This is a genomic window from Solibacillus sp. iso_87 (genome assembly GCF_056173085.1).
Map to the genome: position 1 here is coordinate 3,360,001 of NZ_CM149656.1, position 115,343 is coordinate 3,475,343.

Genomic DNA, 115,343 nt, shown 5'->3' on the forward strand with positions numbered 1-115,343 from the left:
AAAACCCTTCATTTAAACATTTTTAAATAGTATTAAAAGATATATACAAGCCGCCTAATTCTTTCCTGTCTACTAATTTATATCCAATTTATGTTATAGTATATTTTAGATTAGGAGGCAATTGAAATGAAAAAATATAATAGTAAAATTAATAAGATCCGCTCTTTTGCATTATCCCTTATTTTCATCGGCTTCGTTATTATGTATGGTGCAATCTTTTTCAAAAATAATCAAATACTTGTATTAATCTTCATGACAATTGGACTTCTTTGTATCATCGGCAGTACAGCTGTATACGGCTGGATAGGATTGCTGTCTACAAAGGCTGTGCAAGTCGTCTGTCCGGAATGCGGGAAATGGACAAAGGTTTTAGGTCGCGTGGATATTTGCATGTATTGCAATGAACCGCTAACTTTAGATCCTGCATTGGAAGGAAAAGAATTCAAACAAGAGTACAATAAAAATTAAATGTTCAACAGGGCTGGGGTAAAGGTGATCAAACTTTTGCTTCAGTTTTTTATATAAAAAAAACCCAGCAACAACCGTTACTAGGTTAAATTATTATTTAACTTTTGTTGCACCGACTGCTACACAGTCAGGACATGTACCATAGACTTCTAAACGGTGCGAATTAACTTGAAAGCCTGTTACTTGCGAAGCAAATTGCTCCACTTCATTTAATCCGGGATAGTGGAAGTCTACAATTTTACCGCAGCCATCACAAATCATGTGATAATGGTCGCCTGTTACGAAATCGAAACGACTTGCTGCATCCCCATAAGTAAGCTCTTTTACTAAACCTACTTCACGAAAGACACGTAAATTATTATAAACTGTTGCTACACTCATATTAGGAAACTTATCGCAAAGCGCCTTGTATATATCATCAGCTGTTGGGTGAATCATACTTTGAATTAAATATTCCAAAATCGCATGACGCTGAGGAGTAATTCGTACACCAGTAGTCTTTAACGTGTCCAGCGCATCCTTTAAATGCAATTCAGACATCGTCATGCACCCCTTTTCATACATATTATTAATTTGTAATCGTTATAATTAGTGTAGCGAATTTGTCCATGCGTTGTCAACAATTGCTTATTCCAATTGAATTAAAAGTGTTTGGTAAAAAAGCTAATTGAAAATGAAAGCGATTAAAGGCGTATTCTTTCATATAGCATTCTCAATTAGTAACCTCTAAGAATATCCATCTTATTTTCTAAATCACGTTCCCCATTGAGCCATTTTTCCAGACTTGGCTTGAAAATGTCCAGACTGCGTTCTAAATAACGTGATGAATGACTTGAAAAGTGTGGTGAAAGTGTAACATTATTCAAGTCCCATAGCGGGCTGTCTGCCGGTAATGGCTCGATCTCATAGACGTCCAATACAGCGTGCTCTATTAGCTCGTCTTGTAAAACGCCAACAAGAGTATCCGTTTCTACTAAGTCTCCACGCCCAAAATTCATAAAGATGGCCGAACTCTTCATTAGTTCAAAATGCTCTCGAGTCAGCATATGCTTCGTTTCCCTAGTAGATGGCAACATTGAGAGAACAATATCCGCTTTCGGTAACTGCTCTTTTAAATCCTCGAGCTTATATGTCTCATTCATATACGGCGCTTCGTTGCCTGAGCGATTGCAGCCAATTGTATGAACATCAAATGCCTGCAAAATACGTCCTACTTCTCCGCCGATTGCACCCGGACCGATAATCAATGCTGTACTTCCGTTTAACTCTGTCGGACGCGCCTTTTTATTCCATTCTTTCTTCTGTTGTTGCTCATAAATAAACGGCAATACACGTTTCAATGATAAAATATGAGCTAAAATCGATTCAGTCATCGGCTTCTTATGTATACCGCGCACATTCGAAACGAGCATATTACGTTTCGCGATCGCTTCTGCCGGCATCTTCTCGATTCCTGCAGATGCAACGAAAATCCATTGCAATTTGTCTGCATGCTGTAAATGCTCTTCCTTTAAATCTTCCCCATAGGTTACTAAAACATTTGTTTGAGCAAGTTTCTCCACATCCAGTTTCTTATCAAATAAAAAATCTACTTGAGGAAACTGTGCCAAAAGCGGCTGTTTTAAATCTTCGCGTGGTTCAAATGTAAAATAAATCGTTACCATTGTAATTCCCCTTTGCGCACATATTAATTCGTGCGATTTTTTAAATAGTTTAACACATCTTCAATATGATTTTTTACCCGTACTTTACGCCACTCTCTTTCAACGATTCCCTCTTCATTAATTAAAAACGTTGTACGTTCAATACCCATATACTCTTTCCCGAAGTTTTTCTTCAATGTCCAAACACCATATTTCTCCGCAACTTCATGATTCTCATCTACCAATAATGAAAATGGCAGTCCATGCTTTTCAATAAACTTTGTATGTTTTGCTGCATCATCCAAACTCACACCTAAAATTACAGCATTCAAATCTGAAAAATCTTCATATTTATCGCGGAAGTCGCAAGCCTGTGTTGTACAGCCCGGTGTTAAATCTTTCGGGTAAAAATAGAGAATAACGTTTTTGCCTTTAAACTCTTCCAGCGAAACCATTTCTCCCTTCTCGTTTTGCAAATTGAATGATGGTGCTTGTAAATTTTCTAATGTCATGTCCATTCCTCCAAAATTTTCTTCTATGATACAAAACAATGCCCGATGCTTCAATTTCTTTGGCGTTCCCTTTCATTACATACTACAATAGATATGAAATCATTTCATGTAACCTATTTTGGAGGAATAAATTATGAATCATACTAAATCTGAACAGCTTCATGCAGAAGCACTCGAACATATTGTTGGCGGGGTAAACAGTCCATCCCGTTCTTATAAAGCAGTAGGCGGTGGCGCACCTGTTGTCATGGTCCGCGGTAAAGGAGCATACTTTTGGGATGTGGACGGTAATCGTTACATCGATTATTTAGCAGCCTATGGACCGATCGTTACAGGGCATGGTCATCCGCATATTGCAAAAGCCATCGCACACGCAGCAGAAACTGGTGTATTATTCGGTACACCGACAGAGCATGAAATTAAATTCGCCAAAATGTTAAAAGAAGCTATCCCTACATTGGATAAAGTACGTTTTAACAACTCCGGCACAGAAGCCGTGATGACATGTGTACGTGTGGCACGCGCATTTACAGGCCGTACAAAGATCATTAAATTCGCAGGCTGCTATCACGGTCACTTCGACCAAGTACTTGTTGCCGCTGGATCAGGTCCAGCAACATTAGGTTCACCTGACTCTGCCGGAGTTCCTCATGCTGTCGCAACAGAAGTAATTACCGTTCCTTTCAATAATAAGGAAGAATTTACATTAGCAATGGAAAAATGGGGTAATGATATTGCGGGGATTTTAATCGAGCCAATCGTCGGCAACTTCGGAATTGTAGAACCACATAAAGGATTTTTGGAACATGTACATGCATTGGCAAAAGAGTATGGTGCATTAACAATCCACGATGAAGTCATCACAGCTTTCCGTTTCCACTACGGTGCAGCTCATACAATGCTTGGCTTAACTCCGGACTTAGTCGCAATGGGGAAAGTAATCGGAGGCGGTCTGCCAATCGGTGCATACGGTGGTCGTAAAGAAGTTATGGAAACAGTCGCTCCACTTGGCCCTGCATATCAGGCTGGTACTATGGCAGGAAACCCTGCAAGTATGCAAGCAGGTATTGCATGTCTTGAAGTGTTGCAGCAACCGGGGATTTATGAAGAAATGGATCGCTTTGGCGCTCTTCTTGAAGAAGGTATTTTAGCTGCTGCCCAAAAACATAACGTGACGATTACATTAAACCGCTTAAAAGGCGCATTCGCTATTTACTTTACTGATGTAAAAGTGGAAAACTATGAGCAAGCGGAAAATACGGACGGTGAAAAGTTCGGTCGCTTCTTTAAATTAATGTTATCTCAAGGCATCAACTTAGCCCCTTCAAAATATGAAGCATGGTTCTTAACGACAGAACATACAGAAGCAGACGTAGAAGAAACGTTAAAAGCAGTGGATTACGCATTTTCTCAATTATAATAACAACTGCCGCTATACTTTTATAGCGGCTTCTCTCCATTGACTCCCTCAGAAAGGAGGAAAAGAATATGAAATTAGGTGCACGCGTTTTAAAAACGGGTGTTGCAATCGTTTTCGCCTTATTTTTAGCTCAAATACTGAATGTACCTTCACCTGTGTTTGCTGCAATTGCTGCTGTATTCGCAATCCAGCCTTCTATTTACCGCTCTTATCTTACAATTTTAGAGCAAATACAGGGTAATATTATTGGCGCTTCCGTTGCTGTCCTGTTCGGTCTCATCTTCGGACATCATATAGTGGCTGTCGGTATTGCCGCTATTGTCGTCCTTGGAATTATGATGAAGCTAAAGCTCGAAAAATCCATTTCACTGGCACTCGTAACGATGATTGCCATTATGGAAGTACCGGGCGATGATTTTCTAATGTTTGGTTTAATCCGATTTAGTACTGTGATGCTGGGTGTATTTGCTGCTTTCGTTGTCAATATGTTATTTGTACCGCCTAAATACGAAATAAAATTATTTAAAATGATTAACTCTGTCCAGGACGATATCATTCGCTGGACACGTTTAGCCGTTCGCCAGGCTAGTGAACATACTTCAACGAAAATGGCTGTAAGTAAATTGCAGTCCCGACTAAATGAAATTGATACAATGTACGGTTTTTTCAAAGAAGAGCGCAGCTATTTCAAAAACCGGAAGTATGTGAAAGCCCGAAAACTCGTTATTTACCGCCAAATGTTATTAACATCGAAAAAAAGCTATGAGTTGCTCGTTCGTCTGCACAAACATGAAAATGAGCTTGGGAAATTACCAAGTAAATTTCAAGTAATTATTCAAGAACGTTTAGACTTCCTGTTGACCTATCATGAACAACTGTTATTGAAATATACAGGGAAGCTTAGGCCGGAACATTCAAAATGGACACGGCACGAAGAATATCTGCAGGGAAGTGAGCTAATGGAGCAGTTTATCAAACAGATTGCCCTTGCTCAGGAAGAGGCGGCAGAAGATGAGCAGTTTTCAAGCTACCACCTGCTTTATATTTTATCGCGTATATTAGATTACGAAGAAAACTTGGAGCATCTGGATACGTTGATCGTTTCCTATCGCAGCTTCCACAGTGAAGAAAAAAACCTCGATCTGGAATCAGAGTTCTACTAAATAAAAAGAAGGTGTGCATTTTTCGCACACCTTCTTTTTAACTTTTCATCTTCGGATCAAGTGCATCCCGCAATCCGTCTCCCATAAGGTTAAAGCCAATTACCGTCAACATAATTGCAAGTCCCGGGAAAATCATTGCCCATGGTGCGTTTAGTAAAAACATCCGCGCATCTGCAAGCATTTTCCCCCACTCCGGCTGAGGCGCTTCTGCACCAAGTCCTAAAAATCCTAGTGCCGCCGCTTCGATAATCGCTGTCGCAATCGCCAGTGTCCCCTGTACGATTACCGGGGTCATCGAGTTCGGCAAAATATGCTTCCATAATATCCGGGAGTTTTTCATGCCGATTGCTTTTGCAGCATGAATATACTCTTCTTCTTTAATGCTCAGCACCCGCGACCGGATCAGTCGGCCGAAGTTCGGTATATTAATAACCGCAATCGCAATTAATGCGTTTTGCAATGATGGTCCTAAAATCGATACAATTGCAATCGCCAATAAAATACTTGGAAACGCAAGCATAATATCAAAGATTCGTGAAATAATCGTATCAACCCAACGACCATAGTAGCCTGCAATAATCCCTAAAAAACTGCCTGCAACTGCAGAGATTAACACTGCCGATAAACCAACCGTCAACGAGATGCGGGCCCCATGTAAAATTCGCGAAAATATATCGCGACCTAGATCATCTGTTCCAAACCAGAAATCAGCAGATGGAGGCTGCAGACGCATACTTAAATTTTGCTCATTTATACCTTGTGGTGCAAATAAAGGGCCGAATATTGCCAGAAGCACAAAGAATAACACAATTGCACTGCCGAACAGCGCAGACTTACTTTTCTTGAAATTCGTCCACGCCTCTTGCCACGGTCCCTTTACTCGTTCTTCTTCAATTCGCTGAACTTGATTTTGTATAATTTCAGCCATGCTATGCGCCTCCTCTCTAGTTGTATTTAATGCGTGAATCAATCACTGTATATAAAAGGTCAACAATCAGGTTAATCATTACGAATAAAAAGGCAACGATTAAAATACCCGACTGGATAACAGGATAATCACGGAATCCTATCGCTTCGTATATATAGCGCCCAATTCCCGGCCAACTAAATATCGTTTCCGTTAAGATGGCACCACCTAAAAGCATACCCGTTTGTAAACCGACTACTGTCAAAACAGGAATCAGCGCATTTTTCAATGCATGCTTATAAACAACAACGAACATTTTTTGACCTTTTGCCCGAGCTGTACGAACAAAATCCGAACGCATTACTTCCAACATAGAGGCTCTTGTCATACGTGCAATGATCGCCGTTGGAATCGTTGCAAGTGCAATGCCAGGTAATAATAAGTGCTTTAACACAACAATAAATTGATCAAACCGGCCTTGCCATAATGTATCAATTAAGTAAAAATGAGTAATTGCCATAACCGGATCCCGTACTTCTTCCCGTCCCGATGTCGGCAACCAGCCCAGTTGAATACCGAATGCCCATTGCTCCATTAAACCTAACCAGAAAATCGGCATCGAAACACCGATTAAAGCAATTACCATCGCTAAGTAATCAAACCATGAATTTTGAAACCATGCCGAAACAATCCCTGCATTTACCCCCACAATAATCGCAATAATCATCGCGAAAAATGCCAGTTCAAATGTAGCTGCTAAATAAGGCCACATTTCAGAAGAAATCGGCTGCCTCGTTCTTAATGACTCCCCCAAATCTCCCGTTACAATTCCTTTTAAGTAATCGAAATATTGAACATACCACGGATTATCTAGGCCAAGTTTCAGGCGAAGTGCCGCGATTGCATCTGCAGTAGCCTGCTGTCCTAAAATGACTTGTGCTGGATCACCGGGAATGGCACGAATAATTAGAAATACTAAAAAGGTCATCCCAAGTAATACAGGTATTAAATGCAGTAGACGTTTGCCAATGTAGTGAAGCATGCTCTTCACCCCTTTTATGAATGTATGTTTCTACTAGTTGAAAAAAAGGAGAGGAATATTCCTCCCCTTTCACTTAACTTTCTGTTACTCCATTGAAACGTTATGCAATTTATCAGAGCCTGTTGGGTGTGGCAGGAACCCATTCACACCTGCTTTTGCTGCAAGTAATGGTGTAGAGTGTGCAAGCGGGACCCATGGAGCATCGTCATGAATGATTTCCTGTGCTTTTTTGTATAATTCATTTCGCACATTTTCATCTGTTTCAGACTGCGCCTGAATTAATAAACTATGAACTTCTTCATTAGTATAGTACGCATAGTTATTTGAACCGATATTGTCTTTGTCTAATAATGTGTAGATGAAGTTGTCAGCATCCCCATTATCACCAGTCCAGCCAAGCATGAATGCATCTGCTTCACCGTTTTTCGCTTTTTCTAAATATGTTGCCCATTCAAATGTTACGATTTTCGATGGGATACCAACATCTTCTAAGTTTTTCTGAATAACTTCCGCCACTTTTGCTCCGTCCGGCATATATGGACGAGGTACTGGCATTGCCCATAACTCAATTTCTTTTCCGTCATAACCAGCTTCAGCTAATAAAGATTTCGCTTTTTCAGGATCATACGGATATGGAGAAATTGCATCATTGTATCCGCTAATTGATGGTGGCATCGGGTTTGCCGCCACTTCTGCACGTCCTTCAAAGAACGCATCAACAATCGCCTGTTTATCGATTGCATAGTTCACTGCTTGACGTACCAATTTGTTATCAAACGGTGCGCGTGTATTCGTTAAACCTAAATAACCAATGTTCATTGATGGACGTTCAATCAGTTGTAAAGTAGAATCACCTTCTACTGTTTTACCGTCTGAAGGGTTAATACCATCAGCCAGATCGATATTGCCTGCCATTAATTCATTTAAACGAGCAGAGTTATCCGGAATTGAACGGAAGATAACTTTATCTAATTTCGGTAAACCTTCTTGCCAGTAATCTTCAAACTTCTCAATCGTAATTGAGTCATTACGTTTCCATTCTGTAAATTTAAATGGACCTGTACCTACAGGGTTATCGCCGAATTTATCGCCTGCTGCTTCAAATGCAGTTGGTGAACCAATTCCGAACGGGCTCATTGCCAAGTTTTTAAGGAATGGTGCCTGCGGACGAGAAAGTGTGAATACAACTGTGTAATCTCCTTCTGCCGTTACATCTTTAATAATATCTTCGCCTTCTGCTTTAAACATAGAGTTGAAATAGTAGAAATCTTCCTCTTTTCCACCTTTCCAGCGATTGATATTTTTAATAACCGCTTCTGCATTGAAGTCTGTGCCGTCGTGGAATTTTACACCTTCTTGAAGCTGGAATGTGTAAGTCAAACCGTCTTCACTTACTTCCCATTCTTTCGCTAGTCCAGGGTTGATCGTTGTATCTTGCTCCCCGAAGTTTAGTAATGTTTCAAATAGGTTTTGTGTTACTTTGAATGATTCGCCATCTGTTACGATACCTGGATCAAGTGAAACAGAATCTGCTCCACGACCAAATACTAAAACTTGAGGTGTTGAAGAACTTGAATTGTCTGTCGTACTGCTGTCTGTATTTGTACTTGAATCATTGCTTGTTTCTGATGATGACGTTTCTGCATCGTCAGCACCACAAGCAGCTAAAAATAACGACATTATTAATAGCATCATAAGACTTACTAAATACAATTTACCTTTCCTCAATAAAAAAACCCCCTAGACTTTTTAATCTATTATCATTGTGGCGTTTCATATAAATGACACGCAACAGAATGACCTGGTTTAACTTGCTGGAGCATCGGAATTACTTGTTTGCACTTTTCCATCGCAAAAGGACAGCGGGTATGGAATGTGCATCCTGTCGGTGGGTTTGACGGGCTCGGTATATCGCCTTTCAGCAATAGCTGCTCCCGCTCAAACTGCGGATCCGGAATTGGTACAGCCGATAATAGCGCTTGTGTATATGGATGTAATGGCTCATGATATAGCGATTCGCTTTCCGCAATTTCAACAAGTCTGCCTAAGTACATCACGCCTACCCGGTCACTAATATGTCGCACAACCCCTAAATCGTGGGCAATAAATATATATGTCAGTTTCAAATCTTCCTGCAATCGCTGCATTAAATTTAAAACTTGTGCTTGAATGGATACGTCCAGTGCAGATACCGGTTCATCTGCAATAATCAGTTTGGGATTTGTCATTAAGGCTCTGGCGATACCGATCCGCTGTCTTTGTCCGCCGCTAAATTGGTGAGGATAGCGCTTCGCATGATAGGAGCTTAAACCGACGATTTCCAAGTATTCATGGACTTTCTTTTTGCGTTCCTTCCCATTCCCAATCCCGTGGACAATTAACGGTTCCTCTAAAATTTTTTCTACCGTATGTCTTGGATTTAATGAAGCATACGGATCCTGAAATACCATTTGAATCTCTCGTCGAACTTTTCGCATTTGTTCGCTGTTTAACTTTGTGAGCTCTACGCCGTCAAATGTCACCTGGCCTTCTGTCGGTTCATGCAAACGCATAATCGCCCGGCCCGTAGTAGATTTCCCGCAACCGGATTCTCCGACAATGCCTAATGTTTCACCTTCATAAAGCTCAAACGATACGTCATCAACAGCCTTCACATCACCGACATGACGTGCAAACATCCCATGCCGGATCGGGAAATACTTTTTTAGATTGTCAACTTTCAGCAGCACTTTCGACATGTGTAACTCCCCCTTCTTTCATATCCAATAAGAAGCATCTTGCTTTATGTGTACCTGATGATTCATATAGCGGAGGATTATTTGTTAAACAACGATCGAATGCATATTCACAACGTGCTGCAAAACGGCAGCCTCCCAAAATCGAACCTGGTTTCGGAACATTCCCAGGAATCGAATAAAGTGTATCCTTTTTATAACGCATATCCGGTACTGACTGGATAAGCCCTTTCGTATAAGGATGCTGCGGGTTTCTAAATATTTCATTTACCGGCGCTTCTTCTACGATCTGCCCTGCATACATAACAATGACACGCTCACAAGTTTCCGCAACTACACCTAAATCATGTGTAATGAGTAAAACCGCAGTGTTCAGCCGTTCATTTAAATCCCGCATTAGCTTTAAAATTTGGGCTTGGATTGTTACATCGAGAGCTGTTGTCGGTTCATCGGCAATAAGCACTTTCGGATTACATACAAGAGCCATTGCAATCATTACACGTTGCCGCATTCCCCCCGACAGCTGATGTGGATAGTCTTTAAGCAACTGTTCCGCGCGCGGTAAACCGACCAGCTTCATAATTTCCACCGCCCGGGCACTCGCTTCTTTTTTCGACCATTTCGGATGGTGGATTCGAATCGCTTCGATCAATTGATTCCCGATCGTAAACAACGGATTCAACGAAGTCATCGGCTCCTGAAAAATCATCGCAATTTCATTTCCTCGGATTTTGCGCATTTGCTTATCTGATAGCTTCGAAATATCTTGCCCTTTCAATAAAATTTCTCCATTTGTTATTTTTCCGGGAGGACTCGGTACAAGCCCCATAATAGAGAGGGAAGTAACACTTTTACCACAGCCGGACTCCCCTACGATGGCGAGAATTTCCCCTTCATGAATTGAAAAGCTTATTCGATCGACAGCTGCAACCTTCCCACTGTCTGAAAAAAATGTCGTTTCTAACTCTCTCACTTCAAGCACAGCTTTTCGACTCATTTAACCACCTCATTTTCTGAAGATTAAAAGTATTTGAAAATATGATATTATAACATCTAGTAATTTACAACATTATCGTAAAAAAATGTAATTTTATATATACATAAAAAAAGTGACCATGCTGATTTATTTCAACATAGTCACTTAAATTTAATCTAATTTTTGTACTTGGAATAAGTTATAATATGCTCCTTGTTGCTCCATTAGTCGTTGATGTGTGCCGGATTCTACAACTTCTCCGTGTTCAATAACGAAAATGTTGTCCGCATGAGTAATTGTAGACAGGCGGTGAGCAATAATGATCGTGGTCCGTTCATGCGCTAAACGGTCGAGCGAGTCTTGAATTAGAGCTTCACTTTCCAGATCGAGTGCAGAAGTCGCCTCATCCAATACTAGAATTGGCGGATTTTTTAGAAATACTCGTGCAATTGCTACACGCTGCTTCTGCCCGCCTGAAAGTTTAACACCACGTTCTCCTACTTTCGTGTCATACCCTTCCGGTAATCCCATAATAAAGTCATGGGCATTCGCAGCTTTGGCAGCAGCAACGATTTCCTCGTCTGTCGCATGCGGATTTCCCATTAAAATATTCTGTTTCACTGAATCACTAAACAAAATATTATCCTGCAATACTATCCCGATTTGCGAGCGTAATGATTCAATCGTAACATCTTTAACGTTTTGATCATCAATTTTTAACGCTCCCTCCGTAACATCATAGAAGCGCGGAATTAAGCTGACGATTGTCGATTTCCCCCCGCCGCTCATACCTACAAAAGCGACAGTTTGTCCAGGTTCAATCGTGAAATCAACTTCATTTAAAATTGTGTTTCCACCTTTATCATACTTGAATGTAACTCGATCAAATTGAAGCTTCCCTTTTGCTGCGGGTAACACCATCGCGTTAGCCTTGTTTTGAACTTCATATTTCTCATCCATTAGTTCAAACATTCGGTCCATTGAGGCAATTGACTGAGTCAATGTTGTCGACGAACTCACTAATCGGCGAAGCGGTCCATACAAGCGTTCAATATAAGCATAGAATGCAACAAGTACACCAATGGAAAGATCACCTTGTAAATATTGATAACCTGCATACCCAATCACGATGAGCGGCGCCATATCCGTAATGGTATTAACGACAGCAAAAGATTTTGCATTCCAGCGTGAATGGTCCAGCGCTTTATTAAGGAACTCTCCATTCGTTTCATCGAAAATCTCCTGCTCGTGCTTTTCCAATGTAAAACTTTTAATAATGCTCATACCGGCAACACGCTCATGTAAATAACTTTGAACGCCTGCCAAAGCCTGTGACCGTTCCTTCGTTAAACTGCGAAGTCTTCCGAAGAAATACTTTACACTAAATGCGTAAAACGGCAGTGCAATAAGCGACACAAGCGTCAACTTTACATCCATTGCAAACATAACACCGATTACGATTAAAATGGTCGCCAAATCGAGCCATAAGTTCATCAATCCGGTCATAACAAAGTTTTTCGTCTGCTCAACATCATTGATGACTCGTGAAATTACTTCTCCAGCGCGGGTATTCGCATAATACTTTAAGCTTAACTTTTGTAAGTGGCCATACAATTCTTTACGTATATCAAACAAAATATTATTACTCAGGTTTTGCGCAAAGTATTGGCGGTAATATTCGATTGGTGGTCGAATAACAAAAAACAATACAAGTGCAATTCCGATCCATGTAAATAATTGGTTTGTTTTTTCTTCTGTAGACATACCATCATTTAATAATATATCATCGATAATTATTTGCAGGAGCCACGGTAAAAATAGCGGGATTGCAAACTTAAGTATGCCGATTACGATTGTTAAGAATAAAAGCAGTTTATACGGCTTGACGAACCGCATATAACGTTTAATACTATCCAATGCAAAAAACACTTCCCCTCAGAAATTTTGCAACAGCAATTATCATATCATAATTCCCCATTAAACATTTACACATGTACTTTACCCAAAAGAAAAACACAAGCAACCTGAAAAAGCTGCTTGTGTCTTATCTACTCTTTATTTGCCTCAATTTCACTTAATAAGATATACCGATTTGTCCAAGACTCTATGAAGTCCGGAGCGAATGGTCCACGGCGTTGTTCAATCCAGCTTACCAATGTTTTAACATTCCGCTGTAAAATTTTATCTATGACTTCGGGGTAGTTCATTTCCAATCTGTGCTGCTCATATTCATCTTCATCCAATAATGCATGACTCATATCAGGAAACACTTTTACGTCCAAATCATAGTCAATATATTTTAAGCAGTTGTTATCAAACACAAACGGTGAACTGATGTTGCAATAGTAATACACCCCGTCATCTCGCAACATACAAATAATATTGAACCAATGCTCTGCATGAAAGTAACAAATCGAGGGCTCACGTGTCAGCCAGGTGCGACCATCTGATTCAGTAACAAGCGTTTTTTCATTTGCACCGATAATAATATTTTTTGTTGCTTTTAATACCATCGTTTCTTGCCAGACACGGTGGATATTACCATTGTGCTTATAACTATGTATTTGGATTTTTTCTCCTTCAACCGGTAATGCCATCATAAAGCCCACCTTTTCGTCTTAGCTAAAAATTCTAGCAGTCTTTATTGTATTATAACAATGCTTTGGCAAAACTTGTAGTTCGAATGCAATTATTTTCAATTTTGCGTGAAAATTACTGCGAATCCTTAATAGTTGCACATATTAAAATAAAGTATCAATAAGTTTAGCTTATTTTATGATTTCCCCGCTAATTCTTTTTAAAACAAAAAAGATGCTTTGAAAGTTTGCACTTTCAGAACATCTCTCTGCACTTCATTAGAAGTTGTTGTTGTTACGCTTCGCGAATTGTGCGTTACGCTGCTCTTGTTCGCGTTGCTGTTTTTGGTTTTGTTGTTGAACTTCGTTGAAGTTTTCGTCTTGACCGAATTCTTCAAGGTTGTTGTTTTGTCGGTTGTTTTGACGATTATTCTGGTTTTGGTTTTGGTTTTGGTTTTGCTTTTGCTGGTTGAACTCATTGAAGTTTAGTTCTTGTCCAAACTCTTCAAAGTTGTTCTGTTGGTTGTTGCGTTGGTTTTGGTTTTGTTGATTATTACGGTTTTGCTGATTATTACGGTTTTGGTTTTGTTCATTGCGACTCATCATTTGTCACCTCCATGACCTTTATTGTGGTCTGGTGATAAAAGAATTATGCATTGATTTTTCCCCAGATTTTTAACATCGGCACAGGCATTGGTAAATTGGCGATTTGCTCCTTCGTAAAGAAAGCCGTATTTTCCGGATTACCATTCACTTCAACTGCATCGACTAAATAGCTGTCAATATGCCATTTCAAATGAGAAAACACATGTTTGAAACTTAAAATCGGTTCTTTAAAATTGGGCTCCAAAGTTACGTTATATTGTTTTTCCACTTTGGTTAAACTATTTTCATCTGCATGTCGTTCAATCATGATAAATTGCCACATATTTGCGAGCAGACCATCTTCCGGACGCTTCTCCATTAAAAAGCGACCTTCTTTATCACGTATAATATAAACATCATATTCAATATTTTTAGTTTTCAGCTTTTTGGATTTAACCGGTAAGCTGGATGGGTCGCCTTCATGGAATGCTGTGCAATAATCACGCACTGGACATAATAAGCATTTTGGTGAAGTCGGTGTACAAATCAACGCCCCAAGCTCCATCAGTCCTTGATTAAACGCAGATGTATTTTCAGGATCAATCAGCTCCGTTACCGCCTGTTCAAAAATTTTCTTTGTTTTCGGCAAAGCGATATCTGCATCTATATTTAATACACGACTTAGTACACGCATAACATTTCCATCTACAGCATGCTCCGGCTTTCCGTAAGCAATACTTAATATTGCTCCTGCTGTATAAGGTCCAACACCCTTTAGCTTTGAAATGTCGACGCGGTTATCCGGTACTTTTCCGCCGTACACTTCGACTACTTCCCGAACACCTGCTTGTAAATTACGGACACGGGAATAATACCCTAAGCCTTCCCACATTTTAAGCAGCTCTTCTTCCGGTGAATAGGCTAAGCTTTCCGCTGTCGGGTATTTTTCTATAAAACGGTTGTAATATGGGATGACTGTATCAACTCTTGTTTGCTGCAGCATTACTTCAGACACCCATATTTGATAAGGTTCTTTCGTACGACGCCAAGGCAAATCGCGTTGTTCTTCCAAAAACCATTGCACTAAAGCCTGGCGAAATTGTTTTGTATATGGATAGTTCACATTGTCCTCCAAAAATTCGATTTTATTTCCTTCAAAAAGGGTATATTATAATGTGGATACTATTGCTAAATTTTTCCGTTCTCGAACGGTTTTAAGATCGAGGGGTTGATACATTTGGATTCAGGCACACATTTCGTCATGGGGATTGCTATTGGAGGCCTAGCACTTGTAGACCCGACTGTCGCAAGTCATTCCATGACCTTTACGGCTGTAATGGCTGGAACGATTATCGGACAACAGGCACCAGATATTGATACGGTTTTAAAACTTCGTAATAATGCGGTTTATATACGCCATCACCGAGGGATTACACATTCAATACCTGCCGTTTTATTATGGCCTCTATTAATAACAGGTGTACTCGCTCTTATTTTACCTGATGTCCATCTATTTAATGTTTGGCTATGGACACAGATCGCCGTATTTTTACATGTGTTTGTAGATATTTTCAATGCATACGGCACACAGGCATTGCGCCCGTTTTCAAAAAAGTGGGTTGCACTCGGTGTTATTAATACATTTGATCCATTTATATTTACGATGCACTGTATCGGTATTTTACTTTGGTTATTAGGGACAGAACCTGTTTTCACATTTACGGTCATGTACATCATTATTTTCTTCTATTATATTTTACGTTTTGCTCTTCAAAAGGCGGTTAAAACTGCTGTCCATCATGAACTGCAGGACGAAGAATTTGTAATTGTTGCTCCGACAATGCGCTTTTTTCATTGGAAAGTTGCTGCTAAATCCAAAACGCACTTTTATGTTGGCCGTGCCTATCGCAGATCCGTCAATATTTACGATAAGTTCGAAATCGAGCCTATCCCAAAAACGGAGCTCGTTGAAAAAGCGATAAAAGATCCAAACTTAGATGCCTTTTTATCGTTTTCACCACTTTACCGGTGGGAAATTTCAGAGCTTGAAAGCGGTGTAACAGAACTGCGTTTAATCGATTTACGCTACCGCAGTAACGATCGCTATCCTTTCGTTGCAGTCGCCCATTTAGATGACGAGCTTAACATTGTCAATTCTTATACCGGCTGGATTTTCACAGAAGAAAAATTACAGAAACGACTGCAAATAGGAGCCGGTAATGACTAAATAAGAAGACGGAAAACCACCAGCCCCAACTGGTGGTTTTGTGTTGCAATCAGCATTGAAGCTACACAATTGCTGAATGGTTTTAATTCAACGTGTCATCACTGTCATTTAATAAGTGAGCATATTTCGGATTTTGTGCCGCAAATAAATGAAGCTTATCCCCATAACTTTCAATTAACTGGCTCACTAATTTAGCCGTATATTCCGAACCACGATAATCTGCACCGGCTTTGGCAGATGTCGATTCGAAATCACTGCATAATAATTCCACCCATGTACGAGCACGACCTGCCGGTAATTTAGGATTTTTCGCTAATAATTGTTCCGTTAATCTTTGATATAATTCTTCCATGCTACTTCCCTTCTTTCATTGGACGTAATATAGAAACTGGTAATGCTTCTTCAAAACGTTCCGATCCTAATCGGTGTCCCCATGCAAAGCGGCCTTTTAAATAATCTACTTGGAAAAACTCACCTGGCGATCCGTTCAGACGATAGATTTCTCCAGGAATAATTGTTGAAAGATCAACTAAATACGCCTCTGCCATCAATGCTTTACGCTCATATACAGCATACTCATTTACAATTCCCAATTGTTCTGCTTTTCTTGAACGTTCACGTAAATTTGCAATTTCCTGACGTAATTCCTGTTCAGACATTGAACTATATGTTATTTCATTCATTATGTTGTTGCTCCTTCTGTTCGATATATTCATTAATTTTCTCTAGTGGAAAGCCCTTTTGATAAAGTGCCTGTTTAACTTTTTGCCGAAGTTCAGACCCTGTTAATTTGGATGCATATTTGCGCCAGATTTTATCACCTTGAGCCTCTATTAACTCGGACCATTCATCTTCATCACGGTCTAATGTAATCTGGTCGAGTATTTCTTTAACAATCTCATAGGAATAGCCTTTACGCAACAGCACATCCTGAATTTTCTGCTTCACTTGTGTCGGCGTTTTGTTTGTATTGGAACGCACTGCTTTTTCCGCTAATTCCATTGCAAGCTTTAACTGTTCATCATGTTCAAATGTTGCCAATACTTTCTGTTGCAAATTTTTATCAATTCCTTTTTGCATTAGGTCTTGGCGAATTGCAGCCGGTCCTTTTTTTGTCGTACGCTTTCTCGTTTCAAGCAGTGCTTTTGAATAACTTTCATCATTTAAAAGGCCTAAGCCCGTTAACTTATGAATGGCTTCCTGTACAACTGCCTCCCCATGCCCTGCTTTCAGGAGTTTAGTTTTCACTTCATGTTCACTGCGCATTTGGAAGCTTAAAAAGTTAAGCGCTTTGTTAAACGCTTTTGCAATTTCATCTTCATATTGTATTTCATCTATTTCCATCTGCTCAAGTACTTTGCCTTTTTGCAGACCAAACTTAATAAGTGTGCCTTCATCAACGGCAAAAGCATATTTTTCGTTCAAGTATATATTGTAGCGCTCTTGATTGTTTTTTTGACGACCAATTTTTGTAATGATTTGAACTTGCACCGTGTACACCTCACAATAACAATGTACATTCTAGTATACATCTTTTTACTTATAGTTTCATGGAACGGTATACTAATAGGAACAAAAGAAATAAAGGCGGTGTTTGTTATAAAAGTTGCAATTGCAGGCGGTACAGGAATGGTTGGCAGGAGATTGAGTAAGCTATTACTTGAACAAGGTCACGAAGTCATAATTTTGACGCGGGGAGAGCAGCAAACTGAAAATAACATCCATTATGTGCAATGGTTAAACACCGAATCGACACCGGAGCATTATGTTGAAAATACGGATGCATTTGTAAATTTAGCTGGTGTCTCGCTAAATGAGGGACGATGGACAGATGAGCAAAAACAAAAAATCCTATCAAGCCGTTTGGAATCTACCGATGAAATCATCCGAATTATTCAAAACTTGAAGCACAAACCAAAAGTACTTATTAATGCGAGTGCTGTTGGTATTTATCCTGTTTCCGAAACAGCTCTTTATACGGAACAGGCAACCGAAAAGGCAACTGATTTTTTAGGAAGCGTTGTTGCCCAGTGGGAAGAAAAAGCTATACAGGCTCAACAATTAGGCATCCGCACTTGTTTTACCCGTTTTGGCGTTATTTTGGAAAAAGGCGAAGGAGCACTGCCGATGATGGTACTTCCTTATAAGCTTGGTGTTGGCGGAACAATAGGATCAGGCAGACAGTGGCTTAGCTGGATTCATGTAGAAGATGTAACGCGAGCTATTCTTTTTGCAATTGAGAACGATACATTATCTGGTCCGATTAATTTTACAACACCAAATGTAAAACGCATGAAGCAATTCGGGCATTCAATTAGCAAAGCAATGAAGCGTCCACATTGGTTCCCCGTACCAAGCATCGCTTTAAAGCTTGCTCTTGGCGAGAAGAGTATGCTCGTACTGGAAGGACAGCATGTCATACCCGAAAAATTATTAAACGCAAATTTCGAATTTAAGTTTGTTTCTGTAGAAGATGCAATTCGTGATCTATATGAATAAAACAATTCTTTTCACGCAACCTACCTTGTAAAAGGAGGTTGCTTTTTCATTGAAAAAACATATTTTAGGGATTAGCTTCGTGTTAATCGCCACATTTATTTCCTTTATATCTGTGTCTGTTGCAAAAGCCGAGGAATTTCATTGGGGCTTCAAGCCAAGCCGTAATGGTGAACCTGTTGAAATAGGAGAACCGCTTGAGTCTATGTTAAGTAAATACGGTGCCATTTATAAGGGCAATGAAGAAAAGAAAATTGTTTACTTAACATTCGACAACGGCTACGAAAATGGCTATACCGAAAGTATTTTAAATACTTTGCGTGAAGAAAAAGCTCCAGCCACTTTCTTCTTGACCGGTCATTATTTAACGAGCGCGACCGATTTAGTAAAAACGATGGTTAAAGATGGCCATATTATTGGAAATCACTCATATGGACATCCAAATATGGCGCGTTTGACCCCTGATGGAATGAAGAAGGAATGGAAACAGTTCGATGATAAATTAAATGAACTGACTGGTGTCAAACGGACTTATTATGCCCGACCGCCAGAAGGTATCTTTAATGAAGAAGTTCTGAAGGTCGGAAATGAAGCGGGCTATCGCCATATGTTCTGGTCGATCGCTTTTAAAGACTGGCTAAAAGATGAACGACGCGGCGCAAAATATGCTTATGATGCATTGATGAACCAGCTTCATCCAGGTGCCATTATTTTAATGCATACAGTAGCGCAGGATAATGCCGAAGCGTTACCGCAATTTATAAAAGATGCAAAAGCACAAGGCTACACATTCGGCTCTTTGGATGATCTGGTGCTTGAATACGAAAACATTTCCCCTTATTAGACAAGCAGCGTTCCTTTCTTTTCATTGTACTTTCCGCTATACTGTAATGATGAAGAAAAGGAAGTGACTCGCACTAATTTTTGGTGCGAGTTACTCTATTTAAAGGACGTGTAAACTTGAGTGAACTAAAAATGGAAGTCGGGCAAAAGTTCCCGTTAACAATAAAACGCCTTGGCATTAACGGTGAAGGTGTCGGTTTTTATAAACGCAATGTCGTATTCGTAAAAGGTGCGATCCCTGGAGAAGAAGTAACAGTAAAATTAACAAAAGTATCACCGAAATTTGCTGAAGCAGAAATTTTAGCAATACGTAAAGCAAGCGAATTCCGTCAAGAAGCACCTTGTCCTGTGTATTCTGAGTGTGGTGGTTGTCAATTACAGCATATGACTTATGACGCGCAGTTAATGAATAAGCGTGATATCGTTGTACAAGCATTCGAAAAATACGCTAAAGAAATCGGACAAACAGCTGAAATCCGTCCAACAATCGGAATGGATAATCCTTGGCATTACCGTAACAAATCTCAGTTCCAAGTACGTAAAGAAGGTAAGCGTGTATATGCAGGTCTATTTGCAGAAGGAACAAATCAGCTTTTAAATATTAATGACTGTCTTGTACAGCATCCTGTAACTTCTAAAATTACAGTAGCTACTCGTAAAATATTACAAAAGCTAAATATCCCGATTTATGATGGGAAAACATTAAACGGCTTAGTTCGTACAATTGTTGTTCGTACTGGTATGCGCTCTGGCGAAACACAAGTATGTCTTGTCACAACACGCCGCGAACTTCCGCATAAAGAAGAATTGATTGAACGCATTAAAAAGATTGATCCTTCAATCGTTTCTATTACACAAAACGTCAACCGCGAGAAAACATCGTTAATATTTGGTCCAGACACTTATATTTTAGATGGAAAAGACGCGATTCACGAAAAGTTGGGCGAATTTGCATTTGATTTATCAACACGTGCATTTTTCCAGCTTAACCCTGAACAAACAGTACATTTATACAATGAAATTAAAAAAGCCGCGGCACTTACAGGGAAAGAAAATGTTGTCGATGCATACTGTGGTGTTGGCACTATTGGTATGTGGCTTGCCGAAGGTGCCCGTGAAGTGCGCGGTATGGATAATGTCGATGAAGCAATTGCGGATGCGAAGTACAATGCACGTACAAACGATAACCTGCAGCATGTACGTTTCTTCCCAGGCTCTGCAGATAAATGGCTGTTCCGCTGGTCAAAAGAGGATTACCGCCCGGATGTCATTTGTGTGGATCCGCCTCGTACAGGCTTGGAGCCAGGCTTTATTAGAACTGTATTAAAAATCAAACCAAAGCGCTTTGTCTACACATCTTGTAACCCGTCAACACTAGCGCGTGATTTAAAGGAATTATCAAAGGCTTACAACGTTGAATATATTCAACCAGTCGACATGTTCCCGCAAACAGCACAGGTTGAATGTGTTGTGAAACTGACATTGAAAAAATAGTAAAATCTACCGCCTACACAAATGACTTTTGTGTAGGTTTTTCTTTTGGTGAAAACTTGCAAATATACTCCAATTGACGCAATATTAAGTTAAATATATTTTCGGAGGGATGTAATTGGGAAGAATTATTCATTTTGAAATTCATGTAGATGATATGGAACGCGCGAAAAATTTCTATCAAGCTGTTTTTGAATGGAGTTTTGAGGATTACAGTGAATATGCAGGCATGACGTATTTTGGAGCCATTACTGGCGACGATCAATATCCAGGTATTAATGGTGCTTTAATGCAGCGTCAAGGCCCTTCCCCTTCAGAAGGACAAAGTGTCAATTCTGCAGTATGTACTTTAGGCGTAAGTAATTACGATGAAACCGAAACAAAAATTTTAGCAAATGGCGGCAAAGTAGCATTGCCTAAATATGCGCTGCCAGGTATGGCTTGGCAAGGGTATTTCATTGATACCGAAAATAATATTTTTGGTCTTCACCAACCGGATCCGGAAGCAAAATAACAAGAATCGAGTTAGCGAACCGCCAACTACATTAATACAGTTCCATACTATTGGTAAGTATTTCACGAAGGTCTATCAAAATGAATATGGCCTTCGTAATTACAATTGGTTCCTCCAACTATTGAGAGCTAAATTAGTAGAGTTAGTTTTAAGATCTAATCTAAGCTCTGCCCCTTCATATAATTGCTGCAAAGAACAGTTAGTTTAACGTATGGATAACTAGTCAAGGCTTTGCTCTAAAATATATTTAAAATCCTTTAGAGTATAAAATGGATAAATCCCCTGTCTAGGAATTTCCAGGATGTGTTGTGATGATTCAGCGTATCCAGGCTTAATGGTAAAAGCCATTCTAATATCCAACTCTCTTAATATATCTAATGTATTGGTATTATAACTCCCGTAAGGAGCTGCAAAGGCGATTGAATTTCCTAACCATTTCTTTGCTTTAGCAATATCCCCCTTCACCTTTTCAACATCATATGATACTAAGTATGATTCTCCGTTATCGTAAATCTTATGAAATGAGTGGGTATGGTTTTCATAATCAAAGACATCCGCTGCTTCCTTTAATTCTTCAATGCTTGCATATTGGTGATTAAGAGGGTTATATAAAACGGTTTTATCTGTAATCAAGCTAGTAATGATAAAATTAACAGCATTATACCCATGATTTCGTAAAATTGGATAAGCAAATTCAAATATATTTTTATATCCATCATCGAATGTAATTAAAACACTTTTTTCTGGAACCTTCTTCTGGTTGTTCATAAAAAATTCGAATTCCTTTAATGATAAAACAGTATAATTTTGATCCTTTAAATAATTCATTTGTTCAATAAATTGCTCAAGTGTTACAACTTCATCAATTATTTTCCCCGCTTCTGTAAAGTGGTGATCTTTTAATTGATTCTCTGGAATAATTTGATGATACATTAAAACAGTTACCTTTTCCGCATATTCCTCAAAATCGGAAAAATCACGATTAATTGAAATGGCCGAAATGTTTGCATCACTTAATGGTTCTTTAGCCGCTACATAGTGATCATCGAAAGATAAAATGTAATTGTAAAGTATATAACATAAAGGTATAAATATAGTGAGGAAAGTGAGGGTAAATAAAAAGTTTGATATGATGTGTTTTTTCAATACATTAACCTCCAAGAGTATCTTTCATATTAATTTCCACTCTGGTATTAAGCATTATTGGCTGTCCAATACGTTCTGAAGGGTTCCATCCATCCTTTTTAAAAAAGTAAAGAATTGTTCCAAAAGAAACAAAAAATAACTCTGTTAGTCGATAGAAAATTACCTCAAATGGTAAAAATAAAAAAAGCAGTAATTTATCTTTTAAGCTATAACTGTGCCCAAATCTTTTTGAAACTAGTAATGAAGCTATCACCTGCATGATGACTAATACAAATGACATCATAAAAAGAATAAGGAAAAACTTAATATGATTTATAGAAAAGAGTATGAGAATTGGCATCATGAGGGTTGGGAAGGCAGAGAGTGTTCCAAGGAGTAGTGAGTCTAGAAGTAAGTAGGTTGATACTTTAAAATTCATTTTTCGAAACAATGATTTACGATAGGTTATAATGCAATCTATAAACCCTTTTTGCCAACGGATCCGCTGGCTGTATAAACTTTTGAAACTTGAAGGGCATTCGGTATAACAAACTGCTTCAGGTACAAATACAATTCGTTTATTCTTTAAACAGGTACTGATTAATTCATGAATCCTCAAAGTGATTTCCATATCTTCACCGACTGTTTTTCTAAAGCCTTTTATTTGATTTAGCACATCTCTTCGAAAAGCACCGAATGCTCCAGCTATCACTGTAATAGATCCTAGTTTTGATTGAGTAGTTTTGTGTAAATAAAATGCAGTTAAATATTGCACTACTTGATAGCGGATTATGCTGGGGATTTTAAAAAAAGGAGTTAGTTTTTCACCACTGTGTTTAAAACCTTGAACAACCTTCACTAATCCGCCTGCCGCAATCACTGAATCATCTGAAAATACTCGATTCATTTCATTTAATGAGTTTTGATCGAGAATGCTATCGGCATCTAATGTAATTACAATTTCGTTCATCGCAAAGTCTATGCCAGTATTAAGAGCATCAGCCTTTCCACCATTGTCCTTATCGACTATCCATATATTAGGATGTTTTTGTGAATAGTAAATGTTCTTTACCTTCTCATAATTTAGCAATCCTGAATTAGACCTGGTGGTTTTGATCAGTCTAAGATGTTTGTGGAGTATTTCAAGGGTGTCATCGGTGGAACCATCATTTATAAATAGGACCTCAAAATTGGTATAATTTAAATTGTTAATTCCAACCAAACAATTTTCAATTACAAGTGCCTCGTTATAGGCAGGGATTAATATACTAATACCCTTTTCTTTTGAAGGACAGCCATCCGTTTGCTCTCGGAGGGTATATAACGGCACAAATATGTAAAATATATGGAACAAAATAAAAATACAGAAAAAACCAATTGTTATAGTTAAAAACATTATTATAACCTCCAGTTACATAAAAGTATCTCTTTGGGATGAAAAGTAAGTAACAAATAATTAAAGTGTTAAAAACCATATTAGAATTAGTTTTCTCTATTTCTTTTAAAAACCTTTACATAGTCAATTTCATAAATGACTGGGAAAACCGTAGTGTGATCCGGTGTTCCAGGCCAATTTCCTCCAACAGCAGTATTTAAGTATAAATACATGTTCTCATTAGGAAAGTATTTAGTTGATCTGAATCTTTCTATTCCGTCAATAAACCACGTAATCGAATCTGGCGACCATTCAACACTAAAAGTATGGAAATCTTTAGAAAAGTCTTCACCTGTAAAGGAAGAAAAATCACTCTTTAACTTCCCTTTTTCACCCAGCCAATGTGAAACCATCCAGATTTCATTAGGTTGGTGACCTAGCATTTCCATTATGTCAATTTCCGGTAACCAAGTATCTTCTTTATCAGTTATCATCCAAAAGGCGGGGAATATCCCTTGACCAGCTGGTAACTTAGCCTTCATTTCAGCTTTTCCATACAAAAAGTCAAATTTCCCTTTTGTGTGAACTGCACCGGAGGTATATTCCTTCCCTTTATACCTTTCATTTTTACTTATCAACTTTAGGACACCTTCTTCAACCTTGACGTTATTAGAAGTGTAATATTGTAGTTCGTTATTTTTCTCAGCTGCGAAATCTTCTATATTCCAATTGTTTAAATTTAAACAATTGCCCTCAAATTCATCTTGCCAAATCAATACCCAATCATCATAATTCGACGTTAATGGATTTTTAGATTCAACAAATGTAGGAGTTTCTTTTAAACAGCTATTATTATCATTCGTTAATATGACTGTTTCGTCAGGTTTTTGGTTACCTAGCTCAATTAGAGGTTTAAGCATTTTATCCTCGGTATCATTAGAAATTAAATTGAGTAGGGTGAGGAATATTACCAAAGAAATTACTGTTAAGAAAAAAAATTTATAAAGTCTCTTCATTAATTCTCTTCACTCCCCAAGTAAGATATTCTTTTTAAGTAAACAATATGCCAAAACACCTACACTTTAGAAATAAATGATATGTATTTTTTAAAATGAAATCTATATACCTTTTGAAGCAATATTAAGGTGTTCGTCAATGCTCTTGAAGGACAAACTTTTGAGCGGGTCATTTTAGTAGAACCTCCCCCACTTCTTTACTTTTCATGTAAAATAGAAATTGCCAGGAGGTATTAATATGAAAAACTTTCTATTTGTAGTGATCACTTTTATTATTTCTTATTGGGCAATCTCATCTTTTGCAGGCTTCATCTTCCCAAGCAATGATGAAAATTCAGCTACTTCAGCAAGCTCACTTCAAGCTGCTGTGACATTTGGTGGTGTAAACTATTTAAATGTGTTCATCTACATAATTTTAGCAATGATTTTTACAGCAATAGTCTTCTTTTCAATAAAAAGCAGACGTTCCAATTAGGAGAACGTCCGCTTTTTATATAGCTATTTTTTCGATTTACCGAAAAACTGAATGATAACTGCTACTGTCAGAAGCATGAGCGAAATAACAAATAAAAACCCATTACTCGGGAAAATTTCCAAATATAATCCTCCTAAAAGTGGGCCTGTCAAACTGCCTAAACTGAAGAAAATGCCACAAAGCAAGTTTCCTGTCGGCAACAGCTCTTTCGGAGTCAAATCGGTCATATATGTGATACCGAGCGAGAACATCGATCCTACACACATACCTGCAAAAAAGAATACTGCCGCTACAAACAATTCGGAATGCTCGAAGAAGTTTCCTATTAGGAAAAAGATGCTTCCGGCAAGCAATCCTGAAACAATGACTTTATGACGACCAATTTTATCTCCTAATGCACCAAGCGGAAACTGCATTACAATCGCACCGATTGAAAACCCAGCCAAAATAACAGATACATAAGCTACGTCAAAATCTTTTCGTAACGCATATACCGGGAATAAAGCATTTAAGGATGACTCTAAAAATCCATAAACAAAAGGCGGTAAAAAGGCTATCCAGCCGTACTTTATAGCAAGACTATAACGCTTGAAACCCGACTCATTCGCATCTCCTGCCAATGCTTCCGGTTTTTCGTTTTTCACGAAAAAGATTAACGACCATGCTAATAAACATAAGGCCGAAGAAATAATAAACGGAAAACTTTCCGAAATTTTAATTAGCGGGACAAACAATGGGCCGACAGCAAAGCCTACACCAAAAGATATGCCGTATATGGACATGCTTTTACCCAGTTTGTGTGTAGCTGTTGTTGAAGTAATCCAAGTTTGTGTAGAAAAATGCAGTGCATGATCCCCGATACCGATTAACAGACGGAGAATAAACCAAAACATAACACTTTTCCATAATGGAAATAAAAACAGTGACACGAAAACAAGTGCCCCACCTAATAAAATAATTGGTTTATAACCATATTTACGTAATGGCTGCTCGATAAATGGCGAGATCAATAATGTACCTATGTATAAACCTGTTGCATTCAGACCATTGAGCGTTGAGGATACGCCATCCCCTTCAAAAATCACTGAAATCAAAGGTAAAAGCATTCCTTGCGAAAATCCTGAAATTGATACAATAATAACTAAAATAGCAAATCTGCGTTGTTCATAACTCATTTTAATTTTTCTCCCTTAGTTCATACAAATTATCGTATCACAGCTTTTAGGAGAAATAAAAGTAAACTCAAAAACCCTAGCTAACTTTATCTCTAAAAGTTAACTAGGGTTTTAAATATCACTATATTCCATTTCTGCGTTGCGTAAACAGTCGTATCGGCAATTAGCCGTAAATGTTTAAACTTCCTCCTTTTCCTGAGTTTGTCTATACATGTTTTTTCCGACCATCTCCTTTATATTTAAGTATGAATTTACTTTATCACAACACTTCAATAATGTAAATATTCAAAATTAACGGAATCTTAAAATAATTAACAAGTACTATACAATTTCCTATTTTTTAAAGTTAATTTAATAGATTGGTCCGGTATATACTACAAGTTGTTGTTTAACTTTTAGAAAAGAGCGTAGTATAATATTAATAAGTCAATACAGAAGGAGCATCATACATTATGAAGCCAATTACAAACAAAGAACAACAAGTAACATATTTAAAAGAACGCCTGGAAATTTTCCTAGAAGTGCTTGATGCAATCGATCCTGAAACGACGGAAATTGAAGATATTGATCGCTTAATTCAAATGATGGATGATTTAGAAGAAAAAATGGACCAATTCCAATCTCGCGAAGAAAAATAGAAATTCGAGCAATACCTGTACGATGGGTATTGTTTTTTTCGTTCTTTTGACTAGTTCTGCTATTTTTCGCCGTTTTTTCTTTTAATCTTACAAACATTCATGTAAGCGCTCTTTTTTTTCCACTTTAAAAGAGTTATAATGTAAGATGGATTATTAAGAAAGACGTAACATTCACTCCTTCGTGAAAGTTTTGTACTGACTTATATCAAGTTTTTCACTGATCAAAATACACATATTTTTCTGGGGGGAAAAATAAGATGGCATACTTAGAAACTTTAGAAAAAAGTCTTTATTCTTTAGTAACTGAAACATCTACTAACTTACCAAAAGACGTTCGTCGTGCTATTAAAGCTGCAAAAGAAGCAGAAAATGCTGGTACACGTGCAGCGATGTCTTTAGACACAATCACTACAAATATTGTAATGGCAGAAGATAATGTATCTCCAATTTGTCAAGATACAGGTCTACCAACATTTAAAGTATATACTCCGGTTGGCGTAAACCAAATTGAAATTAAAAAAGCAATCCAAACTGCAATTGCTGCAGCTACAGGTGATGCAAAATTACGTCCAAACTCAGTTGATTCACTAACTGGTAAAAACTCTGGAACAAACATTGGTGCTGGCCTTCCAGTAGTAAAGTTTGAGCAATGGGAAAATGACTATATTACAGTGAAACTTATTTTAAAAGGCGGCGGCTGTGAAAACAAAAATATCCAATATTCTTTACCTACTGAATTAGAAGGTTTAGGACGTGCTGGTCGTGACTTAGACGGTATCCGTAAATGTATTTTACATTCTGTATGGCAAGCACAAGGACAAGGCTGTTCTGCTGGTTTCATCGGTGTTGGTATCGGTGGTGACCGCTCTTCAGGTTACGATCTTGCAAAAGAGCAGTTATTCCGTCACGTTGATGATGTGAATCCAATCGAAGACTTAGCAAAACTAGAAAAGTATATTGTAGAAAAATCAAATACATTCGGTGTTGGTACGATGGGCTTCGGCGGTGAAGCGACATTACTAGGTTGTAAAATCGGTGTAATGGACCGCTTACCAGCTTCATTCTTCGTATCTGTAGCGTACAACTGTTGGGCTTACCGTCGTATGGCAATCGATATCGACCCTGCGACTGGTGAAATCACAAACTGGCACTACCAAGAAGGTGAAAAAATTACTTTCCGCGATGAAGAAAAACAAGACAACTCTGACAACAAAGTAGTTGAATTAGTTGCACCGATTACTGAAGAAAAAATTCGTTCACTTAAAGTTGGGGACGTAGTAAAAATTTCTGGCCGCATGTACACAGGTCGTGACGCAATCCACCACCACTTAATCGGTGAAGGTGTTGAAGCGCCAGTAGATTTAGATGGTCAAATTATTTACCACTGTGGTCCGGTAATGGCTAAAGACGAAGCAGGCAACTGGGTAGTTAAAGCTGCTGGTCCAACAACTTCAATTCGTGAGGAGCCATACCAAGGCGATATCATGAAAAAATTCGGTATCCGTGCTGTTATGGGTAAAGGCGGTATGGGACCAAAAACACTTAAAGCTTTAGAAGAACACGGTGGCGTTTACTTAAACGCCATCGGTGGTGCTGCTCAGTACTATGCGGACTGCATCAAATCAGTTGACGGTGTAGACTTAATGGAATTCGGTATTCCAGAAGCTATGTGGCATTTAACAGTAAAAGACTTTACTGCTGTTGTAACGATGGACTCTCATGGTAACTCATTACATGCTGATGTAGAGAAATCTTCTTTAGATAAACTAGCACTGCATGCAGAGCGTGTATTCTAATAGATAAGAAAAACGACTTCTACCGCTAATGGTTGAAGTCGTTTTTTTATCCCGCTTTAAATTACATATAATTCTAACTATTCTTTTTATTGGTATGCTATACTATTTTATTATATAAGGTATAGGTGGTGTTTTATGTTCTATATTAAGATATTGATCAATGCATTATTTATAGCTGCTCAAATACGCGTGAGTACGAAATATCAGTATAAACGCAGTTTCCTTGTTGCTCTTTTGTATACGATTTATGTTAGTATTATTCTCCCTTATGTAACTTTTGAATATATATATCTATACCTTTCATTAATGCTTTGGCTATTTTTCAGCGCAAGCTTTTTTATGCGGGATCGATTGTTTAGTTAAAAAAAAGCAGTACAGAATTTAATCTGTGCTGCTTTTTAATGTTATTGAACTAATTGTGTATCAGCTGGTTCATTGTAGATTGTTGTATCGAGCTCTTTTGTTGCACGGCTTGATACGACACCCGAAACCATTGACCCACTTACATTAAGTGCTGTACGACCCATGTCGATTAACGGTTCTACCGAAATTAAAACACCCGCTAAAGCTATCGGTAAATCCATTGCAGATAATACGATAATGGCTGCGAATGTCGCACCACCACCTACACCTGCCACACCAAACGAACTAATCGCCACAATTAAAATTAAGGTTGCGATAAAGCCAGGTGTTAAAGGATCGATACCAACTGTCGGTGCAATCATTACGGCCAACATTGCCGGATATACACCCGCACAACCGTTTTGCCCGATTGAAAGACCAAACGAGGCAGCAAAGTTGGCAATTCCATCAGGTACACCAAGACGCTTTGTCTGTGTTTGAATATTTAACGGTAAAGCCCCTGCACTTGAACGTGAAGTAAAGGCAAATAGTAATACTTCTGCTGTTTTCTTCAAATAAGTTAATGGACTTAAACCTGTTAATGCCACAATGATTAAATGCAGAATGAACATAGCGATCAATGCCACATAAGAAGCCAGGATGAATTTACCTAAATCCATAATCGCCCCTAAATCACTCGTTGCAACTGTACGTGCCATAATGGCAGCTACACCATATGGAGTCAAACGTAAAATAATACGTACAACACCCATAATTAAACCGTAAAGTGCATCGACACCTTTTTTTACATTTGCCGCCGTTTCTTCTTCTTTTCGACGGAGTGTTAAATAACTAAATCCTAAAAATGCTGCAAATATTACAACCCCAATTGTTGACGTTGCACGTGATCCTGTTAAATCCGCAAATGGATTTGCAGGAAACATCGATAAAATCTGTTCCGGTAAGGGTGTTACTTCCGCAGAACGTTCAACCAATGATTCTCCACGGGCTTTTTCAGCTTCACCTTGCATAATTTGAGATGCATCTAAATCAAACAGAACTGTTGATGCAATACCTAAACCCGCTGCAACAGCAGTTGTGCCGATTAATACTGATAAAATAACTGCTGCTGACTTACCTAAGTTTTTACCGAATGTAACTTTTGTAAATGCAGCTAATATCGAGATGAACACTAAAGGCATTGCAATCATCTGAAGTAACTTTACATAGCCGGTTCCGACGATGTTATACCATGGAACAGTTTCATTAATAGCATCTGCCCCTGCCCCATAGGCAAATTGTAAACCTACCCCAAGTAAAATACCTAACCCTAAGGCAATAAAAACACGATTTGAGAACTTAACATGCTTCTTTTTAAGGAAATATAAAAAAGCAATGACGATTAACAGCAAAGCAATATTAAGCAATACGTAGAAATTCAAAGTAAACTCCTCCAATTTAATAAATTGTACTCCATTATATTACTCTATAATCCTTATAAGTCAAGTTGGCATTATTTTTTTTTAATTCTCTATTGTATGTTATTTACAAAATAAGTTACCTATATTATAATAATTCTAAATAAGAAATCATTCTAATCTAATTGAAATCCATTATCAGTCCTTATTAATATTAATAATCATTATCAAGGAGGTATTTATGAATAATTCTAATCGAGAAAATTTATCATTAAATGAGAAAATCCTAGAGCATAAAGAATTAATTGCTGCTTTAGTATCCGGCTTTATCATTTTGCTCGCGTGGCGAATGGAATCAACAGAACAAACGACAGCTGCTGTAATTGCATATTTAACAGCATTTTTTATCGGTGGCTACGCAAAAGCAAAAGAAGGCATTGAAGATACAATTGAAAGTAAATCTTTAAATGTAGAAATTTTAATGATTATCGCTGCCATTGGTTCTGCCATTATCGGTTACTGGATGGAAGGCGCTGTATTAATCTTTATATTTGCCTTAAGTGGTGCACTTGAAACATATGCAATGAATAAAAATAATCGTGAAATCTCTTCATTAATGGAATTACAGCCAGAAGAAGCATGGCTTGTACGAGGCGGGTTTGAACCGATTAAAGTTTCTGTAAAAGACTTGAAGGTAAACGACCATATTCTAGTAAAGCCAGGCGAACGTATTCCAGCTGATGGCGAAATTTTTAAAGGTGTCTCAACAGTCGATGAGGCAGCGATTACCGGTGAATCAATGCCGATCACTAAAAATGTAGGGAATGAAGTTTTTGCAGGTACAGTAAATTTAAACAGTGTATTAACCGTAAAAGTAACGAAGCCCAGTTCCGAAACGTTATTCCAAAAAATCATTACACTTGTTCAATCTGCACATAGTGAAAAATCACCTTCACAACAGTTTATTGAACGCTTTGAAAGTGTGTATGTAAAAGCTGTATTATTGGCCGTAGCACTTATGATGTTTTTACCGCACTATTTATTAGGCTGGGACTGGACGACAACTCTGTACCGCGCAATGGTATTACTAGTAGTTGCTTCTCCTTGTGCATTAGTCGCTTCTATTATGCCGGCTACACTTTCTGCTATTTCCAATGGTGCAAGAAACGGGATACTTGTTAAAGGTGGTGTGCATTTAGAGCATTTAAGCGCTATTCGTGTATTGGCTGTGGATAAGACCGGTACATTAACACAAGGAACACCTGTTGTGACGGATTTTATTGTACGTGATGATTTAGACAAACAACAGACGTTAGCATTAATAGCAGGGATCGAGGGACAATCAAACCACCCCCTTGCACAGGCAATTAACGCATTTGCTAAAAAGGAGAATGTCATTACTCCGCACAATATTACTATTGAAGATATTCCTGGTTACGGGATGAAAGCGCAGTTTAATGAACAGTTCTTTTTAATCGGAAAACCTGACTTTGTAGGGGCAAATTTGGCAAATCAATTTGCTGGTGGAGCACTCGAACAATTAGCGAATGAAGGTAAAACCGTTGTCTTCCTGAAAGATCATCAAGGCATTGCAGCACTAATCGCCCTTAAAGATGTCGTTCGGGACGAGGCGAAAAAGGCGGTAGCTGCACTGCAAGAACTTGGGATAAACGTAGCCATGCTGACTGGTGACAATGAAACAACCGCAAAAGCGATTGCAAAAGAAGCGGGTGTTTCAACTTATGTAGCGGAGTGCTTGCCGGAAACGAAAGTCGAGCATATTAAGCAATATCAAAAAACATCCGGCCATGTCGGTATGGTTGGCGATGGCATTAATGATGCCCCTGCCCTAGCTACTGCCTCAATAGGTATTGCAATGGGCGGCGGTACAGATGTGGCACTAGAGACAGCGGATGTCATTTTAATGAAAAACGACTTATCTAAAATTGCTCATGCGGTTAAGCTTTCGCGAAAAATGCAGCGTATTGTGAAACAGAACATTATTTTTTCATTAACGGTTATTGCACTGCTGATTATTTCTAATTTTTTCCAAGCAATTAGCCTCCCTATAGGCGTTATCGGTCATGAAGGCAGTACAATTTTAGTTATTTTAAATGGATTACGCATGCTGAGTAAAAATGTTTAATTCAAGAATAAAAAGGTGCATCCCATTAGCAGGATGCACCTTTTTGCTTTCTCTATTAAACTAGTACAAACCATAAAGCCATTGTTACAATAATTGTTGTTAAACCCATCAGCAATGTTGCCATCGTTTGCGCTTTATATGCATCCGTTACTTTCATTCCACTGTATTGTGTAATTACCCAGAAGAAACTATCGTTTACATGGCTCACTGTCATAGAACCTGCACCAATTGCCATAACGACTAAAGCTAACGGTACTGCCCCTTCGATTCCTAAAGTCGGTAGCATCGGTGCGATTAAGGAAGATGTAATAACTAATGCTGCAGTTGACGAACCTTGTGCTGTTTTTAAAGCAGCGGCAATTAAAAACGGAATTAATAAAAATAATGCGCCTGTTGCTAATGCACCTAAATCCATTTCCTGCAGTTTATCACCGACGCCTGTATTTTTAATAACAGTACCAAATGCGCCACCAGCACCTGTGATTAATAAAATAGGCGCTGCTTCTTTTAATGCTTCACCAATCCAGTTTGATAATGTTTCTTCACTCAGTTCAGGCAATAGTAAAAATGCAGCAAATACCCCTAGTAAAAGTGCAACTGTCGGCGAACCGAGGAATCTGAAGAACATATTAATCCCTGCTTCCGGGTCACCTACTAATGCAGCAACGGAACCTGCCCCGATCAACACTATCGGCAACACAATCGGTAGGAATGATTTAAACGTAGAAGGCATTTTACCAAACGACTTAATAATTTCATCGTAATCTAATGCCGGTTCATCATCTGCCTCTACCCGAATTTTTGATGCTACTTTCGTCGCCCAAATATAGCCTACGATTGTTGCTGGAATAGCAACGATTAATCCGATTAAAATAATCGTGCCTAAATAATCTGCCGCGCCAATATTCCCTGCAGCCGCAATCGGTCCAGGAGTAGGCGGCACGAGTACGTGTGTTGCATATAAACCAGTAGCTAAAGCAACTGCCATTGAAGCAATTGTTACGCCAGCACGTTTAGCCAGCGCTTTCTTTAAACTCGTTAAAATAATATAACCTGAATCGCAAAACACCGGAATGGATACAATGTAGCCAATGATCGACATTGCTAATTGCGGTCGTTTCGGTCCGATTACCCGCAATACGACTTCAGCCATACGATATGCAGCACCGGACTTTTCCAATATAATTCCAATAATCGTACCTGCTACGATGACGATACCGATACTCGTCATCAGTCCTCCAAAACCGGTGTTAATACTCTCTACAACTGTTAATAAAGGCATACCTGCTGCAATACCAACAAAGAATGAACTAATTAATAATGCAAGAAAAGGATGCAGCTTTAGTTTTGCCGTTGCAAAGACAATGAACAACACACCAATCAGAATAATTAGAAACAACATTTCTTCCCCACTCCTTTATATTAATCTTTTTATTAAATCCATAACCTTTTGATCCAAATAAAAGCTTGGATTATTCAATGATTGCTCCGCTGAAATTTCATCACTAACAATGCTCTCAACCTGATGAAAATAGGTTTTTAGCATATGAGAATTTTCGATCATTCCTGAAAGTAAAATGGTAGGAACACCTTGTTCTTTAGCCAGCTTAGCAACCCCTATTGGAGCTTTTCCGGAAAGTGTTTGTTCATCCGATTTCCCTTCACCTGTTATGACAAAATCCGCATGTTCCAGATGATTTGAAAATTGCATTGCTTCCAGCACAATATCTACCCCAGGCTTAAATTGGTGCGGGAAAAATGCCATAAATGCAGAGCCTATTCCGCCAGCCGCACCAGCTCCTGCACAATAACGAACTGTTACGTTTTGCTGCGACTCGATTATAGTAATATAATGATTTAAATTTTGATCAAATATATTAATATCATGCGGATCTACTCCTTTTTGTGGACCAAATACAGAAGTAGCCCCATTTGAACCTATTAACGGATTATCTACATCACAGGCAATCATGAATGTGCTCTCAGAGATGCGTGAATCAAAATGAGAAAAATCGATTTTCTCGAGTTCCTTAAATTGAAATACATCATTTAAAATTTCCTTACCATCTTTCGCAATGAACTTCATTCCAAGCGCTCTAAGCATCCCTTGGCCACCGTCATTGGTAGCGCTTCCCCCGATACCGATAATAAAGTGACGATAACCTGAATTCATTGCATGCTGTATTAATTGACCCGTTCCATAAGTTGTCGCAAAACGGGGATTTTTTTCTTTTTCATCGATAAGTGTTAAACCTGAAGCTTGGGCCATCTCTATTACACAAGTTTTTCCATCACCGAGTACTCCATATTTAGCTTCAATCAGTTTCCCAAGAGGATTTTGAACAGATGCTGTCAAATACTTGCCCTTTGTTGCTTTGACTAATGCATCAAGTGTTCCTTCACCCCCATCTGCAATCGGTAAACAAATTGTTTCAATATTATTGTCCACCTTTTTAATCGCTTCCTTAATAACGGATGTAACCTCTCCGGAAGTCAACGTTCCTTTAAAGGAATCCGGGCTTATTATAATCTTCATTTGATTCCTCCCTCACATGAATAAAGCGCTTACAAAAATTATAGTGTTAAAATTCTGAATTTACTTTATACTTGGTGTATAATTTTTTTATAAATATTATTTTATTTTTATACGAGGTGTACAAATTGTTAACAATAAGGCTAGCAAACGAAATTGTAGAACAAACAATGTTACGGTTGAAGCGTAATGTAAATGTAATGAACATTGACGGTATCATATTAGCTTCCGGTGATAAGGAGCGGGTGGAAAAGTTTCATGAAGGTGCAAAGTATGTGGCGGAAACGAAGAAAACACTCATAATATCAGAAGACAATATAAATGAATTTCCTCAAACAAAGCATGGAATTAATTTACCGATCTTTTTTCAGGAGGAAATCGTTTGTATTATTGGAATTACCGGTGTGGTCGATGAGGAGCTGCTAAATATTTCTTCATTAGTTCAGTTAACAGCAGAAGTTTTAGTGCATCAGGCTCTTATTGAATCTAAAAGTGAGTGGCAGCGGAAAATGAGTGTACATATTTTTGAGGAACTAATTAGTGGCACATCCATAAATCGGGTTATAAAAGAACGGATTAATAAACTGTCCATTCCTTTTCTATCCCCATACTGCATCATATTATTGAAGGCCGAACAAAAGACTGGTTCCCACCGGACACTCATCCAATATATCGAGGACTTCTTTTATAACAAGCCCGTTATTTTCGGACATTTTCAGTTGGACGAATATTTTATTTTAACGACAGAAATGAATCAGCCTACTCTGTCTAAATTAGTGGAAGCTTTTAATACATATATAGGAAGCAAATTCAGTATAAAAATTGCTGTCGGTGAACATGTCAAAAATCTCGAAAGACTACCGCATTCCTATATAAAAGCACAGTTAGCTTTAAGGCATCATCATACCGTCTCGAAAGTAATTTACCATAAGGAAGTTGAAGTTTTCACATTATTTAATCCGGAGGCGGCCCAACACTACAGTATAAAAACATTGAACCGGCTTGATGATAAATTACTAGTTACACTGCAATGCTTTTTTAATAATAACAAGTCAGCTTCAGCGACTGCCGATGAGTTACAAATACACCGACATACGTTAGCTTACCGGCTTTCACAAATTAGAAAGCAAACCGAATTAAACCCTACTGAATTTCATGATGCGGTAAAACTGCAAATCGCACTATGGCATCGTGAAGGACTAAACATATAAAAAAAATGCCATTTCGATAAAAGAAATGGCATTTTTCCGTATCTAATCTCCACCTAAAACACAGGTGATTTAGCTTGCTTTTTACTTTCCTTGGCAAGTTGCCTTTTCTGGAATGACGCGTTTAGCAGTCCGCCCAATATAAGAATCATTCCAGTGAAATATAGCCAAAGCATTAAAATGATGACCCCACCAATACTTCCGTATGTTGAACTGTAATTTCCGAAATTGTTAATATAGAATGAGAATCCGTAAGTTAATACAAGCCAGCCTAAAGTCGCAAACACAGCTCCTGGAATAACACTAAACATCGTTAATCGCGGGTCTGTATTCGGAACAATCCAATACATAATTGAGATTACGAAGAAAATAAGTGTTGGCGGCGTAATCCAGCGCACAAAGTTCCAAATGCTTTCGAATGACTCCTCAACACCTAAATAGCCAAAAACGATATTACCGATCTGCTGACCAAAAACCGGGAATAACAGGGCTATTAAAATAACTGCTACTAATGCAATCGTAAAAACAAGAGACCATAAACGGTTTAAAAACCCTGCTCTACCTTCTACATCATAGGCACGGTTTAATGCTTTCATCAGTGCATCAACACCTCTTGAAGCAGACCAGAGCGTACCAATAATACCGATTGAAAGCAGACCGCCGTTTTGATTGTTCAAAACATCAGCTAGCGTGGTTTCGATCAGTCCATATACTTCTTCAGGCATAACATCACTTAAAAAATCGAATATTTGTCCTTGTTCCAAATTTAAATACGGTAAAAGCGTTACCATAAAAATAAGCATAGGAAAAAATGATAATAGGAAAAAATAGGCCAACTGTGCCCCCATGCCTGACATGTCCACATTTTTAATTCGATAGATTAAATCTTGGATGAACCCTTTTGTCGTCAATATATTTATTTGGCTGCGCTCCGGTGAAACATATGATTTAACAAGCGAAATCTTTTCTTTTAGTTCTTCCTTTTCTTCCATGCCACCACCACCTGTTCACATTATATTGATTCAGTGGATATCATGGACATCCGGTTACCCGATTTGATCATCCTTTTTCGAGAAAGCCTGAATCGTTTCTGAAACCATACTTTGAATTGTAGCAGGTAATTCTTTAATATCATTTTGATTTTGCATAATAGATTGGACACCATTATTTACTGTCCCATACAATGATTGTGCTTGTTCCATTTTTGTTTCTACCAATGCCATTAATTCATCCCGATTTTCAGCATAGTATGTTACTGTATCTTTTGCTTTCTTTGCTGTTTCTACAGTATGCTCCCGAGTTTGTTTGTCCAACATACTAATTGCTGCACCAGTTACGGCTCCAATCGCTATAAAAGGTAATAGTTTACTTTTCATTATTTTTTCTCCTCCTATATATGCTTTCGTATTCCCCTAATAATTTTTCATAAAACTTATCTATTTGTATTTTAACGAATGTTCGATATTATTAAAAGTATTCAGTAAACTTTAACCTGTTGACAAGATGATGGTTGCATGAAATGATATTTTTGTAAACATTGAAAGGTAGGGCACACAAATTATGGACTTATCAAATCCGTCGCAGCAAAATGTAATCTATATGATCGAGCAAATTAAAGAAAAACTTCGTATGGTAAATGTTGATGCTATGCAGTCTACTGCATTTGATGAAGAAAAATACGAAGATCTACAATATTTATATGAAATGGTTATGAAACGCGATTCATTTAGCCCAAGCGAAATGAATGCCATCGTAGCAGAATTAGGCGCCCTTCGTAAATAACATCAAATGTGTAATGTGAAAAAGAAGCTCATCGATTAATTCGACAAGCTTCTTTTTTTCATTTCCTATTCCCCAGGAAATATTAATTATTTATTTAATTCGACAGCGATTTTTGTACCTACACGGGCATTATGTTTAACAAGGGCAATATTTGCATCCAATGATTTACCTTCTGTCAGCTCTTTTACTTTGCCTAAAAGGAATGGTGTTACATTTTTGCCTGCGATACCTTGTTCTTTCGCTTCATTTAATGCATTTTCAATAATTCCGTCGATAACGCTTGATTCCATAGCATCTTCTACTGGAATTGGGTTTGCGATTAATGCACCGCCACGTAAACCTAGATCCCATTTTGCGCGTAAAATTGCGGCTGTTTCTTCTGCAGAATCAACACGGATATTTACATCGAATTCACTTTCACGTGCATAGAATGCAGGCAATTTATCTGTTCCGTAACCGATTACCGGTACACCTTTTGTTTCAAGGTATTCCAATGTTAAGCCGATATCTAAAATCGATTTTGCACCTGCACACACTACAGCTACATTTGTCATTGCCAGCTCTTCCAAGTCTGCAGAAATATCCATTGTTGTTTCAGCGCCACGGTGAACTCCGCCAATCCCGCCTGTTACGAATAATTCAATACCAGCAAGCTCAGCACAGATCATAGTTGCGGCTACAGTTGTTGCACCGATTTTTTTTGTTGCAAGTAAATAGCCAATATCACGACGGCTTGTCTTTGCTACACCTTGAGCATTACCGAACATTTCTAATTCTTCATCGGATAAACCGATTTTAATTTTCCCATCGATTAATGCGATTGTTGCTGGTACAGCACCGCCATCACGAATAATTTGTTCCACTTCACGAGCTGTTTGTACATTTTGTGGATATGGCATACCGTGTGAAATAATTGTAGATTCCAATGCGACGATTGGTAAGCCTTTCTCTTTAGCTTCTAATACCTCTTGTGAATATGATAAATATTGTTCCATTATAAATTCCTCCATTCAAGTAAGTTATCTTTTGTTAAATCTTCACGAACTGTTTTATCCGATTGCAATGTTTTTGATGCATTTACCAATCCGAGCTGGATCGCTTCTTCAAGCTCTTCATCGTTTAATACACCATGTAAAAAGGCACTGACAAATGCATCTCCGGCACCTGTAACATCGACAATATTTCTAGTTGCAATTGCCTTGTAATGTACTACATTACCTTTGTTACCTACCATTACTCCATGCTCGCCTAAAGTGAGCACAATATGCTCCGCTCCTTTTTGCAACAACATGCTAACAGCTTTTTCATAATGGCTATATGTTTCCAGCTTTATATTTAAATAGCTTTCCGCCTCATCACGATTGCAAATAAAGTAACGGACACCATGCAGGTCCTGCGACAAATTCTTCATCTTTGGTGACGAAACAGGGATAACCGCCAATGCGATATTACGCTCTATTGCGAATGTCCTAATATATTCTACTGTTTCTAGCGGGCTGTTTAAGTCAATGACAATACAGCTGGCATTTTGTAATATTGCTTCGTGCTTTTTTAAAACACTCGGCAACAACTTATCATAAATCGCCATATTTGCCATCGATATTACCAGTTCGCCCATATTATCAAGTACTGCTGTATAAGAACCTGTATTATAATCGCTTAATTTCTCTACTAAATCTACATTCATCATACTCTTACAATTTTGTTCAATAAATGCACTATCATGATCTTCACCCATTACAGTAATCAGTGAAACACGGTTGCCTAATCGCCCTAAGTTTTCTGCAATATTACGGGCTACGCCGCCTACAGATTCTGTAACAGTAGCAGGATTGGAAGTCCCTAATTGGACATTTTGCTCAATAGTGAATTTACGATCGATATTGGCACCACCAATTGCAATGATTTGATTTTTTTCCGGCAAAACATAGGCACGCCCTAAAATTTCCCCTCGTTTTATAAGCGAAGAAATCATATTAGCAAGCGCCGGCCTGGACATTCCAAGCTGTTCCGCCATTTCCTGTTGTGATAAGTAGGGATTCCTTTTTATTAATTGAAAAATTAATTTTTCCTTTTCATTCAACTTTATCACCTCGAATCAAACATTTGTTTATAATTATAAACTTTTGTTTACCCATTGTCAAATTAATACTAAATCTTTTCATCCAGTAGTATGGAAGTACTTTCTTCTTTTATGAGCAATGAATTTTAATAAAAAAAGCTGTTCAGAAGGTTCCCTTTCTGGACAGCTTTCTTACTATTCTACAATTATATCGCCATTTTCTGCTATACGTGGCTGTACGAGCACTTCAACACGGCGGTTTTTAGCTCTGCCTTCTTCATTATCATTCGTAGCAATTGGCTGGAATTCTCCAAAGCCTTTAACACTAAAGTATTTGGAATCAAGTCCTTCATTGCCCGAAACGATTTCCTTCATGAAATTTACTGCACGCATAACTGACAGATCCCAGTTAGAATCAAATTCCGGTGTTTTAATCGGTACATTATCTGTATGACCTGTAATGACAATATTACGCGGTGGATCAAACATTAATAGTTGAGCAAGCTCGTCAGCAATTGTTGCATATTCCGCTTTTACATCCGCTCGCCCCATATCGAATAAAATACTGTCCCGGATTGTAATCAATAATCCTTCTTCTGTCATTTTCGTTTCAAACTGATCTTCCAGTTCATTAATCGCGATAAACTCGTCCACACGGTTTTGCGTTTCATGCAGGCGTTCCTGATCCTCCATATATTTGGATAACCCTGTTGTTGAATTATCAGGTGGTTGTATGACAGATGAGTTGTCCATTACACCTGTGCCACCGGTAAAAATATTATTAAATACTGCTGACATTTGCTCTAATTTCTTCTCATCCACTGAGCTTGATGCAAAAAGTACAATAAATAACGCTAATAATAAAGTTAATATATCTGCATAAGGCACTAACCAGGACTCGTCAATATGCTCCTCATGCTTTTTATGTCTTTTACGCTTCTTTGCCAAGGCCACCCGCCCCGCTTTCGGTAATTTGCTTACGTTCTTCCATCGTTAAATATGAAGCCAGCTTCTGCTCGATCACACGAGGCGCTTCACCTTCAAGTACGGATAAAATCCCTTCAATCATCATCAGCTTTTGCTTAACTTCTACAGCAGATTTGCGTTTTAGCTTGTTGGCAAATGGATGCCATAAAACGTAACCTGTGAAAATACCCAATAACGTTGCAACAAAGGCCGCTGAAATGGCATGACCTAATTTATCAATATCAGACATATCTTTTAATGCAGCGATAAGACCTACTACTGCACCTAATACCCCAAGTGTCGGTGCATATGTACCCGCTTGCGAGAAAATGCCTGCTCCACTTGCATGGCGGTCTTCCAGCGCTTCAACTTCCTCTGTTAATACATCGCGAATATAGTCTGCGTTTTGACCATCAATCGCTAATGTTAAACCATTTTTTAAAAACGGATCTTCAATCTCAGCTGCTTTGCCTTCTAATGCCAATAACCCTTCACGACGAGCTAAATCTGCCCATTGTGAAAACATTTTGATCAAGTCGATATCACTTGCGAGTTTTGTTTCTGAAAATAAAATTTTAAATAGCTTTGGAATCCTTTTTAATTCCTTCATCGGGAAAGCGATTGTAACTGCAGCAATCGTACCGAAAATAATAATTAAAATCGCAGCAGGGTTTATTAACACTTCCGGTGTAACGCCTTTTAAGAACATCCCGACTAACAGGGCGATAAAGGCGATGATAACCCCAACAACTGATGATATATCCATATATAGTACCTCCAAATTACGATGTCTTTTCTTATTTCGGTATATTTAAATTTTTATTAACTTCCTTTACACTAGTTATAAGAAGATTTTTTTATTTTTGACACATTATTGTTCTTATCTAAGCTCGAATATGACTATTAATGTGTCAGGAATTAACTAATTTTTAAGAAAATTATTGGAGGAATGAATCAATGAATTCTATGTTCGAAGCAAATTTAACGAAATACGCAGAACTAGCAGTAAAAATCGGTGTCAATATTCAGCCGAATCAATATTTGTATATTGCTGCTTCTATCGAATCGGCACCTTTTGTACAAGTAGTGACAAAAATCGCTTATGAAATTGGAGCTAAACAAGTATTTGTAGATTATACAGATGATCAAATTACACGTGCTCGATATGAGTTGGCACCGGAAGATTCTTTCGACTTCTTCCCTCCTTGGAAAGTACAGGAGCGTGAATGGCTTGCTGAGGAAGGTGCGGCATTTATGAGCATCGTATCTCAAAGTCCGGATTTACTGTCGGGGATTGATTCAAAACGAATTGCAGCATTCCAGAAGGCTTCAGGCACTGCATTAAACAAATACCGTCAATATGTTCAGTCGGATAAAATTAGCTGGACGGTTATTGCAGCTCCATCAAAACAATGGGCTCGTAAAGTATTCCCGGATTTACCGGAAGAAAAGCAATTAGATGCATTATGGGATGCCATCTTTAAAGCGACACGTGCGGATCTGGATAACCCAGTAGAAGCTTGGGCACAGCATAATGACAACTTGCATGAAAAAGTTGATTACTTAAACAATAAAAACTATGCGAAATTGCATTATACAGCTCCTGGGACGGACTTGACGATTGAGCTTCCTAAAGGACATTTGTGGTGCGGGGCAGGCAGTATCAACGAAAAAGGCGAAGAGTTCATGGCAAATATGCCGACTGAAGAAGTTTTCACAGTACCGCATAAAGATGGTGTAAACGGGTATGTATCTAGTACAAAACCATTAAGCTATGGCGGTAATATTATCGACAACTTCAAACTTACATTTGAAAATGGGCGCATTGTTAAAGTAGAGGCCGAGCAAGGTGAAGAAGTGTTAAAAAATCTTGTTGCTACAGATGAAGGCTCACATTATTTAGGAGAAGTAGCACTTGTTCCATTCCATTCTCCAATTTCACAATCGAATATTTTATTTTACAATACATTATTCGATGAAAATGCATCTAACCATTTGGCAATCGGCAGCGCTTATGCATTTTGTATCGAAGGCGGAAAGTCAATGTCACGTGATGAGTTAAAAGCAAACGGTTTAAATGAAAGTATTACACATGTCGATTTCATGATCGGCTCTGAACAGATGAATATTGACGGAATTACTACAAATGGACAAGCTGAGCCAGTTTTCCGTAATGGGAACTGGGCATTTTAATAGCAAGATAGAATCCGTCTTTTAGCAATAAATAAAATTTTAAGATGTCGCCATATTTACAATTTTTTCTACATTAACTAACTAAATTACCCTACAATGTTCCAATTTTTTAGGTTATAATTGGTTAATGATTGTTATCACTAAAATAGAGAGGAGTTTTTATAATGTTTGATCACCATTATCCGTTCTTATCTGACTACTATACGGTAGTGTTAGGATTTACGGTAATACTTCTTGTATTCTTATTTATGTTTATTATGTATTTACGTATTGGTTTACAATCACACGACTCTGTTATAGTAGATTCAAAGGCAAACACATTTGCGCCAAACGAAAAATCATTGGATGGCCACCATCATCATTAAGTTTTTTACAACCACTCTAAAAGGTGGTTGTTTTTTTCGATAGCGGATTCTTGCTATACTTCTCTCTATTTAGTAGAAATTTAACTTTATTAATGCGCATTTATTTGAATTATCTAAAAAATATTTTAAAATATAAAAGAATCGAAAGGGGTTTGAAGAACAAATGTCTGCATTACAAACAATTTTAGAGTTTAACGGAAAATTCGTAGATGAAAAACAATATGAGCAGTATGCTACAACAAAATATCCTGATAAAAAAATTGTTGTTTTAACTTGTATGGATACACGTTTAGTTGAATTACTACCTAAAGCAATGAATTTGCGCAATGGGGATGTCAAAGTTGTAAAAAGTGCAGGGGCAATCGTAAATCACCCATTCGGCGGGATTATGCGTAGTTTACTTGTAGCGGTTTATGAATTACAGGCGGATGAAGTATATATTATCGGCCACTACGACTGCGGGATGAGTGCAGTTGATCCGAACGTAATGATCGGTCATATGCTTGAACGAGGGATTAAACAGGAAACGATTGATGTCATCAATTACGCTCGATTTGATTTAAAAGAATGGTTATGCGGTTTTGGGGATGTTGAAACAAGCGTATTAAAGAGTGTTGATTTAGTTAGAACACATCCGCTAATGCCAAAAGGTGTTCCTGTACATGGTCTTATTATCGATCCTGCAACAGGAAAGCTGGATTTGGTAACGGACGGCACAGTTGACCAAAAATAAATAATAAATGATAAACGACAGTGCTCTTCATAATGAACACTGTCGCTTTTTTATATTGTCGTCCCTTTATATTCCCGCTGCAAAATGGCGTACATATAATGGTCGACCCATTTTCCGTTTATATACAACAGCTCTCGCAATAACCCTTCCCTTGTAAAACCCGACTTTTCCAATACTCGAATGGAAGCTGAATTTGGTGGTGCAACATATGCCTCTATTCTGTGAAGATTCAATGTTATGAAAGCGAATTCCATAACTAGACGTACCGCTTCGGTCACAATTCCTCTACCTGTGAAATTCTCATCCATTGAATAGCCGATAAAACCGCTTGAATAAGGTAAACGTTTAATTGAATAGAGTGAAATATGCCCGATTAATTGACCTGTCGCATTGTAAAAAATTCCGAAAGAAAATTCCCGGTTTGTTTGCAGCAAATGTACGCTTTCCAAAATCTTATTATACTGTACTTGTTCTGTGTAAAATTCATCGCGATGTAATGGTTCAAATTCGGACCAATACATTTTATTGTCTCTTAATAATTTTGCCAACCCTTTCGCATCGGACGGGGTAAATGTGCGAAGCGAACATTGTTGCCCAATAAGTCGAACCATTGGACCCTCCTTCTTGTGAAATAGCTTGAATAAGCTTTTCATTGAACCACCTTCATTTCATTTCAAAGCTTGCCTACCGTTTTTTCAACTTTTTCTTTATTGATTTTACAGGCTCTGGCTTTATATCTATAAATTCCGTTTTCTCTTTATCTACAACTGTTTCTTTAACCTTTTCGAAAATGTTTGTAAGCTTCATGCCCCGTTTTGTAACTTCTTTTTCTATATGGGCAACTGTTTCTTTTAGTACTTGAACACGTGCGTAGTTTTTGTCGTTCCCTGCTATTAAGTGCCAAGGAGCGTTTTCCGAATCGGTTTTTTCGAACATTTCATCGGCTGCCTCAAAATATAAATTAAATTTATCACGGTTCCGCCAATCTTCAGCTGTCAATTTCCATGATTTATACGGATCGGCTGCTCTTTCATTAAAACGTTTAAGCTGTTCATCCGAATCGATATGGATCCAAAATTTAATCATTATATAATCTTCATCTGTCAGCTGTTTCTCAAAGCTATTAATTTCTTCATAAGCGCGTTTCCACTCTGCTTCTTCAGCAAACCCTTCTATGCGCTCCACCAATACCCGCCCATACCAGGAACGGTCGAAAATTGCGATCTGGCCATGCTGCGGCAACTTTCTCCAGAAACGTTGCATATAATGATACCTCATTTCATGAGGCTGTGGGGCAGAGATCGGCCATACCATTAACCCGCGCGGATCGATACGTTCTGTTAGGCGCTTGATCGCTCCCCCTTTGCCTGCTGCATCCATACCTTCAAATGCAATAATAAGGCCAATTTTATTGTTGAATAAAAATTGCTGGGCATTTAGCATTTCGTATTGCAAAGCTTTCAATTGCTTCTTATAGATTTCCTTCTCCAGTTTTTGCGATAAATCCACATCTTTTAGCTTTTTCAAATAGTGCTGCCTCCCCTACTCCATTTATTTATGTATATTTTACTTGAAAGTGTATGGAATTGGTAATTGTTGCAGTCATTTATTTGAATCATTTGATTATTTTATGTTGGGACCATGTTTTGATAGAACAAAAAACGCGGGTGCACTTATGTATGCACCCACGTTTATAACTTAGTCTTCTAATGTTGTTAAAATGATCGGTTTGTCTTTAGTTACGATAATCGAATGTTCGATTTGGGCAACTAATGATTTGTCCGGTGTAATGAATGTCCAGCCGTCACCTGATTCTACGATATGCTCAGCCTTTGCCGAAATAAACGGCTCTACTGCCAACACCATGCCTTCTTTCATGATTGTTGTATCCCAAGCATCATAATAGTTCAATACATGGTTTGGCTCTTCGTGTAATGATTTACCTAAGCCATGACCAGTTAAGTTCATAATTACTGTCAACCCGTGATCCCGTGCTTCACGCTCTACAGCTTTACCGATTTGATTTAATTTTGAACCTGCTTTAACCTTTGTCATTGCACGATCAAATGCTGATTTTGCTACAGTGCAAAGTTTTTCTTTCTCTTCATAACCTTCACCAACGACAAATGAAATACCTGTATCTGCAAAATACCCGTTTAAAGAGCCCGAAACATCAATGTTTACGATATCGCCTTCCTGAATAACCTTGTTACCTGGAATACCATGTGCAACTTCGTGATTTACTGAAATGCATGTATATCCCGGAAAATCATATTCGCCTTTAGGACCTGAAACCGCGCCTGCTTCCGCAAACATACGGCCTGCAATTTCATCTAATTCTTTCGTTGTCACGCCAGGTACTGTCGCAGCTTTCATCGCCTCACGAATTTCAGCACAAATGCGTCCAATTTTTTTAAACGCCTGTATTTCTTCTTGAGTAGTAACAATCATGTGTAACTTCCTTCCTCTTAAACAATGTCTACCCTTAACTATAGCATACTTAAAATCGGTTGTAATTGTTCAAGGATTTTAAAATTTACCGGTTTATTACTAATTTAGTACGACTTTCTACTATATAAAAAAGAAAAAACTTGCAGCGGGAATTGTATTTCTCGCTGCAAGCCTTGAGTTTTCTATTCGCTATGTTGTTTTTACTTTTTGCAGTAATCGGGGTGCAGAAGTGAATAAAATAACTGCGATAATTGCCGTAAGTATTGTAGCAGGTACCATATAAGTACTGTTGTAAATAATTGAATAGGCCCATACATTATCATCGCCTGCATATTCTTTAAAGAACACGACACCTGCAAGCAAGTGCGAAACAAATCTTAAAGCACCACCTATAAGGGCCCCGATGACGATATAAAGTGCCATTTTTACTTTATTGAACGATTGTGCAGCCTCTAATAATGGCTTTCTTACAATTGCCGCTAATCCTACTACTGTAAAGGCAAGACCATAATCTAAAATTGCCTGAAGCCAGTGTACAATGTAAGCACCGAACATCATTTGCATAACGCCGATCAGCAAACCTGTTGCAAGTCCTGCCGTTAACCCCCAACGAATAGCCATTAACATGATCGGTACCATAACAAAGCTGATTGACCCGCCTTGTGCCCACATTTTAAATGATACTTGATCCAACACAAGTCCGATGGCAGCAAATATCGCTATCTCCACCATCATCAATAATTTCATTCTGTCCATAACAATTCCCCTTTCTTTTATCCGATGTAACAAAAGTGAAGAGGGATAGAATAGAAATCAATTACGCATTAGCGTAATTGCGTCGGGATTCGGCTTTACGCTCGCGTAAAGAACTCATATCCGAATCCATGACATCCGCCGGAGGCTTTTACTTTTTCAGAAGGTTTTTAGAAAAAGTAAAAAACGATAGTCAGGACAAAAGCCTGACTATCGTTTGAACAGTCGGATTCTATCCACATCCCTACGCAAGTGCTAACTTACAGGTTCAAAGAGTCAGTGCAATCCCGTGCACAATCTCAGCCGACTTTCTCGGCACCCCTTGTGGTACATCTAATTTTTTATTGTTTGAACATGCTCATTGTAACGAATATTTTTACAACTTTCAACAGCTATTATTTTGAAACGTACTAGAATTACATATAATAGATACGAAGGAGTGATAAATAATGGATCAATCGAAAGGTTTAAGTGCACTGAGCTATTTAAGCTTTTATTTTGCACCGTTTATTTTACCGTTAATTATATTTATTGTTACGAAAGATAATGCAGTTAAAGGCCATTCTAAAAAAGCTTTTATTACACAACTCATACCGATACTGTTAGGGATTCTGTACATTATTTACTTTTTCACTTCCGTTCTTTCCTGGAACGATACTTTGACCTTGAGCATTCAGGATTTTTTTATTAGTTCGCATTTTATCGGATTTATTCTTTTAGTTGTTATTACGTTCATCCTGGCGATATGGAATCTAGCTCAAGCGATTAAAGTTTTACGTTAATGTTTATGAAAGCTTGTTCTTTGGGTATATTTTTTATACGAAATGTATTCGTTAAGGAGTGTTTACTAATGAAATTAAATAAACTTATTAAAACAGCAATTAAATATGGACCAATCGTGTATCCTATCATAAAAAAAATGATGGACAACAAAAAATCTACACCCCAACCAGCAACTACACGACGAACTCCAAAACGTTAATGCAAAAAAAACACATTTCCCACTTTTACTGGAGGGAAATGTGTTTTTTCTTATTTAATAATGATCTCCGTTTTACTGTAGCCTTCTTTTAGCTTTTGCACTTGTAAAATAGCCGGCATTGCTGCTTTTAGTTCGGCCACATGGGAGATGACGCCGATTAAGCGGCCTGTTTGTTGAAGATCGATCAATATATCGATTGCCCTTCTTAACGCTTCCTCATCTAAAGTACCGAAGCCTTCATCAATAAACATCGTATCGATATGCACACTTCCTTGAACACTTTGAATAACATCGGCCATTCCTAATGCTAATGAAAGTGATGCATTAAATTTTTCACCGCCGGACAGTGTTTTTACATCCCGCGTTTGCCCTGTATGGCTGTCATATACATCGATGCTGAGTCCGCTTTGGGCATTTCCTTCTTTCCTTCCTGTAGATTTCAGGAAGTATTGGCCATTTGATAGGACACGCAAACGTTCATTTGCCGCATGGGTCACTTTTTCCAAATAGCCGATTTGTACAAACCGCTCAAATGAAATTTTCGCATCATTTTGACCGCGAATTAAATTATAAACATGTTCAACTTGCATCAGTTTCGCTTTATAGCTTTCGATCTGCTGTGCGGATTGGTCAAGTCTATCGCGCGTCTCCTCACATTGCTCCACATAGGACTGGATCAGTGTCATTTTTGAGTACTTTGCCTCAATCTGCTCATTCAGCTCATGAATCTGTTGCTCACATGCCGTTAAATCAGCTCGTTCTTTTCCTTCAAGCAAAGGTTCTTCCTCAGCAATTTGAACAGATAATGTATGAACATTTTGCTTGTACGCTTCAACCGCATCCTGAATTTGCTGCTGTACATTTAAAGGCAATAACGCAGTTTTATACGTTTCTAAGTCGAAACCTTCCTGCAGCAATGCTGACTCAAATACTTTTCGAGCTAAAGTATATTCCTGCTGTTTTTCTGTTACAAGATTCTTCGCATGTAGATGGTTCACTTCACAAGTTTTTTCATCTAATTGGATTTTTTGCATCGCTTCAAGTGCATTTTGAATCGCAATTTTTAAATGGTGATGTTTTTGCTGCTGGCTTGCCAATTCTTGTGTTACTTCATCCAATCTAGAAAACTGAGGCAATAATGATTGCTCACTTTGCTCAAGCTTCCCTTTTTCCTGCGCATATTGTTTATCAATATCGATTACATATTGCTGCCCTTTTTCAATGCGACCTTGCAACACTTCTTTGTTTTCTGAAAGCTGTGCCATCGTTTTCTTTTCATTGATAAGCTGGGCCTGCTGCTGTTTTTGCTTTGTCAACTGCGCAGTCAGTACGGCCAATTGCTGTTCATACTCATGTAGTTGTGAAAGCTCAGCTTCAAGTGACTGAAGCGCACTTCTTTTCTGTTCCAATGTTGCCTTTTCCACATCTAATTGCGAATTGACCTGATAAAAGCTTTGCATCGCCCTATCACCTTCCTGACGCAGCTGTGCCAACACATTTTCATCAATGACAACCGCTTCGCTGTTATGAATGGCTGGGTGCTCTGTGCTCCCACATACAGGACATGCTTCCCCGTGCTGTAATGATGCCACTAGAAAGGCTGCCTGATTGCTGCGTATTTGCTGCTCCATGTTTTGCAGCTTCTGTTGTGTTTCATCAGTAATTTGTTTCTTATCTGCAAGCTGTTTCACTAAAGCTTCCACATTCATCTGTAATGCAGCCACTTCTTTTACCATTTCAATTTTCCGTGTTAATGCAGCATGTACTTCATACGTATCATGGTATGTAATGGTCGCATCTTCCAGCTCATTTATAATGGCTTGCTGCTGTTGATGTTTTTCTTTTAAAGAGGATGCTTCGTTTTGCAGCTTATCAAATAATTGCTTGGCGTTTTTTTGGTTTTCTGCAAGCTTTGAAACATTTTCCCGCTGTGTATTAATCGATTGATAGATCGGAACAAGTTGTTCAAGCTGCGAAATCGATTTTGTATAGTTATCTAACAATGGTTCTTGCCGCTTTTTCTCCTGATAATGATTTGTCGCCTGCTGAAGTTGTGCCTGCGCACGTTCATAGTCAGTCTTTGCTTTTTGTAAGGAGACTTCTGCTTGTTCAAGCTGCCGTTTTACCTTCTCATATTCACGCTCTAAAGGTTCAATTTGATTAGCCTTTTTGGCAAGTACAAGTTTCTGCTGTTCTGCTTGTATTTTATCCTTTTGCTGCAGTAATTCTTCGAGCCGCGCTTTCCGCATTAAAAACTTTTCAATCCGCTCATTTAACAGTCTTTGTTCATTTATTGTTTTAACTAACTTTTTTAATTCATTTTTTGAAAAATCATATTCCCCTTTTAATGCAGTACATTGATCTTCATAATATTGCTGTTCTGTCAGCAAGGCACTCTTTACTTGATACAGATTAATGACATCATTGTTCAGCGATGAAAACAATTCCGATTCTCTATGAGGGAGTCGGGACCGGATTTCATGAATTGTATTGTCCTGTTGCATCTTTGCTTGTTCAAAATGTTTTTCAGCAATATTCTTTTTCTCTTTCAGCAGTTCCACCATTTTCGTGAAGCGTTCCGTTTTGAATATTTTCCGGAAAATCTCCTCTTTATGCTTTGATTCCGATGTGAGGAGCTTTTGAAATTCCCCTTGCGGCAGCATGACGATTTGATTAAATTGGGACTGTGTTAAGCCAATCAGTTCTTCAACTTTCGACTGAATGAGCTTCACTTGAAACTTTTCAACAGCGGGTACAATGACTCCATCCGTAATCTCAAAAAATTCGCGCTTTGCACTTGCACCGTCATGACCAAACTTCCGCCAAATACGGTAAAGGCGACCGTGAACTTCAAATTCAAGTTCGACTTCCGTATCAATCGTTTCATCCGCAAAATCACTGCGTAAAAACAGCGACTTTTCCCGATCCTCTCCACTTCCAGAATCATAAAGTGCAAACGTAATCGCATCGAAAATAGTCGTTTTCCCCGCCCCCGTTGCACCGGAAACGACAAAAATTCCATGCTCATGGAGTTTTGTAAAATCAATAACTTCTTTTTGATGATACGGTCCAAATGCTGTCATCGATAATTTGATTGGTTTCATCGTTACAGCACCTCCTGTTTTTCACGTTCATTTTCGATTAGCTGCTCTAATACATCAGTATAAATCTCTTTAATTTCATCACTTAAAGGCTTGCCTGTCATTTCCGTGTAAAATAGTTCAAACAGCTCCGAATCATCCATTTGAACACGGTTCATTGTTGTCGCATGCTGTTCAAGCTGTTCATACACAACCGTTCGTTCAATATGCAAAGCATTCGGATAAACAGTGCGGACAAGTTCGGCAGCACCTTTCACATAATGTTCATCCTGTAATTTAACAAATACATAATCGTCATTTACTTTATGCTGCAATATATCCTCAAGCATTCCCGTCACCACACGCATGTCCCGTATTGGTGTAAGCAGTCTTTTTTCAATCGCCACTGTTCCGTCTTCTTTTAAATCAACAATCAAAAATCCCTTATTATGTGTCACTTCAGATTCTGAATACTTAAGTGGCGATCCGGAATATTGAATTTTCTCGTTTGCAACAAAGTGGGCCTGATGTAAATGTCCTAATGCTGTATAACAGAACGGTTCGAATAATGCTGAGCTGATACATTCCGTCCCGCCAATCGTCAATTTACGTTCAGAGTCACTTGTATTCGGCTCCGGCATCCCGTCTTTTGTAATGAAGGCGTGACCGATTATAACATTGCGTTTCGTATAATCCATTGTCTGCTTAATCTGGTCAATGATTTTTGCCATCGCCGCTTCATGCGATGTAATGGATTGATCGTCAAATACTGCCCGTACAATTGACGGCTCTGCAAAAGGAACTAAATAAAAATGAACGTCCCCGTATTCATCATGCATAATAACTGGATCGATATTCAGTTCTAAATGACCGACGATATGTAAACCGCTCGCCTTCATAAATTCACTGCCAAAATTTAAACGTGTAGCGCTATCATGATTTCCAGCGATTGCTAAAATCGGCGTTTTTTCATCGACTAAAATTTCTTTCAATGTTTTATTTAAAAGTTGGATCGCATCTGTCGGTGGTACTGACCGATCATACAAATCTCCGGCTATAATAATGACATCCGGCTTTTCTTTTCTAATTTCTTCGATAAACTGTTTAAGCACAAATTGCTGGTCTTTCGTCATCGATACACCTTGTACTATTTTTCCTAAATGCCAATCTGCTGTGTGAAAAATTTTCATGAATACCGCCTCCTATCTTTTAACTCTAAGTGTACATGAGGGAAAATAAAAAAACCACATCGTACGAATATTCGTTCGTACGATGCGGTCGATACTTACTGCTTTACAGCCATTTTGCCGGCTGAAATTTCTTCCATGTAGTGGCATGCCGCTTCATGCGTATTCTTCATAATAGAAGATGTACGCAAAACAGGTTCTTCCGTTCTGCACTTATCTGTCGCAAATGGACAGCGTGTATGGAATCGGCAGCCTTGTGGTGGATCGATAGGTGACGGTACATCACCTTTTAAAACAATACGATTTTTTACAGCATCCGGATCAGGTACAGGAATCGCTGATAATAATGCTTTCGTATAAGGATGCTGGGGGTTTTCGAAAAGGCTTGTTTTATCGGCAATCTCTACAATTTTCCCTAAATACATTACGATAATACGATCCGAAATATGACGTACTACCCCTAGGTCATGCGAGATGAATAAATAAGTTAATCCATATTCATTTTGCAGCTCTTCCAGTAAGTTCAGCACTTGCGCCTGAATCGAAACGTCCAGTGCCGATACAGCTTCATCACAAATAATCAGTTTTGGATCAACCGATAATGCACGGGCAATACCGATACGCTGACGTTGACCACCAGAGAATTCATGTGGGTAACGGTCTGCCTGGTATGGTCGTAATCCAACAGTTTCAAGCAGTTGTTCGATACGGGCACGTCGCTGATTTGACGGCAGTACATTTTGAATATGCATTGCTTCGTTCAGCACACTTGCAACTGTCTGACGCGGATTGATCGACGCATACGGGTCCTGAAAAATGATTTGCAGATCTTTGCGGAATTTACGCATTTCGCCTTTCGGAATTTTCGTAATATCAGTCCCCTGAAATACTACGGAACCATCTGTCGGCTCTTCCAATCGCAAAATCGCACGACCTGTCGTGGATTTACCACAACCCGATTCCCCTACAATACTGACAGTTTCCCCTTCATAAATCGTAAAGGATATATCATCTACCGCTTTTACGTGGTTGACTGTACGGCCTAAAAATCCTCCCTTAATCGGGAAATACTGTTTTAGTCCCTCAACCTTTAACAGTTCTTTTTTCGCCATATAGCGTCACCTCCGATTCTCCATCCCATTCGTCCGAATACATCCAACAGCGGATTTGCTCTGAACTATTGTCATCTGTATTCAGTAAATCCGGCTGCTTTTTATGGCAAAGCTCGATTGCAACAGGACAACGGGGAGCAAAGCGGCATCCTACCGGCATTTCATGCGGGCTTGGCACCATTCCTTTAATCGGAATCAGTTTTTCCTGTTCCACATCGTGACGTGGCAATGAATTAAGTAATCCTAACGTATATGGATGTTTCGGATTTTTGAATAACGAACGGACATCTGAGTATTCTACCACTTGTCCTGCATACATTACCGCCACATAATCACAAGTTTCCGCTACTACACCTAAATCATGGGTAATCATAATAACAGACATGCCTAGACGATTTTGCAGATCTTTTATCAGTTCAAGAATTTGTGCTTGAATCGTTACGTCCAGCGCTGTTGTAGGCTCATCCGCAATTAAAATTTCCGGATCACATGCCAGTGCCATCGCAATCATTACACGTTGACGCATTCCTCCTGAAAGTTCGTGCGGGTATTGCTTAACACGCTTTTCCGGAGATGGAATACCTACAAGCTTCAGCATCTCTACCGATTGCTGCATCGCTGCTTTTTTGTCCAATTTTTTATGGATTCGGATTGTTTCACTAATTTGTTGGCCTACAGTATAAACCGGGTTTAATGATGTCATCGGTTCTTGGAAAATCATAGAAATTTGGTTTCCTCGAATATCACGCATCGCTTTTTCTGAAAGTTTCAGCAAGTCCTTCCCTTTAAAAAGAACTTCGCCACCTTTCGTTTTACCGTTTGAAGCAAGTAAGCGCAGTATTGAAAGTGATGTGATACTTTTCCCAGAACCCGATTCCCCTACAATCCCGATTGTTTTACCTTTTGGAACAGTAAAGCTTACACCATCAACAGCACGTACTTCTCCAGCATCCGTGCCGAATGATGTTTGTAAATTATTTACGACTAAAATGTTTTCCGTTTCATTCATTTGCCACACCTCTTTTCATGTTTAGTTCAAGTCAATTCGTTTATTTAAGAACTTGTAAGAAATATCAACAAGCAGGTTTACAATTACGAATAACAGTGAAATTACTAGTACAGTCCCTTGTACAATCGGGAAATCCCTTTGCCTGATTGCATCAATTGTCAGACGTCCCATACCGTTAATAGCAAAAATTGTCTCAGTTAATACAGCACCGCCTAAGAAACCGCCAAACTCCAGACCAATAACCGTTACTACAGGGATGAGCGCATTTTTCAGTGCATGGCGGTAAATAACGATACGCTCTGACACACCTTTTGCACGAGCAGTACGGATATAGTCCTGACCGATTACTTCAAGCATTGACGAACGTGTCATACGAGCAATGATTGCTGCTCCCCCTGTCCCTAGTGTTACGACAGGTAAAATTATTTGGCGCCATGAATCTCCCCATCCGGAAGGACGCATTTTTAAAAATTCCGGCAAGTCCATACCGAATGGCAGATTTCCTAATGCAAACCATTGGATCAGCAGTAAACCTAACCAGAAGTTCGGCATTGATAGACCGAAAAGTGCGACAATCATAATCGATACATCAGTAAGCGTATAATGACGGACTGCCGAAATGATTCCGGCAATTAAACCGATAAATACAGCTAAAATTGTGGCATATACAGACACTTCCACCGTAATCCAAAAACGTGCCTGAATTTCATCCATTACCGGGCGTCCGCTGCGAATGGAGTTTCCTAAATCACCCTGCAGGGCATTCCCTAAAAATCGGCCGTATTGCACATATGGCGGATCATTCAGACCCAGTTTTTCACGTAAATTTTCTACCGTTTGTTCAGATGCACCTTCCCCTGCCATTACTTGTGCAGGATCTCCAGGAATTAGGAACATCAATGAAAATACTAAAATTGAAACCCCAAACAATACGGGAATCGTTTGTAATAAACGACGAATAATATATTTAGTCATTTACTGTTCCACCTCCTATTGTTTCATCTTCGGATCAAGTGCATCACGTAATCCGTCACCAAAAATGTTAAATGCCAAAACTACGATAACAATCATCATTCCAGGAATTAATACCATATGTCCCGCATTATGCATAAACGCACGACCATCACTTAACATAGCTCCCCATTCCGCTGCTGGCGGCTGTGCGCCTAAACCTAGGAATGCTAAGCCGGAAGCTGTCAAAATTGCCGTTGCAATACGCATCGTTGCTTGTACGATAATAGGTGACATAATATTCGGTAAAATGTGCTTAAAGATTATACGAATATCTGATGCACCGAGTGCTTTTACCGCATCAATGTATTCGAGTTTTTTCACTTGTAAGGTTGATCCTCGGACAATACGGGCGAATGCTGGTATTGAGAATATCCCAACCGCAATAATTACGTTTATTAAACTACCACCTAATACTGATACAATCGCAAGTGCTAGTAAAATACCAGGGAATGCTAGCAAAATATCCATAAGACGCATCGTAATTGTATCTACTGCCCCTCCGTAATACCCGGCTACAATTCCTATTACGACTCCGATAATTCCGCCAATAAATACGGATAAAAATCCTACCGTTAACGTTAGCTTTGTACCGTTAACAATACGGGAGAAAATGTCCCGCCCGAAGTTATCAGTACCAAACCAATGCTCTTTTGAAGGTGGTTGTAATTTGTTTAAAATATTTTGAGCATTTGGGTCTGTCTTTACTAAAAATGGTCCAAATATCCCTACTAAAATGATAAAAAGAATGATTAATCCACCAACTACTGCCGCTTTATTTTTTAATAAACGCTTCATAAATGTTTTAAAAGCTTCTGCTCGGGGATTACTTTTTCTCACAGTAGAAGGATTTTGCTCTGTTTGTGTTGTACTCAATATAATTCACCCTTTCAAATTTTATTTTCCTTCTTACAACAATATTAAATTTGTATAAGCATTAGTATATAGACTGAAATCTGAACATTTCAACATAATATTTTTTTACTAAAATTCAGAATATTTTAATATTTTTATATTTTTTAGTTCAAAAGTTATACTTGCATAATGTACTTTTATATGGAAACAAATCCAAAAACTTGATTCTGTTAGATTTTTATCATTTTTCTGAATTTAATAACATTATAATAAGATACTATAAAAAACATAATTTTTCTACTTAAAAAAGTTTTTTTCTTTTTTGTATTTGATGCTTTGTAATCATGTGCTATTCTATTAACAGAAATTACATTTTTGTAATATTCTAAAATCAACTAAATGGGGGGACTTCCAACATGTCATTTTCTAAAAAGTCGCTATGGATGCTACTTCTTACATTTACACTTGCACTTGTGCTAGCTGCATGTGCTGGTGGGGATGATTCAGAAGACACATCAAAAGATAGCGGAGACACTGGAACTGAAACAAATACTGACTCTGGTACTACAGAGGAGGCTGCGGCTGGCGGCGACTTAATTATCGCCGAGTTATCTGATGCAAGCTCATTGGATCCACATGGTTCAAATGACGTACCATCATCTAACATTCAATCAAACCTTTATGAAACATTAGTAAACCGTGATGCAAACGGGGAATTAGTACCTGGTCTTGCAGAATCTTGGACTCAAGTAGATGATTTAACTTGGGAATTCAAGCTTAAACAAGGTGTTACTTTCCATGATGGTGAAGCATTTAATGCTGATGCTGTAAAAGCTTCATTCGACCGTTTATTAGATCCAGAAGTTGCATCTCCACGTGCTTTCTTATTTGAGATGGTAACAGAAGTTAAAGTAGTAGATGAATCTACTATTCAATTCGTAACTGAATACCCATTCTCACCATTACTTGCTCACTTAACGCATAATGGTGGTAGTATTATTTCACCTAAATCAATCGAAGAAGATTACGCTGCAATGGAAGCTGATTCATCAGTTAAAGCTGGTTCTGTAATCGGAACAAACCCGGTTGGTACTGGTCCATTCAAATTTGAGAGCTGGACTCCGGGTACTGAAATTAAATTAGTTAAGTTCGCAGAATATGCTGGCACTCCAGCACACATTGATTCTGTAACATTTAAAGTAGTACCAGAAAGTGCTACTCGTGTTGCTGAATTACAATCAGGTTTTGCACACATTATTGGTGCAGTAGAGCCTGGTCAAGTAGCAAATGTTAATAGTTTTGATGGTGCTTCTGTATTAGAAACAGCTTCTTCATCTTTAACATACCTTGGTTTCAATACTGAGAAAGAACCTTTCAACGATCCAAAAGTACGTCAAGCAATTTCTAAAGCAATCGATCGCCCGACTTTAATCGAAGGTATTTATGAAGGCTTTGGTATTCCTGCGATTTCACCATTAGCTCCTGGTATTTTCGGATACACAGAAGATGTGACTTCTATGGCTTACAACATTGACGAAGCTAAAGCATTACTTGCAGAAGCAGGATATGCGGACGGCTTTAAAACAACAATTTGGACGAATGATAACCCTGCTCGTCAACAAGTTGCAATTGTTTTACAAGAAGAATTGAAGAAATTAAACATTCAAGCTGAAATCGAAGTAATGGAGTTCGGTTCATACTTGGAAAAAACAGCTGCTGGTGAGCACGATATGTTCATCTTAGGCTGGTCTAACCCAACTGGTGATGCGGACTACGGTCTATATGCATTATTCCACTCTTCACAACATGGTGACCCAGGTAACCGTTCATTCTACACAAGCGAAAAAGTAGATGAATTATTAGAAAAAGGTCGTCGTGAAGCAGATCCAACTGCACGTGAAGCAATCTACAAAGAAGCTTTACAACTTATCTCTGACGAGTCGCCAATGGCATTCGTATTACACCCATATACTTTAACTGGTGTATCTGATAAAGTGTCTGGCTTCAATGTTGGTACTGACAGCATCTATCAACTACGTGACGTTAAGATTAGCGAGTAGTTGAACACAAAAAAGCATTCCTTCAAGAAATTCTTGATGGAATGCTTTTTTTATACAAATATCGGTATCGGTTGACCCAGCATATGCAGTGCGATATATGGTACTTCTTCTACAGCTGACTCCCTTTGCAACTGCAGTATTTCTTCAAATGTTTTCGGATTTGGGGCTGGCATTGCAGCGATCGGCAAAATGAGTGCCTCATTCCCGCTATAACTTTTCAACATTTCATTAGCCATCATACGGTACCCAAGCTGGTTTGGATGCACATCAGCCACATTCGGCAAATATGTTGTGCGCTGCTGTTCAAATGCTTCATAAACATCCACAAATATATAGCCTGCTGCTTCTGTTTCCTGCTTCAGTATCGTATTTAAAAGCTGTACCGCCTCTACCGCTCCAGCTGCCTGTTCTTTATGAACACTAGCATAAGGGAAATAATAGCCAAGTACATAAACTGCCGCTTTCGGTGCCTTTTCATTAATTAACGAAAGCAGCTCTTCCATTTGGGTACGTACTTCATTTAATGCGAAATTCGCATTCAGCTGACTAAAAGCGAGTGTTCCCTGTTGCGGGTTATGTGTAATAAGCGGCAGTAAATTATTCGCTCCTGCTGACAGTGTGATTAATGTTGCTTCACTTAGTAATGGTGCGGCCTTTTCAGACTGAACTGTTTCAATCACATTTTTTACACGGTAACCAGGGAAAGTAAGCTCTTTAGAAAAATGCCCGAGCTTGCCATGGCGCTCCAGCTGCAAAGCAATGTAATCGGTATAACCTGCATCAATTTGACTGTAAGGTGTTTGCCCTGCTGCCAAAGAGTCGCCAAGTGCAATATAAACTTCCCGTTCATTGGCTAATGCAGCCGTTGGAAACAGAACAATACAAAAAATAAGACTGAATATTATTTTTCGCATTTATTCACCCCACCTTCAATTGTTAGAATGCCCAATTACCTTTTCTGAAAATCGGTTCTGTTGTGCCATCCGCCAGAATTCCGTCAATATCCATTTCCGCACTGCCGATCATGAAATCTTCATGTGTGATCGATGTGTTAATGCCCAGTGCTTCCAGTTGGCCCTTTTCAAGTTCCTTGCCACCTTCATAGCAAGTCGGATATGCTTCTCCGATTGCTAAATGGTTAGAGGCATTTTCATCAAATAATGTGTTGTAATATAAAATATTTGATGAAGAGATGGGTGATTCATGTGGTACTAATGCCACTTCTCCCAAATATGAAGACCCTTCATCAGAAGCAACTAGCTGCTGTAATAAGTCCTGACCTACTTTTGCCTCAACGTTAACGATTTTACCTTTTTCAAAAGTCAGCTTGAAATCATCAATAATATTACCTTTATAAACGAGTGGCTTCGTATTTGATACATAGCCGCTTACACCATATTTTGCAGGTAATGTAAAGACTTCTTCTGTCGGCATATTCGCGATGAATGTCGTACCATCCGGTGTCTCGCTGCTTCCGCTTTTCCACAGATGTTTGTCCGGAAGTTCAATCGTCAAGTCTGTACCAGGTGCCGTGTAATGAAGCTTCGCATACTTTTTCTTATTCAGCATATCGGCACGTACTTGTAAGTTTTCAATATGAGTTTGCCAGTTTGCTACTGCATCCCCTTCACCAATACGCACTGTTGTGAATATAGCATCCCATAATGCGGGAACCTGCTCTTGTTCCGGTAAATCAGGGAATACTTTTGCCGCCCATTTCGGCGAAGGAACAGCAATAATTGACCATGCAATATCATCATTCATAACAGCTTTACGGTAATTTACTAATGCTGCACCGGCTGCTTTTTGCTGCGTTCCGATTTTTTCTGAATCAATACCTGCCAGTAAATCAGGATTTTCCGCATCGATCCAAAGAAGTGCACCTTTACGTTCAATTAATTCTTCACGTTGTGCAACAACCCATTTCGGGAAATTAGCTGTTTCTTCTACCGTAACATTCTCATAATAAGCACGTTCAAAGCTGGCATCAGTTAAGTTTACATGAACACGGCTTGCGCCTGCTTCATATGCTTTTTTAACGACAATACGTGTAAAGTCCAGCGTATCCGTAGATGTGTTAATTAATAAATATTGTCCTTTTTGAATATTTACTCCGATTCGAACGGCTAAATCTGCAAATTGCTCCAACTTCTCTTGGAATGTCATGAATTATTTCTCCTTTTTCTTACTGAAAGTCATACCTTTTTTATTGGACTTTGCTTGGTACGGCTTTTTCTCTGTTGCTTTGTTCGCTGCAGGTGCCGCTTTTGAAGATACTGTCTTTGCATTCCCCTCGACAAGCTGTCCTTGAGTCCATACTTTTTGAACACCTTTTAAGGAAAGATCGCGCAACCATTTTTTGAATGTCTTTTCGTCTTTGTACGATAGTAATGTCAGTACCTCACCGTCAGCACCGGCACGTCCTGTACGCCCTGAACGGTGTGTATACTGCTCGATTGTTCTTGGTACATCAACATGAATAACATGTGTTAAACCTGAAATATCTAAACCTCGTGCAGCAATATCCGTCGCAATTAAAATGCGTGCTTCCCCTTTTCGGAATGCATCCAGCGCTTTTTTACGCTCATCTTTTTTCATATCTGAATGAAGTGCTACAATCGGTGCATCACGGTACTCCAGCTTGTTCTGTTTCATTAGTACTTGGTCGATGTTATTAACAAATGCCAATCCGCGCAATCCTTCAATATTAGCTAATCGACGAAGCATATCTGTTTTGTCTCGCTCTTCCACTTTTACGAAAGAGTGGACAACTTTACCGAACTTCACCATATCTTCCGGCTTTATTTCGATGCTGATCGGCTCGAACATTAAGCGCTCTGCTACAAGCTTGATCTCTTCTGTAATTGTAGCCGAAACGACAACGACTTGACGGCCGAATGCTGCATTTTCGATAAACGATTTTACGACAACACGGTACTCGCGGCTAAGCAACTGATCGCATTCATCCAAAACGATTGTTTCGATTTCTTTAAGTTTTAATTTACCTTGGCGTGCCAATTCATTCAGACGACCTGGTGTCCCGACAACGATTGTTGGCTTTTTCTTTAATTTTTCGATTTGGCGTGCCGAGTTCGCACCACCGATTAGTTGCTGCACAGTGATGTCTGTTCCTGCTGTCCAGTCACGGATTACTTCAACGATCTGCATCGCAAGCTCTTGTGAAGGTGCAACGATCAATGCCTGAGTTTGTTTCTTGTTACCGTCTACTTTATTTAAAATCGGTAATGTGTAGGCTAATGTTTTCCCTGAGCCTGTCGGTGATTCTGCCACGATATCTTTTCCCTCAACCATCGCAGGAATCATTTCCTCTTGTATTTTCATTGTCGTTTCAAACGACCATTTATTTTGAAGTGTTTCGTTTAATAAGCTAATTGCTGACATATTGTTTTACCACCTTTTATTCGTTGGCTTTAGTGTACCATATTCCATTATTAATGCGAAAATTTGGCGGAATATCGGTTGGTGTGTTTTACAGCGAAAAAAGAAGGCGATGTGTCAATTGAAAAACGGAGCGTGAAAGCTGGGGGATTTTCTAATAAATTTGAAAATCATCTAATATATTTTAATTAGTTCTAATAAAAACGTCCACAACAAAAAAGCATGCCGGAAATATCCTTCCAGCACGCCTAGCTTCTACACTCTCTCGATAATTAGAGCAATTCCTTGTCCGCCACCGATACAAAGACTTGCAACCGCATACTTCCCGTTGCGTCGCTGCAGTTCATATGCAGCGGATAAGATAATTCTTGTTCCACTTGCACCTACCGGGTGACCGAGTGCGATTGCACCACCATTTACATTCGTTTTCTCACGGTCCAAGCCAAGTTCCTTCTCCACCGCGATATATTGGGCTGCAAATGCTTCATTAATTTCAACTAAGTCCATGTCTTCAATTGTTAAATTCGCACGCCCCAATGCTTGACGAATTGCCGGAGCGGGTCCGATTCCCATAATTGTCGGGTCAACACCCGCTATTCCCCATGAGACAATGCGGGCTAACGGCTTTACCCCATGTTCATTTACAAAGTCTTCACTTGCGACAACGACAGATGCTGCCCCGTCGTTAATTCCAGAAGCGTTTGCAGCAGTAACCGAGCCGTCCTTTTTAAATGCTGGGCGTAATTTTGCCAAGCTCTCCAGTGTACCGCCTTCTTTAATATGTTCATCCTGATCTATTAAAATCTCGCCTTTTCTCGTAGCTACAGCAACCGGCACAATCTCTTTTGCAAAGATACCGTCCTGGCGCGCTTTTGCAGCACGTTCGTTTGATAGAAGTGCGAATGCATCTTGCTCCTCACGAGAAATCGTATATTGTTCAGCAAGTTTTTCTGCCGTCAAGCCCATCCCTGAGCCCGTATACCGGTCAGTTAATGTCGCTTGTAGCATATCTGTAAACTCCAGGTTGCCTAGTTTCGAACCGCTAAAGCGTTGTTCGAAATTCGAATATGGCGATTGGGACATATTTTCCGCTCCGCCAGCGAGTACAACCTCCCCTTCACCTAGCTGAATCATCTGAGCCGCCGATACAACCGATTGCATACCCGATCCGCAAAGACGGTTTAAAGTTAATGCCGGCACTTCCTTTGGCACCTCTGCATAAAGGCCTATATGACGGGCTAAATATGCTGAGTTCGCACCGGTAGTAATTACCCCCCCGTAAATGACATGGTCGACTTGCTCAGGCTGTACGTTTGCACGCTTTAACGCTTCCACTGCTGTTTTTGTACCAAGCTGTACTGCATCTATTGTTGCAAAAGAACCTCCAAAAGCTGTAAATGCTGTACGTGCCCCGTCTACGATATATACATTTTTCATTATTCCATCCCCTTTGTAAGTCTATTTTATAATTTGTTTTGCGATAATCCCCTTCATGATTTCGGTCGTACCCGCGTAAATTGCTGCTACCGGAATATCACGGTATCGTCGTGCAATTTCATATTCCTCCATATAACCGTAACCACCGTGCAGCTGCAGACAATCCGATACGACACGCTTGGCCATTTCACTGATCCACCATTTGGCCATCGATACTTCCTTCACGATATCTTGTCCTGCAATATGCTTGGCAATTAAACTATCGACATATGTACGGCCAAGGTCAATTTCAGTTGCAATTTCCGCCAACTTGAATTGAGTATTTTGGAAATCGGCGATGCGGCTGCCGAATGCTTTTCGTTCTTTTACATAGTCTACTGTAAGTTTCAAACAGCACTCAGCCTCGATTTGTGTTTCTATAGCAACAATAAGACGTTCCTGCTGCAGTTTTTCCATTAAATAATAGAAGCCCCGGTTTTCTTCCCCTAATAAGTTTTCTACCGGTACATGTGCATCTTCAAAAATTAGCTCTCCAGTATCTGCACTGTGCATCCCGATTTTATCGAGTTTTTTTCCACGCTTGAAACCAGGTGTACCATTCTCTACTATAAGTAGACTAACCCCTTTATATGCCGGACTTGCCTGCGGATCTGTTTTACAAACGACAACAACATAATCTGCATGAATGCCATTCGTAATAAACGTTTTTTCACCATTTAAGATATAAAACCCGCCGTCTTTTTTCGCTGTCGTTTGAATGCCTGCAAGATCAGAGCCTGCACCCGGTTCCGTCATAGCAATAGCTGAAATGTACTCGCCTGTAACGCTTTTAGGAAGCCATTTTTCCTTTTGTGCAGTTGTCCCGTATGCTTCAATATAAGGTGTCACAATATCGGAATGAAGCGAAATCCCGCTTGCTAACCCTGCGCCAACACGCTCAAGTTCCTCCGTTAATATAGCAGAATAGCCAAAATCGAGTGCAAGTCCCCCATACTCTTCACTCACCATTGGACATAAAAAGCCATTCTCCCCAAGCTTCAGCCAAAACTCACGCGGAATATCCCGAACCTTTTCCCATTGTTCAAAATAAGGATACGCCTCTTTATCAAGCATTTTGCGTAAAGCTTTTCTAAACATCTCATGTTCTTCTGTATAAATACCCATTTCCCCGCCACCCTTTTTCTGAATATTAGTACATTTCAATTTTAACAGGCACAAAAAATGGAAACAATGGTTTTATAAGAAATATTATTGCACTATACAGAAGTTTTAGTAAAAAACAAAAAAGAGTTGCCAGAATTATTCATGACAACTCTCGCTATTAACTATTGTTTAAAAGTAAAATAGCTTTCCTTGTATGGCCATTTACTTGTTCTAACGCAAGCTTTACTCGTTCATAATTTTCATTTGTCTTTAGCATGACAATTGCTGGCTTAACTGCAAATTTTGTTTTTTCAAGTACTTCTTCTGCTTCCTCATATTTGCAGTCCGTCGCATCGATGACAATTCTTTTAGCCCGCTCTATTAATTTATTATTGCTTGCATGTACATCGACCATTAAGTTTTCGTACACTTTGCCTAATTGAACCATCGACGCCGTACTGATCATATTTAAAATCATTTTATGCGATGTAGCCGCTTTTAATCGTGTTGATCCTGTTAATATTTCTGGCCCTACGACGACTTCAATCGCTTCTTCCGCATAGCGGCTTACTTCAGAATTAATATTGCTCGTCAAACTTACCGTGTAGGCACCGGCAGATTGCGCATACTCTAAAGCACCCATTACAAATGGTGTCGTACCACTTGCCGTAATACCGATAACGGAATCGAACTGCGTTACGTTTTTTTCTTTTAATTTGTGTATTCCATCTTCCAAACGATCTTCAGCATTTTCAACTGCCTGGAAAAATGCATCCTTCCCGCCTGCCATGATCGTTTGTACTAGCTCCGGATCGGTCATAAAAGTAGGCGGACATTCAGATGCATCAAGCATTCCTAAACGACCACTAGTTCCCGCTCCGATATAAAAAAGGCGGCCTCCATTATTTATGTTTTCAACCACTCTTTTAATTACTTTCTCAATGGTAGGTAAAACTTGTTCGACACTTTTCACAACTTGCATATCTTCTTTATTCATGATTTGAAGTATGTCCGAGATAGGCATTATATCCAAATTCATTGTTTCATTATTTCGTTTTTCAGTCGTTAATTGATCGTAATTCATGTTATCTCACCTTCCAATAGACGCCATGTTTGTTGAATCGTTTGTTTAACTGGATCACTTACTTCAACTTTACTTTCTTGTAATGCTAATAAGTAAGCTCCAACTGTTCCCGAAATTATTGGCTTCAAAGCAATCAAATCAGGAAATCGCGATGAAAAACGTAAGGTAAACGCTTCATAAAATGTATTATTCGAAAATAATCCGCCATGTAATACAACCGGCTTCGTCCGATCAATTCGTGAATAGGCACTTTCAATAAGTTCCATTAAAGCTTCTTGAACTGTAGTGACAAGGGATTTTGCTATTTGATCTTCTTCAACAGCATCTAGCACGATTCTGCTTACAGAAGAAATAGCTGTCACGGGATTCAGGCTGCCATAAATTTTTGTAATGAGCTGGTCAGGTGACAGTACATTAAAATGGGTCAATATCTTTTCCTGAAAAGGTTTCAAAGGCACTTTGTCATCATGCGCTTTTAATACGGAACGAATGGCCAGCTTCCCTAAATGATAGCCGCTTCCTTCGTCACCTAATAAATAGCCCCAGCCACCAACACGAAATGTTTTTTGCTGCTCATAACCAAATATAATCGCTCCGGTCCCGGCAATAAGTAAGGTACCTTCTCTGCCCCAAGTTCCCGCTGCTAATGCGGCATGGATATCACTCTTGATTTTAAGTTTTTCCGGAACTGGTGATTGTTTAAACGCATCATATATTTTCTGTTGTTCAGCTTGTCGATCTGCCCCTGCCATTGCAGCAAATACCATTTCCACATCTGTAAATGCGGCCCCTGTCTTTATTAACAACTGGTCGATTAATTCATTTATAAGTGTGTACAACTGCTCTGTTGAAATCGCTGTTAAATTACCGGAACTTCCTTTGGCAACTGCAAGTAAATGTCCACTTTCATCCCCAATTACAGCAGTTGTTTTCGTGCCCCCGCCATCTATACCAATCCATAGTTTTCCTGACATATGCTCACCTTATCTATTCATTTTCAAGTGCAACTAAGTTATGCACGATTCGTCGAAACCGTTGAATTTCGCAACTACGTCCAAAATGAACGCGATTTGTTAACAAAATAATTGCTAATTGCTTCTCATCCGATATCCAAATGGAAGTGCCCGTAAAACCGGTATGCCCAAAACCTTCCCTTAAAAATTGGCCGGAAGATGAAGGTGAAGAATACAATTGCCATCCTAACCCACGCTGTTCCTCATGCTGTTTAGTAAAACTTTGCTTTGCCAATTGTTTAGTATGCTCGTGAAAAATAGAATCGGTACCTTTCATAAACGATTGAGCAAACTTTGCCAAGTCTTCTGCAGTTGAAAACAACCCAGCGTGCCCGCTTACTCCGCCAAAATGCAGTGCATTTTCATCATGCACTTCACCCCATTGGTGTTTCTTTAAATAGGTACGGTATTCAGTTGCAGCAATTTCCCCCTGTAACTGGTCAGACGGATTAAATACGGTATTGTGCATACGAAGCGGCTGAAAAATATTTTTATCGGCATAGTCCGCTAATGAAATTCCGGTAACTTTTTCTATCAGTTTTCCTAATAAAATATAGTTTACATCACTATAGATCACCTGCTGCTCTACATTTTCCCGTTCTTTTTCCTGTACTATCCGCTCAATGACATCAGTGTAAGCTATCTCTTCATTATAAAACTTGATTTCAGCCTGAAAGCCGCTCGTGTGTGTTAATAAATGACGAATCTTAACTTCTTCATGCATTAGTTTAAGCTCTGGAAAGTAATAGCTAATGGAATCATCTAAATCAATAAAACCCTGCTCGAGCAATAATAAAACCGAGCTTGCCGTTGCTGTTACTTTCGTTAATGAAGCACAATCAAACATCGTCTGTTCCGTCATTGGAATTTGCGGTTCCGTATGGGCCATGCCAAATGCTTTACAGTAAAGGACATCTTTTGCATTTGCCATAGCCAATACTGCACCAGGCAGTTCTTTATTATGGATCGCTGTTTCTATAAACTCTTCTACTCGTGAAAAAGACATGATTTCCCCTCCTATTTGATTGCACCTTCTGTCATACCCTTTACGATATGGCGTTGGAAAATCGAATAGAAAATGATTACCGGAATAACTGCAATACATAGTCCCGCAAATAATACACCCCATGCACTATCGTATTGCGCATCTATTTTCAGTAAATTCATCGCAACACCTAACGTATTTTTATTTTCGGTTTGCAGTAAAATTAACGCCATGAAAAATTCATTCCAATATGAAATGGCATTCAGAATCGTCACGGTCATAATCCCAGACTTGATGAGTGGTGTCACAATTTTAAACAGAATTCCATATGGACTCATACCATCAACGACCGCTGCTTCTTCCAGCTCTTTTGGAATATTTCCTATGAACCCAACGAGAATGAAGATTGTAAACGGCACATGTGAAATGGCATAAACAAGAGATAACGCCCACAAGTTATCTAGTAAATTAAACTTCATTAATAAGAAAAATAGAGGGATCCAACCTAAAACGGATGGAATCATCATTGACGCTAAATAAACATTCACTAGCACTTCACCAAATTTCGAACGAACACGCTCCAATGCGTAAGCTGTTGGAATCGATAATATGAGTGTTAAAAATGAGCCAAGTACTGTTACAAAAAAACTGTTTAAAAATGCTCGCCCGATATTGTAGTCATTCCACGCGCGTTCAAAATTTGTGAAACTAAAATCAGTCGGCATTGACCAAGGTGACGTGAAGATTTCTGCATTCGATTTAAACGCACCCATAAACATCCATATTAATGGGAAAATTACGATAAACGCCCATAGGATTAACGGGATACGTACTAAAATTTGTGAAACTACTTTCATCTAAATTCCCCCCGTTAATATTCGACTTTTTCTTTTTTCAATATAAATTGGGAAATGAGAACTGTAATGAGCGACACGACAAGAATTAGAACACCAATCGCTGCACCATAGCCAAATTGGAAGTCTTCAAACGCGCGCTGGTATAAATACGAGCCCATTACTTCTGAAGCACTACCCGGTCCACCACCTGTCATTACTTGCACAAGTACAAACGAACCGTTAAGAGACGTAATAATGATATAAAGGATTGATGTTTTTATTTGTGGCCAAACGAGCGGAACTGTAATATGCCAAAATTGCTGCCATTCGGATGCACCATCAATATCTGCAGCTTCATATAAACTTTTCGGCACATTCGAAATACCACCCATAATAAGAAGCATAAATAATCCAATCCCTGCCCAAATTGCGGGAATCGCTATACTAGGCAGTACCCATGTTTTATCACCTAACCAAGGGCGAGCCCATTCTGTCAATCCGACCTGATTTAATAAGCTGTTTACAATCCCCATGTTCGGATCATAAATAAACTGCCATAAAATCCCGATAACTACTACAGACATAATATTAGGAAAGAAGAATACGATCCGGTAAAATGGCGCTTCTTTGATTTTTAACTGTGTTAATGCCACTGCAAAAAATAGAGCAAGCGTCATAATCCCAATGATTTTTACAAATACGAAGAAAAAGTCATTTATGATCGCCTTTTTAATAATGGAGTCGTTCCATAGACGAATATAATTATCTAAGCCGATAAATGTTTTGTTTGCACTTGTTCCTGACCATTCAAAAAATGAGTAATACAACCCGCCTAGCATAGGATAAACAGTAAAAATTAAAAAGAGCAGAAAAGTCGGCAGTAAACAGAATGCTAAAAACAAATATTTGCTTTTGGAAGAAAAGGTCATTGTCGTTACTCCTTTCTCTATTGATTAAATGAGGTTGCTAAAAAGCTTTTAGCAACCTCATTTCCCCCACCTTATTTTTTTAGTTCCTCTGCTTTTTTCACCATCTTATCGACGAATTCTTCAGCAGTAATTTCACCAAGTAAGATATCAATAATTAATAATTTAATTTCATTTGTAATTTCAACCGCAATTTTTTGCAGTTCAGCATCTGGTGTATAACGTTTATACGTATGAACAGCACCTGGATTGTTGATCATTTCATTAATATTTTTCAAGAAATCCTGTACATTTGTATTTGAAGACAAATCAACGTCTTTCATGTTCATAATCGCACCCGTTGATTCAGCAAATGCCTGCGCATATTCTTCCGTAAAAATGAATTCTAAAAATGCTTTTGCAGCTTCCGGATTTTTTGCTTTTTCGGCAATTGCAATTGTACGAATATCCGGTACAAGAGCTAATGGCTGACCAGGATCATTCATCGGTGTTGGTGTGAAGCCAAATTCAAAACTGTCCGGCGTATCATTTTTCATTTCATTCGGTAACCAGAAACCTACTGGAATATAAGCATTTTTATGCATTAAGAAGTTCATTTGTGATTGCGTATGATTGTAAGCCGCAAAACCGCTATCGATTACACCAGCTTTTGCAATTTTTTCTACCTTCTTCAATACTTCAAGCGTTTCAGGTTTTTTCCAAGCGTCTATTACACCATTATTTAAGTCATTTAATAACTCTTCACCGCCTGCTGCAGCAAAAGCCGGATTCAATACGCCACGGTGGAAGTATTGTGTATGTTGACCTGTCGTTACAAATGGTGCAATTTTTGTATCGGCTTTAATTTTTTCCATAGAGCTGATCCAGCTATCAAAGTCTGTTGGTACTTCCCATCCGTTTTCTTCAAACCACTTCGTGTCATACCAAGTTCCCCAAGTATCAAATACTAATGGTAAACTATAAATTTTCCCGCCATCTACTTCTTCTGCAGGCGAGATGAAGCTATCTAATAGTGCTGTACCATTTTCAAGTTTAATCCCTTTTGCAAATTCACTAATATCCATTAACTGACCTTCAGCGATCATTTGTGTTTCACTAGCTCCTGCACCATCGATATATACAACATCAGGTGGTGTTTCCGAAATCCAGCGTGTGTTCATTTCTGTATTAATATTTGGACCTGCGTGTTCAACAATTTCTAAATCCGGGTGCTGTTTTTGGAAGTCCCCTATAACTTGCTTCCACCATCCATCACCATATCCTCCGACAAAATATTGAATTTCCAGTGTGCCTGACAAACCATCTCCTGTACTTTCTGTAGAAGCATTATCCGTTGGAGTCGTTGATTGTTCTGTACCGCTGTTTCCTTCAGTGTCGCTGTTTGATTCCTCGTCATTCGAACACGCAACGAGCAATAACATTAAACTCATTAATGCTACTAAAAACCAAGTCTGCTTTCTCTTTTTGATAACAAACATACATTACACCCCTTCATTTTCATTATGTTAACTATATGAATATAGTCAGCACCAATATTAACGAGAGAAACCCTTAATTACCTCGAGTGTGCGATTTAACGCAATAATCGATTTATCATAGTTTAATGTGGCAATTCCTGTATATAAAATATCAATTAATGTCAGTTGGGCGATGCGTGATGCGGTTGCCGAGCTACGAATATCCGCTTCATTAGAAACAACATATAGAGCATAGTCTGCAAAGCTTTGTATTGTATTTCGCTTATTTTGTGTCATTGTAATAATCTTAGCTTGATTCTCTTTTGCAACTGTAAGCGCATTAATAATTTCCTTCGTTTCACCTGAGTACGAAATTGCGAATACAACATCCTCGCTCGTTGCATGTGTTGCGGCAATAAGCTGCCCATGACTATCGAAAATCGTTTCGCAGTTCTTATTGATCCGCTTCAGTTTGTGTTCGAAATCCTGTGCAACAATTGCTGAAGCCCCGATACCAATAAAGATGATCTTTCTTGCATTATTAATTTGATGGATAATCTTTTCCAATTCCCTTTCCCCATTAATCATTAGCGTTTTTTGGATTGCATCGATATTGTGCATTTCAATCGTCTGTATCATTTGGAGTATCGTTGAATCTTTTTCTAATTCAAAGTTGTGATTGTGTGGAATTTCCAGAGTAGGTGCTGAAGCAATACTTAGTTTTAAATCTTTGAAACCGGAAAAGTTTAATGCCCTGCACATCCTCACAATTGTTGCTTCGCTTGTTTTAGCTTTCTCAGCCAGCACAGCAATCGGCATGCGAATGACATCATCTAAATGACTTAATATATATAAAGCCACATTTCTTTCAGCAGGTTTAAGCAATTCCATCCCCGAACGTATTCTTTCAATACTATTTTCCAAGTTTATTACCTACTCTCAAGCAAAATGTTGTAAAACTTCCTTTTTAATGTAAAATATATGAAATTTAACTTCATAATAAAACCTATATTGCTAGTCGTCAAGATTTTATTTAAATTTTCTGAAAATAAAAGGAAATAAATGTTTTATTTTATTGATAAATTGACCATTGCTATAATATTGTAGAAATTCAATTATACGGTGGTGAATCTTTATGAAGTATGCAATTTTGAGCGACTTACATTCGCATTATAAAAATACAAAAAAGGTGTTAAATCATATACAGCAAGTAGCGCCCAATGCAGAGATTATTGGATTAGGAGATTTGTTTGAGTGTAAAATCGGCAAGAAAAAGGCAAAAATGATTCGGCATGCAAAGCTAAAGGATGCAGCGATAGTTGATGAAAGGTTTATGAGCCTCTTAACATTCCCTTCAATTATCGGGAATCAGGAAGAACGTATTGCCCTTGTAACAGGGGATGAGCGCTTTCTTCAATATGAAAATGCGCTTGTAATTGAACATGCCACATTAATTCATGGGCACCAAATAGAGTGGGATAAAACATTCAATCCTACCTTCCCGAACATTGAAACGCCATTGCTGTTCTTTGGACATAGTCATGAAGCTGCAATCTATAAAGATGGGCTACGACATCCTGTCCCTTACGATATCCCACTGGCTGTCGGAAAAAAACAATACCAGATTAATGTCGGTCCTGTCGTCGACAATAAAGAATGGTGTTTGTATGACAGCGAGGAAATGACGGTTACATTTATGCAAGCTCAATAGGAAAAGGCTGCCCTGGATAAAATCAGGACAGCCTTTTTTTAATCTATCAATATAATGGACTATAAAACATCCGGTAGCTCGGAATCCATGCCGAACTTTTGGCGGAAACCGCATTTTTTACACAGCTCTTCAATAGCTTCACGACGAGAAAACCCATCTACTAAGTTTTGTGCACGGTCTGTAGTAATAATGTCGCCGAACTTCTGGTCGTGGACATTTCCTAAATTAATGACACCTTCGCCATCTAAACAGCATGGAACAACAGAGCCATCTACTAAAATGGCTGCATGTGTACGCAATGCATGACAGAACCCTTTGCCTTCATCCGCTTTTTCAAGCAGGCTTGGCCAGCGGAATTCATGGTCTTGATTTAAATAAATGTTTTTTGCAATTTTTACTCCTGAGCCCATTTCCACCCGCTCTTGAATTTCATAGTCCAGCTCATACTCTTTTTCCAGAATTTCAAGTGTTTCGCGGTTTCTGCGGTTTGCAAGCTCCGATACATTATTGCGCTGCAAATTCCATAGACGGTAAGAAATAATGACATTATGTTTTCGTACATCCCGCACAAATTCCAAAATATCACCTAAGTACTTTTCGCGGTTTTCAGAACCTTCATGTCCATCAAAACTATGAAGCGAAAAGTTTATTTGTCTAAGTGCAGGCTTGCCCAGCAGCTTTTCTCGGTTCTTTTTAATTAATGTCCCGTTTGTCGTAATATTAACTTTAAAGCCTTTTTCATGTGCAATATCGAGCAACTGCCCGATGCGCGGATGCAATAAAGGCTCCCCTTTTACATGTAGGTATATATATTTTGTATAGCCGCTAATTTCATCTAAAATATGGGCAAATTGCTCTACCTTTATTAATCCTTTTGCTCGCTCTGTAGGTGGACAAAAGCTGCATGCTAAATTACATACACTTGTAATTTCAATATACACTTTCTTAAAAGTTTTCAACGCTCGTTCACCATTCCTTTTTTTCATCCTAAACAATACTACTCATTGTAACAAATTTCTTATGTAAAAAGGAAGCTGTCTGTTTGGCTTACTATACATTGCGAATAAAAAACCACCTAGAATAGGAATCACACTCTAGGCAGTTCGAATTTTTATCCGCGATATCTTACAGACAGGCCTTTTAGGAATTTACGTGCAAAGTTGTCGCCGCATTCTTTGTAATTACGGTGACCCGGTTTACGCATGATGGCACCAAGCTCGCCTTTTGACACGGCAATGCCCCCGTCATCTAGCACATCCAGCATCTCTTCTGTCGTCAACTGGCATGCCACTTTCAGCTTTTTCAGCATCATGTTGTTAACATGGTCCGGCTTTTCCTGCACTGGCGCTGGCTGCCCTTCTTTTTTTGGCATTGGTCCACGCTTATACGTAATTAACCCATTGAAAAATGCTTCCAAATTTTTATGATTCACTTTCATTTGATCATAATCGGCAGGTGCTTCCTCATCTTTTTCCAAAGACTTCGTTAAAATTTTCGGCATATCCTCAGGTGAAACGGTAACGCCGCCTAACTTAAAAATTTCAATCATTTCTCTATTTTTCAAATCCAATGCATAACGTACTCGGATTAAAATATCATTATTATCCATAATTGCCTCCATCATGTTTTGCTAACGCTTATTATACCAGACGACAGGGCAGGTTTGTTAGCTGGACTCTTTAGGGGACTCGTTTTTATAAGGATTGGAGAATGGTCCTTATTATATTCATGGAAAATAGCCTCGAGAAAATCGAGGCTACCATATTTTATATCGTCTGTTTTGGTCTTAACGTATGCTTCAGTACTTTGCCGGAAGCATTACGTGGCAGTTGGTCGATAAAGTCGACTTCAAATGGAACTTTATATTTTGCAAGCTGTGTCATGCAATAGTCCAGCACATCCTGTTCCATTAATTGTTGGCCTTCTTTTAATACAACAAACGCCTTTGGAACTTCACCGTACACTTCATGAGGGATCCCTACGACCGCAGCCTCTAAAATTTGAGGCATTTGGTAAAGTACCTCTTCCACTTCAATCGGATAAATATTTTCGCCGCCGCGAATAATCATATCCTTTTTGCGGTCTACAATATATAAATAGCCTTCCTCGTCAAAACGGCCTAAATCTCCTGTATACAGCCATCCATCTTGAATCGACTTTGCTGTTTCTTCCGGTGCGCGCAAATATCCCTTCATTACTTGAGGACCTTTCACGCAAATTTCACCGACTTCTCCTAATGGCACGATTTCACCATTTGCATCACGCAGCTGAATTTCAGTCCGTGCTAACGGTTTGCCTACTGAACCGATTTTAAACAGTGCTGCATCATCCAGCAATGAACTCGCAGCAGGTGTATTTTCAGTTTGCCCATATAAGTTCTGTACATTTACATTCGGGAATGTATCCTTCAGGCGCTTAACAAGCTCATACGGCATCGGTGCGGCCCCATAGCAGAACAAGCGCAATTGACTAAAATCATAGGATTGCAGCTCTGGTTTGTTCAATAAAATCGTATACATTGCCGGTACGCCAAAGAAAATAGTCGCTTTTGTTTCAACTAGGTTTTTCAATGTCTGATCTGGTGAAAATGCTTCTTCTATTAGAACTGCTCCTCCTTTAAAAATTGTCGGCACCGCAAATACATGGCTGCCTGCACAGTGGAACAATGGTGTACAAATAAACATGCGGTCCCCATTCGTCATATTCATTGAGTCAGACCAAATTTGCGCTGTCTCCAAAATATTCCGGTGACTGAGCATAACCCCTTTTGGTTTTCCTGTCGTTCCGGATGTATACATAACAACGGACGTGTCTTCTAGGTCTAGCTGCGGCAATGCTGGAGAAGCGCTACTTCCATTAATAATTTCTTTAATTTTTGAAAGTGTAAGGATTTCCTGAAAACCATGTGTCGTAAGATCAATCGTCGCTTGCAGTTTTTCATCATATATTAAAATTTTTGCCTCTGAATGCTTAAATATAAAATCCACTTCAGGAGGGGCCAGCTTTGTATTCACAGGCATTACGGTTAAGCCTGCCAGCTGTACACCATAATAAACAGCCATAAACAAATGGGAATTGAGCGCAAATTCTGCTACAATATCATCTTTTTGAAAACCCTTTTTAATCAGATAACCGGCAATTTTCCGCGAGTTATTCAGAAGTTCTTCATATGACCAAACTTCATTTTCAAATTGAATAGCTGTTGCATTGGGTGTCTCCACAGCTTGTTCAACTAATGCCTGTAAAACTGTCATTTAAAATCCCCCTTAATATACAAATATCTTAATATTCTAAATTTTAACAACTTTAAGTTGCTTAATGCAATATTTTCTGTCTGTTTATTTTCTTAAGCAACTAATGAAAATTTTAGAATCCTCGAATGGTATACGTTTATTTTGGCTATGCTAGTTGTCAAATAAAGCTAATTGTTCCATTTTATTTGAACATAAAAACATTCAGAGTGGACAAATTAATAATGAAGATTCAAAAGGAAAGTAATCACGCGCCTTTTTCTTCATTATTGCTAAATCAAAGAGGAGGAAAACTATGCCAGCTTTAGAGGTGAAATGTACTGTATCAGATTGCTTTTTCCATGCAAAGGGGAATTATTGTGGGGCCGAAAAAATAGAAATCGATATGGAAAGTATAACCAACAAAAAAGAGCGGTCGGAATTTGCTTCTGACTTTGATTTGCAAGCCCCTAAACAAAAAGAAGCCAAGTCTTCCAGCGACACTTGCTGCAAAACATTTATTTGTAAAAAAGATGCAGAAAAGCGTCACTAAGTAATTTTGAAGAAGCTGTCTATAAAGTGTACACCACTTATTTAGACAGCTTCCTTTTTTTTTACGGTTTAATGCGGACCGTTGCCTCCTAACTGACCACTACCAGGCACTTCATTAACCTTGTAAGTACGGCTGTCGACTTCCAAATTTTCCGTTAAAGGGCGAAGCGGCATTTCATCAGTCGTCTTCACTTCCTGTTCCTTGGCAAGTATAGCAAGCGTTTCATTATACGAAAGGCCGGAAGCTGCATTCAAACGCTTTACTTCATCAACATCTGTTCCTGCTTCTGTGAAATTTTTTTCGTTCATTCATCCACCTCCTCAACTATTAGGATGTGCGATGAACAATTGTTTATGTAACTATTAGTTACTCAAATCTATAATGTTTCCGTAACATGCACTTCTTTATATAACATTATTCCAATTAAACCGACTAAAGAAAAAAGAACCGGAATAATGAAGCCATAGAAATAACCGTATTGTACATTTATCGAGCTTGCCTGAACATAGTCCAATATTGCACCTAAAAAAATCGGCAGTAACACGGCACTTAAAAAGCCTCCTGTATTGGCAAATCCCGACACAATGCCGGACTCAGTCATTGGAAATGACTGCCTTACAGCAGCAAATGTCAATGCGCTTGCTCCATAACCGAAGCCGATAAGGAAGAAAAGAACTATGATCCCGATTAAAGATGGGTACCCTTGAAATAAAAGAAACATAAACCAGCTTGCAAATACAATCGATTGCACCGCTATATAAGGTTTTTTAATCGATTCATACATACTTGCAATCCAGCTCATAAATGGTGCACCAATAATTGCACCAACTAGACCGACCATAATTAACTGACTCGCTTGGGATCGGCTCATTCCGTAAAGATCCATTCCGTACGGCACAGCCCACGAGCTGATAAATCCGACATAACCGCCCACTACTCCAAAATGGCATAAAAATAAAGCCCATGCTTGACGGCTGGAAAACACTCTTTTCACAATGCCAGCTGTTTTTTCACGTTGGACTGGCTCTGTTACTATAGGTAAAGTTTGCGGAAAAGCCTTTTTTGCTTGTTTTATTAGAACCATGTATAGCAGTATGCCGCATAAACTTACAAGAAGACCTAATGAGAAAAATGCCCATCGCCATCCAAGTAGTCCAATCCAAGCAGAAAATGGAACAGTTGCCAACAAGAACCCTAAACTGCCTGTCATCCCGGCAAAACCGACTAAACGGACAAATTCCTTCTTATAAAACCACTGACCTAATATGAGCATCATATTAACCCAAATCGTCGCATCCCCTATTCCGGTAAAAATCCGCGATATAAATAGTACCGATTCATGTGTCCCGACACTGTAAAGAACTGTTCCTACGCCGGCAAGGACGGCCCCAAATATAAGAAAGAAATTTGGTCCAAAGCGATCTGCTAAAATCCCCATTGGTATTTGCAAACTTGTATAAACAAAAAATTGAACTCCTGTTATTAACCCGATTGTCGTGGCCGTAATATTAAAGTCGTGCATCAGCTGATCGGTAATTAATCCAGGTGCTGTCCGCTGACTGGCCATCAATAAATACGTAAGCAATACCGAGACAAATACTACCCATCTGTACTTACTATTTTGCTTTTCCAATGATCACTACTCCCATAAAAGTTTTTCTTTAAACATTTGAATTTTTTAATTATGAGTTCTTTTATCTTACCTATTTTATGAAGGTACTTAGCCTGTTATCTTTTCAAGCCAACACTTTCATAAAGTTATATACCCTACATATAAATAACAGTATGCAGGGTTAGTTGCATATTGTTATTCAAGAAAAAAACGGTAAAGGAAGTGAAACTATTCTTCAAATTGGTCCAATGCCTGTTAGTACTGTTCGATTAGATTATGGACCGAATCAATTGGTATATTATCCTCATGTTACTTACAAGTGGGATCATTCATGGGAAAATGAGATGAATGAGGCAATTAAGGAGCTAGTAAAAAAACAAATTGCACAGCAAGTTGGCGATATGCCGACAACTGTGGAAGAAATGCTGGGGCTATATGAAATCAAAAATAATCAGCGGCAAGTACTAAGCTTGAGCCTCTCCAATTATACGTATCATGAAAAGGCCGCACACGGAATGACGACAATTGAATCACTGACATTTGATATAGAAAAAAAGAAGCTATGTACACTCAAGGATTTATTTAAACCGGGCACCAATTATGTCAGAAGACTTTCTGCTCTAGTCGATATTCAAATACAGGAGCGAGATCTCCCTACATTAGGTGATTTTCCGGGTATAAGTCCGGATCAGGATTTCTATATTGCAGATAAAACACTAGTTATTTATTTTCAATTATATGAGATTACTCCATATGTTGTAGGTCTGCCTATGTTTCCGATTTCTGTTTTTGATTTGGCAGATATTATTGATGAATCCGGTCCGCTTGGCAGGTTGGCGACTAACGGTTAATGTTAAGTGAAAATGTACTATATTTTTAAAGTCAAAATATAGTACATTCCTTTTCATACTTGTAATAAGGTGCCAAGTAAAAAATTTATACGTCCCCTTCCAAGTCTAAATAATGAAAAGCGCTACAATTGTCGTCACAATTAAACCGATTAGTACTGGTACAAGATTTCTTCTTGCAAGCTCAAACGGGCTGACATTACAAATGGCTGCTGCAGGAATAAGCGCCCATGGAACAAGTGTCCCGCCACCTACCCAAATAGCCGCGATTTGACCAAGAGCAGTCAATGTTGCCGTACCTTCTCCAATTGCAGTACCAAATAAATTTCCGAGTGACCCTACTAAAGAAATTCCGGAAAAGCCGGATCCGTCCAACCCTGTAATTGCCCCAACACCTGTCAGTGTCACAACTGCAATTTCCGTTGTTAATGGTACAAGCGCCGCCAGTCCCATACCCAGGTCATTCACAATACCATGTGATGTTTCAGGCAGATGATTTCCGAGAATTGTAAGGAAACCCGCGTCCCCTAAATAGAAAAACGCCGCAATCGGGATGACCGGTCCAAATACTTTAAACCCAAACTGAAACCCTTTAATAAAGTAGCTCGTCGTTTGGTCAAGCCCTTTCTTTTTATAAGCAATAACACAAAGTATCAGCAGGATAAAAACAGAAGTGCCTCCTACTAGCGCTGTTGCGTCTCCCCCTTGAAGATCAAAAATAGCCATTGCAACAACATCCATTACAAAGGCAACCGGAATTAAAAGAGCGAAGATTTTTTTCTGAGTCATCGATAATAGATTTTCTGTTTGCTCCAGCTCTTGTTCCGTACTATTATCATACGTTCCGACTAAAGGAATAGTGCCGCGCTTCATATCACGTTTCAAAAAGTAAAATGCTACAACTGTCGTCACAACCCCCATCGTTATGACAAGAGGAATACTTGCCGACACAACATCTCCTACAGGAAGTCCTGCAGCATCCGCCGTTAACTTCGGTGCACCTTGAATAATAAAATCACTGGATAACGCAATCCCGTGACCGAATAAGTTCATTGCCATAGCCACACCTAATGCCGGCAGCCCTGCCCGTATTGCTACAGGTAATAAAACAGCTCCGAGCAGCGCAACTGCAGGAGATGGCCAGAAAAACCAGGAAATAATCATCATCAGTATCCCGATTGTCCAAAATCCTAATGTCGGGTTTTTAATAATTTTTGTAAAAGGGGCAATCATTACTTCATTAATCCCCGTTTTAGTAAGTACCCGGCTCATCGCAACGATAATTGAGATAATTAAAATAGTAGATAGAAGTTCGGTTATTGCATAAATAAAGCTATTAAAAACCCCGCCAATTGAAGAAACAAAATCCCCTGTCGCGACAAAAGCAATAACAAAAATCCCGACAACGCTAATCAATGTTGTATCCAGACGCCTTACCATAAAGATAATGATCAGCATGATGAAAACAACATAGATCCAGTGGAGAGCTGTTATTTCAATCCCCATACTCTACCTCTTTTCCTTTTTACTTAGCATATGGAGAGAAAAGAAAGGTTGTGAGCGCCTAGTAACAATATATATTTTTTAGGTTTTTATGTTATTCGCCTAGATTCTATAAATCATAGCCCAATGTTAGTAAGCCCATTTTAAAAATAACTTCATTGGCCATTTATGTTTATTTATTGGTTATAAAGAGACATATTACATATATATCGATAAAAATAGAGGTGTGCTTATGGCAATTTGCCCGTTATGCAATGCATTAGAAAAAGTCAGTATGGATTGTCCGACATGCAACAGTCCGCTGCAGGATGGAGGAAAGGTAGCCGATTATTCAGATCCATACGGACATTATAATGATGAAAATACTGTTAAGCTTTTTGATGGCTATCCAAATACCGCTAAAGATGAGATTTGCCCACATTTACTCGTTTGCAAAGATTGCAACTTTGAACGGGTCCTGTTTATACAGGAACAATAAAAAGCATGATTGGACAGAAGGTAAAATTTCATTAGATAAGGATACCCCCCTTATTAAGAAGCGAATATTTTGCAAAATTGATTGGAATGGAGGGCGAGTGTTCGTGCTGACGGTTTCACCTTTCGCACTGTTAAAACACTAGTTGACGGCTACGCCTTTCGCTACAAGATTTTCTCTGTGACGAAAGCGTAAGCGACAGTCACAAGCAAAGCTTCCTGCGAAAACAGCAAAATTTATTTTGCGACGAAAGCGAAGCGACAGGAGCACCGATGCCTGAGACTACAGGTTGGCCGTGCCCGCGGAAAGCGTCCCGGAATGGAAATCAATTTTTACACCTAACAAAAAATTCCATTTCATTCTGAGAAAATGACATTTTTGAATTATGTTCCATCAATATATCAAAATTATCAAATAAATATATCCAGAATTAATACTACGCCAAGACCAACAATTGATGTTGAGCCCCCATGTTTTAAATGTATCTTTGATCGATAAGTTAAAGTACTCTTTAAACAGCCAGAACGATGCATCATTAACATGTGTAATTGTATTACTGCCCGCCGCTGTTGCCAAAACCATCAGTACCGGATTGACATCAAATGTATGGATTAACGGTCCTACAATACCAGCAGCTGTAATCGCCGACACAACCCCTGTACCCGTAGCAATACGGATAACCGCTGTAATCATCCATGCCATAATTAACGGGTTAATGGACGTGTTTTGCATCACACCTGCAATAAGATCACCGATACCTGTATCTAAAATAATCTGTTTAAATGCGCCACCAGAACTTTCCCCCTAGGTTAATAGCTGTACATCCATGCAATAATCAACACAGCTTTTGTATTAATGACTTTGACGCATATTAAGTTGGCCACCAAAGCGGATAGTTTTGTAGTCAGACAGCTTTTGATTTCCTTTGATTTGCTGTAATAACAACTCCACGGCTTTATTCGCCATTTGTGTTGTCGGCTGTGAGATGGTCGTAAGTTGGGGTGTAAACAAGTTTGCAAATGATACATCGTCAATTCCAATTACCGCTAAATCTTGTGGAATGACAAGTTGATTCTCTTTTGCAAAGTTTAAGATTTCGACTAATACACGGTCACTGCCTGCGATGATCGCTTCCGGCCGTTGATCCAGTTTAAACATATTACGAAGAGATACTTTCATTTCTTCGACTTCGACACTATGTATATATTCATCTTTTACTTGTATGCCTCTACTCACTAAAGCTTTTTTATAACCTTCAATTCGCTCCAGCCGTGGTGTAATGTTACGTGTTATCGGTGCGGTCAGCATAGCAATTCTGCTATGCCCGCTATCGGTCAATGCCTTTACCGCCATTTCTGCCGCTTGTTCATTTTCCAACAAAATAGAAGGAATTCCCAAACCCTCTATCGTACGGTCCATGAAAACAATCGGATACTTTTTCTTTTTCATTTGCTCATACAAATCCAGATTATCGCCAGTCGGGAAAATAATCAACCCATCGACCTGCTTTGCCATGAGCATTTCAATGTACTGCCGTTCTTTCTCAGGTTCATCATCCGCATTGCATACAATTGTATGAAAGCCGTGTTTATTAAGGTTCAGTTCAATTGCTCGAATAATATGAGTGGAAAATGAATGTAGAATATTCGCGACAATAATTCCTATAGTGAAAGTAGATTTTTGCGACAAACTGCGAGCAATAATATTTGGACGGTAATTAAGTTCGCGAATGGAATATTCCACTTTTTTTCGGGTATGCTCGCTCATATATTCATAGCGGCCATTCAAGTATTGCGAAACGGTACTTTTAGAAACCCCCGCATGCTTTGCCACATCGGAAATAGTGATATTTTTCACATATCACACCCCCGAATATGCGTTAAAGCCACCATCTACTGCAATTGTTGTTCCCGTAATAAATGATGAATAAGAAGAGTCCAGTAAAAATAGGAGCGCCCCTAATAATTGATCCGGCTCACCAAATTTTTTCATTGGAGTTGCCTCAATTATTTTTTTTGAACGTGCTGTATACTCTCCTTCTGCGTCAACGAGCAGATCTTTATTTTGCTGAGTAATGAAAAATCCCGGTGCAATTGCATTTACACGTAAGCCTGTTTCAGCAAAGTGAACAGCCATCCAGCTTGTAAAGTTGTTAATCGCCGCTTTTGCTGCACTGTACGCAGGAATTTTCGTTAATGGTGTGTATGCGCTCATCGATGAAATATTGATGATGGCTGGATTTTCAGCTTGTAAAAGTGCCTCTCCAAACACTTGGCACGCCAGGAATGTCCCTGTGAAATTTAATGAAAATACATCTGAAAAACCATTTTCCTGAAGGTCAAAAAACGAAAGACCTGTAGAATTTGCCTCATAATACTCTTTTTCTGTAATCGCATCCGGATGATTTCCGCCTGCACCGTTAATTAAAAAATCAATACGTCCAAACTGCTCAAGAATTTGCTCTTTTGCTGCAAGTAAGGAATCTTTGTTAAGTACATCAGCAGTGATGGCCACTGCTGTACCGCCTGCTGCAACGATTTGTTCTTTAACTGCTTCAACCTTTGACTCAGTACGACCGACAATCGCTACCTTTACTTGATGGCGTGCCAATTCTTGTGCCATTTTTGAACATAGAACACCGCTGCCGCCTGTTATTACCGCTACTTTATTTGCTAAATTTTCGTGTATTGGAATCATTATTTGCCTCCTGATTGTTCGCTGTAAGCATCCCATAAACCATTTAAATACATAATACCGAGTGCACGGTCATATAAACCGTAGCCTGGGCGACAAACTTCTCCCCATAAGTGACGGCCATGGTCTGGTCGTACATAGCCTGTATAATTCTGATCATGCAAAGCTTTTACGATTCCTTTAATATTAATTGAACCATCTGATGTGAAATGAGAAGTTTCTGCAAAGCTGCCGTTTTCGTCGATCTTAACGTTTCGTATATGGGCAAATGGTGAACGGTATGCATATTTTTCAGCAATCGCAACCATATCATTTTCCGGTGATGCACCCATCGATCCAGAGCAGAATGTAAAACTGTTCGCTAATGAATCATTGATATCGATTAATTTTTCATAGCTTGCGGCTCCTGTAATGATACGCGGTAAGCCAAAAATCGAGTAGGGTGGATCATCCGGATGGATCGCCATGCGTATTCCAACCTCTTCGGCAACAGGGATAATAGCATCTAAAAAGTACCGTAAGTTGTCCCATAGCTTTTGCTCATCCACTTCTTTATACGCTTCGAAAAGTTCCGCGATACGGGCCATACGTTCAGGCTCCCAACCCGGCAATGTTAAATCAGAAGCTTCACTAACCGTTTTCACAAGTTGCTGCGGGTCAAGATTTTGTACTTTCTCTTTATCGAAGTATAGTGCTGTTGATCCATCTTCAAGCGGGTGAAACATATCTGTACGCGTACAGTCGAAAATCGGCATGAAATTATAACAAATTACTTTGACACCAACTTCAGCTAAGTTACGTATTGTTTGTTTATAATTGTCGATATATAAATCGCGGTTACCATTACCAAGCTTAATATCCTCATGAACGTTGACACTTTCCACAACATCAATATGGAAACCTTTTGATTGTATATAATCCGCTTCTTCTCTAATCTCTTCTTTCGTCCAAAGCTCGCCTGCCGCTTTTTGATGCAATGCCCAAACAATTCCTTTCGCATTCGGAATCTGGCGTATATGGTCGAGTGTTACCGTATCATTATCTCTTCCGTACCAGCGAAATGTAATATTCATCTTTTACACCTCTCCTTGTTTTGCTGCTTCTACATATTTTCTGCTCGCTTCTACTACTGCTGCATGTCCACCTGTTGCATAAGCTTTATTTAAATCACTGCCGATTCCTACTGCGATTGCTCCCGCATCAAGCCATTCACCAATATTGTCAGTATTTATACCACCCGTCGGCATAATCTGTACGTGCGGTAATGGACCTTTAACAGATTTGATGAAAGAAGGTTTAAAGTTATTAGCCGGGAATAATTTAATCACATCACAGCCATATTCAAGGGCCGATACCATTTCCTGAATCGTCATACAACCCGGGAAATATGGAATGGCATAACGATTGCATACTTTCGCTACTTCTTTGCTGAACTGTGGGCCTACAACAAATTTTGCACCATTTAAAATTGCATGCCGTGCTGTTTCTGCATCAAGTACAGTACCAGCACCTATTACTGCATCAGAGTTTCGAAATGCTTCCAATACTTGCTGTGTATTTGGCGTTGTGTAAGTAAGCTCGATTAATTGGATACCCCCTTCAATCGCTGCATTCGAAAGCGCGATTGCTTCTTCTGCTGAATTTCCTCGAATGACCGCTACTACTTTCGAACTTTTAATGGCTGCTAATGTTTCTGCCTTTACCATATGTTCATCTCCCTTTAATTTGATTAACGTTCAATTGTTTTTATATTGTTCATAAAGTCGAGTACTTCCTGTAGTTCCGGCAACCCCTCATTATCACCTTTTACAGTCGTTACTAACGCGCCTACCGCATTCGAAAAAGTAAGGCTCTCTATCGGTGAATAATTGTGAAGTATCGCATATATATATCCTGCATCAAATCCGTCTCCGGCACCTACCGTATCAACTGGTGTAATCTTGAAAGCTTCCATTTCATGCCAGACATTTTCTGCATAAAGCTTTGCCCCGTTTGCCCCGTCTTTAATAACAAGCTGTTTGATCCCATATTGCTTGGCGAAAGCTTCCAGTGCAGGTTTGCTTATATCATGTTGAATAAGCTCCATTTCCTCCAGTCCTGCCAGTAAAATATCTACATAAGGGAAAATTTGCTCATACGCTTTACGAGCTTTTTCAATTGTCCATAGTTTTAGTCGAATATTCGGATCGAACGAAATCTTTATATTTTTTTCTTTCGCCTTTTTCAATACAGCTAGTACAATTTGGAGATTTTTTGGAGCGATTGCCAAAAATACACCTGTTAAATGTACGATCGCCACGCCATTCAATAATTCGTCCGTAATATGTTCGGGTTCGATTGTTAATACAGGAGATTGATGACGGTAGTAAAAGGTTTTTCCAGATCCGTCTTCACGTATTTCTTTAAAATTCAGTGATGTCGGATACCCATCAACAAACTGAACTTCCGATACGTCAATGCCTTCTCCGCGAGCAAACTTGTATATCCCCTTACCGAATTCATCATTACCCAGGCGACTCATCCATTTCGACTGCAATCCAAGTCGGGCACAACCAATAGCAAAGTTTAACTCTGCCCCTCCCACTTTCTTAGCAAAGCTATTCACATAACGAAGCGGTCCTGTTTCGGATGGGTTAAACGTAACTAATGCATCTCCTAATGTAAAAACAGTTGGATTTGTAGTCAAAATTATTCCTCCTTGAGAAAACTTAAGCTAAATAAAGCTAAATATTATACTAAACCGGTTTAGTAAATTGAATTATTCAAATCTTACATTGAAAGTGCTTTCATTTCAATAATAAATTTTTGAATATTTAAAAAGTAAAGTGTTTTTTGATAGTAACGAAGGCTGTTACATAAGGTATTAATACGCTTTATCAAATCGAAATTTTCTATTTTATTTTTCCTGAAAACAAATTATTTGGATAGTAACTCTAAATATCTTTACTTTATTCTTCATTAATAACCCATTTTATTTTTACCAACATATACTGTTATGACGACAAATTTAAATTTCGTTTCAGTGTGCTAAACTTTCAAATTCTACCTGTTAATTGCATTTATTGGACTTATAAATAAAAGAAAGGAGAGAACGGATGATTGTAGATGGGGTTTTTTCTGGCGGCGGTATTAAAGGTTTTGCATATGTAGGGGCCATTCAGGCGCTCGAAGAAAAAGGCGTAAAATTCGAGCGTGTAGCCGGTACGAGTGCCGGTGCCATATTAGCCACTTTTATTGCTGCAGGATTTAACACTAAAGAACTTGAGGAGATTTTTGATGAACTGAATTTAAAGGTTTTACTCGATCCTCCGAAATTTATAATCGAGCTTCCATTTTTAAAATGGCTTAATTTATATAAAAGGATGGGATTGTATCGCGGTAAATCCCTGGAAAACTGGTTTCTTGAAAAACTGGCTACAAAAGGCATCTACACATTCGGAGATTTACCAAAAGGTATATTAAAACTAGTAGCTTCTGATCTAACGAACGGCAAGATTATTGTTCTCCCCGACGATTTGCAACAATATAATATTGATCCAAATAATTTTCCGGTCTCCCGAGCATTACGCATGAGTTGTGGTCTTCCATTTTTCTTTGAGCCTGTCTATTTAAAAAACGGGAAAAGGGAGTCTGTTATTGTAGATGGTGGCGTTTTGAGTAATTTTCCAATGTGGATTTATGATAATGGAAATAAAGAGCGGCCCGTTCTTGGTATGAAACTCAGTAGTTCAAGCGAGGATATGAAGCCTCATGATATTAATAATGGGATCCAACTTTTTGAAGCATTATTTAGTACAATGCAAAATGCACACGATAATCGTTATATTTCCCGAAGACACGAGAAAAATATTATTTTTATACCGGTTGAAGAATATAGTGCAACCCAATTTGATTTAGATGAGGCGACTAAAAATAAATTGATGGGCATCGGAAAAGAGCGGACAGTTCAGTTTTTAAAAACATGGTCTCCAGTTTGGTAAAAATCCTCAATAAAAAAACTGGATGCTTTCAGTTATGAATCACCCAGTAATTGAAGTATCCAATTTTTTAAATCAACTAGTCGATTAGATTCGGGTAATTTACTTGCCCCAGTCACAATAATCGGAACAACCGAATCTACTTTATGAAGTGAGCCATGCGCTCCACCACCCGCATGGTCATGGCTATGCTTTTCAATAAACTCATAAGATGGTTTAGCATCCACGATAATAACACGCCCTTCCTGTGAATGAAGCGCTCCATGCAACCTTGCAAGTGCATCCGGATAATCCTGATAAATAATATGCTGTTCTTTCGTCATGTTTATATCCAGAATTGAGGCATCTCCAGCAATTCGCCATGATTGATTATAATCATCTACGTGCTTACCTTCTGGTGAAAATTCTAACTCTCCATCACTATGTGGGCTAACAACATAGTTTGTTTGTCCACTCTTCCATGCGATAAAGCCAATTCGACCATCCTCTTTTAAAACATTTACGATTTCGGATAGCTCAACTTGCTGATCGATTGCATAAATGTATGCCATACGCTCGTTAACAGCAATAGCGAGTTGGGCATTCGGATTTTCCCTCTCCCAAAAAGTATAATTTTTCAGTACTTGATTCAAGTCAATTAACGACGTTTTTTTATCATCAAGTACGTATGATTGACCACTATCGCCCAATATAATCCATGTTACTTCCTGAATAGCAGCTTCCCAAGTTGGAAAGCTATTTAAAATATCTTGTACAGCCTGATCCACTTTTTTTATGCCCTTTATATGTTCGGGACCGTATTTGTGTATGGAAGCATCCGCATCCGGTAAATAAGCAAGCGTAAAAGACGGCAACCGCTTTTGTTTAATTAAGTATTTCAACTCATTTGCTGTAAACTGATTATTGATACCTAATCGTTGGCATATAAAATTATGATGATTATTTTCCAAATTATATTGTGCTAATGTTCCAAGCGAAAAAAATGCAGGTCCATTAATATGAATATCCTTTGGTAAAAGATCTGCCATAGTAATTAGTCCTGGTACATTGAGGCGATGTTGAAAACTTCCACGATATAACAGACCATTAATCGAAGCTGAAGAAAGATTCCGATTAGCCAGCTCTTCGTGTAGTGTTTGTACTTCTTTACTTAAATGGCTGTCATTAAGATGGACAACGCTATCAAGAGCGACATTTTTAATCCCGTTATTCCATATTTCACTTATTCCGCTACCATAACTAATTATTCGATTCTCTTCTTCTTTAAACCAAATCAATCCCGGTACTTTATGCTGATTTGGATATGTACCGGTTAGTAACGTACTATCAATCGTGACAGACATCGTGGGATAAGAGCTGATCATTTCCTGATGAATCTGTCCGTTGTTCATTAAATATGCTAAAGCTGGCGCATCACCTTCTTTTATCACTTTTTGCAATGGTTCATTCATTAATGAATCTACGACAATGAGTACTACAGGTTTCTTCGTGTTATTCATTATTCGACCTTCCAGTTTTTTTAGTGGGGAAATTGAAAGCGCTAATAAAAAACTAGCACAGATAACAACAATTAAAATCGCTGCAACTATTACTTTTCGTTTCATCGTATCGCGTCACCTGCAACCTAATTATTTAACATCAGTATGGTTTGAATTGGATTAATGTATGTAGAAACATTAGGCGCACAAAAAAAAGATGAAATCGTTTGTAACGATTTCCCACATAATTGGGAGAAGGGAATAAATGGAAATTGTTATGAAAACAACGCCGAAAATATTCAGTGCAAATCCAGCCTTCATCATATCTGTAATCTTAATATAGCCTGATCCGAAAACTGCCGCATTTGGCGGTGTTGCTACCGGAAGCATGAAAGCACATGATGCAGCCACACCGGCAGCAATCATTAATGCATATGGATGAACCCCTAATGCTATGCCATAATCGGATACATCATAGAAGCTGTTGCAGTGTTCGAAGTAATTTCTGTTAGAGCAAGAACAAGAGCTGCTACTAGGAAAATTAATAAGATAACACTTACACCTTCAAGTCCCATAAGTTGTGCACCAATCCACTCCGACAAACCTGTGCTTAAGTAACCGGAAGCAATGGCAAGACCTCCTCCGAAAAGAATCAGGATGCTCCATGGTAATTTTACTGCTGTTTGCCAATCCATTAATCGATCACCTTTATGGTTCACAGAAGAAATCGCAACTAACACAATCGCAAAAATAACGGCAATACAAAAAGACATGATCCCTTTTATCGGAATCATGCCTGTTTTTTATTCTTCTTTATTTAATTTAAAGCTATTAAGCAATGCACGCACTTCGTCGGTAGATTTTGTATTCATTAACTGGTTTCTCAGTTCGCCGGCACCTCGGAAGCCTTTTACATAAATTTTGAAAAAGCGGTGAAGACCCGACATTGAACGAGGAAGTTCTTCGGCATACTTGTCCTGAAGATCAAGCTGTAGTTTCAGAAGGTCAAGATACTCCTCAGGACTGTGCTCCTTTGGTTCCTTTTCAAAAGCGAACGGATTTTTGAAAATACCGCGTCCAATCATTACTCCATCAATTCCGTACTTTTCTGCAAGCTCTAAACCAACTTGACGGTCTGGAATATCACCGTTAATTGTTAATAGTGTATTTGGAGCAATCTCATCACGCAAGGCTTTAATTTCAGGGATAAGCTCCCAATGTGCATCAACAGCACTCATTTCTTTTCGTGTACGTAAATGGATGGAAAGATTTGCAATATCCTGTTTTAAAATATGTGTAAGCCACTCTTTCCACTCGTCTATTTCTTTATAACCAAGTCGTGTTTTCACGCTGACAGGCAAACCACCTGCTTTAGCAGCTTCGATTAACTCTGCTGCTACATCCTGACGTAAAATCAGACCACTGCCTTTCCCTCGGCCTGCAACATTCGGTACCGGGCAACCCATATTAATATCAATTCCCTTAAAGCCCAATTCCGCCATACCAATGCTCATCTTGCGGAAATTCTCGGGATTGTCTCCCCAAATATGTGCAACAATCGGCTGTTCATCTTCTGTAAATGTTAAGCGACCACGGACACTTTTGATCCCATCAGGATGACAGTAACTTTCCGAGTTAGTAAACTCCGTAAAAAATACATCCGGTCTTCCCGCTTCAGCCACTACATGCCGAAATACTAAATCAGTTACATCTTCCATCGGCGCGAGTACAAAAAATGGTTTTGGTAGCTCCTGCCAAAAATTCTCTTTCATATGTTAAGTTCAATTCCTCTCATTACAAACAATCATCTATTACTTTAAATTTCCTCTAACAATAGTAGCGTAAATAGCGCAGAAAAGTAAAAGCAGATGATTTAAAAAGCAGTCTTTTACTAAATAGAATAATTTTTTTGTTCCATTAACCGATAAGCAGCTTCCTGTTTATCCTTTTTAACGTTCCTAAAATACTCATCGCTGCTAAGTAACTCGTTTTCGGATTTGCAGGAAGCGGATTATTAATAATTGTAAATGTTGCCTCTCCAAAGTCCCCCGTCACTTGAATTTGGTGAATATTTTTATCAATTTTCGGGTCCGCCACTAATGTTACTTTCGTTTCGTCAAACCCAACACTCGCCAATGCAAGCACAATCGACACATTCATATTTTTCGGGTAACATCTAATCGCTTCTGTCGCATTCCCTTCAAATATTACTTTCGCTTCTTCGATTGTTTCCTCAACTAACGAGCTTGCCGGTTTACGTGTTGTTAGCTCAACGGATGTAACTGTACCAAGTGCATGTGCATTTTGCAGTAAATCCAATCCGCCAACTGCACCTGATGGCAAGTAAAGTCTCCTGTTGTATTCATTCGCCAAATTGTTTAACTCTGTCAACAGCTCTTCATCCACTAATGCACCAATACTAATCACAACTACATCTTTTTTTCTGATTGCTGAAGGAAGCAATGTATGGACCGCTTCAATATTTGCGGCCTCCACAACCACATCAATTTCTGAGTCTAAAAATGCATCTATTTCCGTGTACAGCTTTACACCATAATTGGATTCTAGCAATTGATGCTTTTCCTTATCTCTCACAAAGACGCTTGTAATGCGCAAGTTTTCTTGCTGCTTTTCATTAATTTCTTCCAAAAGAAAATGAGCAATTGCACCCGCGCCAATTAAACCGACTTTCATTGTGTACCTCCTATAAATCATTCTTTATTTTCTATTGTACTCTTCTACAACCATATCATAATTTCAGCAATGCATTCTTCCATCCTTTATCAGAGGGTTTACTTCAATTATATAATTTAATTCGTTAGTATGAATATAAGGCAAAAATAAGAGGAGGCATTCGTATGGAACTAACAGTTTATTTAGCAGGACAAATTCATGATAATTGGCGGGAAGGAGTTGCACAAAAGGCGAAGGAAAAAAATCTCCCTTTACACTTTGTAGCACCGCAGACAGACCATGACCGTTCAGACAATATCGGCGAGCAAATTTTAGGCATCCAGCCATCAGCATATTATAAGGACAATGCTGCTTCTGATATTAATAATTTCCGGACACAGGTATTAATGCAGAAGGCCGATATCGTCATTGCATTATTCGGTGAAAAGTATAAACAATGGAATACCGCAATGGATGTAAGTACAGCGATTGCAATGAATAAACCGACAATCATTATCCGGCCCGACTCATTAATTCATCCTTTAAAAGAGCTATCCAATAAAGCAAATGTAACAGTGGAAACTGTAGATCAGGCAATTGAAGTAATCCGTTATATATTTGATTAAATTACCTAATATAAAAAAAGAACGAACTCCTTAGAATTCGTTCTTTTTTATAAATATTTATATAATTAAATTCGCTTCAAGGCACCATTAGGCTGTGGTAAATCTTGCGCTGTAATTTCATTCATTTTGCAGAAGTGTGTAAAGAATTGCTGAGCCAGCTCTTTTTCCTGAGGGTCCGTTTTCAGGGAGATAATATCACTTAAAATTTGAGCCATCCACATATTGTTAAAGTAGCGATGTTTACCTGTATTCCATGTCATTTTATGAGTGAACTTTTCATTTACATAATAGTTCCAGAACAGCATTTGCTCTGCTTCCTGTTCTGTCAGTTCAATTCGATACTTTGAATGCCCCGGAATATATCCATCTTCACTTAGTTTCCCGATAAAATTCTCCTCTACCATATACACACCTAAAATGCGTCGATCTTTTTCAGCCGAATTCTCATCTACGGCCGTTAATAAGACAGCACTGTTTAAGTGCAGGCGGATCGGTTTTACAGGCTTCCCTTTATTTACACCGCTTTTCGTTAATCCCGAAAAAACTTTCCAATCTGAAAAAGCTGTTTTCTGTTCTTCTGTGTCACACCAAAAAACTAATTGTGATTCAGGGTGAAGTTTGAAGTTTTTCATATGTTTTTCATGTATTAATCGAAGTTCCTGGTTTTTACGTTGGAGTTTTAATTTCTCTTCTTTTTGCCATTCTTCTTCTCTTCGCTCAAGTTCTTTTTTCTGAATAATTTTTTCTAATGTTTGAACGTCGTCTTTATCGTGAAGTACTAAGTGTTTTCCAAATACATCAGGGAAAACGAATTTTTTACTTTCCGATGCAAAATGTATTTCAATACTTGATTCATTCTGTTTAACGATACTACCCATTCCGAAATGCTTATGTGTAACCTTTTTATTGATTAGATTCATTATTTAAATCCTCCTTGTAAAATAAAAACACAGTTACGTTCAATCGCCAGTCAACAATTAACCCCGTTTAGAGCTTAGACAACTGTTAAAATTTTTGCTCTCGTGAATAAAAAAAGTACATATAAACGTATCCTTAATAGTGAATAAAAAAAGTACAAAGAATACATAATACGCACCGAAAACAATTGTAAGACTATTATAACATTTTTTTATAAATATTACAAAAATTTTATTGACAATTTATTTTGCGTTAGGTAAAATGAAATTTTGCTCTAAGTCAACTAAAATATTCATTCATTAAAATTATAGTAGGCATCCGTTTTGGACGTGTAAATACATGTCCGAAATGGCTGCTTTTTTACTTCCCCTTAAAATAAGTATTGCAGTAACTTTAAGCCTCCTTTCAAAAATTTACACGTTACGAAGCACTTTACTGCCGGACTTTACATATGTTGCGTATATATAAAACATGCCTTGTTTTAGATCAAGCCTACATTTGCATATAAGTAAGTAAATGGCTGGACGATAATTATGAAATTTAAGGAGTGGATGAATGGGTGCAATTAATGGTGAGAGCTATATTAACCGATTAAATGCGTTAAATAATGAAATATGGTTGGACGGAGAAAAAGTGGATGGGCTGTTATCTGAACATCCCGTATTCAAAGGGCTTATTCAGACGAAAGCCTCCCTCTATGATTTACAGCATGATCCTAAAATAATAGATGAAATGACTTTCGTATCCCCCATTTCAGGAAAACGTGTCGGCCTTTCTTATTTGATGCCTAAAACGAAAGAGGATTTAATAAAAAGGCGAAAAATGATGAAGCATTGGGCTAAACATACGCATGGGATTCTAGGAAGAAGTCCCGACTATTTGAATTCCGTTTTAATGGGTTTCACCTCATCTGCATCAATGCTTGAAGGTCAAGAAAACTGTTACCCAGACAATCTCCGCGCATTTTTTGAATTGGTGAGAGAAAATGATTTATCGCTTACACATACATTTATTACGCCTCAAGTTAATCGTTCTCAAAGTTATATTGAAAATACGAATGAACCTATTTCTGCAAAGGTTGTCGCGGAGACTGAAGATGGCCTCATTATAAAAGGCGCGCGTCTTTTAGCGACACAAGGCGGTTTAACCGATGAAGTGTTTGTATTTAATGTCGGTAAGCTTGTATTCGGCGAAGATGAAACTTTTTCTTTTGCGGTCCCATCGAATGCGAAAGGATTAAAATTTATTTGCAGAGATTCCTTTATAGGCGGAGAGTCTGCATTTGACCACCCTTTAAGTTCAAAATATGAAGAAATGGATTCCATCGTCGTATTTGACAATGTATTAGTACCATGGGAACGTGTCTTTTTTTACAAAAATGTCGAGGTTGCAGAAAAATTTCTTATTCAAAGTGCTTTTCATCATTTTGCAAAGTCTCAAGTTTTAATTAGGCAGATTGTGAAAACGGAATTTATTCTAGGGCTTGCCGAGCTCCTCATCGAAACGATCAAAGTTTATGAATATCAGCACATCCACGAAAAGATGACAGAAATTATTGCAGGATTGGAAACGATGAAAGCACTATTGGAGAAATCTGAGAATGATGCAGCACTTGATGAATATGGTTATTTGAGGCCAGCAATTTTCCCATTGAAAGTTGCCGGTTATACATTTTCAAAAATTTATCCACGCCTCACTGAGATTATTCAGCTTATTGGTGCAAGCGGAATAATTACACTACCAACAGAAAAGGCATTTCACTCCCCAATAAGAAGCGATTTGGATCAATATCTCCAAGCCGCAACTAAACCTGCTGAAGAACGAGTAAAAATATTCCGGTTAGCTTGGGATTTAACGATGAGTTCATTTGGAACGAGGCAAACACAATATGAACGGTTCTTCTTCGGTGATACTGTTCGGTTAGCGAGCGAATTATATTTTACTTATCCTAAAAAAGAATTTGTCGAGGCAATCTATACTTTCCTCAATCGGAAAAATTAGGAACGTTGACGCCTTATGCATCATTGGAAATCGCACTAATCTTTCACTGCCGCATATAATAGAGTAGAACGATAATTAAAAAGGATGATATTAAAATGACATTGCTGAAAATGGTGAGTTCTATTGTGGCATGTACAAATACCCATCCATTTGACGAAGAAAGCAGCGATATGAATCGTTGGGAAAATGATGGTGGCAGACCCCTTTAGTTAATTCGATTTATTGTTAATATAATGATGGCTTCCGAATGCAAAGACAATTTAATATAAAAAATATCACTTTTCTCTAAGGAAAAAAGTGATATTTTTTGCGTTTTTCAAAGCCATCCCTTTAGGGTGCTTGTCCCAATTTTGATTGTATTTTACTTCATCCATTGCCTCATTACTTACGCGCTTAACCAAACATCGGTACTTGAATGTAACTGATTTGCTCTAAAACGATAATTCTTGTTGTACTTTCTCGTTCGTACGTGTCTGTAGATTCTGTTAAAGTCAGGAAATCTTGATTTACCGATTCCAGTGTTCCGGTAATAAGTTCTTCTCCAACTGCAACAGTTATTTCTTGGTTTAATAACCTCAAAAGCTGAATATACAAAATGCCATTCAATCTAATCCCCTCCTTTTTTAGTAAGCTATATTTTTAATACTCGTTATCGGAATATAAAGGAAATTCGAGTTTGAAGAAAGTGTTATATAGTCAAAGTTTACTTCCAATAAAGTACCCGTGACTTTTCCATACTCCGTTGCAACTGTGAGACTCGATCCTTTTAAAGTTTCGAGAATATTACGTAATTGCCACATATTTACCCCCCTTTATGATGTTATGTTAAAAGGATATGTTTACCGGAGAAACTTGTTTGGGTAAATATTCTATTTTTCAAGATTTCCCAAAAAAATAAGTATGCCGCACAATTTTTGTGAAATAAGATTCATATCATACTACTGAGGTGAGAAGTATGAAGGAAAGACAAGAAGGATTAGTAAGTGTAGTTATTCCATGCTATAATGCCGCGCCATTTATAGTAGATTGCCTAGACGGTCTTAAGTCACAAAAATACAATAAGATGGAGGTCATTCTAATAAATGATGCCTCAAATGACAATACAACAAAAATAGTTGAAGATTGGCTGGAAAATACAAAACCTCCTTTTTCGGTTATCGTATGTAATCTACCTGTAAATACAGGCTTTGCCGGGGCTCTAACAATCGGCTATTTTATGAGTTCCGGTGAGTATATTGCAGTTAATGATGCAGATGACATTTCGCATCCTCTGCGTTTTGAAAAACAAGTAGATTTTTTGTTAAACAATCCAGATTACGATTTAGTCGGATCAAATTACCAAGTATTTTATGATGGAAACTTGGAAGCTCTCGGTAAAACGGCCGACTGGTTGAAGTATGGTGAGTCTATACGGAAATGTTACGAAGCAGGCGGGCACTGTGTCTGTCATGGAACAATTTTATTTCGCGGAAAAGTTTTTGATTTGCTAGGTGGCCCGACTCGAAGAATTGTCGGAGCAGAAGATTATGAATTCATCGTAAAGTTTTTGAATGCAAAATTAAAAATAGAGAATCTGAAGGATATTTTATATTACTATCGGAGACACGATCAACAACGTTCCAAAACTTTTTATGGAGGTGATAAGAGTGGCTGACGAAAGGATTTTACTAGTAGTTGATGCTTTATATATCGGAGGAACCGAAACCCATGTATTAGGCTTGGCAAAAGAACTGGTTAAAAATAATATTTTTGTGGCGATTGCAGCAAATAAAACCGGTAGTTTAGTTGATGCATTTGAAGCATTGAATTGCCCTATTTATTCAATCGAGTTTCCAAAATCAATCTCTTTGGAAAAAGATCATGAAATGGCATTAGTAAAAGAAATTGAGAAAATTATCGAGGCTGAAAATATTACTCATGTTCATATTCATCAGACCCCTTCCGGATATTTAGCTGGTAAAGCGGCTGAAAATAGAAATATCCCTACGATCATCACAATACACGGCACATATTATCCTGATCATGAAATACAAGAACTCCTTAAATTATCCGATGCAGTCATCTGTGTAAGCCCTCCTTTATGCAATTATGTAAAAACATTTGATATAGAAAACCCTTATTTAATACCAAACGGAATTAATTTAGACGATTATCCAAGAAATTCCCCAGTAAAAGATATAAGAAGTGAATTGAAAATTCCTAATGACGCTCCCGTTCTTCTCTATGCCAGCAGAATCACATGGGCAAAAGCACAAGTTTGTTCTATTTTTTTAAGAGCTTGTAAAGATCTTAAATTAAATACTATCCCTAACCTTCATGTCATTGTAGTGGGTGACGGTAATAAATTGAGCGAGATAAAATCATTAGCTCGAATGATTGAAGAAATGTGTGAAGACGCTTTTATCCATATAGTAGGAGAGCAAAAAAATATGCACCCCTATTACTCAGCAGCAGATTGCGTAGTAGGCACAGGCCGCGTAGCTTTAGAGGCTATGGCTTCAGAAAAACAAGTTGTTGCAGTCGGCAACCATGGGTATTTTGGTATTGTGGATATGAACAATTTCGAAGATGCCTGGAGTCATTACTTTGGAGATCACGGTTCAAAAGCAACTTGCAGCAGACATTTATTACGGGATGATCTGAAGAAAATCTTGATGGATCAAAATCGTCTGAAACTAAACGGGATTACAGCAAGAGAAATAGCCGAGGAACTGTTCAACATTAATAATGTAGTAAAAGAAACATTGAAAGTTTATTCCGAAACGATAAAAGGTGGAATGAAAAAATGAAAAAGGTTTTATATATAGGCTGGATCGGGTTTAATAATTTGGGTGATGAGCTGTTATGGCATATTTTCAGAGATACATGTACCAAATACTTGGATAAAGATGAAATCATTGTCAAGCCGTCAATGCCCGGAACTGATTTAAAAAATCTCGACGAGTTTGATACGGTTGTATTAGGTGGAGGCTCATTATTATTGCCAGGCTACCTTCAAATTCTTCAAAACGCTATTCATAAAGGAAAATCAGTACTCATATGGGGATCCGGGTTAGATTGGATTGAAGAGTCAAACCTAAATTTATTGATAAATGATCAACTGACTTCTTTAGAACAAAACTTTAAACAAAAAGATATTGATGTACTGGAAGAAGTTTTGGAGCATGCGCTTTTTGTAGGTGTTCGAGGTCCTTTAACAAAAAAAGCGATTGAAATTATGGTTGGCAAAGAAAAATCGGAAAAGGTTAAAATAATTGGCGATCCTGCTTTATTATTACAAAATAAAGATGCAATAAAGCCTCATGTACAAGAAAAAATAATCGGGATCAATTGGGGAACAACATTTAATCGTTTGTACGGAGCAAATGAAAGTTCAGTTGAAGATCAATTAGTCGTGGCAGTGAAAAGACTAATTGACAAGGGTTATAAAATACTGATTTACACGATGTGGTCAGACGATATATCCCATTGCGAAAGACTTTATAACAAAATCGGGGATACAGAAAATGTACAGTTAGACAAAAGCCTTTATACCGAACAGCAAATGATTAATAAATTATCAACATGTACTGCAACGATAAACTTTAAACTCCATGCCAATTTACTGTCTATGACAGCAGGTGTACCAGCGATTCCACTAGGCTATCGCTTCAAAGTTTTTGATTTTGCAGCACTGCTCGGATTACTGGATTTAGTCGTTTCTACAAGTTCAAAGCAAATAACAGATGACCTATTAAATCGTATCGTGATGATTGAGAAAAATGAATTAATGCCAGATAAGCAATACAATACTACCCAACAAGCATGCACCCCACTTTTAGAATCACCATTCACCAATCATTACTTTTAACTTTATACATTTAAACAAGACTCCTCTTTCAACAACTCGGATACTGGTTGGTTTAGAATTGATTAGCGAATTTTAAGGAGTCTTTTTTTTTTGAGAAAATTACATATGGAAGTATATAAATAAGCTTGATACTGCAATAATTACCACCTCATAAATGCTTCTTTCTTAAGGCAAACTAAAGCAAATATAAAAGGAAGGTGTTGTGCAATAAACATGAATAAACCTTTCGTGCCGCAGCTTGTTTATTTTGAACCGAAAGCATTGGACTATCCGCTCGGCAAAGAACTAAAAGAAAAATTTGAAGCATTAGGCATTGAAATACGTTATACAACCTCCCATAACCAAATACGAAATTTCCCCGGAGACAATGATTTGCAAAAGTATCGAATCGCAAAATCTACACTTGTCGTTGGTATTCGCAAAACTTTGAAGTTCGATACGTCCAAGCCATCTGCTGAGTATGCCATTCCGCTTGCTACAGGATGTATGGGTCACTGTCATTATTGCTATTTACAAACAACAATGGGAAGCAAACCGTACATTCGCACATATGTGAATGTCGAGGAAATATTTGAAGCAGCGGATCAGTATATCGAAGAACGTGCCCCTGAAATCACACGGTTTGAAGCGGCCTGTACTTCCGATATTGTAGGGTTGGATCATTTAACACATTCATTAAAGAAAGCGATAGAGCATTTCGGCCAAACTGAGTTGGGCAGGTTAAGGTTTGTTACAAAATTTCATCATGTTGATCATTTACTCGATGCAAAACATAATGGTCATACAAGATTTCGTTTTAGTATTAATACGGATTATGTCATAAAAAATTTCGAACCGGGTACTTCCTCGCTCGCCCAGCGAATTGAAGCAGCCGGCAAAGTAGCGAGAGCAGGTTATCCTCTTGGGTTTATCGTAGCACCAATTTACCTTCATGAAGGATGGGAGGATGGCTACTATCATATGTTTGAACGACTTGATGCTGAACTCCCCGAAGATGTTCGGGAAGATATAACATTTGAATTTATTCAGCACCGTTTTACAAAGGCCGCTAAAAATGTGATTAATAAAAACTATCCGAAGACGAAGCTAAAATTGGACGAATCTGTAAGACGTGTGAAGTGGGGAAAATACGGAATTAGTAAGTATATTTATCAAAAGAACGAAGAAGACGAAATGAAAGAAAAGCTCTACAGCTACATGGAAAAGTTCTTTCCGAATGCGAAGCTGGAATACTTTACTTAGATATAAAAGCAAAAGCAGACACGTTCCATTTTGAACTGTCTGCTTCTTATATTTTAACGGATTTTTAATTTTTATTTTGTAAAATCAATTTTCTTTTGCAATAAATAAATTGTGACGCCGCCTACTAGGATTGAAAAGGTTTCTCCCACTGCTACCATTCCATACGTTGGCCAAAATGGCAGATCAAAAACGATTATCAGCTGGGCTGCAACTGTAAACATGGATACCGTAAAAATAATACCGGTTACAACAATTTTTAACACTAAGTTTATCATATTTTTTGTAACGATACGGCAAATAACCAACACAATCAGTGTAGCAATCCCGCCTACCGGTACATCAATCCACCACATCGGTGAAATAAGTTGCGGAAATCACATGCACCGGGTGTCAAATGATATCCCGGTGCATGGCATCCTTATGTTCCTCTATGCTTTGTAACTTCTTGCGGCGGGTTATTATGAATTACCTGATTAAATTCTTTTGAATACTCTTCACGGCGATTCGTATCCTTTTTTTCCTTTTTGTTCTTAGTGAAGCTTGTTTTACTTTTTTTCGCCATACTTTTTCACCTCCTAAAAACGAATTGGATTCTTATCTATTTTGCGTAAAATTGATGAATGTATGATGACAATTTTTAGAGCTTTGAAACCAGATTATTTTCCGGAGAAATTTTAAAACTTTTTGTATAAAAAATTATATATGACCAATACTATTATGGATTTCACTTCAAATCTAAGTGACTGGAGGGTTAACCCGATGAGTGCGAATGATCAATCTCAAAAGGACCAACAAAAACTGAATAAGCTTACACAGAGTATTTTTGGAGCAATCTAAAATTAATCTGAAAGCGAGGCAGTGTGTCATGGAGGATCATAAGTGGTAATCAAAAGAGAACCTGGAATTAAAAACTCCAGGTTCTTTCCTATTGTTAAAAATCTCCAGATTGTACACTTGAACACATTATAATTTTTAAAATTTTTTCTCGATCAACGTTTAAAAAATGAAATACGGCCTATACTATTAAAGATTTCACTTCAAATCTAAGTGACTGGAGGGTTAACCCGATGAGTGCGAAAGATCAATCTCAAAAGGACCAACAAAAACTGAATGAGCTTAAACAGAATATTTTTGGAGTAATCTAAAATTTAATCTGAAAGCGAGGCAGTGTGTCATGGAGGAGCAAAAGTGATAATCAACAAAAGAACCTGGAATTAAAAACTCCAGGTTCTTTCTTATTTTACTGGCTTTATTATAATTCTATCCCTGCAATACCAAATCCACCCGGACCCGCATGGGTTGAAATCATCGCGCCGGCCTGCATCCATTTTACATTTTCGAAGCCCGTTTCCTTCGCGATTTCTTCTAAACGCTTCTTAATCTGTTCATCAAGTCCTATTGAGTAGATTAAATACAATTGCTTCCGATCAATATTATATTCATTTAAATAATCCCTCATAAGTTTTTCTGCAACAATGTCCATCTTGCCTCGATATTTTCTAGTTGAAACAAGCTTTCCTTCTTTTAACTCAATACAAGGCTTTATTTTAAGCAACGCACCACCGATATATGCAATATTACTCACCCGTCCCCCTGCTTTTAAAAAGTCTAAACTTCCAGGCAGAAAAGCTAGCCTTGTTTTAGGGACAATTGATTCAATTTTTGCTATTAAGTGCTTGTGACTAATCTCAGGCTCTTCTTCAAGCAAATTAGCTGCATACATCACCACTGCACCTAGTCCACCCGTAACATTTAACGCATCAATCAAGAAAAGATCGTCAAAATCATCTGCTGCAATTACTGCACTTTGAAAGGAAGCAGATGCTTTTGACGTATAGCCAATGTGAATAATAATGCTTTCAGGAAACTTTAATCGAATATTTGTAAACAAATCTTGATATTCATGGACATTCGTTGCAGCTGTAGACGGTATTGTTTTCGTTCGATCATAAAAATCAAAAACCTCTTCTACAGATAGCTCACCATCCAAATAATCTTTTCCATCCATAATAACGTGCATCGGTACTACTTGAATTTGTTGTTTTTCAACCAGGTCCTTCGGTAAATCCGCGCCACTCTCAGTCGATAAAATAATTCTTTTCATTGTACCTTCCTTTCAAAAATGCAGTCACTGCTGCAATCTTTTTTGCATATTCACCTTAAATATACACTAAAAAGGAAATGCGGGAAGCACAACTTTTAGAATGAGCGTTGTATTAAATACATATAGTAAAATCGAATGCTTATTAGGAATTAGCATTGTTAATAGTAAGGCATCAAATTTTACTGCCTTACAATAGGCATCGAACAACACCTGAACGAGCCACCCGATTTAATAATTTCTGAAAAATCAACTTCCAGCACTTCATAGCCATGCTGTCTCATTTGATAATTCACATCACGGTTAACCGGCAAGCTCAGTATACGATTTTGTCCAATAGAAAGCACATTTGTCCCCATTGAAAACTGCTCGCTTTCGCTTACTTCGATTAGGTGATACATACTCGACAAAAGTTTGACTACTTTTGGTTCGAATGCATCCGGAAAAATAAGGGCATCTTTTGTTGAAAGAATATTGAATACACAATCTAAATGTAAATATTTTGGGTTAAACGGTATTGGAAGGATTTCATAATCGGGCAGTTCTTTTTGTAAATTTTGAATGGCTTTTTTGCATGTGCGATCACTAATTCCGACAAAAACTCGATTGCCATCAACAATCACATCGCCACCTTCAATAGAATGTACAGAAAGATTATGATAAGAAAATTTATTTTCATTCAGCCATTGTGCCAACACTTCATCTTCACCTTGACGGATAGGATTTGCCATCTCTGAAATAAACAAATGATCTCCAATAGTAAAACCAATATCTCTTGTAAACACTTGTTCCGGATGGTCTTTACTAGGCGGTAGTTTAATTACTTCCACACCAGCATTGCGTAGTGTTTGTTCAAACTTTCGATGCTGGGCTATCGCAAGATCTTGATTAATATTATCATGCAGATATTTTTTTTGAACATCATTAATTACTTCTTTAATTTCCATATATTTAGGTTCGCATAACACGACCTTTTTTAAAGTTCCATATTCACTTTGACATAATATTTGGGATTGCTTTGAAAATATTTTTACCATAAGTCATCCTCCAAGTTCTTGATTCACCTTTATACCATTCCCTATTTTTGCAATTTCATAAACCCTTTGGGATCATTACAAGGTGAATACTGTTGTTTTAAGAAATTTTCGTTGGGGTATGGAATAGCAATAAGAATTAGGCGAAGAACATTAACGGAGGAGATTTTATGATTACGAAAGGGCAGGCACTATTAACAAAAGAAGATTTCCACAATCGAACGGACTTGCCAAGTTGGCTCTATAAAGAATATGAAACTTTTCATAACACAGTAACGGATAAAACATTCCCTTGCTTTTTTGGTATGAGCGGCGAACTAAAAGGTGAACTTCGCTATGCATATATTGCACAGCACGATTGGAGTAACTTACCTCACGCAGTAGAAAGTTTTTTAGATTTATTTAAACAGCCCGATTATAAAAGACACGGTCTCTTTGTATTTGTTGAGCCTTTTGAACAAGAAGGGGCGCTAGATGATTACCGTCAACAGTTTTGGAATATCCTCCAGTACCTACATACAGCTGATAAAGTAGAATGGCCGGAAAGCAGTCCTCGTGACCCGGATCATTATTTGTGGGATTTTCATTTCGCTGGAGAGCCTATCTTTGTATTTGGAAATGCTCCTGCATATAAAAAGCGCAAAACCCGCCATTTAGGAAATGCGATGGTACTCGGTTTTCAGCCGCGTAAAATATTCCAAGGTTTAGAGGGTACCGAAAAAGGCGGTATTATGTCCAGGGAAAAGGTGCGGAAACGTGTGGAAGTTTGGGATCAGCTTCCGAAGCATCCTGATATCGGCCATTTCGGAGATCCGACACATAACGAATGGAAACAATCTTTTATCGGGGACGATATTATACCTATTCAAGGAAAATGCCCTTTCCAGCACAAATCATTGCTATGAGTTTAATTTCTAATAAACAAAAGAACGAATCTAATGTGAGATTCGTTCTTTTATCTATTTATTTTCAGACTAACGCTCTCTTTTCGAACGGAACGACATAATAAGAGCAAACAAAAAAAGAAAAATAGTAACAATCCATACAAAATAAAATACCAATCCTAACCCGATATTCGCATCCTGATAATCCATTATTTTATTATCGATCAATGTCCATGTTAATAATGCCAGTGCTGCAATACCGATGAGGCTCACGATCATTCTGGATAGCCCTTTACTTACATAATAGATGACAATTAATAATGCAATTAATACAATATAAGTTAGTGCCGATATCCATACAATTTTATCCATACTGTATTTACCCCTCAATTGTCGAAACGTTACAACTGTTTGCCAGCTAACATTCTAATCCGGCAATACCCACTCCTCCTGGACCAGCATGTGTAGATATACCCGCTCCCGCTTGCATCCATTTCACATTTTCGAATCCTTTCCCCCTTGCAATTTCAACCATCCGATTTTTAATACTTTCATCAAGTCCGATTGAGTAAATCAAAAATAGCAGTTTTCCATCAATATTATATTCATTTAAAAAGTCATGCATAAACTTTTCTGATACAATACTCATCTTCCCGCGATAGTTTCTTTTTGAAACAAGGTTCCCCTCTTTTAATTCAATGCAAGGCTTTATTTTCAACAATGCTCCCCCAAGATAAACAAGATTGCCGACCCTTCCACCTGCTTTCAAAAAATCGAGACTACCTGGAAGAATCGCAAGCCGTGTTTTCGGAACAAAGGATTCTATTTTCTCTATTAAACGAATATGGTCAATTGAAGGTTCATTTTCAAGCAAAATGGCTGCATACATGACGATTGCAGCTAATCCCCCTGTTATATTTAATGAGTCAATAAGGAAAAGATCGTCAAATTCTTTTGCTGCAATGACCGCACTTTGAAAAGTGACAGATGCTTTTGATGTACACCCAATATGAATAATGATACTATCCGGAAAATCTGATTTGATTTGTGAAAATAGATCATAATATTCCTGTATATTAGTAGCTGCAGTAGATGGGATTTTCTTAGTACGACTATAATAATCAAAAACTTCCTCTACAGAAAGTTCCCCGTCCAAATAATCTTTCCCATCCATAATGATATGCATTGGAGCTACTTGAATTTGATATTTTTCAACCAGTTCTTCCGGTAAATCTGCCCCACTGTCAGTTGATAAAATAATCTTTCTCATCGTATACACCTTCCAATTAACGCAGCCATTTCTGCGTACTTATTATTTTTATCGATAGTTAATATATTTATATGTAAGAGTTAGATTTGCATAACCTGTTTTGACATGCACAATAGAAAAAAACGAATTCTTTTTCAAAAATTCGTTTTGTAAATTTATTGCTCTTAATTTTTCTTCATGTTTTAAAACCATTCCTCAGTAAGATCGACATTTACTGAAACTGCGGCTTTATTTCCTCTGGCAGCCGAAATCATTAACGAAGAAGGTCGGGCTGTTTCAGTTTCTCCTGCGATATAGACATTTTTCTGAGAAGTTCTGCCTACCCCATCTGTTATGACTTTTCCATTTTCATGTACTTCACAACCTAACATTTCCACAAGCTTATTCGGACGGTAATACGTTGGCGCTACAAAACCATAAGATCGTTGAAGCGTTTCTCCTGATTCTAATTCTATTTTTTCTAAAAACCCGTCACTACCAATTAAGGTTTTTATCCGGTCCTCTATTATTTCAATATTCCGTTTTTCTAACTGTGAAGCCGCCTCTTTCGAAAGTTCTAGGCCATTTGTCAGAACAACTAGATCCTGCGACCAGTTATATATTAATTTAGTCAAATGCATCACATGCTCTTCTTTTTCCGCGATGACCACTAAAGGCTTATCACGCTGTTCCCAACCATCGCAGTATGGACAGCTAAATAAACTTTTCCCGTAATAGTTTCTTATGCCCGGTATAAAAAAAACCTCCTGAATACCTGTAGCCAATATAACTTTTTCTGTCATATACTCCTTCTCATTAGATGCCTTAACAATATAACTTTCATTATCTTTATCCTTTTTTATTTCAGTAACTGTTGCGTTTACATAGGATACTGATGGATAGTTCTCCAATTCTTTCAATCCTATTTCTCTAAACTCCTGAGGATTGGTACGATCCCTTGTAATAAATCCACGAGCCTCATGTGTCACGCGATTGCGGTTCGTATTATCATCGAATAATACAACTTCTCTTCTAGCCCTGCCCAAAACTAGACTGGCACTTAATCCAGCCGGTCCTCCGCCGATTATAATACAATCCAATTTATCCATTTTTATCACCCACTCATTTTGTTTCTAACTCCACTAAATTCCAAGTATTTATATAGAAAAAACCTTAATAATTCTTTATGCCCTATCTTGGATATTTTGAACCAAAAATCCAGAAGTATCCTTTAGTATTAATTTTTATATAAAAAACTTTCTTAAAATCGATAAATAATAAAATAAATCGAAAAAATATAATTTTTTAATATATATTATAATTTCTGAAATATAGATAGACAAAAGACCCATAATAATATATTCTATTATTCGTCTTAAAGCCCTCATTTTGGGAATCAAAGTCAATACATAGGTAAAAGGTAGATGAAAATGAATATACTTAAAAATTTAAAGATAAAAACTAAGTGGATAGTATTGATTTCCCTCGCAATTATTGCAGCGGTCGCCATCACTGTGTTGTTTAGTCAGTGGACAGTACGAAATATTTTAAAGGAAGAAAATGAAAATACTTCATCTAACAACGCTAAAAATGCTGTTGATCAAGTGTCATTAGGTTTGGAAACTTACGAAACAAACCTTTTACAATTCGGTCAGGTTATTGAAACCATTTTACAAAAGGATCAAGTTGATTATTTACATATCGATAAAATTACTAGCACTCTAAAAGGCAACAATGAAAATTACTTATCCGTATACTTCATGGATTTTAATTCCGGCAAACTGCATTCCACACCTGGAATAGATTATGAGTGGGATGTACGTGATTCTCAAACATTTGCAAAATTGAATGCAAACCCCAACATACAATGGATGGATGTCTATTTAGATACTGGTATTAATAAGTTAATGACTTCTGTTATTGCCCCTGTATTTAAAGATGATGAACTTGTCGGTGCGGTCGGCTATGATATTGATTTTTCTACAATAGGTGAGATTCGTGAAGGGATCGAAGAAAAATCATCTTCAAAATTAATGATTGTCGATCCAAATGGATTGATTGTATCTTCATTTATTGAAGATGGGGACGGGAAGAATATCATTGCTGATAATTCCGGCAAGACTGCTGGTGTTACCGATCTATTAGATACTTCCGAATTAGAGAAAAAGTTTAATTGGCTGTCAGATGCTAAAGGTGGGAGCAACCAAATTGAGCAGTTTGAATGGAATGACGTGAATTATACAGGTGAAATACAAATAATCGAGAAAAATAACTGGCAAATTGTTTCTTTAGTAGATGACGATAGTTATGCACAACAGTTAAATAAATTAACAATTGCTGGTTGGATTTCATTAGCGATTGGTCTAGTAATAGGATGTTTATTCGCCTACTTCATGGCACGAAAATTAGTGGATATTTTAAAAAGCTTTAAAGAAGTATTTGAAAAAACAGCAAGCGGTGACTTTATTTCACGTTTCGAAACAAAGTCCAATGATGAAATTGCAGACTTAGCAAATCAATACAACAATATGCTTGATGAAGTTCGCAATTTAATTAACCAAGTAAATGAAAATTCAATGGAAATCCAGCATTCTTCTAACAGTTTAGCTATTATCGCCAAGGAAAATGAGCAAGCGCTAAATAATGTCTCTAACAGCATCGAAGAAATTGCTATGAATACGAGCATACAAGCAGAAAAAATGCATGATGGTTCTACAGCTATTCATATATTGGCCGATGGTATAGAATCTATAGAACTAAAAACTCAGCAAATGGTAAATGATGCCGAAGAAGCATTGGCAGAAGTGCATACAAGTATTGTTAAAGTGCAACAATTGGAAACATCCTATGCGAATTTAGAGCGAGCGTTCAACGAAGTAACGGTCGTAACCGGACAGTTAGATGGAAAAACGAAATCCATTTCGAAAGTAACAGATGTAATTGCCCAAATTACTGAACAAACAAATTTACTTGCACTTAATGCATCGATTGAAGCTGCCCGAGCAGGTGAGCACGGGAAAGGATTTGCAGTTGTAGCAGATGAAGTAAGGAGCTTGGCAGAAAGTTCAAAAGCGGCAACAACAAATATTCAGCAAATCATTCTAAGTATTTTAGAGGATACTCAGCAACTCGTTCAAGTGATGAAGCAGACAAATGAGATTAGCGAAGATCAGAAGACTGCAGTTAATACTGTAGATAATGCAATAAAACAGCTTTCCGATACATTAGAAAATATGAAAGTGTCGATTTCAAACACAATGGAAAATGTATCAACAATGCAACAGCAAAAAAATGTCGTTGTATCTTCAATGGCAGTTGTTAATGAAATGACAACAGAGGTTACAGCAGAGACGCAGGAAATTGCGAGTTCAATCGAAGAACAAACATCCGCTACTTCTGAAGTAACGATGCATGCTACTCACTTAAATAAACAAGTTGAAAAATTAACTGAGTCTGTTTCGAAATTTAAGCTATAAGAAAAGAGAACCCCAATACACAATTTACGTGTATTGGGGTTTTTCTTATGAAAACTTAACAATCCTTCATATTCTGTTTTTGGTTTTTGTTACGATTTTGGTTTTGGTTCTGATTTTGGTTAAAGTTTACTTCCTGAGCAAATTCTTCTCTGTTTGCTCTTGGTCTGTTAGCATTTTGATTTTGGTTCTGCTGTTTTTTGTTATCCTGAGTTTTATTGTTTTTATGTTTATTGTTCCCCATTTCAACTCACCTCCACTAACAGTGTGTGTGGAAAGTAAATTTCTATCCCATTGTTTAACTAAAAGCTTTGCTATAAAGTTCACGCAATTCTGCTGCGTTATCTTGCCAATTTATCGCTTCCCCATAACGATTTGGCTAAATACATCAAGACATCGATGCCATCCTGCCGCAGTATTCACCGCCCATGAAATCCCCGCGAACACTTTCACAAACTCCGATGCGTATGAGTATGCTATTAAAAGAGCCCAATTTTATTTTACTAATGAATGAAAACTTGAGAGGAATGGTATGAGTGTATCCTTATTATACAAATGGTTTTACGTATCCGCTTAGCACTTCCTATGCGCAACCCTTTTCCCAATATACTGCACCGCTTCGGCATTTTTTAACCCGGCAACAGAACAATCTCGATCAGCGTTGCATAAGTAAAACAGAGGCCGATTATATGGCGATGAATCGATTGCTTTGGATGGAGCATGTCAACTGGACGCGGATGACGATTATTAGCATTGTGTTCCAATTGCCTGATTTTCCATTTGTACAAAAGCGCCTACTGCAAAACGCAACTGACTTAGGCAATTGTCTGCGCCCATTTTACGGCGACCAAATTGCGGATTACTACGCTAAGCTTATTCAAGATCACCTAGTCATTGCTGCGGAACTTGTAACAGCAGCTGTCAAAGGCGATACCAACATAGTGAATACTAAAGAAAAAGAATGGTATAAAAATGCGGGTGACATTGTTTTATTTTTAAGCAATATAAATCCATACTTATCTAAAGATGCATTGCAGGAAATGTTCTATAAACATTTAGAGTTAACTAAAAAAGAAGCCATGACCATGATTCAAAAAGACTATCAAACAGATATTGAAGTGTTTGATGAAATTGAAGCTGAGGCATTGGCTATGTCCGATATGATCGCCTCAGCAATTGTCATGCAATTTTTTTATCGATTTAAGTGTCCCCATAACTTTTATTAATAAATGTCATGCTTATTCAAATCATACGCAACACAACATTTAATGTATAATTAAAGAAAATATTTTAACCTGGAGTGACTGATTTGATCCTTCACAATATATTTATTGCCATCATACTCAGCCTGTAACGGTCCAATTAATTCTTTGGGGGACTTTTACAGGCTGAGCCCTAACCCAAGGAGTTGATGGTAATGAAACCACACACTAAAAATCGTAGTCGAGCCTATTATCGACATCATCGAAAAAGAGTCATTCAACGGAAACTTAAAATTGCGAAACAAATTGGATGGCATGCTCGCTTTACCGGATATTTTGCAAAAGGGAAAATTCACTGTTCATGTTGGATGTGTTCTCAGAAGACGAAAATAGATGGATTTCCACGTTCACAAATCACTCAGTTAGAACGCTTGAATAGTCAATTAAATGAATATGATAGTGAAGATTAATTTGAATAGTTTATTAAGGCAGGGGAATCAAATCTCCTGCCTTTTAATTCGACTTCACGTCTGCAGCAGCCAGAAACCCAAAAGCAAACTCACTCAAAGGTATTCATTTTATTGTTTACAAGTCCAATAAAAAGTTAGTAAATCCATATTAAATGAAGCTATTTATGTATCTCGCAATTCACACTTTTAGCATACCTAACCCCACTTTAAAAACTCTTTTCTTCGCAAAACAGTTCACACAGTTCAATTAAATATAAATAACCTTTTTACAAACGTCTACATTAGCTAACATTCAAAAACATTCATGAAGTGGATTCACTAAAAACAAGCCTATCAACAAAATGATAGGCTTGTTATTTAATTCCCATAATAACTGGTGGTTTTTATGAGTTCCAATCATGAAAAGGACATCCAAAATCGTATGAACGATTTCGAATAGCCCTTGATTTGAACAGCCCAGTTTATCCAGTTTACTTTTATTCTTCTGTTGTGTCTGTTGTTGTAGTATCTTCTGCAGCTAGAGTAGGAGGAGGAGTTAAAGCAGAAAGTAGAGGAACAGTTGCAGTTGCTCCTGCACCTACTATTGTAACTTGTTGAACTTGTAATACTTTTAAAGTTAGGTCTAGCACAATTTTTTCACGTAAAGTATGGAAAGATCCATCGTGGTATGTGGAGTGCGGTGAAAAATCAAGTTCAAAGAAGTTGGCAGCAACTAACTCACCATATGGCTGCTCATTGTATTTCACAAGATTTTGGAAGAAGTATTTATCCAAACGAGCGTCCATTTGTGTTTTTTCGTTAAGGAAGTTAGCTTCTGCATTTTCAGAAATCCCAAAAATTGGTGGGTTAATGAAATCAGCACCTGCTAATTCTGCAAACCCTGAAAACCGGACATTTGCAATTCGGTCTTGAAGAGGTGCATTGTAATCTGCAGAAGCATATTCAATATTTTTACGAATATATCCTCCTACAAATAATTTAGCTCTTGTTACTCTGAAATAGTCAGTGCCAGGAATTCGTGTAAACGCTACTGGTACTAGTTTTACTTGATCCAGGAATACATGTTTTTTAACTCGTTTAATTTCTGTTGCTGGCGGATAAAGAGAAATATCTGCTTCAACGACAATTTGAAGCGTTCTTTCTGCAAGTATTACTGGAATTTTAAAAAAAGGAGTAATTGGTGTTGTAACAGGAATAATTGGTGCATCAGGTAAAGGAATTTGCTGATGTGATTTAACCCCATGATCCTTCGGCTGACAATTTTTCCCTTGCTTTGCATAGCCATCATTCATTGAATGGCCATCTTTCATTGAATGGCCATCATTCATTGAATAATTTTGATCCATTATCTAAAACCCTCTTTCATTTTTTGTTAGAGTCAAAGTTTCACTCTACATTCCTAACATATGAATGGATGATTTTATATCATGGGCCAGTAAAATAGTCATATGATTCAATTTTAAAAAACATTTTATGCAACTATAAAAATAACATTTTTAACTTCCATTCTATACTTAAAAATTTTATTTGAAGTACGGCAGAAAAGCATGTCCACCATATTTCCATAAAAAAATGCTACTCTATGATTATTACGAGTAGCACTCCAGTATAATAAATTGGTCCTGCATGATATGAATAGACAATTGCGCAACCCCATTAACTTGAAGTTGTTTTTCCTTTGTATTTAATTCCTGATGCCATACAAAATGAACTTGCTTTAATTGACTTTGAATAGGTTCTGCAAATTTTTGATAAGCTTCATAGTGATAATTGGAATTATGTTCCTGTTGAGATTGGAACATAAATTCTTTTTGGTTACTATAAGGAATATCAGGTACGGATAGCCAGTGAATATTTTCTGTCTTTTTCCATGGAATAATGATTTTCAATGATTTGATTTCATTTTCCAGTTCTTTATTTCCAAATTCAATTTCTGCGATGAATTCACCTTTTAGAAGAACTTTCTTTGAAGGTAATATAACTTTACAGTCAAGCGATTGAACGGACCATTCAACTTTCAATATATTATCAAGTGGCATTAACAAATCAGTTGATTCAACAATATCTACATCTGTTTCTAATTCAGTCAGCAATACCGGCATCTTGACAGTTGTTGTTGTTTTCTTATCGATAACATCGGTAAAATGAGTGTTTTTTTGAATACAATACTTTCTTTTCTTTTCGAAGGCAGTTTTTCTTTGACATGTCGGATGCCTACCTTTGCCTAAACCCTCTACTTTATCAGATTTTTTATACTTTAAGTTTGTAAATAAACTGTCATGTACTTCTTCCTGGAATTTATCGCTTTCGGAAAGAATTGTGAAGTATTTATCTTTCAAAGTGTCCGTATTTTCATCCATCTCATCAATATCGGCTTCAGTCTTGTTCATATCTTGCTTTTCTTCATCCAACTCATCGTTTTCCGAAAGCATTGTGAAGAATTTATCTACCATCGTGTCTGTCCTTTTCTCCAACGCTTCAATAACTGCTTCATTCGTGTTACTATCTTGCTCCTCTTTTTGCAACTCTTCTCTTTCTAAAAACATTGTAATAAATTTGTCATCCAAAGTGTCCGTATTTTCATTCAACAAATCTATATCTGCTTCATTCATGTCACTGTTTGGCTTCTCTTTCTTTAATTCACCGCTCTCTGAAAACATGGTCAAGAATTTATCATCCAAAGTACCGTGATTTTCATTAACATTTTTATAATCCGGATCATGGGTATATTCTTCACCTAAGTTATTTTCATCTGTGGATGTACTTTCATTCGAACTTAATAAGATCTCGTTATCGTTATTAAATTCGCTTTCTGGAAGTGGTGTAAACCCTTCCTGTATAGAAGTCGCATCTTCAAGCATAAGAGAGAATTCCTTAATTAAATTAGAAACTACTTCTTTCCTGTCCTTTTTCTCAATATTTGAGTTTTTCCCTGGAGCAATATTAACTGATAACTCATCTGTAGTATTTTCATTCAAAGGCTTTTCTATCGAATCAACCTTTGGTGGTGAAAACATAACTGGTTTTGAATCGTTTATTTTTCCAAATTGACTACTTATATAGAGTGAATGTTTTTTTGTTTTGTCATAATCATTTTTTTTTCGGCTTTGCTGATTTTCCTTCTGTTCGAATCCTCCTTGATTCTCTATAGAAAAGTGAATTGGGTTAGTTGGATTTCTATAATAATCATAAACTTTACCTTGAAATGAGTCGGGGTCTACATATGGATTCCGGAAATTGTTCATCGCTTCATGGAAGGAATGCTTACAAACACCCCCTCCTTTCCCCTCCTTACGAAAAGCTAAAGATTCCTTTTCACTCTATTATTATTCACCAGTCATTTTTTATAAATTTCTCTTATAAAATACTTAACAATAGTCATCACAATCATCATTTGTCGTTGAAGATACACGAATTTGTTGATTCTGAAGTACTTTTAGCGTAATATCAACAACCATTTTTTCTTCGACTTGTGTAAAAACCCCTTCACCAATAGGAGCATCCTTTGACAATTCAGATCGATCGATTGCTTCATCCCACTCAATAATATTGCTTGAAACTAACTCACAAAATGGCAATTCATTGTAATATTGAGTGGAATTTTGATGAAATTGAGAAAGATCGCTTGATAGAAATTCATCTTTTTCCGGAAAACCGCTTGGCAAAGATTCCGAAATCAAGAAATCAAACTCACTCCGTTTGTTAGTTGCAGGTTGAACTGGTTTTCTCAAGTAGTGTTTGATTTCTGTTACGCAACTAAAAGGGACATCAATCGTTAAGGAATTTATACTGGAAGAAATCGTTTTTATATTA

General features: G+C 38.1%; 114 protein-coding genes, 1 pseudogene and 1 riboswitch (1 of these 116 running past the window's edge). Of the genes and pseudogenes, 35 read left to right on the forward strand and 80 right to left on the reverse strand.

Going from position 1 to position 115,343, the window contains the following annotated elements; all coding sequences use genetic code 11:
* Positions 1-126 precede the first annotated feature (126 nt).
* Positions 127-468 carry a YgzB family protein gene (locus AC0VXV_RS17230; RefSeq protein ID WP_475529410.1) on the forward strand — a complete coding sequence of 114 codons (342 nt, stop codon included), beginning with the start codon at positions 127-129 and terminating at the stop codon, positions 466-468.
* Between the two features lie 93 nt (positions 469-561).
* On the opposite strand, the gene perR is transcribed toward AC0VXV_RS17230, so the two are convergent.
* The 3 genes from perR to bcp form a co-directional block, all read right to left on the reverse strand.
* Positions 562-1,008, reverse strand: coding sequence for a peroxide-responsive transcriptional repressor PerR (gene perR / locus AC0VXV_RS17235; protein ID WP_475529411.1), 447 nt, complete (start codon positions 1,006-1,008; stop codon positions 562-564).
* A gap of 176 nt (positions 1,009-1,184) precedes the next feature.
* A complete protein-coding gene (locus AC0VXV_RS17240) occupies positions 1,185-2,132 on the reverse strand; it encodes a D-2-hydroxyacid dehydrogenase (RefSeq protein ID WP_475529412.1) in 948 nt (315 codons plus the stop codon).
* 23 nt (positions 2,133-2,155) lie between these two features.
* Positions 2,156-2,623, reverse strand: coding sequence for a thioredoxin-dependent thiol peroxidase (gene bcp, locus AC0VXV_RS17245; RefSeq protein WP_475529413.1), 468 nt, complete (start codon positions 2,621-2,623; stop codon positions 2,156-2,158).
* A gap of 133 nt (positions 2,624-2,756) precedes the next feature.
* Between bcp and AC0VXV_RS17250 the strand changes: the two genes are divergently transcribed.
* Positions 2,757-4,043 (forward strand): glutamate-1-semialdehyde 2,1-aminomutase, encoded by a 1,287-nt coding sequence (locus AC0VXV_RS17250; RefSeq protein ID WP_475529415.1) that lies wholly within the window; start codon positions 2,757-2,759, stop codon positions 4,041-4,043.
* Between the two features lie 68 nt (positions 4,044-4,111).
* Positions 4,112-5,206 (forward strand): FUSC family protein, encoded by a 1,095-nt coding sequence (locus AC0VXV_RS17255; RefSeq protein ID WP_475529416.1) that lies wholly within the window; start codon positions 4,112-4,114, stop codon positions 5,204-5,206.
* Between the two features lie 37 nt (positions 5,207-5,243).
* Here the strand turns inward: AC0VXV_RS17255 and nikC (AC0VXV_RS17260) are convergent, their stop codons facing one another.
* The 9 genes from nikC (AC0VXV_RS17260) to mutY form a co-directional block, all read right to left on the reverse strand.
* On the reverse strand, positions 5,244-6,134 hold the full coding sequence (gene nikC / locus AC0VXV_RS17260; RefSeq protein ID WP_079523614.1) for a nickel transporter permease: 891 nt from the start codon (positions 6,132-6,134) through the stop codon (positions 5,244-5,246).
* Positions 6,135-6,150: 16 nt separating this feature from the next.
* Positions 6,151-7,155 (reverse strand): ABC transporter permease, encoded by a 1,005-nt coding sequence (locus tag AC0VXV_RS17265; RefSeq protein ID WP_079523615.1) that lies wholly within the window; start codon positions 7,153-7,155, stop codon positions 6,151-6,153.
* An 84-nt stretch (positions 7,156-7,239) separates the two neighbouring features.
* Positions 7,240-8,883: an ABC transporter substrate-binding protein gene (locus AC0VXV_RS17270; RefSeq protein WP_475529417.1), complete on the reverse strand. Its 1,644-nt coding sequence runs from the start codon at positions 8,881-8,883 to the stop codon at positions 7,240-7,242.
* Positions 8,884-8,915: 32 nt separating this feature from the next.
* The gene (locus tag AC0VXV_RS17275) at positions 8,916-9,893 is read right to left on the reverse strand and encodes an ABC transporter ATP-binding protein (protein ID WP_475529418.1); all 978 of its coding nucleotides are present in this window, start codon (positions 9,891-9,893) and stop codon (positions 8,916-8,918) included.
* The gene (locus AC0VXV_RS17280; protein ID WP_475529420.1) at positions 9,868-10,887 is read right to left on the reverse strand and encodes an ABC transporter ATP-binding protein; all 1,020 of its coding nucleotides are present in this window, start codon (positions 10,885-10,887) and stop codon (positions 9,868-9,870) included. The genes AC0VXV_RS17275 and AC0VXV_RS17280 overlap by 26 nt, the downstream gene beginning before the upstream one ends.
* Before the next feature lie 150 nt (positions 10,888-11,037).
* Positions 11,038-12,762 carry an ABC transporter ATP-binding protein gene (locus AC0VXV_RS17285; protein ID WP_475531487.1) on the reverse strand — a complete coding sequence of 575 codons (1,725 nt, stop codon included), beginning with the start codon at positions 12,760-12,762 and terminating at the stop codon, positions 11,038-11,040.
* A gap of 152 nt (positions 12,763-12,914) precedes the next feature.
* Positions 12,915-13,463 (reverse strand): nucleoside tri-diphosphate phosphatase, encoded by a 549-nt coding sequence (ntdP, locus tag AC0VXV_RS17290; protein WP_079523619.1) that lies wholly within the window; start codon positions 13,461-13,463, stop codon positions 12,915-12,917.
* Between the two features lie 258 nt (positions 13,464-13,721).
* The gene (locus AC0VXV_RS17295) at positions 13,722-14,048 is read right to left on the reverse strand and encodes a hypothetical protein (RefSeq protein ID WP_475529421.1); all 327 of its coding nucleotides are present in this window, start codon (positions 14,046-14,048) and stop codon (positions 13,722-13,724) included.
* A gap of 43 nt (positions 14,049-14,091) precedes the next feature.
* On the reverse strand, positions 14,092-15,150 hold the full coding sequence (gene mutY, locus AC0VXV_RS17300) for an A/G-specific adenine glycosylase (RefSeq protein ID WP_475529422.1): 1,059 nt from the start codon (positions 15,148-15,150) through the stop codon (positions 14,092-14,094).
* Positions 15,151-15,264: 114 nt separating this feature from the next.
* Here mutY and AC0VXV_RS17305 point away from each other — a divergent pair, with 114 nt between their 5' ends.
* Positions 15,265-16,254, forward strand: a complete 990-nt coding sequence (locus AC0VXV_RS17305; protein ID WP_475529423.1) for a metal-dependent hydrolase — start codon at positions 15,265-15,267, stop codon at positions 16,252-16,254.
* Positions 16,255-16,336: 82 nt separating this feature from the next.
* Here the strand turns inward: AC0VXV_RS17305 and AC0VXV_RS17310 are convergent, their stop codons facing one another.
* From AC0VXV_RS17310 to recX, 3 genes are read right to left on the reverse strand one after another with little or no spacing between them, the layout of a single operon-like run.
* Entirely contained in the window at positions 16,337-16,606 is a 270-nt protein-coding gene (locus AC0VXV_RS17310) for a YfhJ family protein (RefSeq protein WP_475529424.1), read from the reverse strand.
* A gap of 1 nt (position 16,607) precedes the next feature.
* Complete coding sequence (locus AC0VXV_RS17315; RefSeq protein ID WP_475529425.1) at positions 16,608-16,937, reverse strand: YfhH family protein; 330 nt, start codon at positions 16,935-16,937, stop codon at positions 16,608-16,610.
* Positions 16,930-17,745: a recombination regulator RecX gene (recX, locus tag AC0VXV_RS17320; protein ID WP_475529427.1), complete on the reverse strand. Its 816-nt coding sequence runs from the start codon at positions 17,743-17,745 to the stop codon at positions 16,930-16,932. Before recX ends, AC0VXV_RS17315 begins: the two co-directional genes overlap by 8 nt.
* A 108-nt stretch (positions 17,746-17,853) precedes the next feature.
* On the opposite strand from recX, the gene AC0VXV_RS17325 reads away from it, so the two are divergent.
* The 4 genes from AC0VXV_RS17325 (at position 17,854) to AC0VXV_RS17340 (ending at position 21,598) form a co-directional block, all read left to right on the forward strand.
* Positions 17,854-18,753 carry a TIGR01777 family oxidoreductase gene (locus tag AC0VXV_RS17325; protein WP_475531488.1) on the forward strand — a complete coding sequence of 300 codons (900 nt, stop codon included), beginning with the start codon at positions 17,854-17,856 and terminating at the stop codon, positions 18,751-18,753.
* A 49-nt stretch (positions 18,754-18,802) separates the two neighbouring features.
* A complete protein-coding gene (locus AC0VXV_RS17330) occupies positions 18,803-19,594 on the forward strand; it encodes a polysaccharide deacetylase family protein (protein ID WP_475529428.1) in 792 nt (263 codons plus the stop codon).
* Positions 19,595-19,725: 131 nt separating this feature from the next.
* Entirely contained in the window at positions 19,726-21,087 is a 1,362-nt protein-coding gene (gene rlmD / locus AC0VXV_RS17335) for a 23S rRNA (uracil(1939)-C(5))-methyltransferase RlmD (RefSeq protein WP_339176656.1), read from the forward strand.
* A 115-nt stretch (positions 21,088-21,202) separates the two neighbouring features.
* Entirely contained in the window at positions 21,203-21,598 is a 396-nt protein-coding gene (locus tag AC0VXV_RS17340; protein ID WP_475529429.1) for a VOC family protein, read from the forward strand.
* Positions 21,599-21,817: 219 nt separating this feature from the next.
* On the opposite strand, the gene AC0VXV_RS17345 is transcribed toward AC0VXV_RS17340, so the two are convergent.
* From AC0VXV_RS17345 to AC0VXV_RS17355, 3 genes are all read right to left on the reverse strand, one after another.
* Positions 21,818-22,744, reverse strand: coding sequence for a polysaccharide deacetylase family protein (locus AC0VXV_RS17345; RefSeq protein WP_475529430.1), 927 nt, complete (start codon positions 22,742-22,744; stop codon positions 21,818-21,820).
* Positions 22,745-22,748: 4 nt separating this feature from the next.
* Entirely contained in the window at positions 22,749-24,119 is a 1,371-nt protein-coding gene (locus tag AC0VXV_RS17350) for a glycosyltransferase family 2 protein (protein ID WP_475529431.1), read from the reverse strand.
* 86 nt (positions 24,120-24,205) lie between these two features.
* Entirely contained in the window at positions 24,206-25,114 is a 909-nt protein-coding gene (locus AC0VXV_RS17355; protein ID WP_475529432.1) for a glycoside hydrolase family 16 protein, read from the reverse strand.
* A gap of 238 nt (positions 25,115-25,352) precedes the next feature.
* Here AC0VXV_RS17355 and AC0VXV_RS17360 point away from each other — a divergent pair, with 238 nt between their 5' ends.
* Positions 25,353-25,589 carry a carboxypeptidase gene (locus AC0VXV_RS17360; protein ID WP_475529433.1) on the forward strand — a complete coding sequence of 79 codons (237 nt, stop codon included), beginning with the start codon at positions 25,353-25,355 and terminating at the stop codon, positions 25,587-25,589.
* A 23-nt stretch (positions 25,590-25,612) separates the two neighbouring features.
* Here AC0VXV_RS17360 and AC0VXV_RS17365 read toward each other — a convergent pair whose 3' ends face one another.
* A complete protein-coding gene (locus tag AC0VXV_RS17365; RefSeq protein ID WP_475529434.1) occupies positions 25,613-26,764 on the reverse strand; it encodes an MFS transporter in 1,152 nt (383 codons plus the stop codon).
* A gap of 452 nt (positions 26,765-27,216) precedes the next feature.
* Between AC0VXV_RS17365 and AC0VXV_RS17370 the strand changes: the two genes are divergently transcribed.
* Positions 27,217-27,402: an SE1561 family protein gene (locus tag AC0VXV_RS17370; RefSeq protein WP_079523630.1), complete on the forward strand. Its 186-nt coding sequence runs from the start codon at positions 27,217-27,219 to the stop codon at positions 27,400-27,402.
* A 257-nt stretch (positions 27,403-27,659) separates the two neighbouring features.
* Entirely contained in the window at positions 27,660-29,198 is a 1,539-nt protein-coding gene (locus AC0VXV_RS17375; RefSeq protein WP_475529435.1) for a fumarate hydratase, read from the forward strand.
* 404 nt (positions 29,199-29,602) lie between these two features.
* Here the strand turns inward: AC0VXV_RS17375 and AC0VXV_RS17380 are convergent, their stop codons facing one another.
* The gene (locus tag AC0VXV_RS17380) at positions 29,603-30,982 is read right to left on the reverse strand and encodes an L-cystine transporter (protein ID WP_475529436.1); all 1,380 of its coding nucleotides are present in this window, start codon (positions 30,980-30,982) and stop codon (positions 29,603-29,605) included.
* 217 nt (positions 30,983-31,199) lie between these two features.
* On the opposite strand from AC0VXV_RS17380, the gene AC0VXV_RS17385 reads away from it, so the two are divergent.
* Positions 31,200-33,104: a heavy metal translocating P-type ATPase gene (locus AC0VXV_RS17385; protein WP_475529437.1), complete on the forward strand. Its 1,905-nt coding sequence runs from the start codon at positions 31,200-31,202 to the stop codon at positions 33,102-33,104.
* A gap of 55 nt (positions 33,105-33,159) precedes the next feature.
* Here AC0VXV_RS17385 and AC0VXV_RS17390 read toward each other — a convergent pair whose 3' ends face one another.
* The gene (locus AC0VXV_RS17390; RefSeq protein ID WP_475529438.1) at positions 33,160-34,506 is read right to left on the reverse strand and encodes a GntP family permease; all 1,347 of its coding nucleotides are present in this window, start codon (positions 34,504-34,506) and stop codon (positions 33,160-33,162) included.
* Between the two features lie 15 nt (positions 34,507-34,521).
* The gene (locus AC0VXV_RS17395; protein WP_475529439.1) at positions 34,522-35,640 is read right to left on the reverse strand and encodes a glycerate kinase; all 1,119 of its coding nucleotides are present in this window, start codon (positions 35,638-35,640) and stop codon (positions 34,522-34,524) included.
* Between the two features lie 125 nt (positions 35,641-35,765).
* Here AC0VXV_RS17395 and AC0VXV_RS17400 point away from each other — a divergent pair, with 125 nt between their 5' ends.
* Positions 35,766-36,848 carry a CdaR family transcriptional regulator gene (locus tag AC0VXV_RS17400; protein WP_475529440.1) on the forward strand — a complete coding sequence of 361 codons (1,083 nt, stop codon included), beginning with the start codon at positions 35,766-35,768 and terminating at the stop codon, positions 36,846-36,848.
* 53 nt (positions 36,849-36,901) lie between these two features.
* Here the strand turns inward: AC0VXV_RS17400 and AC0VXV_RS17405 are convergent, their stop codons facing one another.
* Both AC0VXV_RS17405 and AC0VXV_RS17410 read right to left on the reverse strand, forming a co-directional pair.
* Positions 36,902-37,837, reverse strand: coding sequence for a YihY/virulence factor BrkB family protein (locus AC0VXV_RS17405; protein ID WP_475529441.1), 936 nt, complete (start codon positions 37,835-37,837; stop codon positions 36,902-36,904).
* Positions 37,838-37,891: 54 nt separating this feature from the next.
* The gene (locus tag AC0VXV_RS17410; RefSeq protein WP_475529442.1) at positions 37,892-38,221 is read right to left on the reverse strand and encodes a YtxH domain-containing protein; all 330 of its coding nucleotides are present in this window, start codon (positions 38,219-38,221) and stop codon (positions 37,892-37,894) included.
* Between the two features lie 184 nt (positions 38,222-38,405).
* On the opposite strand from AC0VXV_RS17410, the gene AC0VXV_RS17415 reads away from it, so the two are divergent.
* On the forward strand, positions 38,406-38,627 hold the full coding sequence (locus AC0VXV_RS17415; RefSeq protein WP_079523640.1) for a DUF1128 domain-containing protein: 222 nt from the start codon (positions 38,406-38,408) through the stop codon (positions 38,625-38,627).
* Between the two features lie 86 nt (positions 38,628-38,713).
* On the opposite strand, the gene AC0VXV_RS17420 is transcribed toward AC0VXV_RS17415, so the two are convergent.
* From AC0VXV_RS17420 to motA, 4 genes are all read right to left on the reverse strand, one after another.
* Complete coding sequence (locus AC0VXV_RS17420; RefSeq protein ID WP_475529443.1) at positions 38,714-39,622, reverse strand: pseudouridine-5'-phosphate glycosidase; 909 nt, start codon at positions 39,620-39,622, stop codon at positions 38,714-38,716.
* The gene (locus AC0VXV_RS17425; RefSeq protein WP_475529444.1) at positions 39,622-40,710 is read right to left on the reverse strand and encodes a carbohydrate kinase; all 1,089 of its coding nucleotides are present in this window, start codon (positions 40,708-40,710) and stop codon (positions 39,622-39,624) included. Before AC0VXV_RS17425 ends, AC0VXV_RS17420 begins: the two co-directional genes overlap by 1 nt.
* A gap of 174 nt (positions 40,711-40,884) precedes the next feature.
* Positions 40,885-41,637, reverse strand: coding sequence for a flagellar motor protein MotB (gene motB / locus AC0VXV_RS17430; RefSeq protein WP_475529445.1), 753 nt, complete (start codon positions 41,635-41,637; stop codon positions 40,885-40,887).
* Entirely contained in the window at positions 41,621-42,421 is an 801-nt protein-coding gene (gene motA / locus AC0VXV_RS17435) for a flagellar motor stator protein MotA (protein ID WP_475529446.1), read from the reverse strand. Before motA ends, motB begins: the two co-directional genes overlap by 17 nt.
* 191 nt (positions 42,422-42,612) lie before the next feature.
* Here motA and AC0VXV_RS17440 point away from each other — a divergent pair, with 191 nt between their 5' ends.
* The 3 genes from AC0VXV_RS17440 to AC0VXV_RS17450 all read left to right on the forward strand — a co-directional run bounded on the left by AC0VXV_RS17440 (position 42,613) and on the right by AC0VXV_RS17450 (position 44,946).
* The gene (locus AC0VXV_RS17440; RefSeq protein WP_475529447.1) at positions 42,613-43,848 is read left to right on the forward strand and encodes an aminopeptidase; all 1,236 of its coding nucleotides are present in this window, start codon (positions 42,613-42,615) and stop codon (positions 43,846-43,848) included.
* A gap of 164 nt (positions 43,849-44,012) precedes the next feature.
* Positions 44,013-44,213, forward strand: coding sequence for a hypothetical protein (locus AC0VXV_RS17445; protein ID WP_340716446.1), 201 nt, complete (start codon positions 44,013-44,015; stop codon positions 44,211-44,213).
* 163 nt (positions 44,214-44,376) lie between these two features.
* Positions 44,377-44,946 (forward strand): beta-class carbonic anhydrase, encoded by a 570-nt coding sequence (locus tag AC0VXV_RS17450; RefSeq protein ID WP_475529448.1) that lies wholly within the window; start codon positions 44,377-44,379, stop codon positions 44,944-44,946.
* Positions 44,947-44,996: 50 nt separating this feature from the next.
* Here the strand turns inward: AC0VXV_RS17450 and AC0VXV_RS17455 are convergent, their stop codons facing one another.
* The 4 genes from AC0VXV_RS17455 to thiT form a co-directional block, all read right to left on the reverse strand.
* Entirely contained in the window at positions 44,997-45,557 is a 561-nt protein-coding gene (locus tag AC0VXV_RS17455; protein WP_475529449.1) for a GNAT family N-acetyltransferase, read from the reverse strand.
* Positions 45,558-45,630: 73 nt separating this feature from the next.
* Entirely contained in the window at positions 45,631-46,473 is an 843-nt protein-coding gene (locus tag AC0VXV_RS17460; protein WP_475529450.1) for a polyphosphate kinase 2 family protein, read from the reverse strand.
* 171 nt (positions 46,474-46,644) lie between these two features.
* Entirely contained in the window at positions 46,645-47,397 is a 753-nt protein-coding gene (map, locus tag AC0VXV_RS17465; protein WP_475529451.1) for a type I methionyl aminopeptidase, read from the reverse strand.
* A 189-nt stretch (positions 47,398-47,586) separates the two neighbouring features.
* Positions 47,587-48,153, reverse strand: a complete 567-nt coding sequence (thiT, locus tag AC0VXV_RS17470; protein WP_475529452.1) for an energy-coupled thiamine transporter ThiT — start codon at positions 48,151-48,153, stop codon at positions 47,587-47,589.
* A 221-nt stretch (positions 48,154-48,374) separates the two neighbouring features.
* A riboswitch (TPP riboswitch) is annotated at positions 48,375-48,483 on the reverse strand.
* Between the two features lie 116 nt (positions 48,484-48,599).
* Here thiT and AC0VXV_RS17475 point away from each other — a divergent pair.
* Both AC0VXV_RS17475 and AC0VXV_RS17480 read left to right on the forward strand, forming a co-directional pair.
* Entirely contained in the window at positions 48,600-48,932 is a 333-nt protein-coding gene (locus AC0VXV_RS17475; RefSeq protein WP_475529453.1) for a magnetosome magnetite crystal formation protein family, read from the forward strand.
* A gap of 68 nt (positions 48,933-49,000) precedes the next feature.
* Positions 49,001-49,132: a hypothetical protein gene (locus tag AC0VXV_RS17480; RefSeq protein ID WP_340733243.1), complete on the forward strand. Its 132-nt coding sequence runs from the start codon at positions 49,001-49,003 to the stop codon at positions 49,130-49,132.
* 50 nt (positions 49,133-49,182) lie between these two features.
* On the opposite strand, the gene AC0VXV_RS17485 is transcribed toward AC0VXV_RS17480, so the two are convergent.
* The 6 genes from AC0VXV_RS17485 to nikC (AC0VXV_RS17510) all read right to left on the reverse strand — a co-directional run bounded on the left by AC0VXV_RS17485 (position 49,183) and on the right by nikC (AC0VXV_RS17510) (position 57,410).
* Positions 49,183-52,236, reverse strand: coding sequence for an AAA family ATPase (locus AC0VXV_RS17485; RefSeq protein WP_475529454.1), 3,054 nt, complete (start codon positions 52,234-52,236; stop codon positions 49,183-49,185).
* Positions 52,237-52,238: 2 nt separating this feature from the next.
* On the reverse strand, positions 52,239-53,402 hold the full coding sequence (locus AC0VXV_RS17490) for an exonuclease SbcCD subunit D (RefSeq protein WP_475529455.1): 1,164 nt from the start codon (positions 53,400-53,402) through the stop codon (positions 52,239-52,241).
* 95 nt (positions 53,403-53,497) lie between these two features.
* Positions 53,498-54,511 carry an ABC transporter ATP-binding protein gene (locus tag AC0VXV_RS17495; protein ID WP_475529456.1) on the reverse strand — a complete coding sequence of 338 codons (1,014 nt, stop codon included), beginning with the start codon at positions 54,509-54,511 and terminating at the stop codon, positions 53,498-53,500.
* The gene (locus AC0VXV_RS17500) at positions 54,483-55,520 is read right to left on the reverse strand and encodes an ABC transporter ATP-binding protein (RefSeq protein ID WP_475529457.1); all 1,038 of its coding nucleotides are present in this window, start codon (positions 55,518-55,520) and stop codon (positions 54,483-54,485) included. Before AC0VXV_RS17500 ends, AC0VXV_RS17495 begins: the two co-directional genes overlap by 29 nt.
* Positions 55,521-55,541: 21 nt before the next feature.
* A complete protein-coding gene (locus tag AC0VXV_RS17505) occupies positions 55,542-56,495 on the reverse strand; it encodes an ABC transporter permease (RefSeq protein ID WP_475529458.1) in 954 nt (317 codons plus the stop codon).
* Between the two features lie 15 nt (positions 56,496-56,510).
* The gene (gene nikC, locus AC0VXV_RS17510) at positions 56,511-57,410 is read right to left on the reverse strand and encodes a nickel transporter permease (protein WP_475531489.1); all 900 of its coding nucleotides are present in this window, start codon (positions 57,408-57,410) and stop codon (positions 56,511-56,513) included.
* Positions 57,411-57,802: 392 nt separating this feature from the next.
* Between nikC (AC0VXV_RS17510) and AC0VXV_RS17515 the strand changes: the two genes are divergently transcribed.
* On the forward strand, positions 57,803-59,446 hold the full coding sequence (locus tag AC0VXV_RS17515) for a glutathione ABC transporter substrate-binding protein (RefSeq protein WP_475529459.1): 1,644 nt from the start codon (positions 57,803-57,805) through the stop codon (positions 59,444-59,446).
* Between the two features lie 50 nt (positions 59,447-59,496).
* Here the strand turns inward: AC0VXV_RS17515 and AC0VXV_RS17520 are convergent, their stop codons facing one another.
* The 12 genes from AC0VXV_RS17520 to AC0VXV_RS17575 form a co-directional block, all read right to left on the reverse strand.
* Entirely contained in the window at positions 59,497-60,360 is an 864-nt protein-coding gene (locus AC0VXV_RS17520) for an SGNH/GDSL hydrolase family protein (protein WP_475529460.1), read from the reverse strand.
* Positions 60,361-60,382: 22 nt separating this feature from the next.
* On the reverse strand, positions 60,383-61,612 hold the full coding sequence (locus AC0VXV_RS17525) for an aminopeptidase (RefSeq protein WP_475529461.1): 1,230 nt from the start codon (positions 61,610-61,612) through the stop codon (positions 60,383-60,385).
* Positions 61,613-61,615: 3 nt separating this feature from the next.
* The gene (locus tag AC0VXV_RS17530; protein ID WP_475529462.1) at positions 61,616-62,848 is read right to left on the reverse strand and encodes a DEAD/DEAH box helicase; all 1,233 of its coding nucleotides are present in this window, start codon (positions 62,846-62,848) and stop codon (positions 61,616-61,618) included.
* 252 nt (positions 62,849-63,100) lie between these two features.
* Positions 63,101-64,282 (reverse strand): acetyl-CoA C-acetyltransferase, encoded by a 1,182-nt coding sequence (locus tag AC0VXV_RS17535; RefSeq protein ID WP_475529463.1) that lies wholly within the window; start codon positions 64,280-64,282, stop codon positions 63,101-63,103.
* Positions 64,283-64,303: 21 nt separating this feature from the next.
* Positions 64,304-65,446 carry an acyl-CoA dehydrogenase family protein gene (locus AC0VXV_RS17540; protein ID WP_475529464.1) on the reverse strand — a complete coding sequence of 381 codons (1,143 nt, stop codon included), beginning with the start codon at positions 65,444-65,446 and terminating at the stop codon, positions 64,304-64,306.
* Between the two features lie 157 nt (positions 65,447-65,603).
* Positions 65,604-66,509 (reverse strand): N-acetylmuramic acid 6-phosphate etherase, encoded by a 906-nt coding sequence (murQ, locus tag AC0VXV_RS17545; protein ID WP_475529465.1) that lies wholly within the window; start codon positions 66,507-66,509, stop codon positions 65,604-65,606.
* Complete coding sequence (locus tag AC0VXV_RS17550; RefSeq protein WP_475529466.1) at positions 66,506-67,483, reverse strand: N-acetylglucosamine kinase; 978 nt, start codon at positions 67,481-67,483, stop codon at positions 66,506-66,508. Before AC0VXV_RS17550 ends, murQ begins: the two co-directional genes overlap by 4 nt.
* A gap of 13 nt (positions 67,484-67,496) precedes the next feature.
* Complete coding sequence (locus AC0VXV_RS17555; RefSeq protein ID WP_475529467.1) at positions 67,497-68,528, reverse strand: serine hydrolase domain-containing protein; 1,032 nt, start codon at positions 68,526-68,528, stop codon at positions 67,497-67,499.
* 11 nt (positions 68,529-68,539) lie between these two features.
* The gene (locus AC0VXV_RS17560) at positions 68,540-69,364 is read right to left on the reverse strand and encodes a carbohydrate ABC transporter permease (RefSeq protein ID WP_475529468.1); all 825 of its coding nucleotides are present in this window, start codon (positions 69,362-69,364) and stop codon (positions 68,540-68,542) included.
* Positions 69,365-69,378: 14 nt separating this feature from the next.
* Positions 69,379-70,272 (reverse strand): carbohydrate ABC transporter permease, encoded by an 894-nt coding sequence (locus AC0VXV_RS17565; RefSeq protein WP_475529469.1) that lies wholly within the window; start codon positions 70,270-70,272, stop codon positions 69,379-69,381.
* A 71-nt stretch (positions 70,273-70,343) separates the two neighbouring features.
* The gene (locus AC0VXV_RS17570; protein WP_475529470.1) at positions 70,344-71,747 is read right to left on the reverse strand and encodes an extracellular solute-binding protein; all 1,404 of its coding nucleotides are present in this window, start codon (positions 71,745-71,747) and stop codon (positions 70,344-70,346) included.
* Between the two features lie 57 nt (positions 71,748-71,804).
* A complete protein-coding gene (locus AC0VXV_RS17575) occupies positions 71,805-72,650 on the reverse strand; it encodes a MurR/RpiR family transcriptional regulator (RefSeq protein ID WP_475529471.1) in 846 nt (281 codons plus the stop codon).
* A 211-nt stretch (positions 72,651-72,861) separates the two neighbouring features.
* Here AC0VXV_RS17575 and AC0VXV_RS17580 point away from each other — a divergent pair, with 211 nt between their 5' ends.
* Positions 72,862-73,437, forward strand: a complete 576-nt coding sequence (locus tag AC0VXV_RS17580) for a metallophosphoesterase family protein (protein WP_475529472.1) — start codon at positions 72,862-72,864, stop codon at positions 73,435-73,437.
* A 59-nt stretch (positions 73,438-73,496) separates the two neighbouring features.
* Here the strand turns inward: AC0VXV_RS17580 and AC0VXV_RS17585 are convergent, their stop codons facing one another.
* The 3 genes from AC0VXV_RS17585 to AC0VXV_RS17595 all read right to left on the reverse strand — a co-directional run bounded on the left by AC0VXV_RS17585 (position 73,497) and on the right by AC0VXV_RS17595 (position 76,691).
* Positions 73,497-74,396 carry a radical SAM/SPASM domain-containing protein gene (locus tag AC0VXV_RS17585; RefSeq protein ID WP_079523669.1) on the reverse strand — a complete coding sequence of 300 codons (900 nt, stop codon included), beginning with the start codon at positions 74,394-74,396 and terminating at the stop codon, positions 73,497-73,499.
* 152 nt (positions 74,397-74,548) lie between these two features.
* Complete coding sequence (locus AC0VXV_RS17590) at positions 74,549-75,046, reverse strand: YehS family protein (protein ID WP_475529473.1); 498 nt, start codon at positions 75,044-75,046, stop codon at positions 74,549-74,551.
* 157 nt (positions 75,047-75,203) lie between these two features.
* Entirely contained in the window at positions 75,204-76,691 is a 1,488-nt protein-coding gene (locus tag AC0VXV_RS17595; protein WP_475529474.1) for a class I adenylate-forming enzyme family protein, read from the reverse strand.
* A gap of 292 nt (positions 76,692-76,983) precedes the next feature.
* Between AC0VXV_RS17595 and AC0VXV_RS17600 the strand changes: the two genes are divergently transcribed.
* Entirely contained in the window at positions 76,984-77,220 is a 237-nt protein-coding gene (locus AC0VXV_RS17600; RefSeq protein ID WP_475529475.1) for a DUF1540 domain-containing protein, read from the forward strand.
* A gap of 68 nt (positions 77,221-77,288) precedes the next feature.
* Here the strand turns inward: AC0VXV_RS17600 and AC0VXV_RS17605 are convergent, their stop codons facing one another.
* Together AC0VXV_RS17605 and AC0VXV_RS17610 are read right to left on the reverse strand one after the other, a co-directional pair.
* The gene (locus AC0VXV_RS17605; protein ID WP_475531508.1) at positions 77,289-77,528 is read right to left on the reverse strand and encodes a hypothetical protein; all 240 of its coding nucleotides are present in this window, start codon (positions 77,526-77,528) and stop codon (positions 77,289-77,291) included.
* Between the two features lie 68 nt (positions 77,529-77,596).
* A complete protein-coding gene (locus tag AC0VXV_RS17610; RefSeq protein ID WP_475529476.1) occupies positions 77,597-78,853 on the reverse strand; it encodes an MFS transporter in 1,257 nt (418 codons plus the stop codon).
* A 269-nt stretch (positions 78,854-79,122) separates the two neighbouring features.
* On the opposite strand from AC0VXV_RS17610, the gene AC0VXV_RS17615 reads away from it, so the two are divergent.
* Positions 79,123-79,683, forward strand: a complete 561-nt coding sequence (locus tag AC0VXV_RS17615; RefSeq protein WP_475531490.1) for a DUF3298 and DUF4163 domain-containing protein — start codon at positions 79,123-79,125, stop codon at positions 79,681-79,683.
* Positions 79,684-79,788: 105 nt separating this feature from the next.
* Here AC0VXV_RS17615 and AC0VXV_RS17620 read toward each other — a convergent pair whose 3' ends face one another.
* Positions 79,789-81,186, reverse strand: coding sequence for a hypothetical protein (locus AC0VXV_RS17620; RefSeq protein WP_475529477.1), 1,398 nt, complete (start codon positions 81,184-81,186; stop codon positions 79,789-79,791).
* Positions 81,187-81,415: 229 nt separating this feature from the next.
* Here AC0VXV_RS17620 and AC0VXV_RS17625 point away from each other — a divergent pair, with 229 nt between their 5' ends.
* Positions 81,416-81,661, forward strand: coding sequence for a hypothetical protein (locus AC0VXV_RS17625; protein ID WP_475529478.1), 246 nt, complete (start codon positions 81,416-81,418; stop codon positions 81,659-81,661).
* 390 nt (positions 81,662-82,051) lie between these two features.
* Here AC0VXV_RS17625 and AC0VXV_RS17630 read toward each other — a convergent pair whose 3' ends face one another.
* From AC0VXV_RS17630 to AC0VXV_RS17655, 6 genes are all read right to left on the reverse strand, one after another.
* Entirely contained in the window at positions 82,052-82,393 is a 342-nt protein-coding gene (locus tag AC0VXV_RS17630) for a GntT/GntP/DsdX family permease (protein ID WP_475529479.1), read from the reverse strand.
* Positions 82,394-82,510: 117 nt separating this feature from the next.
* On the reverse strand, positions 82,511-83,515 hold the full coding sequence (locus tag AC0VXV_RS17635) for a LacI family DNA-binding transcriptional regulator (RefSeq protein WP_475529480.1): 1,005 nt from the start codon (positions 83,513-83,515) through the stop codon (positions 82,511-82,513).
* A gap of 3 nt (positions 83,516-83,518) precedes the next feature.
* Entirely contained in the window at positions 83,519-84,355 is an 837-nt protein-coding gene (locus tag AC0VXV_RS17640; protein ID WP_475529481.1) for an SDR family oxidoreductase, read from the reverse strand.
* Positions 84,355-85,425 (reverse strand): mannonate dehydratase, encoded by a 1,071-nt coding sequence (gene uxuA / locus AC0VXV_RS17645; RefSeq protein ID WP_475529482.1) that lies wholly within the window; start codon positions 85,423-85,425, stop codon positions 84,355-84,357. The genes AC0VXV_RS17640 and uxuA overlap by 1 nt, the downstream gene beginning before the upstream one ends.
* Before the next feature lie 3 nt (positions 85,426-85,428).
* Positions 85,429-86,058 carry a bifunctional 2-keto-4-hydroxyglutarate aldolase/2-keto-3-deoxy-6-phosphogluconate aldolase gene (locus tag AC0VXV_RS17650; protein ID WP_475529483.1) on the reverse strand — a complete coding sequence of 210 codons (630 nt, stop codon included), beginning with the start codon at positions 86,056-86,058 and terminating at the stop codon, positions 85,429-85,431.
* A 23-nt stretch (positions 86,059-86,081) separates the two neighbouring features.
* Positions 86,082-87,038 carry a sugar kinase gene (locus AC0VXV_RS17655; RefSeq protein WP_475529484.1) on the reverse strand — a complete coding sequence of 319 codons (957 nt, stop codon included), beginning with the start codon at positions 87,036-87,038 and terminating at the stop codon, positions 86,082-86,084.
* Between the two features lie 409 nt (positions 87,039-87,447).
* Between AC0VXV_RS17655 and AC0VXV_RS17660 the strand changes: the two genes are divergently transcribed.
* Positions 87,448-88,332, forward strand: a complete 885-nt coding sequence (locus AC0VXV_RS17660; RefSeq protein ID WP_475529485.1) for a patatin-like phospholipase family protein — start codon at positions 87,448-87,450, stop codon at positions 88,330-88,332.
* Between the two features lie 32 nt (positions 88,333-88,364).
* On the opposite strand, the gene AC0VXV_RS17665 is transcribed toward AC0VXV_RS17660, so the two are convergent.
* From AC0VXV_RS17665 to nadX, 4 genes and pseudogenes are all read right to left on the reverse strand, one after another.
* Positions 88,365-89,933: an alkaline phosphatase family protein gene (locus AC0VXV_RS17665; protein WP_475529486.1), complete on the reverse strand. Its 1,569-nt coding sequence runs from the start codon at positions 89,931-89,933 to the stop codon at positions 88,365-88,367.
* Positions 89,934-90,005: 72 nt separating this feature from the next.
* A pseudogene (locus AC0VXV_RS17670) lies at positions 90,006-90,568 on the reverse strand (SLC13 family permease); the annotation flags it as partial.
* A 42-nt stretch (positions 90,569-90,610) separates the two neighbouring features.
* On the reverse strand, positions 90,611-91,579 hold the full coding sequence (locus AC0VXV_RS17675; protein WP_475529487.1) for a tRNA dihydrouridine synthase: 969 nt from the start codon (positions 91,577-91,579) through the stop codon (positions 90,611-90,613).
* A 145-nt stretch (positions 91,580-91,724) separates the two neighbouring features.
* On the reverse strand, positions 91,725-92,501 hold the full coding sequence (gene nadX, locus AC0VXV_RS17680; protein WP_475529488.1) for an aspartate dehydrogenase: 777 nt from the start codon (positions 92,499-92,501) through the stop codon (positions 91,725-91,727).
* 164 nt (positions 92,502-92,665) lie between these two features.
* On the opposite strand from nadX, the gene AC0VXV_RS17685 reads away from it, so the two are divergent.
* Positions 92,666-93,106, forward strand: a complete 441-nt coding sequence (locus AC0VXV_RS17685; RefSeq protein WP_475529489.1) for a YtoQ family protein — start codon at positions 92,666-92,668, stop codon at positions 93,104-93,106.
* 65 nt (positions 93,107-93,171) lie between these two features.
* Here AC0VXV_RS17685 and AC0VXV_RS17690 read toward each other — a convergent pair whose 3' ends face one another.
* The gene (locus AC0VXV_RS17690) at positions 93,172-94,026 is read right to left on the reverse strand and encodes a malate synthase (RefSeq protein ID WP_475529490.1); all 855 of its coding nucleotides are present in this window, start codon (positions 94,024-94,026) and stop codon (positions 93,172-93,174) included.
* A 553-nt stretch (positions 94,027-94,579) separates the two neighbouring features.
* On the opposite strand from AC0VXV_RS17690, the gene hpaB reads away from it, so the two are divergent.
* Positions 94,580-96,025: a 4-hydroxyphenylacetate 3-monooxygenase, oxygenase component gene (gene hpaB / locus AC0VXV_RS17695; RefSeq protein WP_475529491.1), complete on the forward strand. Its 1,446-nt coding sequence runs from the start codon at positions 94,580-94,582 to the stop codon at positions 96,023-96,025.
* A gap of 393 nt (positions 96,026-96,418) precedes the next feature.
* Here the strand turns inward: hpaB and AC0VXV_RS17700 are convergent, their stop codons facing one another.
* Positions 96,419-96,631 (reverse strand): hypothetical protein, encoded by a 213-nt coding sequence (locus AC0VXV_RS17700; protein ID WP_251690742.1) that lies wholly within the window; start codon positions 96,629-96,631, stop codon positions 96,419-96,421.
* A gap of 17 nt (positions 96,632-96,648) precedes the next feature.
* On the reverse strand, positions 96,649-96,825 hold the full coding sequence (locus AC0VXV_RS17705; RefSeq protein WP_475529492.1) for a DUF2642 domain-containing protein: 177 nt from the start codon (positions 96,823-96,825) through the stop codon (positions 96,649-96,651).
* A 155-nt stretch (positions 96,826-96,980) separates the two neighbouring features.
* On the opposite strand from AC0VXV_RS17705, the gene AC0VXV_RS17710 reads away from it, so the two are divergent.
* The 4 genes from AC0VXV_RS17710 (at position 96,981) to splB (ending at position 101,117) form a co-directional block, all read left to right on the forward strand.
* Positions 96,981-97,679, forward strand: a complete 699-nt coding sequence (locus tag AC0VXV_RS17710) for a glycosyltransferase family 2 protein (RefSeq protein WP_475529493.1) — start codon at positions 96,981-96,983, stop codon at positions 97,677-97,679.
* Positions 97,672-98,814: a glycosyltransferase gene (locus tag AC0VXV_RS17715; RefSeq protein ID WP_475529494.1), complete on the forward strand. Its 1,143-nt coding sequence runs from the start codon at positions 97,672-97,674 to the stop codon at positions 98,812-98,814. Before AC0VXV_RS17710 ends, AC0VXV_RS17715 begins: the two co-directional genes overlap by 8 nt.
* Positions 98,811-99,875 carry a polysaccharide pyruvyl transferase family protein gene (locus tag AC0VXV_RS17720; protein WP_475529495.1) on the forward strand — a complete coding sequence of 355 codons (1,065 nt, stop codon included), beginning with the start codon at positions 98,811-98,813 and terminating at the stop codon, positions 99,873-99,875. The genes AC0VXV_RS17715 and AC0VXV_RS17720 overlap by 4 nt, the downstream gene beginning before the upstream one ends.
* A 213-nt stretch (positions 99,876-100,088) precedes the next feature.
* Positions 100,089-101,117 carry a spore photoproduct lyase gene (gene splB / locus AC0VXV_RS17725; RefSeq protein WP_475529496.1) on the forward strand — a complete coding sequence of 343 codons (1,029 nt, stop codon included), beginning with the start codon at positions 100,089-100,091 and terminating at the stop codon, positions 101,115-101,117.
* A 71-nt stretch (positions 101,118-101,188) separates the two neighbouring features.
* Here splB and AC0VXV_RS17730 read toward each other — a convergent pair whose 3' ends face one another.
* The 4 genes from AC0VXV_RS17730 to AC0VXV_RS17745 form a co-directional block, all read right to left on the reverse strand.
* Positions 101,189-101,470, reverse strand: coding sequence for a QueT transporter family protein (locus tag AC0VXV_RS17730; protein WP_475529497.1), 282 nt, complete (start codon positions 101,468-101,470; stop codon positions 101,189-101,191).
* Between the two features lie 65 nt (positions 101,471-101,535).
* Entirely contained in the window at positions 101,536-101,679 is a 144-nt protein-coding gene (locus AC0VXV_RS17735) for a hypothetical protein (RefSeq protein ID WP_014822645.1), read from the reverse strand.
* 690 nt (positions 101,680-102,369) lie between these two features.
* Positions 102,370-103,221, reverse strand: a complete 852-nt coding sequence (locus tag AC0VXV_RS17740) for a DegV family protein (protein WP_475529498.1) — start codon at positions 103,219-103,221, stop codon at positions 102,370-102,372.
* 179 nt (positions 103,222-103,400) lie between these two features.
* Complete coding sequence (locus tag AC0VXV_RS17745) at positions 103,401-104,255, reverse strand: dimethylarginine dimethylaminohydrolase family protein (protein WP_475529499.1); 855 nt, start codon at positions 104,253-104,255, stop codon at positions 103,401-103,403.
* A gap of 167 nt (positions 104,256-104,422) precedes the next feature.
* Between AC0VXV_RS17745 and AC0VXV_RS17750 the strand changes: the two genes are divergently transcribed.
* Entirely contained in the window at positions 104,423-105,157 is a 735-nt protein-coding gene (locus tag AC0VXV_RS17750) for a YqcI/YcgG family protein (RefSeq protein WP_475529500.1), read from the forward strand.
* Between the two features lie 69 nt (positions 105,158-105,226).
* Here AC0VXV_RS17750 and AC0VXV_RS17755 read toward each other — a convergent pair whose 3' ends face one another.
* The 3 genes from AC0VXV_RS17755 to AC0VXV_RS17765 form a co-directional block, all read right to left on the reverse strand.
* Positions 105,227-105,508 carry a potassium transporter Kef gene (locus AC0VXV_RS17755; protein WP_475529501.1) on the reverse strand — a complete coding sequence of 94 codons (282 nt, stop codon included), beginning with the start codon at positions 105,506-105,508 and terminating at the stop codon, positions 105,227-105,229.
* A gap of 46 nt (positions 105,509-105,554) precedes the next feature.
* Positions 105,555-106,406 carry a DegV family protein gene (locus tag AC0VXV_RS17760; protein WP_475529502.1) on the reverse strand — a complete coding sequence of 284 codons (852 nt, stop codon included), beginning with the start codon at positions 106,404-106,406 and terminating at the stop codon, positions 105,555-105,557.
* A gap of 182 nt (positions 106,407-106,588) precedes the next feature.
* Positions 106,589-107,494, reverse strand: coding sequence for an NAD(P)/FAD-dependent oxidoreductase (locus AC0VXV_RS17765; RefSeq protein ID WP_475529503.1), 906 nt, complete (start codon positions 107,492-107,494; stop codon positions 106,589-106,591).
* A 321-nt stretch (positions 107,495-107,815) separates the two neighbouring features.
* On the opposite strand from AC0VXV_RS17765, the gene AC0VXV_RS17770 reads away from it, so the two are divergent.
* Positions 107,816-109,861, forward strand: a complete 2,046-nt coding sequence (locus AC0VXV_RS17770) for a methyl-accepting chemotaxis protein (RefSeq protein ID WP_475529504.1) — start codon at positions 107,816-107,818, stop codon at positions 109,859-109,861.
* Positions 109,862-109,916: 55 nt separating this feature from the next.
* Here the strand turns inward: AC0VXV_RS17770 and AC0VXV_RS17775 are convergent, their stop codons facing one another.
* Entirely contained in the window at positions 109,917-110,102 is a 186-nt protein-coding gene (locus AC0VXV_RS17775) for a hypothetical protein (RefSeq protein ID WP_475529505.1), read from the reverse strand.
* Between the two features lie 292 nt (positions 110,103-110,394).
* Here AC0VXV_RS17775 and AC0VXV_RS17780 point away from each other — a divergent pair, with 292 nt between their 5' ends.
* Together AC0VXV_RS17780 and AC0VXV_RS17785 are read left to right on the forward strand one after the other, a co-directional pair.
* Complete coding sequence (locus AC0VXV_RS17780; protein ID WP_475529506.1) at positions 110,395-111,084, forward strand: hypothetical protein; 690 nt, start codon at positions 110,395-110,397, stop codon at positions 111,082-111,084.
* A 191-nt stretch (positions 111,085-111,275) separates the two neighbouring features.
* Entirely contained in the window at positions 111,276-111,530 is a 255-nt protein-coding gene (locus tag AC0VXV_RS17785; protein WP_475529507.1) for a hypothetical protein, read from the forward strand.
* Positions 111,531-112,006: 476 nt separating this feature from the next.
* On the opposite strand, the gene AC0VXV_RS17790 is transcribed toward AC0VXV_RS17785, so the two are convergent.
* From AC0VXV_RS17790 to AC0VXV_RS17800, 3 genes are all read right to left on the reverse strand, one after another.
* Entirely contained in the window at positions 112,007-112,822 is an 816-nt protein-coding gene (locus AC0VXV_RS17790) for a CsxC family protein (RefSeq protein ID WP_475531491.1), read from the reverse strand.
* 297 nt (positions 112,823-113,119) lie between these two features.
* Positions 113,120-114,775 carry a hypothetical protein gene (locus AC0VXV_RS17795; protein ID WP_475529508.1) on the reverse strand — a complete coding sequence of 552 codons (1,656 nt, stop codon included), beginning with the start codon at positions 114,773-114,775 and terminating at the stop codon, positions 113,120-113,122.
* 123 nt (positions 114,776-114,898) lie between these two features.
* A protein-coding gene (locus AC0VXV_RS17800) for a CsxC family protein (protein ID WP_475529509.1) crosses the window boundary here: on the reverse strand, positions 114,899-115,343 show its 3' portion. 314 nt of this gene lie beyond the right edge of the window; only the last 445 of its 759 coding nucleotides appear in the window; its start codon lies off the right edge, out of view; it ends in the stop codon at positions 114,899-114,901.

Bases quoted from the DNA above. Each gene is read 5' to 3' on its own strand.
- AC0VXV_RS17730 (WP_475529497.1), bottom strand. From the start codon at position 101,470: ATGTGGTGGATTGATGTACCGGTAGGCGGGATTGCTACACTGATTGTG.
- AC0VXV_RS17250 (WP_475529415.1), top strand. From the start codon at position 2,757: ATGAATCATACTAAATCTGAACAGCTTCATGCAGAAGCACTCGAACAT.
- AC0VXV_RS17365 (WP_475529434.1), bottom strand. From the start codon at position 26,764: ATGAGTTATGAACAACGCAGATTTGCTATTTTAGTTATTATTGTATCA.
- AC0VXV_RS17265 (WP_079523615.1), bottom strand. From the start codon at position 7,155: ATGCTTCACTACATTGGCAAACGTCTACTGCATTTAATACCTGTATTA.
- AC0VXV_RS17370 (WP_079523630.1), top strand. From the start codon at position 27,217: ATGAAGCCAATTACAAACAAAGAACAACAAGTAACATATTTAAAAGAA.
- ntdP (WP_079523619.1), bottom strand. From the start codon at position 13,463: ATGGCATTACCGGTTGAAGGAGAAAAAATCCAAATACATAGTTATAAG.
- AC0VXV_RS17620 (WP_475529477.1), bottom strand. From the start codon at position 81,186: ATGGGGATTGAAATAACAGCTCTCCACTGGATCTATGTTGTTTTCATC.
- murQ (WP_475529465.1), bottom strand. From the start codon at position 66,509: ATGAATTACGATCAATTAACGACTGAAAAACGAAATAATGAAACAATG.
- AC0VXV_RS17495 (WP_475529456.1), bottom strand. From the start codon at position 54,511: ATGGCGAAAAAAGAACTGTTAAAGGTTGAGGGACTAAAACAGTATTTC.
- AC0VXV_RS17665 (WP_475529486.1), bottom strand. From the start codon at position 89,933: ATGAAACGAAAAGTAATAGTTGCAGCGATTTTAATTGTTGTTATCTGT.
- AC0VXV_RS17230 (WP_475529410.1), top strand. From the start codon at position 127: ATGAAAAAATATAATAGTAAAATTAATAAGATCCGCTCTTTTGCATTA.
- motA (WP_475529446.1), bottom strand. From the start codon at position 42,421: ATGGATATATCATCAGTTGTTGGGGTTATCATCGCCTTTATCGCCCTG.
- AC0VXV_RS17535 (WP_475529463.1), bottom strand. From the start codon at position 64,282: ATGAAAAATGTATATATCGTAGACGGGGCACGTACAGCATTTACAGCT.
- AC0VXV_RS17770 (WP_475529504.1), top strand. From the start codon at position 107,816: ATGAATATACTTAAAAATTTAAAGATAAAAACTAAGTGGATAGTATTG.
- AC0VXV_RS17760 (WP_475529502.1), bottom strand. From the start codon at position 106,406: ATGAGAAAGATTATTTTATCAACTGACAGTGGGGCAGATTTACCGGAA.
- AC0VXV_RS17355 (WP_475529432.1), bottom strand. From the start codon at position 25,114: ATGAAGAGACTTTATAAATTTTTTTTCTTAACAGTAATTTCTTTGGTA.
- AC0VXV_RS17540 (WP_475529464.1), bottom strand. From the start codon at position 65,446: ATGGGTATTTATACAGAAGAACATGAGATGTTTAGAAAAGCTTTACGC.
- rlmD (WP_339176656.1), top strand. From the start codon at position 19,726: ATGGAAGTCGGGCAAAAGTTCCCGTTAACAATAAAACGCCTTGGCATT.
- AC0VXV_RS17640 (WP_475529481.1), bottom strand. From the start codon at position 84,355: ATGATTCCAATACACGAAAATTTAGCAAATAAAGTAGCGGTAATAACA.
- thiT (WP_475529452.1), bottom strand. From the start codon at position 48,153: ATGGACAGAATGAAATTATTGATGATGGTGGAGATAGCGATATTTGCT.
- AC0VXV_RS17515 (WP_475529459.1), top strand. From the start codon at position 57,803: ATGTCATTTTCTAAAAAGTCGCTATGGATGCTACTTCTTACATTTACA.
- nikC (WP_079523614.1), bottom strand. From the start codon at position 6,134: ATGGCTGAAATTATACAAAATCAAGTTCAGCGAATTGAAGAAGAACGA.
- AC0VXV_RS17755 (WP_475529501.1), bottom strand. From the start codon at position 105,508: ATGGATAAAATTGTATGGATATCGGCACTAACTTATATTGTATTAATT.
- AC0VXV_RS17395 (WP_475529439.1), bottom strand. From the start codon at position 35,640: ATGAAGATTATAATAAGCCCGGATTCCTTTAAAGGAACGTTGACTTCC.
- AC0VXV_RS17315 (WP_475529425.1), bottom strand. From the start codon at position 16,937: ATGAATGAAATAACATATAGTTCAATGTCTGAACAGGAATTACGTCAG.
- AC0VXV_RS17570 (WP_475529470.1), bottom strand. From the start codon at position 71,747: ATGTTTGTTATCAAAAAGAGAAAGCAGACTTGGTTTTTAGTAGCATTA.
- AC0VXV_RS17490 (WP_475529455.1), bottom strand. From the start codon at position 53,402: ATGAAAATTTTTCACACAGCAGATTGGCATTTAGGAAAAATAGTACAA.
- AC0VXV_RS17350 (WP_475529431.1), bottom strand. From the start codon at position 24,119: ATGTTTTTAACTATAACAATTGGTTTTTTCTGTATTTTTATTTTGTTC.
- AC0VXV_RS17530 (WP_475529462.1), bottom strand. From the start codon at position 62,848: ATGTCAGCAATTAGCTTATTAAACGAAACACTTCAAAATAAATGGTCG.
- AC0VXV_RS17505 (WP_475529458.1), bottom strand. From the start codon at position 56,495: ATGACTAAATATATTATTCGTCGTTTATTACAAACGATTCCCGTATTG.
- AC0VXV_RS17555 (WP_475529467.1), bottom strand. From the start codon at position 68,528: ATGTCTTTTTCACGAGTAGAAGAGTTTATAGAAACAGCGATCCATAAT.
- AC0VXV_RS17295 (WP_475529421.1), bottom strand. From the start codon at position 14,048: ATGATGAGTCGCAATGAACAAAACCAAAACCGTAATAATCAGCAAAAC.
- hpaB (WP_475529491.1), top strand. From the start codon at position 94,580: ATGGGTGCAATTAATGGTGAGAGCTATATTAACCGATTAAATGCGTTA.
- AC0VXV_RS17560 (WP_475529468.1), bottom strand. From the start codon at position 69,364: ATGAAAGTAGTTTCACAAATTTTAGTACGTATCCCGTTAATCCTATGG.
- AC0VXV_RS17735 (WP_014822645.1), bottom strand. From the start codon at position 101,679: ATGGCGAAAAAAAGTAAAACAAGCTTCACTAAGAACAAAAAGGAAAAA.
- AC0VXV_RS17720 (WP_475529495.1), top strand. From the start codon at position 98,811: ATGAAAAAGGTTTTATATATAGGCTGGATCGGGTTTAATAATTTGGGT.
- AC0VXV_RS17625 (WP_475529478.1), top strand. From the start codon at position 81,416: ATGGCAATTTGCCCGTTATGCAATGCATTAGAAAAAGTCAGTATGGAT.
- AC0VXV_RS17500 (WP_475529457.1), bottom strand. From the start codon at position 55,520: ATGAATGAAACGGAAAACATTTTAGTCGTAAATAATTTACAAACATCA.
- AC0VXV_RS17240 (WP_475529412.1), bottom strand. From the start codon at position 2,132: ATGGTAACGATTTATTTTACATTTGAACCACGCGAAGATTTAAAACAG.
- AC0VXV_RS17600 (WP_475529475.1), top strand. From the start codon at position 76,984: ATGCCAGCTTTAGAGGTGAAATGTACTGTATCAGATTGCTTTTTCCAT.
- AC0VXV_RS17405 (WP_475529441.1), bottom strand. From the start codon at position 37,837: ATGGAAGAAAAGGAAGAACTAAAAGAAAAGATTTCGCTTGTTAAATCA.
- splB (WP_475529496.1), top strand. From the start codon at position 100,089: ATGAATAAACCTTTCGTGCCGCAGCTTGTTTATTTTGAACCGAAAGCA.
- bcp (WP_475529413.1), bottom strand. From the start codon at position 2,623: ATGACATTAGAAAATTTACAAGCACCATCATTCAATTTGCAAAACGAG.
- AC0VXV_RS17255 (WP_475529416.1), top strand. From the start codon at position 4,112: ATGAAATTAGGTGCACGCGTTTTAAAAACGGGTGTTGCAATCGTTTTC.
- AC0VXV_RS17415 (WP_079523640.1), top strand. From the start codon at position 38,406: ATGGACTTATCAAATCCGTCGCAGCAAAATGTAATCTATATGATCGAG.
- AC0VXV_RS17675 (WP_475529487.1), bottom strand. From the start codon at position 91,579: ATGAAAGAGAATTTTTGGCAGGAGCTACCAAAACCATTTTTTGTACTC.
- AC0VXV_RS17485 (WP_475529454.1), bottom strand. From the start codon at position 52,236: ATGAAACCAATCAAATTATCGATGACAGCATTTGGACCGTATCATCAA.
- AC0VXV_RS17605 (WP_475531508.1), bottom strand. From the start codon at position 77,528: ATGAACGAAAAAAATTTCACAGAAGCAGGAACAGATGTTGATGAAGTA.
- AC0VXV_RS17740 (WP_475529498.1), bottom strand. From the start codon at position 103,221: ATGAAAAGAATTATTTTATCGACTGAGAGTGGCGCGGATTTACCGAAG.
- AC0VXV_RS17795 (WP_475529508.1), bottom strand. From the start codon at position 114,775: ATGAACAATTTCCGGAATCCATATGTAGACCCCGACTCATTTCAAGGT.
- AC0VXV_RS17775 (WP_475529505.1), bottom strand. From the start codon at position 110,102: ATGGGGAACAATAAACATAAAAACAATAAAACTCAGGATAACAAAAAA.
- AC0VXV_RS17790 (WP_475531491.1), bottom strand. From the start codon at position 112,822: ATGAATGATGGCTATGCAAAGCAAGGGAAAAATTGTCAGCCGAAGGAT.
- AC0VXV_RS17580 (WP_475529472.1), top strand. From the start codon at position 72,862: ATGAAGTATGCAATTTTGAGCGACTTACATTCGCATTATAAAAATACA.
- AC0VXV_RS17685 (WP_475529489.1), top strand. From the start codon at position 92,666: ATGGAACTAACAGTTTATTTAGCAGGACAAATTCATGATAATTGGCGG.
- perR (WP_475529411.1), bottom strand. From the start codon at position 1,008: ATGTCTGAATTGCATTTAAAGGATGCGCTGGACACGTTAAAGACTACT.
- AC0VXV_RS17565 (WP_475529469.1), bottom strand. From the start codon at position 70,272: ATGACCTTTTCTTCCAAAAGCAAATATTTGTTTTTAGCATTCTGTTTA.
- AC0VXV_RS17525 (WP_475529461.1), bottom strand. From the start codon at position 61,612: ATGACATTCCAAGAGAAGTTGGAGCAATTTGCAGATTTAGCCGTTCGA.
- AC0VXV_RS17590 (WP_475529473.1), bottom strand. From the start codon at position 75,046: ATGGATAATAATGATATTTTAATCCGAGTACGTTATGCATTGGATTTG.
- AC0VXV_RS17455 (WP_475529449.1), bottom strand. From the start codon at position 45,557: ATGGTTCGACTTATTGGGCAACAATGTTCGCTTCGCACATTTACCCCG.
- AC0VXV_RS17765 (WP_475529503.1), bottom strand. From the start codon at position 107,494: ATGGATAAATTGGATTGTATTATAATCGGCGGAGGACCGGCTGGATTA.
- AC0VXV_RS17595 (WP_475529474.1), bottom strand. From the start codon at position 76,691: ATGACAGTTTTACAGGCATTAGTTGAACAAGCTGTGGAGACACCCAAT.
- map (WP_475529451.1), bottom strand. From the start codon at position 47,397: ATGATTGTTACTACTCAAGAAGAAATACAGGCGTTTAAAAAAATTGGA.
- AC0VXV_RS17705 (WP_475529492.1), bottom strand. From the start codon at position 96,825: ATGTGGCAATTACGTAATATTCTCGAAACTTTAAAAGGATCGAGTCTC.
- AC0VXV_RS17375 (WP_475529435.1), top strand. From the start codon at position 27,660: ATGGCATACTTAGAAACTTTAGAAAAAAGTCTTTATTCTTTAGTAACT.
- nadX (WP_475529488.1), bottom strand. From the start codon at position 92,501: ATGAAAGTCGGTTTAATTGGCGCGGGTGCAATTGCTCATTTTCTTTTG.
- AC0VXV_RS17785 (WP_475529507.1), top strand. From the start codon at position 111,276: ATGAAACCACACACTAAAAATCGTAGTCGAGCCTATTATCGACATCAT.
- AC0VXV_RS17310 (WP_475529424.1), bottom strand. From the start codon at position 16,606: ATGGAAGAATTATATCAAAGATTAACGGAACAATTATTAGCGAAAAAT.
- AC0VXV_RS17520 (WP_475529460.1), bottom strand. From the start codon at position 60,360: ATGCGAAAAATAATATTCAGTCTTATTTTTTGTATTGTTCTGTTTCCA.
- AC0VXV_RS17445 (WP_340716446.1), top strand. From the start codon at position 44,013: ATGTTTGATCACCATTATCCGTTCTTATCTGACTACTATACGGTAGTG.
- AC0VXV_RS17550 (WP_475529466.1), bottom strand. From the start codon at position 67,483: ATGTCAGGAAAACTATGGATTGGTATAGATGGCGGGGGCACGAAAACA.
- uxuA (WP_475529482.1), bottom strand. From the start codon at position 85,425: ATGAATATTACATTTCGCTGGTACGGAAGAGATAATGATACGGTAACA.
- AC0VXV_RS17285 (WP_475531487.1), bottom strand. From the start codon at position 12,762: ATGCGGTTCGTCAAGCCGTATAAACTGCTTTTATTCTTAACAATCGTA.
- AC0VXV_RS17410 (WP_475529442.1), bottom strand. From the start codon at position 38,221: ATGAAAAGTAAACTATTACCTTTTATAGCGATTGGAGCCGTAACTGGT.
- AC0VXV_RS17750 (WP_475529500.1), top strand. From the start codon at position 104,423: ATGATTACGAAAGGGCAGGCACTATTAACAAAAGAAGATTTCCACAAT.
- AC0VXV_RS17745 (WP_475529499.1), bottom strand. From the start codon at position 104,255: ATGGTAAAAATATTTTCAAAGCAATCCCAAATATTATGTCAAAGTGAA.
- AC0VXV_RS17475 (WP_475529453.1), top strand. From the start codon at position 48,600: ATGGATCAATCGAAAGGTTTAAGTGCACTGAGCTATTTAAGCTTTTAT.
- AC0VXV_RS17690 (WP_475529490.1), bottom strand. From the start codon at position 94,026: ATGAATCTAATCAATAAAAAGGTTACACATAAGCATTTCGGAATGGGT.
- AC0VXV_RS17650 (WP_475529483.1), bottom strand. From the start codon at position 86,058: ATGGTAAAGGCAGAAACATTAGCAGCCATTAAAAGTTCGAAAGTAGTA.
- AC0VXV_RS17710 (WP_475529493.1), top strand. From the start codon at position 96,981: ATGAAGGAAAGACAAGAAGGATTAGTAAGTGTAGTTATTCCATGCTAT.
- AC0VXV_RS17390 (WP_475529438.1), bottom strand. From the start codon at position 34,506: ATGTTGTTTCTAATTATTCTGATTGGTGTGTTGTTCATTGTCTTTGCA.
- AC0VXV_RS17440 (WP_475529447.1), top strand. From the start codon at position 42,613: ATGAATTCTATGTTCGAAGCAAATTTAACGAAATACGCAGAACTAGCA.
- AC0VXV_RS17450 (WP_475529448.1), top strand. From the start codon at position 44,377: ATGTCTGCATTACAAACAATTTTAGAGTTTAACGGAAAATTCGTAGAT.
- AC0VXV_RS17280 (WP_475529420.1), bottom strand. From the start codon at position 10,887: ATGAGTCGAAAAGCTGTGCTTGAAGTGAGAGAGTTAGAAACGACATTT.
- AC0VXV_RS17660 (WP_475529485.1), top strand. From the start codon at position 87,448: ATGATTGTAGATGGGGTTTTTTCTGGCGGCGGTATTAAAGGTTTTGCA.
- AC0VXV_RS17480 (WP_340733243.1), top strand. From the start codon at position 49,001: ATGAAATTAAATAAACTTATTAAAACAGCAATTAAATATGGACCAATC.
- AC0VXV_RS17275 (WP_475529418.1), bottom strand. From the start codon at position 9,893: ATGTCGAAAGTGCTGCTGAAAGTTGACAATCTAAAAAAGTATTTCCCG.
- AC0VXV_RS17385 (WP_475529437.1), top strand. From the start codon at position 31,200: ATGAATAATTCTAATCGAGAAAATTTATCATTAAATGAGAAAATCCTA.
- AC0VXV_RS17420 (WP_475529443.1), bottom strand. From the start codon at position 39,622: ATGGAACAATATTTATCATATTCACAAGAGGTATTAGAAGCTAAAGAG.
- AC0VXV_RS17360 (WP_475529433.1), top strand. From the start codon at position 25,353: ATGAAAAACTTTCTATTTGTAGTGATCACTTTTATTATTTCTTATTGG.